Raw genomic sequence first — 115343 nt, forward strand, 5'->3', positions numbered from 1 at the left:
TTAGCAGGTTTTTCAGTCTTAAATAATTCCTAATAGATAATACTAAGTAAGTTAAATCGTTATTTTTGCATCAAACACATTAAAATTGAAGTCAATAAAAATCAAATATCTCCTACTCTTTTTACTTGCTTTTACGGCTCATTTTGCATCTGCACAACGTAAAACTATCGAGATTAAATATGCTGGTTTTGGAGAAAAAGACGAAGAAAAATTTCCTGGTGCACAAATCTTAACTAGAAATGATGCGCAACAAATTCATATTTTTCATGATGGTATAGACATGTACTGTGACAAGGCTATTTTCTACGGAAAAGAAGATTTTGTTGAAGCCTACGGAAATGTAAAAATGGTGCAAGGCGACACGGTAAATCTTAATTCTAAATACGCAGAATATTCAGGAAAAACGCAATTAGCATTTGCTTCTGGAGACGTTATCTTAACCGAGCCACAATCAACATTAACAACAGATACACTTTATTTTAATCGTGCTAAACAAGAAGCATACTATAAAACTGGCGGTAAAGTTGTTAGAGATTCTTCAGGAACAATTACTAGTAAAATTGGACGCTATTTTATGCCAAGAAAAAAGTACAGATTTCAAGATAGTGTTAAGCTAGTTAACCCAGAATACACTTTAAAAACAAAAATTTTAGATTACTACACAGATACTGGTCATGCTTACATGTACGGACCTTCAACTATTGAAGATGTTGCAAGTAAAATTTATTGCGAACGCGGTTTTTATGACACCGAATCTGACACTGGTTATTTTGTGAAAAAATCAAGAATAGACTACGACAACCGTATTTTTGAAGGCGACAGTATGTATTTTGATCGTAATAAAAACTTCGCATCTGCAACAAACAATATTAAAGTTACAGACACATTAAACAATAGCATTGTAAAAGGTCACTACGCCGAAGTCTACCGTGCAAAAGACTCTGTGTTTATTACAAAACGTGCTTTAGCCATTACACTTCAAGAAAAGGATAGTATATTTATGCATGCCGATACGTTAATGGTAACAGGTAAACCAGAACACCGTATTACCAGAGCTTATTATAATGCAAAAATTTATAAATCGGACATTAGCGGTAAAGCAGACTCGGTACATGTAGATCAAAAAACAGGATTAACACAGCTAATCAATTTAGCAAGGATGAATAAAGGCGATGCTTTTTCTGCAGCTAGAAAACCTATTCTTTGGAATGTAAAAAACCAAATGACAGGCGACACTATTCATCTTAAATCAAATCCAAAAACAGAAAAATTAGACTCTTTAATTGTATTTTATAATGCATTTGTCATCAGTAAAGACACGCTAAGTGATGATGGTTACAACCAAATTTCCGGAAAACAATTAATCGGTTTATTTGATGATGAAAACAATCTGAAGCAAGTTGATATTCTTAAAAATGCAGAATCTATCAATTATAGTAGAAATGAAAACAATGAATTAATTGGTATTGACAAAGCTAAATCAGCAGATGTTTCCTTATTTTTTGAGAACAAAGAACTTGTAGAATTTAGAAGATTAAGACAAGCTGATGCAAAAATGTATACTGAAGAAGAGCTACCTGTTAACGCAAGAAAGCTAAGAGGTTTTGATTGGCGTGAAGACGAGCGACCTGCATCTGTAGAAGACCTTTTTGTAGATGATCCACCTTTAAATCTACCAGTAATAAAAGGCTTAGAGCCATACAATGATGAAGAAGAGTTTTTTAACGACGATTTGATTGGTCGTGTCAAAAAAGCAGACCAAGAAGCCGAAGATAAAAATCTGATTAAAAAAGACGAAAAACCTAAAGCGTCAAGAAACGTTCCTAAGCAATTTTTAAATAAAAAAGCGGCGCCAAATAAAGAAGAACGTAAGCAACAACTTCAACAAAAACCAGTCATCAAAAAAGAGTAATCCATTGAAAGATTTATTCTTTAAATATCAAGCACAAACGTCGCCATTTCCTTTGGCTATGGAAGTTTCTCATGCTAAAGGAAGTTATATTTTCGACACTAACAACAATGCACACCTAGACTTTGTAGCAGGTGTATCTGCATGTACTTTGGGACATTGTCATCCAAAAGTTATTGAAGCGATAAAACAGCAAGCAGACCAATATTTACACGTCATGGTTTATGGTGAATATGCGCAAGGTCCTGCAGTAGATTTATGTCAATTTATAGCAGACCATTTACCCGCTCCGTTAGAACAAACTTACTTAGTAAATTCTGGTACCGAAGCTATTGAAGGCGCAATAAAATTAGCACGTCGCGTTACTGGAAGAAGTCAAATTATCGCCATGAAAAGCGCCTATCATGGTAACACAATGGGCTCTTTAAGTTTAATGGATTACGAAGTAAGAAAAGCGCCTTTTAGACCATTAATTCCAGATATTCATCATATTAATTTTAATAGTGAAACAGACTTAGATTTTATTACCAATAAAACTGCAGCTGTCATTGCAGAAACGATACAAGGTGGCGCAGGTTTTATAGAGCCAACTAATGATTATTTAGCTAAGTTAAAAGCAAAATGCGAAAGCGTTGGCGCTTTATTAATTCTTGATGAAATTCAACCAGGTATTGGTAGAACAGGAAAACTTTTTGGTTTTGAAAACTATAATGTTATTCCAGATATTGTCGTTACCGGAAAAGGTCTTGGTGGCGGATTACCAATTGGTGCTTTTACAGCTTCAAAAGCACACATGTCTTTATTACAAGACAATCCAAAAATGGGACATATTACTACATTTGGTGGTAATCCTTTAATTGCAGCGTCCGCTTTAGCAACATTAAAAGAAGTGGTTAACAGCGACTTAATGCAAGAAGCTTTAGAAAAAGAAAAACTGGTAAAAGACCTACTTTTACAACATCCTTTAATTAAAGAAGTGCGTGGTCGTGGTTTAATGTTAGCTGCAATCACAGCATCTGCTGACGTCACCAATCACGTGGTCTTAGAAGCTCAAAAACGAGGATTAATTCTATTTTGGTTACTATTTGAACCAAAAGCCATACGCATAACTCCGCCTTTAACAATTAGCAAAGACGAACTTAAAAAAGGCTGTGGCATTATTATTGACATACTTAATACATTACTGTAATTAAGTAATCTTCTAACCGACTAAAGCTCAATTAAAAAACAGTGTAAATTGTAATTGTTCATTACTTTGTTAAAAACAAATCAGCTAAAAGCTTCAAAAAAGTCTAATAGAGCATTACATTTATTACAAGGAAATTAAAAATGCCTATGGAATTTAGCCAAGATAAACCTAACAATAATGTGTCTTTAAACAGATTTGAGTCGATGCTAAAAACAAATAATGTGTTGTTTTTTGACTCAGAAGAATTCGAAAACATTATACATCATTACCTAAATCAAGGTAAAGTAGCATTAGCTAAAAAAGCGATAAAATTAGGTTTAGAACAACATCCATCTTCAACTAATTTAAAGTTATTTAAAATTGAAGTGTATGTTTTTGAAAACAAACTAAAAGAGGCTAACCAAATGTTAGATGCGCTTTATGTTTTAGAGCCTTCTAACGAAGAAATCTATATTCAAAAAGCCAACATTCTTTCAAAAGAAGACAAGCACGAAGATGCTATTAAGGTTTTAAAAATTGCTTTAAATATTTCTGAAGAAACCTCAGAAATCCATGCATTAATTGGTATGGAATACCTGTTTTTAGACAATTTTGAAGAAGCTAAACAAAGTTTTATGCGTTGTTTAGAAGAAGAACCAGAAGATTATTCTTCATTATACAACATCATTTATTGTTTTGATTTTTTAAATGAAAACGAAGAAGCAATTACGTTTTTAAACAAATATCTTAATTCAAATCCTTATTGCGAAGTTGCTTGGCACCAACTAGGTAAACAATATTTTTCTATTAAAGACTACAAAAAAGCTTTAGGTGCATTTGATTTTGCAATAATATCTGACGATACTTTTGTTGGTGCATATTTAGAAAAAGGTAAAGTTTTAGAAAAATTAAAACGCTATAAAGAAGCGATAGAAAACTACCTACTAACCTTAGAACTTGATGACCCAACAAGCTTTGCGTTATTAAGAATGGGTTGTTGTTATGAAAAATTAGGTCAGTTAGATTTAGCAAAACAATACTATTATAAAACAGTAAAAGAAGACCCTTTATTAGATAAAGGTTGGACTGCTATTACGAAGTTTTATTTAAAGCAACATAATTACCAAAAAGCATTATACTACATCAATAAAGCAATAAATATTGATGCAGAAAATGTAATCTATTGGAAACTTTATGCGCAAATTAATCAAAGACTTAATTTTTTAGAAGAAGCTGAAAGAGGCTACAAAAGAGCAATAGAATTAGGCAACTACGAGTTAAGCACTTGGTTATCTAGAACAGATATTCTTATACAGTTAGGCGAGCCTGAAGCAGCTAGTTTAAATTTAATTCAAGCGGCAGAATTTTATCCAGAAAATGCTGAAATAGAGTTTAGATTATCAGGAATCTACTACAAACTTTTAGAAACCGAAAAAGGCAGCTATCACCTTAAAAATGCAATGCGTTTTAATAGCGAATTTTTATTTATTGTAGAAGAACTGTTTCCTAAAGTATACCATTCTGTAACTTTTCAAAAGGCGTTAAAAAAGATACAATAACTTAATCTTCATTCTATTTTTACATACCTTTGATGTCTTAACAAATTAAACATGCAAAGACGTTTAAAAGACTATCTTTTTATTAGCTTAAAAGGTGTTGCAATGGGCGCAGCAGATGCTGTACCTGGTGTTTCTGGTGGAACAATCGCTTTTATTTCTGGTATCTATGAAGAATTAGTAACTACAATAAGTAATGTTGATTTTTCTTTATTTAAAACATTAAAAAAAGAAGGGTTTTTCGCGTTTTGGAAACAATTAAACGGTAACTTTTTATTAGCGCTTTTAACTGGTATTATTATCAGTTTTATTTCTTTTATGCGCTTAGCAAAATTTCTTTTAGAAGAACATCCGGTATTGATTTGGTCGTTCTTTTTCGGGCTAATTATTGCAAGTATTTACTTTGTTGGTAAACAAATAAAAAAATGGTCACTTTCTACTGTAATTGCACTTATTGCAGGTGCAGCAATTGCTTTTTACATTTCTAATTTACCATCTTTGGCTAGTAATACTAACTCTTACTTTTTATTTATAGCAGGTGCTATTGCTATTTGTGCCATGATTCTACCTGGTATTTCTGGTAGTTTTATTTTAGTAATTCTTGGTGCATATAAAACATTAAGTGATGCTTTTCATGATTTTGATATCAAAAAAATAGCCCTTTTTGCTTCTGGTGCAATTGTCGGTCTTTTATCCTTTAGTCGTGTTTTAAAATGGCTTTTTAAAAACTATCACAACCTAACATTAGCGCTACTAACTGGTTTTATTTTAGGCTCTTTAAACAAAGTTTGGCCATATAAAGAAACCTTAAAAGTTATGGAAGACGCTTCAGGAAATATTATTGATTTTGAAACCATTTCTAACTTTGGAACACTAGGTATCTACCAAAAATCTATTCAAGATTTTGATAGTTACAAAATGGTGATAGAACAAAGCATTTCACCTTCACATTATGCCGAAATTAATCAAGTTAGCGCACAACTTCCTTTAGCTATAGGTTTAATGATTGCAGGATTTTTAACTATTTTTATACTAGAAAAAGTAGGAAACAAACCAGAATAATGCAAAGTACCAGAACATTAAAAGACCGTATTTTTTTAGTTCTTAAAGGTTTAGGAATGGGCGCAGCAAATAAAGTGCCTGGCGTGTCTGGTGGTGTTGTTGCTTTTGTTGCAGGTTTTTATGAAGAGTTTATTTATTCGCTTCAAAAAGTTAATGTTAAGGCTTTTAAACTACTTTTTAATGGTCGGTTTAAGTCCTTTTACAACTATATAAACGGTCGTTTTTTGGGTCTTTTATTCTTAGGAATGGTTATTAGCTATTTTAGTGTTTCAAAAATTTTAGACTACTTAATTACCCATTATCAACTTTATGTTTGGAGTGTATTTTTTGGGATGATTATTGGCTCTATTTACTACATAAGTAAAGATTTTAAAGACTGGAAACCTACAACATACTTAGCTTTAACTATTGGCGTTGCTATTGGATTAAGCATTAGCTTTTTAGATCCCGCAACTCAAAATGACAATTTATTATTTGTCTTTTTCTGCGGAATTATAAGTGTATCTGGTATGACTTTACCTGGTTTTTCAGGATCCTTTATTTTGATACTTTTAGGTAATTACGTGTTGCTTTTAGTAGATTCAGTAAACGCTCTTTACGATACATTTACCGAGATTATTGTAGGCGATTTCAGCTTCACTTCAAATCTTGAACGTATAAGAATGCTTAAAGTTTTAGCAGTCTTTACGCTTGGTTCTGTTGTTGGATTAGTCACGTTTTCTCACGCATTAAACTATATTTTAAAACATTATAAAAGTGTAACTATCGCATCAATAATTGGCTTTATTGTTGGCTCTTTAGGAGTCGTTTGGCCTTTCAAAGAAACCATTTACAAAACCAGTAATAATACTTTTGTACTAGACTCTAGAGGAGAAAAAATCATCGAAAATTACAAACGTTATTTACCAGAACTCACTCCTGAAACCTACTACGCTATTGCTTTTACCATTATCGGTATTGCAATAGTTTTAGCTTTAGAGCTTTATGGACAAAAAACAAGACAAGCCAATGCGTAAATTTGGACTAATAGGTCGAAATATCTCCTACTCTTTTTCTCAAAATTATTTTTCAATAAAATTTAAAGACGAAGACATTACCGATGCTACATATGAAAATTTTGATATAGAAAATATTAACTTATTTAAAATCGAAATACTAAATCAAAATAACATCAAAGGTTTAAATGTAACTATACCTTACAAAGAAGATATCATTCCATTTTTAGATAGTTTAGATAAAAAAGCTAAAAAAATAGGTGCTGTAAATACTATAAAAATTACAAAAAAAGGAAAAACAAAAGGTTATAATACCGATTGTTATGGTTTTAAAAAATCACTAAAACCTCATCTAAAAAAAAGACATAAAAAAGCGCTTATTTTAGGAACTGGCGGCGCAAGTAAAGCTATTGCTTTTGTTCTTAAAAAATTAGGAATTAAATATAGTTTTGTATCAAGAACATCTTCTAAACAAGCAGATTTCACCTATTCAGAATTAACAGAAGACATCATAAACGACCACAAAATAATCATCAATTGTACGCCTGTTGGCACGTATCCAAACACCGATCATGCTCCAGATATTCCGTATAATTTCATTTCAAAAAAACATATTTTGTACGATTTAATTTACAATCCTTCAGAAACAACATTCCTTAAAAATGGAAAGCAAAAAGGTGCAAAAATCATTAATGGTTACGATATGTTGGTGTTTCAAGCAGAAAAAGCTTGGAAAATATGGAATAAATAGAGCTTAGCACACAATTTTGTTTGTAGTTTTTCAACTAGTTACTATCTTTAAATTCTAAATTTTAAAACATTTTAAAGATGTCAGAGCTAGATAACCTGCAAAACGCAGACGGAACGGAAGAAAAAAAAGAAACTGTACAACCAACAACAGAAGACACTACAAACAATGAAGACGATAAAGTCTTAAATGAAATTGACGACTCTAACGCAGAAGATGCCGAAGATGAAGGCAATAAAGACAGACATAATATTGAAGAAAAAGATTATGAGTCTTTAAACATGGAGCAATTGGTTATAGAACTTGAGCGTTTAGTTAAAAACGAAAAAGTTCAAGCCATCAGCAAACACGTTAATGCTTTAAAACACGAGTTTGATAAGCAATTTCATGACTTACTTGAAGAAAAGAAAGAAGAGTTTTTAAGTAATGGCGGTGTAGAGATGGACTTTAGATACAACTCGCCGTTACAACGTAGCTTTAGAGACACTTATAAAGATTATAAGCAACGCTTAACTGCACACTACAAAAATTTAGAAAAAAACTTAAAGCAAAATCTTAACAATAGATTAGAAATTATTGAGCAAATAAAGGCACTTACCGAAGATGCTGAAGACTCAATGAGCACTAAATACAAGTCTTTTAAAGATTTACAAGACCAATGGAGAAATGCTGGTCCAATACCAAGAGACAAGTATAACAACGCATGGAATAGCTACCATTTTAATGTAGAGCGTTTTTATGATTTATTACACTTAGATCGTGATTTACGCGACAAAGATTTTGAGCACAATTTAGAGCTAAAAACAAAAATCATAGAGCAAGCAGAAGATTTAGCTAAAGACAATAATATAAACAGAGCCTTTAGAGAACTTCAAAATCTACATAAAATTTGGAAAGAAGAACTTGGTCCTGTTGCAAGAGAACACAGAGAACCAATCTGGGAACGTTTTAAAGAAGCCACAAAAAAAATTAATGACAGAAGACAAGATTACTTTAAAGGATTAGATGAGCTTTACGAGCAAAACCTTGTAAACAAACAAGCCATTATCGAAAAAATTGCTCAAATTTCTTCAGAAAACATTAATTCTCATAAAGGTTGGCAAAATAAAATTAAAGAAGTTGAAGCGTTAAGAGAAGAGTTTTTTAAAGCTGGAAAAGTACCTATTAAAGTGAATGAAGCTACTTGGGCTAAATTTAAAGATGTGGTACGTTCTTTCAATCGTAAGAAAAATCAATTTTATAAAGATTTAAAAAAGGAACAATACGTTAATCTTGAAAAAAAGCAAGAATTAGTAAAAATTGCCGAAGAAAATAAAGACAATGACGATTTTGAAGCTACAACACCTTTAATGAAAAGAATCCAATTAGATTGGAAACAAATTGGACACGTTCCAAGAAAAGATAGTGACAAAATCTGGAAGCAATTCAAAAAAGCTTGCAACCATTATTTTGACAGATTAAAAGATCAACGCAATGCAGCTACAGCTGAAGAAGAACAAGCTTTTAAAGAAAAAGAAACTTTATTAGCTCAGGTTAAAGAATTGAAACTTTCTGGAGAGCAAAAAGAAGATTTAGCGACTATAAAAGAACAAATTAATAAGTGGAAAAACATTGGTCGTGTACCAAGAAATAAAAGACATATTGAAGGTGACTTTAATAATACTTTAGATGGTTTATTTAAAAACTTAGACTTAAATAAATCTGAAGCTGAAATGATAAAATTTGAAAACAAACTTCAAGATTTATCATCTACAGATAATCAAAGAGATTTAGATAATGAGCGTTTTTACATTCAGAAAAAAGTAGATGAAATTAAAGGCGAAATTAATCAGTTAGAAAATAACCTTCAGTTTTTTACTAATGTTAAATCTGATAATCCTTTAGTAAAAGAAGTACATAAAAACATTAAAAAACACAAAGAAGAGTTAGCACTTTGGAAAACCAAACTTAAAAAAATTAAGTCTCTGTATTAATGAAAGATAACGATTGGTGGGATAATCTTATTAACTATATAAAGTTTAAAAACTTTTTTGCTTTAATAGTTTTAGGTATTCTACTTATAGCATTAATCATTAAAATCATTATTGAAAACATATCCTAATAAAAAACCAAACCCTATTTCTGGTAAGAAATAGGGTTTTGGCTCCTAACTAAACTAACCAATTATTTCTCTTCGCTTACAAGAAATAATTCTATTTTCTATGACACCTAATATGATGTATGCTATTAATCAACTTTATTCTATAAAAGGAAAGATTAAATGTCATATGCCTTATATACGTTAGTTAAATAGCTTTGGACGTTTTAAAACTGAAAAAAAATAAATTTTCACATTTTTTAACAAAAAACCATTGTAAAAGCAATGTATACAATGGTTTTTAAATTATAATAATTGAAAAAATCAGTAGATTTTTCCAATTACAGTTTTTTGGCTTCTTCCCAAAAAACATCCATTTCAGCAAGTGTCATATCTTTTAAGTCTTTATTTAAAGATTTTGCTTTTTCTTCTAAATACATAAAACGTTTTGAGAATTTTTTATTAGTACGTTCTAATGCGTTTTCTGGATTAATTTTCAAGAACCTTGCATAATTTACCATAGAAAAAAGTACATCTCCAAATTCGCTTTCCATAGCGTCTTTGTTTCCTTTTTGTACTTCTTCTTTAAATTCAGATAACTCCTCTTCCACTTTCTCCCAAACTTGTTCTGGTTGTTCCCAATCAAAACCAACACCAGCTACTTTATCTTGTATTCTATTTGCTTTTACAAGTGCTGGTAAGCTATTTGGCACGCCTTCTAAAACACTTTTTTTACCTTCTTTTAGTTTAAGGTTTTCCCAATTTCTTTTTACATCGTCTTCATTTTCAACTTTTACATCTCCGTAAATATGCGGATGTCTGTGTATTAGTTTTTCGCAAACTGTATTTAATACATCTGCTATATCAAAATCGTTTGTTTCGCTACCAATTTTTGCATAAAAAACCAAGTGAAGCATTAGGTCTCCTAGTTCCTTTTTTACTTCTTCTAAATCGTTATCCAAAATAGCATCACCAAGCTCGTAAGTTTCTTCTATAGTTAGATGACGTAGGGTTTGCATGGTTTGTTTTTTATCCCATGGACATTGCTCGCGTAACTCATTCATAATGGTTAATAAACGGTCAAATGCTTTTAATTGGTCTGCTCTGCTATTCATAAAAAAAGATGTTTTGGTAAAAGTACAATGATTTATTTATGCTTAAAACATTGGCACAAAAAAATCCAGCGTTTAGGCTGGATTTGATATATTGTTTAAAGAAAAATGTTATTCTTCTTCATCGTTAGATGATGATTCTTCATCTAAATTTAAAAGGTCATTTTTAACTAGCAAGTTGTACCACTGAATGACTTTTTTTATATCACTAACGTATACTCTATCTTCATCATAATCTGGTAAAACTTCAAAAAAGTACTCTTCTAACTTATCTTTAGAGTCTTTGTGACTTACAGCTGTTTCTTTACCATTTTCTTTCTCACTAATTTTTCTAAAAACATCTGCTAAAGGCACTTCTTCTGTTAAAGTGTAAATTGCTATCTCGCTTAATACACTAACATTTTGTTGAATACCAATAGCTAATCTTTTTTGATCTATTAAAGATTCTGCTATAAAGCCTGTTCTTGTTTGAGTTACTAATTTGTATAATCCAGGTTTTCCTGAAATTGCTAAAACTTTTTCTAAAGCCATAAATTTATTTTTAAAGGTCGCAAATATCTAATCTTACATTGGGTTTTCCAAACGTTTAACGTTTCTTTTTCATTAAAGGAAACTTCATACGATAGTCTACATTTATTTTTCCTTTAGAGATATTTGCTAGTTTTCCTTTTATTAAACGTTTTTTAAGTGGTGATAGTTTATCGGTAAATAAAACACCTTCTATATGGTCATATTCATGCTGAAAAACACGTGCTGCAAGACCTGATAATTCTTCTGTATGTGTATTAAAATCTTGATCTTGATACTGTATTTTTATATTTGGCTGTCTAAACACATCTTCTCTTACGTCTGGTATACTTAAACAACCTTCGTTAAATGCCCATTCGTCTCCAGATTCCTCTAAAATAACTGGGTTTATAAATACACGTTTAAAATTTTTTAAAGTTTCTTGCTCGTCTGTTTCTAAAAATTCATCTTCAGCAAATGGTGATGCATCTACTATAAAAAGCCTAATAGACAACCCTATTTGAGGTGCTGCAAGACCAACACCGTATGCACCGTACATGGTTTCAAACATGTTATCTATTAACGTGTCAAGATTTGGATAATCTTTAGTTATTTCTTTGGCTTGCTTTTTTAAAACGGGATCACCGTAAGCAACTATAGGTAGTATCATAAATTCTTATTTATTATAAAGGTAACTTTGAAGGATAATAGTTGCACTAACCTCATCCAACAACGCTTTGTTTTGTCTTTGTTTTTTCTTTAATCCACTATCAATTAAGGTTTGAGCTGCCATTTTAGAGGTAAAACGCTCGTCTACTCTTTCAATAGGAATATTTGGAAATGTAGATCTTAGTTTAGAAATAAATGGTTTTATTAAAACTTCACTTTCGCTTGCTGTATTATCCATTTGCTTTGGCTCTCCTACTAAAAAAAGCTCTACATTTTCTTTTTCTGTATATGTTTTTAAATAGCCTAAAAGCTCGTTTGTAGCTACAGTGGCTAATCCAGAAGCGATTATTTGCATATCGTCTGTTACTGCTAATCCAGTTCTTACTTTACCGTAATCTATTGCTAATATTTGAGCCATTTTAAAATTTTATGCAAATTTATGGTTTTATAGATTAACACCTTAAATATTATGCCATATTTTAATTTATAGGAATTATATTTGCGTGAAGGATTGCAACGACATCCTTTTTTTGCTGCCACATATGGCAAAAAAAGATATAGTGGAATGCCTGACCTTTAGGGCACGCCAAAAAAATGAAATTACAAAAAATGAAAGATTTACAACAAACTATTGAAACTGCTTGGGATAACCGAGATCTTTTAACAGAAACAACAACTATTGAAGCAATTAGAAAAGTGATAGCGCTTTTAGATGAAGGTTCACTTCGTGTTGCTGAACCAACAAAAGATGGTTGGCAGGTTAATGAATGGGTAAAAAAAGCGGTTGTACTTTACTTCCCGATACAAAAAATGGAAACTTTAGAAGTTGGTATTTTTGAATACCACGATAAAATCCCATTAAAAACTGGTTACAAAGAAAAAGGAATTAGGGTTGTACCTCATGCTGTGGCACGTCACGGAGCATACATTTCTGCAGGTACTATTTTAATGCCTAGTTATGTAAATATTGGTGCTTATGTAGACGAAGGTACTATGGTTGATACTTGGGCTACTGTTGGTAGTTGTGCGCAGATTGGTAAAAACGTACACCTTTCTGGTGGTGTTGGTATTGGTGGTGTCTTAGAGCCATTACAAGCCGCTCCTGTAATTATTGAAGATGGTGCTTTTATAGGCAGTAGATGTATTGTTGTTGAAGGTGTTAGAGTTGGTAAAGAAGCTGTATTAGGTGCAAATGTTGTTTTAACAATGAGTACAAAAATTATTGATGTTACTGGAGATGAACCTGTTGAAATGAAAGGTTATGTACCAGAACGTTCTGTTGTGATTCCTGGTAGTTATACTAAAGAATTTGCTGCAGGAAGTTACAACGTACCTTGTGCATTAATAATTGGTAAACGTAAAGAAAGTACCAACAAAAAAACATCGCTTAACGATGCGTTACGCGAATATGATGTGGCTGTTTAAACAAAAGTTACATAGCAAAATGAATAAAAAAATCCTAAACTTTAAAGTTTAGGATTTTTTATTATGATTTAAATTGCATTTTTCGTCCAGATCTACGCAATTTTTTTCGGTTAATTTTATGCTGAAAAGCCATACTTTGTTTTAACATTAAATCGTGAGTCTCTTGATAAGATGTATTGTATAATTCAGAATATTTTTTAGCAATTACTTTTATCATAGTTTTAGATAGCCATAAGCGTCTAAAATTATGCATACGCTTCTCAAAAGTCATCGATTCAAAACGCATTCGGTTTAAATCTATAAGATAAAATTTATAGCCTTGTTTTGTTTTAACAACTAACGTGTTCCCTGGCGAGTGATCTAAAAAGTTAATATTGTTTTCATGTAATTTAAAAGTAAATTCTGCAAATTGCTTTAAAATTTCTTCTCTTTCAGGGAATTTTGGATTGTGTATTAATGCTCTAAATTCAAAATCATAATCAATATGTTCACTTACATAGTAGCTTTTTTTAAGTCCTAAAGTTGAAGTTTCTTCTTTATAAGCTATAGGAAAAGGTGTTGAAATACCACAATCAATTAACCTACTTGCATACTCAAAAGATCGTTTTGCTTTACTTCGTCTTATCCATTTGTAAATAAAACTATTAAAGGCATTTGGTTTTTTAAACGACTTAATATTTAACGTTAAACGGTCTACTTCAAAAGATTTGATAACATTACGTTGACCAATAGTTACGGCTACTCCTTTGCTTTCAAAACCTTTAATTATACTTTCAATCTTAGATTTTAAATGTTGATATTTTGGATGACAGTGTATGATTTTAATTAATTTTAAGTTGCATCAAAGATATGTTAAACTAAATTTTAATAAAAGCCGATAAAATTATATTTTGCGCTAAGGCAAAAGCCAATTTAGATGAAGAAGATTTTAATCATTCAAAATAAAAGAATTGGAGATGTGCTATTAGCCTCTTTAATTGCTACAAATTTAAAAAAAGTATTTCCAGATTCTGTAATAGATTACATGGTTTACGATTACACAACTGGTGTTATCGAACAAAACCCTTCTATTGATAATATTATTGAAATTAAGGAAAAAGAACTTAAAAAAATACCGGTACTTCTTAAAACAGCTTTTAATGTACGACGCAAAAAGTATGATATTGTTGTAGATCCTTATGCAAAATTTCAGAGTCGTGTTATCACTTTATTATCAGGCGCAAAGACTAGAATTGGTTTTAAAAAACGGGAAAAAAATCCGCCGTTACCGTTTTACACACACAATATTTCGTTTTTAAAAGAAAAGACAAAACCATGCGGAAAGTCTATTGAAGACAGAGTGCATCTAGTTACTTCGGTTTATGATATTGAAAACCCTGTTTATGAGCCTAAAATATATTTAACTAAAGCTGAAGAGCAATACGATAAACTTGACAAATACGACAAGCCAGTTATTATGTTTGGCATTTTAGGTAGCACGCCACAAAAATCTATGCCTTATGACTATATTGTAAAGTTGATAGATTTTGTGACCGAAAATTATGATGTCTATGCGTTATTTAATTATGCACCACATCAAAAAGAAGATGCTCAAACCATATACAATCAATGCAAAAATAAAGAACAAATAATATTTGATATTTATGAAGAAAGTATTCGCGGTTTTGTATTACTTATGAATAAATGCAAGCTGTTAATTGCTAATGAAGGCGGTACAGTACACATTGCAAAAGCGTTAAACAAACCAACATTTACTATTTTCTCACCATATGTTTTAAAAGAACATTGGGCTAGTTTTGAAGATGGTAAAAAACACACCTCTACTCATCTTTTAGATGAAAAACCAGATTTATTTTCAACTGATAGAGAACAACGTAAAAAAATTGAAGAAGACCCTAGTTTTCTATATAAACAATTAACACCGGAATTAATCATACCAAAATTAAATGCGTTTTTAAAGCAACATTTTTAACCACTTTTAAGCTAAAAATCAATAATGAGTAAACTAAGCCTAATAGATCGATTTCATCATTGGAGAAGAAAAAACAGATGGAACAGACAATACAAAAAAGGAAAATGGGACTATCTAAATAATGAGCGTGAAGACTTAAGATATCAAAAAATTGTTGAATTCATTTCAAAATATGCTTCTAAAAATCCTACAATTTTAGACCTTGGAGCTGGTGAAGCTGTTTTAAACGGAAAATTTGAGCCTGCAAGTTATTCTCATTTTTATAACGTTGACTTTTCAAAAGCTTCAATAACTAAAGCAAAACAAAAAAATCACCCAAAATCTACTAGTTTAGTTGCAGATATTCATACTTATAATCCTAATCAAACTTATGATGTAATTGTTTTTAATGAAGCTTATTATTACGTTCATCATAACTTAAAAATAGACGTATTAAACAGATTTACTGAAAAATTAAATCCTAACGGAATTTTATTAGTTTCTATTTACAAAGAAGGTTTAGACTGCTGGGAAATTATTGATGCAAAAAAAGATTTAGAAAAACTTGATTTTAGCAAAGTTGAAACAGACAGAGAACAAACCTATTGGAAAGTTGGAGCTTACCGCATTAAATAGTTTATTATGAATGTCTAACTAACAGCTACTGCAACAAATTAGGTTGATTATAAGTACTTATAATTACAGAGATTGTTGGCATACTATTTTTTGACAATACCGTAATCTGTCCAAGTACGTTTTTCATCTTTTACAGCTTTTCTAATTTTTAAATTTCGCTCTAAAGATTCTTTAGTTTTGTAACCTCTTGGATGATCTAAATGTAGTACAATTGCTTTATGGCGTATTTGTTTAGATTTAATTCCATAATTAAACAATCGTTCTCCTAATTCTCTATCTGGTCCTCCGTATTGCATTCGCTCGTCATAACCATTTATTGCAATTAAATCTTCTTTCCAAGCACTAGAGTTACAGTTATTAAAAGTTGCTCCTGTTGGTGTTGTTGCGTCTAAAAAATCTGCCCAAAGTCCGCTAGCATTCAGTTTTAAGGCTTGTTTAAAACTTACGTTACCATTCTTTTTTAACCATTTGGTATCAAAGCAATTTTCATTTTCAATATCTTTTAACTCAATGGTTTCACTAGTAGGCATATCTAATTTTAAATATCCACCAGAAAGAAAATAACCTTTTTCTGCATATTTTGCATGTGTTGACACAAAATCTTTACGAGCAATACAGTCGCCATCTGTCATTAAGATATAATCATATTCTGTTTGCATAATACATTTATTAAGCAACTCTTGACGTCTGTATCCTTTATCTTCATGCCAAATATGACGTAAGTTTACAGGGTAATCTGCTTTAAAACGATCTATCAATTGTTTAGTAGTGTCGCGCGAGCCATCATCTGCTATAATGACTTCAAAATTGTCATAATCTTGATATTTATAGCTTTCTAAAACTTTTTCAAGCCAAGCTTCAGCGTTATACGTGCTAATTATTACAGAAATTGGTAAACCACTCATTAATTTAAGTTTCAAAATTGAAATGCAAAGATAGTCATATTTAAAATATTGCTAGTTTTGATTTTTTTAAGAAGGATATAAAAGCGTAAATTTGTGTTTTATTGTTTTAAATGAAGAAATTATCTGTCATCATCCCGACCTTTAACGAGGAAAATTATATTGAAAAAGCGATACGGTCTGTACGCTTTGCCGATGAAATTATCGTCGTAGATTCATTTAGCTCTGATAAAACAGTTGATATTGCCAAAAAAAACAATTGCACTGTTGTACAACGACAATTTGATAATTTTTCTAATCAAAAAAACTTTGCTTTACAATACGCTACTGCCGAATGGGTTTTGTTTATTGATGCTGACGAGCGTATCCCTTTTGCATTAAAACAAGAAATTTTAGATGTCATTAAAAACCCAAAACATGCTGGATATAAATTAAACTTTCCGCATTTTTATATGAATCGGTTTTTGTACCATCACTATGATTCGGTATTACGTTTGGTTAAACGTGCTAATTGTAGATTTGAAGGTTTAGTGCACGAAAAATTGATTATTGATGGTAGTATTGGTCAACTTAAAAACCCTGTACTACATTTTACTTACAAAGGTTTAGAACATTATATCAGTAAAAAAGACAGTTATGCTTGGTTTCAGGCAGAACAAATGCTAAAAAAAGGAAAAAAAGCAACTTATTTTCACCTAGCTTTTAAACCTTTTTACCGCTTTTTTAGTAGTTATATTTTAAGACGCGGTTTTATGGATGGTGTTCCTGGACTAGCAGTTGCCAGTATTAATGCCTATGGCGTATTTTCTAGATATGCTAAGTTGATGTTATTGAAAAAAGGGATTAGGTAAGCTTGAAGCACGAAGTTTGAAGACAAAAGACGGAAGACGGAAATTATATTTTCAACTCAACTTTAAATACTTTAGACACTTTCAACTTTAAGTATTTTTAAAATAACTTACCTACTTTCAACTTCCAAATAAACTGAAGCATTGTATCTTCGTTTTTGATATCTAATCGCTGAATTTCATAATTATTTTTAAACGGAAATGCATTCACTCGATTACCAACCCTTAATCCATATTTTAAATTATTCTCTTTTAACAAATTAAAAAACTTGTCCTTTTTTTCTCCTTTTTTAGGGTATTTACCGTAAGGATAAGCAATGGTTTGATGTATTGATAAATTATTCTCTAGAAGAAAACTATTACTTCTTTTCAAATCTAATTCAATAGCATTTAACGAAGATGTTTTGTAATTTATATGTGAATATCCATGTGAACCTAATTCAATTATGTTTTCATCTAATTGTTTCAATTGATATAAATCCATAAGGTCTTTATCACCTTCATCCCATTCATTTTTACCACCTACAAATTTAAAAGGAATGTAAAAACAAGCTTTTAAATTATGTTCTTTAAATAACGGATAGGCTAATTCTAACTGATTAACATACACATCGTCAAACGTGATAATTACAGATTTTTTTGGTAAATCTTTAGCTATTTTAAAAGGTTCTAAATCTTTAAAATGAAGCGTAGTATACCCATTTTTTTTTAAGTACAGCAATTGTTGCTCTAAAGTATCTTTGTGTATAGTCAAGCCTTTAGCCTCTTCTTTATTAGAAGTTACAGAATGATACATTAAAACCGGTAATTTTGCCATATTTTAAAAATGAATTTCTCTACTCACAAATATATAAAGCCTATTGGTTATATTTGCGTAAAATCTTATTTTCTATTACATGATAAGCGCTTTAGCTATTACTTATAACGAAGAAAAAAACGTAGAACGTTACATAAAAAGCTTATCGTTTGCAGGCGAAATTATTATTGTTGACTCATTTAGCACTGACAACACTGTTGAAATTGCTAAACAACTAGGTGCTAAGGTTGTTCAACGAGAATTTGATAATTTTTCGGCACAAAAAAACTATGCTTTGTCTTTAGCAAATCACGATTGGGTTACTTTTTTTGATTTAGATGAAATAGTAACTCCTGAATTAGCTGAAGAAATCACAAACACACTAAAAACAAACCCTAAAAATGAAGCCTATAAAGTAAAAAGAAACTTTTATTTTATGGGTAAAAGATTAAAATATAGTGGATTTCAAACGGACACTGTAGTTCGTTTATTTAATAAGAATCAATGCAAATATAACGGCAAACTTGTACACGAAATTTTAGAAACTTCTAAAACAATTGGTAAATTTAAGCATCATGTAGAGCATCAAACCTATAAGAGCTTTGATAATTACAATGAAAAACTAACCCTGTATAGTAAACTACAAGCAGAAGCTTTATTTAAGAAAAATATACGTCCGAATTTCTATCATTTTTTATTTAGACCTTGGTATAGATTTATGCATCAATACTTTTTAAGATTAGGATTTTTAGATGGCAAAGAAGGGTTTATTATAAGCTATGTACATGCCTTTTCGGTTTTTAAACGCTATATTCAGCTTTGGACTATGTATAGAAATATTGAGTAAAAGAAGCAAGTTTTTTTATTTAAAAAAAACATCTAACTTATTTTTTACATTAGTGAATTCAAGATGATTTTTAAAAAAGTTTAATGCCTCTTTTTGAAATTTTTCATAATATGAATAATCATTAAGAAGATTATTTATATGTCTTATCATTTCTTCTGCATCATTTGCTACTAAGCAACCATTTTCTGTTTTATTAATTAAACCATCAACTCCTCTTGGAGTACATACCACAGGTAAACCAAAAGATAAAGCTTCTACAACTTTAATTTTTAATCCTGTACCAGATAACATTGGACAGATAACAACTTTAGCTTTCAGATAATAAGGATCAAGATTTTCTACATAATCTATTTTTTTTACATTATCATAATTATCAATATAATTACAAATTTTACCAACAATAGTTATTTTAATCTTTTTGTCAAGTTCAGGATAAATTTCTTTAAAAAACCAATCTATAGATTTAATATTATGAGTATTTCCACTTGCAACATATAATAAATCTATTTGCTTCTCAAGTGGTTTATAGTTTTTATTTGAGACACAATGAGGTACTAATATTATTGGTTTATTTATAAACTGAGTAAACAAATATTGCTCCTCTATTGAAATTGCCCAAATAAAATCAAATTTTCTTAAAACCTTAATTTCATCTTCAAAAAACTGACCAAGATTAAAATCTTTTGTTTCTTTATGTTGAGATGTTAAAAAGTCATGAGTGTCTATAATTGTTTTTGCACCGTTTAAATTGATTTTATCTATAAGTTTAACATAATAAGCATATGATATTATTATATAATCATATTTGGTTGAATTAACTATTTTCTCAAATTCAACTTCTTCACTATGTAAAACTCTAGAAAAAACATCATTTGACTTTGTTTTTCGATTAAAAAATGTTTTTTTTAGTATGCTTTTTTTCTTATTTAGAGGTTTTAAAAAATAAGTTTTATTTACTAAGTTTTGGTCTTTTAAATCTTTTAAATCTGACTCTGAAATCAAACTAATGTTTTCTTCTTTGGATACAAAATCAACACTATATTTTTTTTCTTTAAAATATTTTAAAAGATTATGCGCTCTAACATTATTCCCTTGAGTTTTTGATAAAGGATTCTCTGGATAAAAAAAAAGTATTTTCATAAGTTAAGCTAAATCTATTGTAAATATGTATCTATTAATTTATTTTTTTTCAGTTTTAAATCTTTAACTATTTCATTAAATCTAGTGTCTGAAGAAAGATTAAAAGGTATTCTTTCATGTTTTTTTAAAGTTGCTAATATTCGGTTCTGATTTTTTTTATTATAATATCCACTATTAACTATCTTATGCTTTAGTTTTTTAGGCTTTTTAATACAATTAATATAGTTATTTTCAAAAACATCAATCGAATATAACCAATCATTCCATTTAAATTCAGATACCATTTCTCCTTCAAAAATATGAGAATAATACCTGCTTCTTTTCCAAGGAATCCTTAGAATATCAGCAATAATAGCACCATGCATAGCTTCAGATATTATCATTTCACTTGCTGCAACTTGAGCAATGAATTTTTCTACGTTGTTTCCTGTTGGTAATATAAGATTCCATCCAAGTTCATCACAGATTACTTTCCAATCTACTTTATCAACTGAAGCATAATAAGGTATGTAACTTATATTGTACTTTTTTGGTTGATTTATAAATTTTTTATATTCTTGAGTTAATGCCAAAAAATAGGCACTATCGGTTATATAATTTTCCGAAACATATGTTGTTTTTAAAGAGCTAAACGGACCTCTTGTAAAAAAAAACTCCCAAGAATCATCAAAATGAAATTTTTCATTTATAGACCTTACACCTGAACCAAAAATTATTTTTTTTTTAAATTTTGAGGCTTCTTTTAAATAATCTGAATTTTCAAGTAGTATAGAGCCTATCCCCAAAAAAGCAACCTCTTCATTTTTGTTAAAAAAGTCATCTCCAAAGATTTTTTTCCATAACCAGACATTTAAATCATCTCCTATATTTCCTTGTTGGGATTTGTAGTAAATTAATTTCATTTTAAAGACTAATTCTGATTTATAAGTTTTATTGCTTTATTAAACTTGTTAATAATGTTTTTCCATTGATAATTTTCTTTGACATATTTTATTCCGCGCTTTGCTATATGTCTTTTTTCTGATTCTGTAAGATTATAAAGTTTATTTAGAGAGTTTTTAAAGCTATTATAATCCTTATATATAAAACCTGCGTTACTTAATTCTATATGATCTTTTAGCACTTCACAATCTCCATTTGCTATCACTGGTTTCCCATATTGCATAGCTTCTAAGGTTACTAGTGATAAACTTTCATAAAATGAAGGTATAATTAAAGCTTCACAATTTTTCAGGTAAATATCTTTGTCTTCATCAGACACAAAACCTGTAAAAATTATATTATTATAATCTTTTTTAATATCCATAAAATTTTTCCCAATCATAATCAGTCTAATATCATTGGCTGACTCATGTTTATATTTTTCAAAAAAATCAATCAACACATCGCAACCTTTGCTTACATCAATACGTCCTATGTATAATAAATACTTAGTATTAGATTGTTTCACTTCATTTTTTTTGGTACAATTTAAAATTGGATCAAAACCTACACCTGCAATATCATTGTTTATCAATTTAGTTTTTGGATAAGTCAACTCTACAAGTCTCTTCTCTGAAAGACTATTATACATGATAAAGCTAGCTTTATTGAATACGTTTTCATAGCCACTAAAATAAAAACTAGGTTCGTCATGAGCTGTAGGAATTAGAATACTATTTTTTACTGATTGAATTCCAAAATAAGTAGGATAATACAGATATGTAAAAAATATAAAAACCTTATATTTTCTTTCATTTTCTATTATATAACTTATTAAACCTGGAGAATTTGGTCCTTGATGTGTTATCCAATTATTTCTATCTGATTTAGAGATGTAATGTAATCCTAATTTCTTGTAAATAGATAATAATTTTATTTTTTTTAAAAACTTATGATGTCTTCTTTTCCCTGATAATTTTCTGTAATATTTATTTGCATAATGTGTGTTTTTTGATATAGATCTAAATCGTCTCACTAAAACTCCATCTTCAAAAGTTTCTCCTTCGGGTAAAATATTATCCCATATTTGATAATCTATAGATCTAGTTGTTAACACATCTATACTATAATACCTTTTAAGCTGATCGCATAACAGTTTAGCATGTAACTCAGCTCCTCCATTAATTTCTTTACCAAAACGTTGTACAACAACAGCTATTTTCTCTTTTTGCTCCAATTTTATTTAGCGTTTAACAATTGATCATACAATTCTGCGTATTGTTTAGCGGCATTTTCCCATGTAAAAAACTCAAGCTTGTTTTTCATAATACTTATTTTATCCTGAGGATCAGCTTTAAAGTCTTTCAATGCTTTTTCAACATCAATTTTCATTGTTTCAGCATCAAATTTTGTGAAGTAATAACCTGCATCTCCTAAAATTTCAGGTAAGCATGTTTTTGTTGATGTTATAATAGGTTTTTCAAATTTCATTGCTTCTAAAAGAGGCAAGCCAAATCCTTCACTAATTGATGGAAATAAAAAAGCTTCACAATATTCTAAATAACACTGTTTCTGATATTCTGAAATTTTATCCAATAAAATTACATTCTTTACATCATTACTTTCAACAAACGATATAACTTCTTCTCCATAAGGTGTATCTAAATTACCTCCAATAAACAAATCCATATCTTCCCAATTTATCATCATTTTAACAATAGATAAAAAGTTTTTCCGTTCTAAAAAATTACCTATCGAGAAAAAAAATGGTCGGTTTTGATTACCTGGATTTACTAAGTTTTTCAATTTATTTTTTATGGTACAACCATTGTATATTATTTTTTCAGGAACATTTTTTATATCAAAATATTTATGGGTTTGATTTTTTGAGTATTCTGAAATGTAAACAATAATATCTGCCATAGAAAGTTGTTCTTCAAAAAATTTATTCCTCTTTAAATTATTTTCTTCATCACTTTTTTCTTCCATAAAATTCACATCATGGATTGTCAAAATATATGGTAAATTTCTTTTAGGTAAAATTTTGGTATTTTGGTTTAGACTATGCCAAACATCGTATTCTTTAGAGATTCTAAATCGTTCATATCTATACATTCCCCAATAATATTTATAACCGAAAAAGTTTTTAAATTCTTTCTTGAATTTAGATATGGTGTCTGTATGAACTATTATCTTTGAATTATTATATTTAATGTTAAAAAGTCCTTTTAGCAAATGATAATTGAATTGTCCGAATCCAGTAGACATATTGCTGTTATGGGCTTCAAAAAGGATTTTTTTCATTGTAGTTTTTTTTATTAAAAACAAATGTAATGAATTAAATCAATTATAAAAGTCAATGCTAACCGAGATTACAAAAACCATAAACCACCTAAAAAAAGGCAACACCATTCTCTACCCAACAGATACCGTTTGGGGTATTGGTTGCGATGCTACAAATTTTGAAGCTGTAAAAAAAGTATATCAAATCAAACAACGTGAAGCATCAAAAGCATTAATCTGTTTAGTAAGCGATTTAAAGATGCTAGAAAAATACATAGAAAAAGTACCAGAAGCTGCCTATCAAATTATTGAATATAACGACAAGCCAACTACTATCATTTATGATAACCCAATTGGTTTAGCTTCTAATTTAGTTGCAGAAGACAATACTTTAGCTATTAGAATTCCTAAAGACGAATTCTGTCAAAAACTCATCCAACAATTTAGAAAACCAATCGTTTCTACCTCTGCAAATATTGCTGGTCAGCCAACACCAAATTCCTTTAAAGAAATAACTCAAGCGGTTTTAAAAGGTGTGGATTATGTTGTAAATTTGCAAAACGAAAAAATTAACACCAAACCATCTACAATTATAAAATTGTCTAATAATGGTGAAGTTAAGATTATTCGTTAGTAAATTTACCCGATGAATTACAAACAAGCATTACAAAACCCTATATTTAAAATAATCTCTCAAGCCTCTAAAAACCTTAACTTAGACAGTTATGTAATAGGTGGTTTTGTACGCGATTTTATTTTAAAACGTGGTAATGCCAAAGACATAGATGTAGTTGCAATTGGTAGTGGTATTGCACTTGCCAAAGAAGTTTCAAATCTGTTACCTAATAAACCAAAAGTACAAGTATTTAAAACTTACGGAACCGCAATGCTACGCTATGATGATATCGAAATTGAATTTGTTGGCGCACGTAAAGAATCCTACAACGAAGATAGCCGTAATCCTGTTGTAGAAAACGGTTCATTAGAAGACGACCAAAACCGTCGTGATTTTACAATCAATGCTTTAGCTTTAAATCTTTCTGAAGACAATTTTGGCGACTTACTAGATCCTTTTAATGGCATTAAAGATTTAGAAAATAAAATAATTCGTACGCCATTAAACCCAGATATTACTTACAGTGACGATCCTTTGCGCATGATGCGCGCTATACGTTTTGCTACGCAATTAGACTTTAAAATTGAAAACCAATCTTTAAAAGCTATTACCAGAAACAACAAACGTATTAAGATTATTACAAATGAAAGAATAGTTGTCGAGCTTAATAAAATTTTAGAAAGTCCAACACCTTCAATAGGCTTTTTATTACTTGAAGAAACTGGACTTTTACAATATATTTTACCAGAATTGACCGCTTTAAAAGGCATTGACGAAATTGAAGGCCAACGTCATAAAGATAATTTTTATCACACTTTGGAAGTGGTTGATAACATTGCGAAACATACAGATAATGTTTGGTTACGTTGGGCTGCATTACTACACGACATTGGTAAGGCTCCAACAAAAAAGTTTAGCAATAAAGTTGGTTGGACGTTTCATGGTCACGAATTTGAAGGTTCAAAAATGGTATTTCATTTATTTAAACGCTTAAAAATGCCTTTAAATGAAAAGATGAAATACGTCCAAAAATTAGTCTTTATGAGCTCTAGACCAATCGTTTTAGCTCAAGATATTGTAACAGATTCTGCAGTAAGACGTTTGCTATTTGATGCAGGTGATTACGTAGAAGATTTAATGACGCTTTGCGAAGCAGACATTACTACAAAAAACCCTAAAAAGTTTAAAAAATATCACAACAATTTTAAAATTGTAAGAGATAAGTTAGTTGAAGTAGAAGAAAAAGACTCTGTAAGAAACTTTCAACCGCCTGTTTCTGGAGAAGAAATTATGGAGACTTTCAATATAAAACCTTCAAGAGAAGTTGGTTTAATTAAAGAAGCAATAAAGGAAGCTATTTTAGAAGGCGACATCCCAAACGAGCATCAAGCTGCTTTCAGTTTAATGCTTGAAAAAGGGGCAGCTTTAGGGCTAAAAAAAGTGTAAGTATGCTAACGTTAGTAAGATCAAAATCTGAACATCCCGATTTTATAGCACTGGTTAAACAGCTTGATGCCTATTTAAAAATAATGGATGGTGATGAGCACGATTTTTACAACCAATTTAATCATATTGATATATTAAAACATACCGTTATTGCTTACCTAAACGATAAACCTGTAGGTTGTGGTGCCTTTAAAAAATTTGATAATAATAGTGCCGAAATAAAACGCATGTTTACACATCCTGAAACAAGAAATAAAGGTGTTGCCTCAGCCATTTTAAAAGAACTTGAAGATTGGGCAAAGCAAAATAATTTTAAATCAACTATTTTAGAAACAGGTTTACGACAAGTTGAAGCTGTTAATTTTTACAAGAAAAATAATTATAAAATAATTCCAAATTTTGGTCAGTACGCTGGCATAGAAAATAGTGTTTGTTTTTTAAAAGAATTACGATGAAAAAGGACAACAAAAAAGTTATTTATTGGCTATTAACAGGCTGTGTATTAATTTTTGTAATGGTTATAGTTGGCGGTATCACTCGTCTAACCCATTCGGGATTATCAATTTCAAATTATAAATTAATTTCTGGTACAATTCCACCAATGAATGACGCCGAATGGACAGAAGCCTTCAACCTTTACAAGCAATATCCAGAATTTCAAAAGCTTAATAACCATTTCACTTTAGAAGATTTTAAAGATATCTATTTTTGGGAATGGATTCATCGTGTTATTGGTCGTGTAATTGGGTTAGTGTTTTTCTTTCCTTTTGTATACTTTTTAATTACAAAACAACTCACCAGACCAACTATAAAAAAAGCAATTGGACTAATGTTTTTAGGAGCATTTCAAGGTTTTTTAGGTTGGTATATGGTAAAAAGTGGTTTGGTAGACAGACCAGATGTAAGCCATTTTAGGTTGGCTGCACATTTAACAACTGCATTTATCACCTTTGCTTTAACATTTTGGGTTGCATTAGACTTAATGTTTCCTTTTAATAAAGTAACAGATTCTGCATTTAAAAACTTGCTACGCATTACCACATTTGTGCTATTAATTCAGATTATTTATGGTGCTTTTGTTGCTGGTTTAGATGCTGGTTGGGTACACAACCATTGGCCAATGATGAGCGAAGGTAAATTTATTCATGAAACTGTTTATACTGAACAAAACTCGCTTTTACTAAACCTAACCGAAGGTAAAAGCGGCGTGCAGTTTGTACATCGTACTTTAGCTTATTTAGTAGTTGCATTAATTGTTATCGTATTTTTTAAAGGCAAAAAATTTGTAGAAACCAAGTATCAAAAACTAGCTTTAAATAGTTTAATGGGATTGGTGTTTTTACAATTTATTTTAGGTGTTTTAACCCTATTATTACAAGTTCCCGTTTGGTTAGGTGTTGCACATCAAGTAGGTGCGTTTTTCTTATTAACAGCAATGACATTTACCCTGCATAGATTTAGCAAATAAGGATTAAAACCTTATCTTTGTAGCCTTATTTTCATTAGTTATGATATACCGTTTTAGAGCTATTTTAGACAACGACACAGAAGAAGATATCTTTAGAGATTTTGAAATTCGCGAAAGCGATACCATGGAAGATCTACACAACGTCATTACCCAATCTTTTGGTTTTGACGGTACAGAAATGGCTTCTTTTTATGTTAGTGACGACGATTGGGATCAAGGTGAAGAAATTAGCCTTTTTGACATGAGTGATGGCTTAAACGAAGTTAAATTAATGAATGAAACTAGCATTTCTGACATTGTACACGAAGCACAAACCAAACTTATTTATGTTTATGACTTTTTAAGTATGTGGACGTTTTTTGTCGAATTAGCAGAAATTGTAGAAGAAGCGCAAGGTACAGATTACCCTAACCTTATGTATGTGCAAGGTCAAGTACCTACAGAAGCACCAGAAAAAGTTTTTGAAGCAGAAAATGACGACGATTTTAATGAATTTGATGACGATTATGACATCGATGATTACGATAGTTTAGACTTTGACGAAAACTGGAACTAATAACCTTTAGTATACACATCTTCATAATTTCTTTTTACAAAATCTAAGGCGTTTTTAAGTATTTCGCCCATGTTTTTGCTGCGCTTAAATTCAATATCCATTGTATAATCATAGATTTTTGATTTAAGCATTTCGATATGTTTTTCAATAGAAATAGTATCGTTAGTCATACATTCTAACAACTCTCTTATTCTATCTTGATAACTAATCATACGTTTTGCAATGGTTGAGCGTTCTTCAATTTTATATTGATCAATAGAATCTTTTGTGAGTTTTTCAGATACTAAAGTCACCATCTTATTATTTTCTTTAAAAAATTGAGGTCTGTAAACATTAAATTTACCTTCATAAGATTGCTGATCAAAATCTATAGCTCTTATTTTAAAAACCACATGATCAAAATCGTGCGTTGGCACAATTACATAGTTATAAGCGCGCATGTCTCCTAACAGTCTAATCATACAACGCTCGTTAAACTTCACAAACTCTTTGGCAATTTGAGATTTTTCTGAAGGCGAGCAATCCTCCAACATATTTTCTATAAATTCATCACCTGGTATTCCTGCAATATGCTCTTCAATTAAGGTTTTTTTATAAACCAAAAAATTTAGGTTGTAAGGCGATAGCATATGCTCTAATTCTAAACCATAAATTCTTGACGCATCTGCTTTTTTTACATAAAAATAGGTGTAATTGTCATTTAAAATATTTCTAACTTTTACTCTAAACGGTTTACTATTACCAAAGGTGCAGTAATCTACAGCATCTACATTTAAAAAAGGAATGGTTTTTTCATTTCCATCAGAATGTAACTGTGTGTATACTTTTTTTAGGTTCAAATCGATTTCTGCTCGGTCAAATTCACTGTAATACACACGTATCCAAAGTGTGTCTTTATCATCTTTATCATAAACGGTAACAGAACCTTGAAAACGCAACAAATCTTCATATAAAATCGAAATTTTTAAGTTTCGGTTATATTCATTTAGATATTCGTGTAATTTTTGATTTACAGGATATGATGGTTTCTTTTTAGAAATTTTTAAATCTTGCATAATGAGGTAATTACTCAAATTTAGTAACAAAATTTATAAATTGTAACAAAATCGTATCATATTCGTCTTATTTATATCAATCAAAAACCAAAACTATTTTGAGCACAATTTTAACCATCTCTAACCTTACAAAAAAGTACGGGTATTTAACTGCTGTTAACAACCTTTCTTTCACTATAAAAAAAGGAAATGTTTACGGAATTTTAGGTCCAAACGGAAGTGGTAAATCTACTACTTTAGGTATTACACTTAATGTTGTAAATAAAACTTCAGGAAATTTTCAATGGTTTAACGGAGATTTATCTACACACGAAGCATTAAAAAAAGTTGGAGCTATTATAGAACGACCTAACTTTTACCCATACATGTCTGCATACAAAAATCTTAAATTGGTGTGTAAAATTAAAGACATTAACGAAGATAAAATTGACGAAAAACTAGAACTTGTTGGGCTTATAGAAAGAAAACACAGTAAGTTTAAAACGTTTTCTTTAGGGATGAAACAACGTCTTGCCATAGCAAGTGCATTACTTAATGATCCAGAAATTTTAATTTTGGATGAACCTACAAATGGTTTAGATCCACAAGGTATACATCAAATTAGATCTTTAATTAAAGAAATTGCAAGCAAAGGAACAACTATATTATTAGCGTCTCATTTATTAGACGAAGTTGAAAAAGTTTGTACACACGTAGTCGTTTTAAGAAAAGGTGAAAAATTATATGAAGGTCCTGTTGACCAAATGATTACTAGTAATGGCTTTTTTGAATTAAAAGCAGAAAACACAGATGCATTAATTAACTTTTTGAAAGCTAACACTAATATTAAAGATGTTAAGATTAATGGCGAATTGGTAACTGCCTTTTTAGATCAACCAATGTCTGCAACAGCATTTAATAAAGAATGTCATGATAAAGGCATTACGCTTTCTCATTTAGTCTTACGTAAAGAAAGTTTAGAAGAACAATTTTTACAACTTACAGACCAATTATCTTAAACCAACCCAACCAAAAAACCGACAAAAATGTTACGACTTTTAAATATAGAATTAATCAAACTTTGGAATAACCGATCAAGTAAAGTACTTATTTTAGCATACTTTATTTTGTTAACATCAATAGCACTAATAGCTTCAATAAAATTTGATATTGGACCTGTAAAGTTTCATCTAGCAGAACAAGGTATTTTTGATTTTCCTTACATTTGGCACTTTAACACTTATGTAGCTGCATCCTTAAAATTTTTCTTGGCTATTGTTATTGTGTCTATGATGGCAAACAAGTATAGCAATAAAACCATAAAACAAAACTTAATAGATGGCTTAAGTAAAAAAGAATTTATCGCTTCTAAGTTTATAACCGTTTCTGTTTTTGCTTTATTCTCAACGCTTTTTGTTTTTATAATTACGTTAATTTTAGGATTTGCTTTTTCTGATATAACCGAGATTTATCATGTGTTTTCAGACACAGAATATCTTTTAGCATTCTTTGTTAAGCTAGTTGGTTTCTTTTCGTTCTGTTTATTCTTAGGTATTTTAATAAGACGATCTGCATTTGCTTTAGGATTTTTATTTGTTTGGTTTATTATTGAAAAAATAGCCTATGGTTTATTAAGATGGGAAATTGATTTAACCGAAAATTCTTGGAGAACAATTACACAATTCTTTCCTTTAGAAAGCATGTCTAACTTAATAGTAGAACCAGGCTCAAGACTTAGTGCAGCAAAAGAATTAGCTAAACAAGTTGGTGAAGATTTTAACTTTGATTACTCAGTACATTGGTATCAAATTGCCATAGTCTTAGGTTGGACAGCATTATTTATTTATGGTTCATACAAATTATTACAAAAGCGAGATTTATAGTATTTAACATACAATCGCTTTCCTTTTTTTAATTTTGTAATATCTTTACAAATCTAGTTAAACTAGGCTATGAAAAAGATATTATTACTAACATTTTTATTGTTAGCTTCATTTACATATTCTCAAAATGAAGCAGCAAACTGGTATTTCGGAGACAATGCTGGAATTAATTTTGACGTCAACACTAATAATGTAACAGCTTTATTAGATGGTCAACTTGCAACGGATGAAGGTTGTACAAGTATTTCTGACGGAAACGGAGATTTATTGTTTTACACAAATGGTATTACAGTGTACAATAAAAATCATGTTGTTATGCAAAATGGTTTTAACCTTAAAGGGAATCCTTCTAGTACTCAATCTGGGATTATAGTTCCAAAACCTCAAGATCCTGATATTTTTTACATCTTTACTGTAGATACAGAATATAACAGTACTCCAGATGAAGGATTTCATTATTCAGAAGTAGATATGACTGCTAATGGAGGTTTAGGCGCTGTCACTTCAAATAAAAATATAAATCTATTAAACAATACTTCAGAAAAATTAAGTGCTGTTTTAAAAGATTGTCAAACCGAAAATATCTGGGTTATTACTTTTGCTTCTAATACCGGAGGAGAAAACAATAACTCCATATACGCTTACGAAGTAACTGCTACTGGTGTTAACACAACTCCTGTTATTTCTACTTTTGGTATTTCTGCTCAAGAAAGACGTGGGTATTTAAAGGTGTCTCCAGATGGCTCTAAAATTGCTTGTGCAAATGTAGGAGCAGGTTTATTTCTTTTTGATTTTGACACTAATACAGGTCAAGCTTCCAATCCTCAAATTATAAATACAAACTTTAACCCTGCAGGTAAACCACAAGGGTCTTATGGCGTTGAATTTTCACCAAATAGTCAAGTTCTGTATGTAACTACTTATTTTGAAACACCTAACTCTGATTTTGATAACCCAAGTGCTCAATATGGTGCTTTATTGCAATATGATTTAAATGCAACAAATATAAGTGCTTCCGAAGTAGTTTTAGACCAAAGAGTAATGTACCGAAGCGCCTTACAACTAGGTCCTGATGGAAAAATTTACCGATCTTTAAGTGCTACATACAATCAAGGCACTCCTTTTTTAAGCACTATTAATTCTCCTAACAGCCTAGGTCAAGCAGCAAACTATCAACATCAATCAGTAAGTTTAAATAATAGATTATCAAGACAAGGCTTACCTCCTTTTATAGCGTCATTTTTTGCTGAAAAAATTGATATCATACCAACTGACAATACCAACACCGTAGACTTACCTTTATGCGTTGGTGAAGATTATACGCTTGTTGCTGAAGATATTCCTGGCGCTACGTACACTTGGATTCAAGACGGAAATGTAATTGCAACTCCTTCTACCCCTAACGAATTATTAGTTAATCAAAACGGAAACTACGAAGTACTAATAGATTTAAATAATGGAGATTGCGACACCAAAGAAGGACAAGCAATTGTAACTTATTACGACATACCTACCGCAACCACACCAGATAATCTTATTATTTGTGATGACGATGGCGATAATATATGGGACTTTAATTTTTCTGATCTAGACACTGTTATTCTCGATGGTCAAGATTCTACTATTTTCAATGTTAAATATTTTGAAAACCAGATAGACGCTGATAATAATCAAAATGAAATTATAGGTAATTACCAAAACTCTTCACCTCAAGAAACAATTATTGCTCGTGTAGAAAATATTGGTAATCCTAATTGTTACGTTACAACATCTTTTGACTTATCTGTATACCTAACACCAGTAATAGCCAATCTAAGCGATTATGAGGTTTGTGATGATTTAACAGATGGGGATGATATAAACGGACAAACAACTGTTGATTTATCAAATTTTAATAATCAAGTTTATAATGGACAAAGCCCTTCTTTATTTGACATAAGCTATCATAATAATTTAAATGATGCAGAAAACAATCAGAACTCACTTGATTTAAATTATTATAACAATACACCTTTACAAGAAGAAATTTTTGTCAGGTTAGAAAACATTAATAATACAGACTGTTTTGCGGTTAGTAGTTTCAATTTAATTATAAATCCAGTTCCAGAAACATTTGACTATACTATCCTACAATGTGATGAAGACGGTATACCAGACGGTTACACCATTTTTAATTTAGAAGAAGCTATAGAAGATATTACAAATAGTAATACAGACTTAAGTGTTATTTTTTATGATACTCTTAATGATGCCATAAATGAAGTAACACCAATACCAAACCCAGCATCTTACAACAATTTAACTAACCCTCAAATAGTTTATGTAGCTTCTTCAGATAGTTTTGGGTGTGCAAATATTTCTGAATTAACACTTCAAGTAAGTACAACTCAAATAAATAATTATCAAATTGAAGTCTGTGATGAATTAGACTCAGAAGACGGTATTAACACTTTTAATTTAAACGAAATAAGCACAGATATGTCTCTTGCTTTACCAACAAGCGTAACGATAAACTTTTATGCAACATATAACGACGCTCTAACAGAAAGCAACATTTTACCTACATCCTTCACAAATTCAACTCCTTATTTTCAAACCATCTATGCTCGTGCAGAAAACAATAACAATTGTTATGGAATTAGCGAAGTAGACTTAATTATAAATGAAAGACCTATTTTAGATGAAGATGAAACTGTGTTTTATTGTCTTAATTTCTTCCCTGAAACAATTACATTAAGTGCTACTAATCCAATCAATAACAACTATTATTTTAATTGGTCAACAGGTGAAAACACCAATAGTATTGAAGTTAACCAACCTGGTAATTATACAGTAACTGTTACCACTGTTGAAGGTTGCGAAAAAACAAGAACTTTTACGATAGAAGCTTCAAATATTGCCACGTTAGATAATATAAACGTGATTGATGGAGATATTTCTAACAATCAAGTTAATATTTTAACCTCTGGAGAAGGTATTTATGAATATGAATTAATTAATAGTCAAGGTGAAAGTACAGGTTTTCAAAATGAATCTATTTTTACCGAAGTTGCTCCTGGAATTTACACCGTCAATATTATGGATGTAAAAAATGATTGCGGAATTATCTCGGATACTTTTTCAGTCATAGGTTTCCCACAATTTTTTACTCCAAATAACGATACGATTAATGATTATTGGCAAGTTTATGGTGTTTCAAGTCAGTTTCAACCAAATTCCAAAATATTTATTTTTGATAGATACGGTAAATTATTAAGTCAAATTGATCCTAAAGCTAAAGGTTGGGATGGCACTTATAACGGACAACCAATGCCTACTAACGACTATTGGTTTTCGGTAACTTTACAAGATGGTCGTGTTTTTAAAAGCCATTTTACTTTAAAAAGGTAGTTTTTTGTACTTTTAGAAAGTATTGTCCTTGTTATGAAAAACTTTACTTTCTTACTTTTAACACTTTCGCTTTGCTTTTTTTTTAATTTAGCACAAGCGCAGGACATTAGTCTATTTCAGCAATTTAATGGTAGATATGATTATACAGCTATTGGTAACACCTTAAATCCTGCAGAAAACAATCTTGACGGTAGTTTTTGTACTTTACCAACTTCAGCTTCAGCTAATTTAAATTTACCAAACAATGTAACTATTATCGCTGCATATTTATTTTGGTCTGGATCTGGTAACGGAGATACTGAAGTAACATTAAATAGCCTAGATATAATTGCAGAAGACACTTATAATGTAGATTATAACGCTGGTATTAATGGTCAACTCACCTATTTTGCTTGCTACGCAAATGTTACTAACCAGATAATTAATGAAGGAAACACAAACTACAACCTATCAAATTTAGATGTTAATTCTGAATTATTAAATACACCTGGTTTTTGCAATAATCGTACTAATTATGCTGGCTGGAGTTTATATGTTATTTACGAAGATAGCAACCTACCTCTTAATCAAATTAACCTATTTCAAGGATTAGAAATTATAAACTCTGAAGTTCAAGAAAAAACTATTATCCTAAATAACATTGATGTTTTAGATAATAACAATGCTAAAATTGGTTTTTTAGCTTGGGAAGGTGACAATGCATTAAACTACGGAGAAAGTCTTTCTATAAACGGAAATATCTTATCAAATCCACCTTTAAATTTACCTGATAATGCTTTTAATGGCACAAACACATTTACAGGTTCTACCAACTTTTACAATGCAGATTTAGATGTTTACAGTATCGAAAACAACATTTCAATCGGAGATACACAGGTTACTATAAATATGACTACCGGAGGATTAGATCAATTTGGTGTTTTTAGAGCAGACCTTATTATTCTAAACAATATAATTACAGTTTTAAACAGTCAGCTACCTGATGCAACAATTGTTATGGATGATTATTTTGTATTTTGCGCTAATCGAGAAGTAGATATAAACTACACCATTTACAACACTAATAGCACAGACGTTTTACCCGCAAATACACCTATTTCGTTTTACATAGACGATGTTTTAATTGGTCAAAGTTCAACTTTGAATGATATACCTATTAATGCTTCTGAAAGCAATCAAACAACATTATCCATTCCTTCAAACTTTCCTGACGTTTTTATTCTAGAAATCGTAGTTGATGACGATGGTTCTGGTAACGGAATTATAACTGAAACCAACGAAAATAATAACGACACATTTGAAACCATTCAATTAATTCCGCTACCTGAAACCATAATATTGAATCCTATTTTAGCTTGTGATGAAGGTAATAATCAAGCCTCTTTTGATTTAACTCAAGTACTATCTCAAATAAACCAAACAGATTATAATAGCTTTAGTTTTTTTGAATCATTAGAAGATATTGAAGCTAATTTTTCAATCATCACACCAGAAAATTATTACTCAAACTCAACACCACAAACACTTTTTGTGACTGCAGAAACCGATGAATGTTTTGACATCTTTCAATTTGAATTAAATACTGAAAATTGTCCGCCTTACGTACCTGAAGGATTTTCCCCAAACGGAGACACAAAAAACGATTTCTTCAATATCCAAGGATTGTATGATATTTTTGAAAATCATGAACTACTAATTTATAACCGTTACGGTAAGCTAATTTTTAAAGGAAATAATAACCTAAAATGGAGTGGACAAACAAACGAAGGCAATTTAGCTTTTGGAGATATTGTCCCTACTGGGACCTACTTTTACGTTCTAAAATTAAATGACCCTAATTACAAAGATTTGGTAGGTTGGGTATATCTTAACAAATAACAAATAAACATTTTACCGAAAATATTTGCATTTTATCGATTAATTAGATACGTTTGCGGGTGATTTTGCCCTAAATCCTGTTATACTAAAAACGCTAATTAATAATGAACGCGAAAAAAGCCTACAATAAAAGCCTAATTTTCTGGCTTACAATAACTCACCTACTTTTAGGATATCTAACTTTTGCTCAACAAATAAATGTAAATGATAGTTTTACAGCACAACAACTTATTGAAAATAATTTGGTGCAAGGTTGTGTTGAAGTTAGTAATATAAATTCTACAATTAACGGACAAGTTGATGGCTTTCAGAGTTTTGGGTATTTTGAAAAAGCTAGCTCAAACTTTCCTTTTGAAAACGGTATTATCTTATCTACTGGTCAAGCAACTTCAGCAGGAAACACAGTTAACACTAGCGCTTTAAATGAAGGAAGTGATAGTTGGGCAACAGATCCAGATTTAGAAACTGCTTTAGGGATAAACAATACGCTTAACGCTACTTCTATAGAATTTGATTTTATTTCTACATCAAGCACCATTTCATTCAATTATATATTAGCTTCAGAAGAGTATTTTGCAGATTATCCTTGTCAATATTCTGATGGATTTGCATTCTTAATCAGAGAAACAGGAAGTAGTAACCCTTATCAAAATATTGCTTTAGTACCAAGTACTTCAACACCTGTAAACACAAATACTATTCATGACGAAATTGTTGGTTTTTGTCCTGAAGAAAACGGTAACTATTTTGAAGGTTACAATATGGGAGACACCAATTTTAATGGTCGTACAACAGTTATGGCTGCTTCTGCAAACATTACTCCTAACGTACAATATAGCATCAAACTTATTGTTGCAGATCAAACAGATAGAAATTTTGATACTGCTGTTTTTATTGAAGGAAATAGCTTTACCGACTCTGTAGATTTAGGCGAAGATATTACGACTTGTGATGCGTCTGTAACTTTAGATGCCAACACTAACAATCCGCAAGCTACTTACCAATGGTTTTTAGATGGAAATATCCTTTCAAGTGAAACTAATAGCACATTAAATGTAACAGCAGATGGTAATTACACCGTGGAAATTACCGTACCATTAAATGCAGATTTTTGTTCATTTCAAGATAGTATTAATGTCACTTTAAACACAATTCAAAACGGACCAACAATTTCAGATATTGTGGTTTGTGATGATACATCAAATGATGGCATTGAAGTATTTGATTTAACACCAAAAGTCTCTGAAGTAGAAGCTGCGCTTCCTTCTTCAACTTACAGCATCACTTTTCATACTTCTCAAAGTGACGCTATAAACGACCTAAACGCAACAACGTCTGTAACCAGTACGACAGCAATTCAGCCTATATTTTACAATGCACAAGACACAACATCTGGTTGTATTTATATAGGTAGTTTTAATTTAGTAATAAACCCATTTCCTACAATTACAGACCCAACACCTTTATCGGTTTGTTCTAATGGTGGCGGAAGTGTTGATATATCTGTAAAAGATGATGAAATCACCTTATCAAATACAAGCTACGCAGTTACCTATCATTTTTCTGCTACAGATGCACAAACTGGTGATAATCCAATACCTCAACCTTATACACCAGCTAACCCAACCGAAACCGTTTTTGTGCGTGTTGTAGATGTAACAACAGGTTGTTTTACAACAACAACTTTAGATATTGAAGTAAATACAAATCCTGCAATTAATCCTGAAGTTGTACAACTAGATGCTTGTGAACAAGATGGTGACGGTTTTGACACCTTTGATCTTACGCAAGAAATTGATGATATTTTACAAGGATTAACAAACGTCACTGTAACATATCACGAGTCTCAAGATGATGCTAATAACGGTGTTAACCCAATAGCAAACCCAACAGGTTACGATAATATTGACCAAGATGTACAGACTGTTTTTGTGCGTGTTGAAGATAATGCAACTGGTTGTGCTTCTGTTGTTCCAATGGAGCTTCATACATTTCTTTTAGAAACAGGTACAAATATCACCGATTTTTATGAGTGTGATGATGCTTCTAACGACGGAATTGTTGATTTTGATTTATATCACATCGGTTTAGAAATTATTAATGATTTAGAAGATGTCACCATAGATTTTTACGAAACTGATACAGATCAAAATAATGCTACAAATGCTATTGATCAATCTGTTCCGTATACAATTAATACATCGCCTACTTTATTATACATTACTTTAAATAGTAGCACTTGTAGTCACTTTTCAAATATACAACTATATATAAATGAAGGTTTTGAAGTTGTTTTAACAGACACACAAAACTATTGCGATACGGATGACGATGGTTTTACAAGTATAGAATTAGCAACTTTTGATGCTTATGCTGGTAATGGTATTCCAAATCCTTCAGTAGATTACTATTTAACGCAAGCAGATGCAGATAATAATGCTAATATTTTACCACCATTTTACACCAATACAACCAATCCATTAACATTATACGTTCGTGTTCAAAATACTATGACAGGTTGCTATGCAACTTCTTCTTTAGATATTGAAGTCTTGCCTGCTCCAAACATTACACAACCATCTGACATAGTGATTTGTGATGATGACCAAGACGGATTTTTCATAGTAGATTTAGATGCAAAAATCATAGAAATTGTTAGCGACACAACCAACCGTACAATAACATTTCATACCTCACAAGCTGACGCAGAATCTAACAGCAACGCTATAACAGACACGCAAAACTATAATGCTAATACACAAACCATTTATTGTCGTGTAGAAAACACCACAACTGGTTGTTATACTTTACAACCTTTTGAAATAACTGTAAATACATTACCTATTTTCACTACTATTGAAACGTATACAAACTGTGAAACTGACGGTAATCAAATAGCAGATTTTATCTTTGAAGATAAAGATGCAGAGATTTTAAACGGACAAACAGGTAAAGAAGTATTGTATTTTGAAAGTCAATTTGATGCAGATAATAACATCTCACCTATTGATAAAACTACCGCCTATCAAAATACATCGACACCACAAACCATTTACGTTAGAGTACAAAATGTAACAGACAACAGTTGTTACGGCACTTCATCTTTTGATATTGTTGTTGGCTCTTACCCTATTTACAATGCACCAACAGATGTTTTTGTTTGTGACGACAACTCTAATGACGGTTTTGAAACTTTTGATTTAGATGATATAACTTCAGAAATCACTCAAGGTTCTCCAGAAACTTTATCAGTAACCTATCATTTAACTTTAGCTGAAGCTGAAACACAATCTAATCCATTACCAACTTCATTTACAAACACTGTAAATCCGCAAGAAATTTTTGCAGTTGTAGATAATGGTACATATTGTAAAGGTATTGCTAGTTTTGAATTTAACGTTGTACAAGTTCCTTTAACTAATACGCCAAATAGCTTAGAGACTTGTGATGATGATACGGATGGTTTTTCAACATTCGATTTAACGGTTACAGAAATTGAAGTCTTACCTATTAGACAAAACAACACTGTTATTGAATATTACACAAATCCAACAGATTTAGAGCAAGGTGTAAACCAAATTTCAAATCCTGAAAACTTTACAAATACTGTCAATCCGCAAACAGTTTATATTAAAGTTTTAAATACGGTTTCTAATTGTTATGCTGAAATTCCGTTAGATTTAATAGTTGAAACACCGCCAGTTATTAATCCAAACGTTACAATTCAAATTTGTGAAGAAAACACATTTACATACAATTTAAATAATGCTTTACCAGAATTAATAGATACAACACAAACTATTGAAACTGAATTTTACGGCTCGCAAAACGATGCTCAACTTCAACAAAACCCTTTAAATTCAGATTACAACTACGCTGTAGGTAATCAAACAATTTTTGTTCGTGCTAATTTTGTTGGAAGCAATTGTTTTAATATTGAATCTTTTACGCTTCGTGCAAACCCATTGCCAACAGCAAATAACATTCAAGATTTAGAAACCTGTGACGATGATTATGATTTGTTTGCTAATTTTAATTTAGGTATACAAACTTCAGTAGTTTTAGGCACTCAAAACCCTTCAAACTTTACGGTTAGCTACCATAATTCGCAATCTGATGCAGACAATAATGAAAACGCTTTAACAAATTTAAACGTATTTAGCGAAGATGGCACAACGTATTTTATTCGTATAGAAAACAATACTACAGGTTGTTATAACACAAAAAATTTCAATACAATTGTACACAGAAAACCAGAATTAGACATTGAAGATCAAGTGCTTTGTTTAGATAACTTACCATTAATAGTTTCTGCTGAAACCAACGTGCCAACAGACAGTTATTTATGGTCTAACGGAAGTACAAGTTCTTACATAGAAGTCACTCAGATTGGGACTTATTCGGTAACAGTAACGACTCAATTTGGTTGCTCAACTTCAACAACATTCTCAATTTCAGAATCTGAAGCTGCTACTATAGAATTTACAGAAACCGTAGATTTTTCAGACCCAAATAATGTGACTGTAGAAGTTTCAGGTATTGGAGATTATTTATATCAATTTGACGATGAAGAACCGCAAGAATCCAACTTCTTTTATAACGTACCAATTGGTCCGCACACCATAACTGTTATTGATTTAAATGGGTGTAATTCAACTTCAAAAAATATTGTAATTATTGACGTTCCAAAATTTGTAACACCTAATAATGATGGGTATTTTGATACTTGGCACATTACTGGTGTAGAACAATTAGAAGGTACAATAGTTTATATTTTTGATCGCTACGGTAAACTTTTAAAAACTCTATCTCATACTTCTCAAGGTTGGGACGGCACTTACAATGGTAATTTATTACCTGCTACCGATTATTGGTACCTAGCTAATGTAAAAAATGGTGCTATTGAGTTTGAAATTAAAGGTCATTTCACCTTAAAGCTTTAACATTTTTATAGTCTTTAAAATTAGAATTGTTCCGTACCTTTGCATGCCAGTTTAAAGAGTATGAGACAAGCTTTTATTTTCTTTTTTTTACTAAGCATAAATCTAGTTGTGTCGCAAAACGTAACTACAGATTGGACATCTTATACACCTCAACAATTAATTGAAGATGTTTTAATTGGTAATACGTGTATCTCTAATGTGCAAGTCACCAATGTTGTTGGTGGTAATTTTACGACTAACGATTTAAGCTATGGTTATTTTAATGCAAATGGATCATCGTTTCCTTTTCAGGAAGGTGTTGTTTTAAGTACAGGAAAATTAGCTAATGTAGATGGACCTAATACCTCTTTAAGTGATGATGATGCTACCAATTGGCAAGGAGATACAGATCTTGAAAACATTTTAAATGAAAGCAACACGCACAACGCTACCATCATTGAGTTTGAGTTTACTGCGCCTGCAAATCAAATTAGTTTTAGATACCTTTTTGCTTCTGAAGAATATCAAGAAGGAAACGCCAATACCTGCCAATATTCTGATTTATTTGGTTTTTTAATCAGACAAAGCGGTACACAACAATACGAAAATATTGCTTTAGTACCAGGCACCAATACACCGGTAAAAGTTACCACGGTGCATCCAGGAATTCCTGGTGCTTGCCAAGAAGAAAACCAAACTTATTTTGGAAGTTGGAATGGTAGTTCTGCTCCAATAAACTTCAACGGACAAACAGCTGTATTAACCGCTATTGCCAACACAACACCAAACGTAACTTACGAGGTAAAATTAGTCATAGCAGACGAGCAAAACTACCGCTACGATTCGGCTGTATTTTTAGAAGCAAGTAGTTTTGAGTTATATACAGATTTAGGTCCTAACCTACTTCAAGACACAAATAACGCATTATGTGAAGATGACACAACTACTTTAGACGCTTCACAACCAAACGCAACAGCTTATGCATGGTTTAAAGATGGTGTTTTACAACCAGAGACAACTTCTAATTATGTAGTAGATTCACCTGGAATTTATAGTGTAGAAGTGACTTTAAATAATGGATGTATTTCTTATGGTGAAGTTATTATTGAAGAATTTCCGCAACCAACAGCTATCAACACGTCTTTAGCAAATTGTGATATTAACCAAGACGGATTTACAACTTTTAACCTAACAGATTCAGAGCAAAACGTAATAAACAACAACGGGGATTTTTATGTAGCAAACTACTATTTATCTCAAAGTGATGCTGAATTACAAATTAATGAAATTCAAAATCCTCAAGCTTTTGACAATACACAAATTAACCAAACAGTATATGCTGTAGTTTATAGTTATTTAAGCAACTGTACTGCTATTGCGCAAATAGATTTAAGCATTTCAAACAACACACTTCCGGTTTATTCTTTAGAAGCTTGTGATGAAGGCGAATTAGATGGTATTACTACATTCGATTTAACAGAAGTTCAAACCCAAATAGCTAATACTGTTCCAGCAAATTCAACGATAACATTTTATGATAGTTTAGATAACGCTTTCGCGGAAAACAATCCAATACCTTTAAATTTTGAAAATTACGAAGCTAACTTTCAAACCATTTATGTAAAAGTAAAAAGTGACACTAATGACTGTTACGCAATAACTGAAGTCGAATTATCTGTATTATACACACCACAAGTTGAAGCAGATGAAACTTTGGATTATTGTCTAAATAACTACCCTGAAACTATCACACTTTATGGTGGTGTTTTAAATGATTCCCCAAGCAATTATTACTACCAATGGTTATTAAATGGTGTTGATACTGGTGTAAACACAAGTTTTATAGATGTAAATGAAATTGGTAATTATACTGTAATTATTACAGATCCTAATGGTTGCTTTAACTCTAGAAACATTACTGTTAATCCAATTGAAGCTCCAATAATTGAAAGTGTTGATTATACTGATTTTTCCAACAGCAACACAGTAACTATTAATTTACAAAACACAGGTGAATTTAGTTATGCAATAGACAACTTACCTTATCAAGACAGTAATGTGTTTACAAATGTAACTGCTGGATTACATACCGTTTATGTAACAGAAATTAATGGTTGCCAAACTGTAGAGCAAACTATAGCTATTGTTGGTTTTCCTAAATATTTCACTCCAAATAATGATACCATTCATGATTATTGGAAACCGTACGGTATGACAGATGGATATAACACCAATCTTGATATTAAAATTTTTGATCGCTACGGTAAATTGTTACATATTATTAACCCAAACACAAAAGGTTGGGACGGCACATACCGAGGACAACTAATGCCTACAAACGATTATTGGTTTCTACTTACAGATCCAAACGGAAGAACTTACAGAAGTCACTTCACTTTAAAACGTTAAAGGTTTTGTCATTCATGCGCAGACAACAATCTAAAAAACAAACTTTTTTCTTAACCTTCCTTTAAATAAATATCTGATTATTATTCAGTAATTTTACAAGATGAAATGAGCCCAGACATTTTTAGTTATTTCTAACTAAAAATCTTTAGGTGAATTCCATCTGACTTAAAAATCAAATAGAAATCAACAGATGAAATTCAAAATAAAATCAGAGTTTAAACCAACTGGTGATCAACCACAAGCCATCCAACAATTAGTAGATGGTTTAGATAGTAGCGAGAAATATCAAACTTTACTTGGTGTTACTGGTTCTGGTAAAACCTTTACGGTAGCTAATGTGATACAAGAAGTGCAAAAACCTACTCTAGTTTTAGCACACAACAAAACTTTAGCGGCTCAGTTATATTCTGAATTTAAGCAGTTTTTTCCTGATAATGCTGTTGAATATTTTGTCTCTTACTATGATTATTATCAACCAGAAGCATACATACCAACATCTGGTGTTTACATAGAAAAAGACTTATCGATTAATGAAGAAATCGAAAAAATGCGACTAAGCACAACTTCATCTTTACTGTCTGGTAGACGTGATGTTTTAGTTGTTGCATCTGTATCGTGTTTGTATGGTATTGGTAACCCAATCGAATTTCAAAAAAACGTCATCACCTTAGAGGTTGACCAAGAAATTTCACGCACAAAATTACTTCATATGTTAGTGCAAAGCTTGTACTCTCGTACTGAAGCTGATTTTAGACATGGTAATTTCAGAATTAAAGGAGATACCGTAGACATTTTTCCAAGTTATGCAGATGATGCTTTTAGAATTCACTTTTTTGGTGACGAAATTGAAGATATCGAACAGTTTGACATTCAAACTAATGAAGTCATAGAGCATTACGATCGATTAAACATTTATCCTGCCAATATGTTTGTGACATCTCCAGATGTACTGCAAGGCGCAATAAGACAAATTCAGGATGATTTAGTTAAGCAACACGATTATTTTAAAGATATTGGTAAACACCTTGAAGCAAAAAGACTAAAAGAACGTACCGAATTTGATCTTGAAATGATTAGAGAATTAGGGTATTGTTCGGGTATAGAAAATTACTCTAGATACTTAGATGGTCGCGAGCCTGGTACGCGTCCATTCTGTTTATTAGATTATTTTCCTGATGATTATTTAATGGTAGTAGACGAGAGTCATGTGACCATTTCTCAAGTCCACGCTATGTATGGCGGCGATAGAAGTCGTAAGGAAAATTTAGTAGAATATGGTTTTAGATTACCTGCTGCAATGGATAACAGACCGTTAAAATTTGAAGAGTTTGAAGCATTACAAAATCAAGTGATTTATGTATCTGCAACGCCAGCAGATTACGAACTTGAAAAAACAGATGGTGTTTACGTAGAACAAGTAATTAGACCAACAGGTTTATTAGATCCGATTATCGAGGTAAGACCAAGCTTAAATCAAATTGATGATTTAATCGAAGAAATCCAGCAACGTGTAGAAAAAGACGAGCGTACTTTAGTCACCACATTAACCAAACGAATGGCTGAAGAATTAACCAAATACCTTAGCCGAATTCAAATACGTGTGCGCTACATACATAGTGATGTAGATACTTTAGAACGTGTTGAAATAATGCAAGACTTACGTAAAGGTTTGTTTGATGTATTAGTTGGTGTAAACTTGCTTCGTGAAGGTTTAGACTTACCAGAAGTATCTTTAGTTGCTATTTTAGATGCCGATAAAGAAGGGTTTTTAAGATCGAATAGATCGTTAACTCAAACTGTTGGTCGTGCTGCGCGTAACCTTAACGGAAAAGCAATAATGTATGCAGATAAAATCACCAATAGCATGCAGCAAACTATTGATGAAACTGAGTACAGACGCCAAAAACAAATTTCTTACAATACTGAAAATAATATCACACCTAAAGCATTAAATAAAAGTTTAGACAGTGTTTTAGCTAAAAACTCCGTAAGTACTTATAGTTATGAATTAGAAGCTGCTAAAGCTGCAGAACCAGAAAGCGAGTATTTAAGCAAACCAGAATTAGAAAAGAAAATAAGAGAAAAACGTAAAACTATGGAACAAGCTGCAAAAGCTTTAGACTTTATTGTTGCTGCCCAATTACGTGATGAGATAAAAGTATATCAAGAAAAACTAGAAGCAATAAAAGGTTAGTTATATTGTGTTCTAAAAATATCTATTAAAACTGCTGCAGGTACCATACGGTCAGGAAAACCATCCATTAGATAAAGCACGCGCATTATAGAATCATGATTTAATCCCATTTTAAGTCCGTAGTTAAATAGTTTAGCTTCTTCTGCTGGACTTTTATTACTATCTAAGTGCGCAAGCAAAACTAATCTGTGGAACTGAACAATACGTTCGCTATGAGATTTTAAAGAAATACCATTAATTGGATGAGAAATTAAATAATCAAAATCTTCTCTTGAAATATCCAATTGTTTAGAAACACCAAGCAGAAAATTATACTCTATTGGTTTTAGAGCGTTGTCTTCTCTTGCAAAAGCAATCATTTCTGACAAAAGACTTAATTTTTCAACTCGGTTTGACATAGCTAATTTTTATTTTATAAAATTACTTAAAATGAATTTTTTATAGTCGTTAAAAATGTGCCACTTGTCGAAAAATGAGTAGTTTTACAACGTATTTAAACGTATTTTGTCTTTTCTATAAGAAAGAAAAACCATTTTAGCGTTTGATTTTCAATGATTTAAACATGACAAACAACGATATTTTTAAAAAATTAAGAGTTGCGCATAAGCTTCGTGACACAGATATTATTAAAATTTTGGCTTTAGTAGATTTTAGAGTTACAAAATCTGAATTAAGTGCATTTTTTAGACGCGAAGATCATCCTAATTATGTAGAATGTGGCGATCAAATTTTACGTAATTTTTTAAACGGTCTTATTATTCACTTACGTGGTCCAATGCCAAAAAAAGGAGAACAACCAAAAGGCAAACCTTCCGCGAAAGCTAAGCCTAAAAAGTTTGATAACAAGAAGAACTTTATCAAGCCTAAACCAAAAAAAGACTAAAAATCAAGTCATTATTTTATATTAAAATGACCATTTGATAGATAATTTATTAATTAAAGTAGAACTTTAATTATAATTATTCAAAAAGGTTTCGACTAATTTCATATCCAAAAATTCATCACTATCTTGCAGGTTAGTAAAGATTGATTATGTTCGAAACAACTCCTAAAACTATTGTAAAGCCAAATATTTCAGAAGAAGAAATAAAAGCGCTAAACAAAAAATACAAAACTCTATCGGTTACCCAAAGAATAGCAGAACTTTATAAAGACTTTAAGCAAGAAGATGTTATGTTAACTAGCTCTTTTGCTGCGACTTCTGCATTTTTATTAAAATTAGTTTCTGATGTCAATAAAACTCAAAAAGTTTACTTTATTGATACAGGTTATCATTTTGAAGATACATTAAAATATAAAGAAGCCTTAACCGAAAAATATGGTTTAAATGTAGCTTCTATTAGTGCTTTAAAAGAAGAACACGAGTTTACTACAAAGGACGAAACTTGGCGAAAAAACCCTGATTTTTGTTGTTCTATTAACAAGGTTAAGCCTTTAGATATTATTAAAAATCAATATAAAGTTTGGGTTTCTGGTTTAATGAAATGGCAAAGTGACCACAGAGCTACTTTGGATATTTTTGAACTAAGAGGTAATATTTTAAAGTTTTATCCGCTTTTAGATGTTACTAAAGAAGAACGTGATGCTTATATTGAAGAGCATCAACTTCCTTTTCATCCTCTAGTTGCTAAGGGTTATCACTCCATAGGATGCAAACATTGTACTGTTCCTGGAGAAGATAGATCAGGACGATGGAACAACAACCCAAAAACAGAATGTGGTTTACATTTATAAAATAAAAAAAGAGCAACTAAATAAGTTGCTCTTTTTAATTTATATCTATTTAAAGTATTAAGCTAATACTTCTTGTACTTTATCTGCTGCTTCTTGAAACTCTGTAGCACTTAAAACGTCTAATCCTGAGTTGTCAATTAATTCTTTTGCGATATCTGCATTAGTACCTTGTAATCTTACAATAATTGGTACTTGTATTGCATCTCCCATATTCTTGTAAGCATCTACAACACCTTGTGCTACACGGTCACAACGTACAATACCTCCAAAAATATTAATTAAAATAGCTTTTACGTTTGGATCTTTTAAAATAATTCTAAAAGCAGCTTCTACACGAGCAGCATCTGCAGTACCACCAACATCTAAGAAGTTAGCTGGCTCACCACCTGCTTGCTTAATTAAATCCATTGTCGCCATTGCTAAACCAGCACCATTAACCATACATCCTACGTTTCCGTCAAGATCTACATAGTTTAATCCTAATTCTCCAGCTTCAACTTCAATTGGGCTTTCTTCACGTAAGTCACGTAATTCTGCTAAATCTTTATGTCTATATAATGCGTTAGCGTCTAAAGTTACTTTAGCATCTACTGCCATAATTTTATCATCACTTGTTTTTAATACTGGATTAATTTCAAATAATGAAGCATCAGACTTATCATAAGCTGTATATAATGCTGTAACAAATTTTGTCATTTCTTTAAAAGCAGTACCGCTTAAACCTAAGTTAAAAGCTACACGACGTGCTTGGAATGGTAAAATTCCTGTTGAAGGATCTATTTCTTCAGTAAAGATTAAATGAGGAGTTTTTTCTGCTACTTCTTCAATATCCATTCCTCCTTCTGTAGAGTACATAATCATGTTACGACCATTACCTCTATTTAAAAGTACAGACATATAAAACTCGTTTGGTTCAGAATCTCCTGGATAGTAAACATCTTCTGCTACTAATACTTGGTGAACACGCTTACCTTCGGCAGAAGTTTGAGGCGTTACAAGGTCCATTCCGATAATTTGACCTGCTATTTCTTTAACTTCGTCTAGGTTTTTAGCAAGTTTAACTCCGCCACCTTTACCACGTCCACCAGCGTGAACCTGAGCTTTAATAACGTGCCAACCTGTACCAGTCTCTTCTGTTAATTGTTTAGCTTTTGCAACTGCTTCGTCTGCTGTTTGGGCTACTAATCCACGTTGGATGCGTACACCAAAACTGCTTAATAATTCTTTTCCTTGATATTCGTGTAAATTCATCTTGTTTAGAGTAAAATTTTAGTTCAACAAAAATAATTAATCACATTTACTTACCCTAATATTTAATAATGAAAAAAGTAATTTCTTTTAATCTAAAATTCAACACTTGTTAAATAATTAACAAATTGTATCAAATTTGTAATAAAATAAAGTATTCCTTTTTATATTCTTCTAAAAAAATACCTTTGAAAAAAAATTGATGTATGGAAAATAGTCAACTTCTTCAAATTGCAAAGGACTTTGGTAGTCCTGTTTACGTTTATGATGCTGAAAAAATTAGCAGTCAATATAACAGATTAACTTCGGCATTTAGTAAAGTAAAAAACTTAAAAATTAACTATGCTGTTAAGGCTTTATCTAATATTTCAGTTTTAAAATTAATGCATAAGTTAGGCTCTGGTATTGACACTGTTTCTATACAAGAAGTGCAGCTTGGGCTAAAAGCTGGTTTTAAACCAGAACAAATTATTTTCACACCGAATGGTGTGTCTTTAGAAGAAATTGAAACTGCAGCAAAACTTGGTGTGCAAATTAACATTGACAACCTTTCTATATTAGAACAGTTTGGCACAAAACATCCAAAAACACCAGTTTGCATAAGAATAAATCCACATGTTATGGCTGGTGGAAACACCAATATTTCTGTTGGTCATATTGACAGTAAGTTTGGAATTTCTATACATCAAATTCCACACATACTCCGTATAGTAGAAAACACTAAAATGAACATTGATGGTATACACATGCATACCGGTAGTGATATTTTAGATATTGATGTGTTTTTATATGCTAGTGAAATTTTATTTGATACCGCTAAACACTTTAAAAATCTTGAATTTATCGATTTTGGTTCTGGCTTTAAAGTTCCATACAAAGAAGGAGATATTGAGACCAATATTGAAGAATTAGGCGAAAAACTATCTAAAAGATTTAATGAGTTTTGTAAAAACTATGGTAAACAACTTACTTTAGCTTTTGAACCTGGTAAATTTTTAGTAAGTCAAGCTGGTCAATTTTTAGTAAAAGTTAACGCTGTAAAACAAACAACATCAACCGTTTTTGCACAGGTAGATAGTGGTTTTAACCATTTAATAAGACCCATGTTATATGGTGCACAACATGAAATTAGAAATATTTCTAACCTTGGTGGACGCGAACGTTTTTATAGCGTTGTTGGCTATATATGCGAGACTGACACCTTTGCAAACAACCGAAGAATTACAGAAATTAATGAAGATGATATTTTAGCTTTTAGTAATGCTGGTGCATATTGCTACAGTATGTCAAGTAATTACAACTCCAGATACAGACCTGCAGAAGTTTTAGTTTACAACGGAGAAGCACACCTTATTAGAAAACGTGAAACTTTTGATGACATCTTAAATAATCAAGTGGAAATTAAAATTGAATAGGTAATCATTTTTATTTTAAAATTTCAAAATAAATAACTATTTTAGTAGAACCCTTAAAAATTAACCTACTGAACAATAGCTATTTAAATTGAAAAACCGTTTAATTCATCCAGAATCCAACAATTTACACAAAGATATATTCTCATTTATCCAACAGGCAGCAACCATTGGTACATGGGAATATAATCTAGAAGAAAACATCCTTATTTGGAGTGAAGTTACCAAACAAATACATGAAGTGGATGATGACTTTATTCCTAAATTAGAAAATGCAATAGAGTTTTATACAGAAGAAGACAGCAGGAAGAGAATTACTAATGCTGTTAATGACGCTATTATTGACAATGAAAATTATGACCTTGAGTTAGAAATAACCACTAAAAAAGGTAACAAAAAATGGGTAAGAGCTATAGGTTATCCTTTATTTATAGAAGACAAATGTGTAAAAGTCTATGGGTTATTTCAAGATATAACACCATCTAAAAGTCTGGAAGTAAATATAAAGTCTCTTTTAAAAATTACTACAAACCAAAATAAGCGATTATTAAATTTTGCTCATATAGTATCTCACAACTTAAGATCTCACTCAGGTAATTTTAGTCTGCTTTTAAGTTTAATGCAAGACGAGCATCCTGAAGTAGCCAAAAATGACTATTTCCCGATGTTACTAAAAGCATCAGATAAGTTAAACGAAACCATTCATAATTTAAATGAAGTCGCGCAAACCGATATTCATTTAAAAGAAAACTTTGTCGAGATTAATGTTTTTGAAGAAGTAAATAATGCGATAAGTAGTCTTTCAGGAAAAATAAAAGCTTCAAATACAAAAATCACGAATAAAATTGATAAAAGTGTCAATATAAAAGTAATTCCTGCTTATTTTGAAAGTATCTTTTTTAACCTAATTTCAAATTCAATTAAATATAAAAAAGAGCATAAAGATCCTGAAATATCAATTACATCTGCGGTTAAAGATGATTTTCTAGTTATAAAATTTAAAGATAAAGGTAGAGGTATCGATCTTAAATTAAATAAAAACAAGATTTTTGGAATGTATAAAACATTTCATAACCACAAAGACTCTAGAGGCTTAGGATTGTTTTTAACAAAAAATCAAATTGAAGCTATGCAAGGTAAAATTCATGTAAAAAGTAAAGTAGACCTTGGGACCACTTTTTCTATATATTTTAAGCTATGAAAAAAATAAAACTAACTTACCTGATAGATGATGATGAAATCTATATTTTCACCACAAAAAAACTAATCAATAAAATTGATTTTTGCGAAGAAGTTGCTGTTTTTCAAAACGGAAAAGAAGCTATAGAGGCTATAAAATTTACATTAAGAAATAAGAATGAATTACCAGACGTTATTCTTTTAGATTTAAACATGCCAATTATGGATGGTTGGCAATTTTTAGACGAATTTATTAGAATTAAAAGCGAAAAACAAATCAAGATTTACATAGTTAGCTCTTCTGTTGACCCAAGTGATATAGAGCGTGCCAACACCTATAATATGGTTAGCAATTATATTATCAAACCTATCTCTAGAGAAAAATTACACGAAATAACCGAAGAAGTTTTTGCTTAATTATCCATTATTTTGATAAAATACTAAACCATTTTTATCAACATCATAAAAAGCAAACTCTTTTGTTCCCCAATCTGTGTTTCTAACTTTAGTGTCTTTATTAAAAACGTTTTTAAAGTTATATTCTTGAAATAGAATTTCTACATTTTCGGTAACAATTCTTAACATTGGTCGGTCTACATCAATATCCCATTCTTTTGCATCGTGCCATTGTAAATGAATTTCGATATCATCACATCTAATTCCTGCGTAAGTTGGTTGTTTACTATCATTAGCAAATGCAATAGTAAAACCCAATTTATTAACATAAAACTTTAATGATTCTAAAACATTTTTAACCGGTAAAACAGGATGAATTTGATGAAGTTTGGCTTGCATTATTTTATTTTTTTATTTTTTGACCTGTACCTATTAGAAAATATAATACAGACCCAAAAACATTTAAAAATAAGACAACTAAAACCCATATTAATTTATCATTTGACCCTTTAAAATTACTTCTAAGAACATCAATTAAAGCAATTATTGGTAGAAGTAAACCAAATAATATTATTAATATTTGCCAAGGTCCTATCATTCCTAATGTTATCATTCTTCTATATTTTAATCTTTAAACTCTTTAACTTCTGGTATGTTGTCTATTCCATATTTATCAAACAGGTAAATAAGACTAGTCATGGTTGCTGCACCTAACTCTAACTCACGTTTATTAACTGCATCAAACGTATCGTTGGCTGCGTGGTGATGATCAAAATAACGCTGAGAATCTGGTCTTAATCCTGCTAAAACATTACTCGTAGTTTTTAATGGTCCTACGTCTGCTCCACTTCCTCCTTTTTCAAAATAGTGAATTAAATAAGGCTTAAATAATGGTTTCCAGCTTAATACTTTTTCAAAATTTGCATCACTGCAATCAAAACTAAATCCACGAGGTGTAAATCCGCCAGCATCACTTTCTAAAGCAAAAACATGTGTTTCGTTATTTGCTTTTGCTTCTTCTGCGTATTTTTTTCCGCCACGTAATCCGTTTTCTTCATTCATAAACAACACAACTCTAATACTGTGTTTTGGTTTAATACCGCTTTCTTTTAATAATCTTAAAACATCCATAGATTGTACTACTCCTGCGCCGTCATCATGTGATCCGTCTCCTAAATCCCAAGAATCTAAATGTCCACCAACAATCATATATTGACTAGGAAATTCTGTTCCTGTAATTTCTCCAATAACATTGTAAGATAAAACATCTTCAAATTGCTGACAGTTTTGCTTAAAATAAAACTTTAGATTACTGTCTTTTTTTAAGGCTTCCGAAAGTTTATCGGCATCATTTGTACTAATTGCTGCAGATGGAATGTGTTGATTATTTGGTAAATCTCCGTAAGACATACTTCCGGTATGTGGTAAATCGTCTTGACGTAAATTCATAGATCGTACAATTACTCCGACTGCTCCGTATTTTATAGCTTCCATTGCACCAGCATAACGTTGGTTTACACAACCTCCATAAGCCATAAAGGTTTGTATTAAATCGGCTTGCATCGGTCTGTTGTAAAAAACTATTTTTCCTTTTATTTTTTCTTCTCCAAGTGCTGCTAACTCTTCAAAATTATGGACTTCAATAACATTAGCTGTTAATCCATTTTTTGGCGTTGCTATAGATCCTCCAAGTGCACAAATATTAACATTAGTAGTTGTTGAATTAGTAATAAAATGCGCCACTTCTTTTTCTCCTCTAACCCATTTTGGTACCATTACTGGTTGTAGCCAAACTTTATCTAAACCTAGTTTTTCTAATTCAGATTTTGTGTATTGTACTGCTTTTTCTGCATTTTCTGAACCTGATAACCTACCGCCTATTTTATTTGATAAGTGGTCTAACCATTGATAACTTTTACCATTGGTTAAAGATTGTGTATAAATGGTTTTTAATACATCTTGATCTGTTTGCGCATTGACTTTTGTAAATAGTAGTAGTGCTAAGATTATTGTAAGCTGTTTCATGATTGTTGCGTTAGCGATTGAACGGTTTGTTTGAGCGCCTCGTAGAGCGCGAGTAGTGAAAGCGCGACCCTTGTGGTAACGCCCAAAAAAGACTACTCGTTATTTAATTGTTCTCTGTAAAGATGCAGATTAGCTTTGGTTTTTTCGTCTAATTCTGGCTCTTCTATGTCTGTGTATTCTTTTAATGTGTCGTACAAAATAGAGGCTACGATTAATCGCGCAGTTGGCTTATCATCTGCCGGAATGTTGTACCAAGGTGCTTTATTTGTGCTGGTGCGGTTTATGGCATCTTCGTAACAAGTCATATAATTATCCCAAAGTTTGCGCTCTTTTAAGTCGCCAGCAGAAAATTTCCAGTTTTTACGCTTTAGGTCTAGACGTCTTATTAATCTATTTTTTTGCTCTTCTTTTGATAGATTTAAAAAGAATTTAAAAATGATGGTTCCGTTTTCGGCTAAGTGATTTTCGAAATTTTTAATTTGCTCAAAGCGTTGATGCCAAAAGGCGTCATCTACATCTTCTACACTATTTACAAACGGTAACTTTTCATTTAAAATATATTCTGGATGTACGCGTGTTACTAAGACATTTTCATAATGTGTACGATTGTGAACACCAAATTTACCACGAGCTGGCAAATGCAAATAATGACGCCAAAGGTAGTCGTGTTTTAACTCTAAATCGGTTGGTACTTTAAAGCTCATGACCTCTACACCACGCGCATTAAAATCTTTAAAAACTTCACGTATTAAACTATCTTTACCTGCTGTATCCATACCTTGTAAGCAAACTAAAACCGAGTACTTTCTGTGTGCGTACATGGTATCTTGAAGTTCGCCTAATTGGCGTCTTACTTTTTTTAATGCTTTTTCGGTTTCCTTTTTATCTGCGTCTAAATCTACTTTGCTTGGTAAATCGGTTATTTGAACTTTTTGTGTGATTTTATGATTGGCTATATCTATAGATTTCATCTTAAATTTAAGTTTGGATAATAAATATACAGAAGATTTTGTAGTTTGCAATTAAAAACCGTCAATGATACAACGCTTTTTTTGTTTTGTAGTTTTAGCCTTAATTACTCAACTAGGTGTAAGTCAAACTAAGGACAGCATATTTTTTAGTAAAGAAAATATTAATAAGCCTAACCTACTCTCTACACATAGTTTTGGTGTGTTTTTTATGAGATTGCAAGGTCATTTTGAAATGAATGCTCCCAAAAAAACATCTTTTAATATTAGTGTTGAAAGTGGAAATGTTTGGAGTCCGCCTTTAAAAATATACATTCCAAAAAACGAAGCAGATCGTGAAATAATTAGAGAATACGATTGGGATTTTGCTCATACTGCTTTTGATGAAAACACCATAGAAAAAGACTCTTTTAACATCTCTAATGACGGTGTAATTAAAGGTTTTAAAGCTAACTTAAACTTTAGATTAGCTAGAAAACATGAGTTACAAATTGGATTTAGAACTTATCTTCTAACAAAAGGAAAAACACCTTTTTCAATACTTACGGGTGATAAGTTTATTGAGAACTTTCATAAAGATATTGCTGGTGGTGATGACCCATTTGACAGAAAAGTATTTGGATTAAACCAAGCCAATATCAATTATACTGACAGAAACGGTAATAATATGAATATTAATGCTGGAGATTTTTTTGCAACTGGCATAGAAACTAGTTACTATTACTATCCTGATAGCTTTAAATCTAAAAACAAAACGCTTGCTTTTAATGTTGGCGCACATTTGGGCACAAACCTTTCTAAATACAATCAATCTATTGATTTTGGACTATCTACAAACGGAGTAAAAACCTTTAAGATTAACGATAAAAGCTTAATAAATATAGGGTTAAACTTAGGTTTCTTAAGAAAAGGACTGATAGATTTTAATAGCTCTAACCTTGAATTTGGCACCAATAATTTTATAGCTAATCTAGAAAACGCAGTTGAATACAGTTTTAAAACTAGCAAAAACTTTGTGCATTCTTTTGGTGCAAACTTTTACCTTCAAACTAGTCTTAATAAAAAAGATGAATTTGAATACATTATACCCATACGCCATCCAGACGCTTTTAAATCTTGGGGACAAGGTGCATTAAACCTCTATAAAAACAATAATTACTGGAGTTTTATTTATTCATTCTCAAGAAAAACAACAACATACATTTACTTGCAACAAGATTTAACTTTAAATAATAATCCTGACCTACAAACTGGTGTTGGATATAAGTTTAATATCTGATTCATTTTGTTAATTTGGAAAGTAAAAACTTACAATTTTTTACGTTTTATCGATAAGTCACTCATTTTTAACGATTAAAAGTGATTTTTTTATATTTTGGTGTACCTACTTATTAAAACCCAAACCTATGAAAAAACTTTACTTTACTTTTTTATTTACGTTATGTATTGCCTTTGGCTTTTCTAAAAACAACACCGACGACATTATTACCGAACTAGGAAAAGTGAGACATCATGTAGATGCAGGTGAAGCTTCCTTTAATCTAGAAGATTTAAAATATCATTCTAAAAAAGCTTTACTAGCTATCAAAACCGTAAAAGTAACTTTAGACATTGAAAAATGTAAAAAAACCTTTGAGGTCTCTGTAAAAATTTCTGATTTATTAGATTCTGCCTTAATTTCTGAAGAGTTAGTTGAAGGTCAGCGTTATTTAAATACTTCAAAGTCTTTAATCACTAAAGCTTTTTATGAGTTTGAAATTTGTTCTAGTATAGATCATGCAGATCTAGCTTTAAATAATTTAGAGCAACAACAAACCCAACTAAAACAACAACAGTTAGAGTTAGAACGTCAAGCTGCACAAATTAAAAAACAGCTTGAAGAACAAAAACAAAAAGAGATTAACCTAAAAAAAGAAGCTTATATAAACAGTAATGAAAAGGCATTACAAAAAACTATCAATGCTTATAATGAAACTTTAAAAGCTTGTGGTTGTAATCAATCTATTACTAGTATAAACACAAATAATTTAGCTTCTAACAATAATTCTATTGAACAAATCAAAGCCTTTTATATTGAAAAAATGCTAAGTATTAGTCAGGTTTATCAATCTAAATTAAGCGCTTGTAAAAATTAGTCTCAAAAAAAATCCTCAATAATTATTGAGGATTTTTTATTATTTACTAGCAAATAACTTTACATCTTTTTCGCTAACTTCTTTTTCTCCTAAAATAAGTAAGCGCTCTACGACATTTCGTAATTCGCGTATGTTTCCTGTCCAATCGTATTCTTGAAGTAATTTTATAGCCTTATCAGAAAATGTTTTTTGAGCTGTACCTTGTTCCTCAGAAATTTTTTCTGAAAAGTGATTAATAAGCAGAGGAATATCTTCTCTTCTATCATTTAAAGCAGGAACTTTAACTAAAATTACTGCTAATCTGTGGTATAAATCCTCACGAAATTTACCGTCTTCAATTTCTTGTTTTAAATTTTTATTGGTCGCAGCAATAACACGCACATCTACTTTTATATCCTTATCACTACCAACACGCTGAATACGACTTTCTTGCAAAGCACGTAAAACTTTGGCTTGCGCAGAAAGAGACATATCACCAATTTCATCTAAAAAAATAGTTCCGCCATTAGCCGCTTCAAATTTTCCTGCGCGGTCTTTTGCAGCACTTGTAAAAGCACCTTTTACATGTCCAAATAATTCACTTTCTATTAATTCTGAAGGAATTGCAGCACAATTAACCTCAATCATTGGACCTTTACTACGTTCGCTTTTTTCGTGCAACCAGTGTGCAACAAGCTCTTTACCCGTTCCGTTTGGACCTGTAATTAAAACTCGCGCATCTGTTGGCGCCACTTTATCTATCATATCTTTGATTTGAGAAATAGCATCGCTTTCTCCAATCATTTCGTACTTTTTGCTGACTTTCTTTTTAAGAATTTTATTCTCTACAACTAGTTCTTTTCGGTCTAACGCATTACGAACAGTATTTAATAATCGATTTAAATCTGGTGGTTTAGAAATATAATCAAACGCTCCTAAACGCATTGTATTTACTGCTGTATCTAAATCGCCATGACCAGAAATCATTACCATTGGTATTTCTGGTTTTATCTTTTTTACAGCTTCTAACACTTCAACACCATCCATTTTTGGCATTTTGATGTCACAAAGAATTAAATCGTAATCGTCTTTTTTTATTTTTTCTATACCGGCTAATCCGTCTTCGGCTTCTTCAACTTGATACTTGCTGTTTTCTTCAGAAAGAATTTTAACTAAAACTCTTCTAATTGCAGCTTCATCTTCTATTACTAATATTTTTGACATTATATTTTAAATTTTAATCCGGTTCTTAAATAAAATGTATTGGTTTTATCTAGCGTATAAACATCGTTACGGTCTTTGTCTCTTAAAACGTTATTCATCATAAAAGTGCAACCTGCGTAAGTGTATAAAACTAAATGATCTGTAAAATTATAATCGTATCCTAGACCAAGTACAGCTACTGATAATGAGATGTTATCTACTTGTTTACCTAAAACACTAGTTGGTCTTTGTAAGTGTGCAAAATAACCATCTAAACCTACAAAAGCTTCTAAGGAATGCTTATCGTTAAAATAATAAGTAGCATTAGATTTTGGCACACCTAAACTTAAAGACCAATTTTCGTTTACTTGTCTAAAATAATTTACAAATGGTAATGGAAAAGGCATACCTGCTGTAGTGTTATAGGTTAACCCTAAAATTAAACGATATGGTCTTTTAATATCTGCATCACGCCTATCTTTTATAGCGTAAACACCTCCGTTTAAAAACAAATCTTCTGAAGTTATTTTTTGGGTTAGTGTAGAAGCTATTCTTGGTGTTATTTTTGCTCCTACGCGCCAGTGTTCATTCCACATAAACGTATAACCTATATTAAAATCTATGACGTTTAATGTGCTTAAAGGTTCGGTATCAAACGGATAATTATCTTCAAGATTTAAGATAATTCTGTTATACTCGCCACCAAAAATTAAATATGAATCTTCTTTAGTTTTAACAGGAAAGTTTAGTAACGCTCTAAGACGCGTGTATTGATCTTCAGATTTTCCTTTAGGAATAAAAGAATACTCTAACCGTGCTAAATCTGTTAATTGTGCTGATGCCGAAAAACAAAAGCTAAATAGCAATAAGGTTAATAATATTTTAGTTTGGGTTTTCTTCATGTGAATCTTTTATAATATGAACATCTCTTTGAGGGAAAGGAATACTTATATTGTTATCTTTAAATAATTTATTGATTTTAAATCTAATTTCGCTTTGCGGAATTGCCGCCATAAAACTATCATTTAACGTGAAAATAAGTTTAAAATTAAGAGAACTGTCTGCAAAATCTGTAAATAAAACTAATGGCGCAGGATGTTTTAAAACTTTTGGATGTTCTTTTGCTGCTTGAAATAACAGCTTTTTTACCAACTCTACATCGCTACCATAAGACACACCAACAGAGACACTTTCTCTAGTTGATGTTCCGTTTTGGGTCCAGTTATATAAACTGTTGGTTAGATATAAATGGTTAGGTATAATTAATACTTTATTATCTATAGTTACAGCTCTTGTGGTACGTAATTTGATTTCTTCTACTCGTCCAACTTTACCATCAATTTCAATAATATCACCAACGTGAGCTGATTGATCTATCAAAATAAAAACACCAGAAATTATATCCTGAAAAAAGGTTTGTAAAGCTAAACCAATACCTATTAAAAGTGCTGCCGAAGCTGCAAAAACAGCAGTAACATTTACGCCTATTGCATTTAAAGTAATTAATAAAATTATGACATAAATAAGCCATCTAAAATAACCGTAAACTACAGAAAATTTACCTTTATCATTTTCTGGTAAACGACGTGTTAACACTCTAAAAAGAATTCTTAACACAATTGTCGTAATAAAAATGACAAAACTGATAACCAGTAAATCTTTTATAGATACCGAGATTTCTTCAGTAAAATCTACATGTAGACTTAAAAATTCATTAAGTTTTTCCCATATAGAACTTTCTACAATAGCATCTTCTAGCTTTTCTATTTTTTCTTCTACTTTACCTTGCATTAGTATTTAATCCATTTAATAAGTTCTTTATAACTAGGTTTTTTACCGTACATTAAAATTCCTACTCTATATATTTTTGCTGCAAACCAAACGGTTAACAAAAAGGTGCCAATTAACAATACTAAAGATACAATTTGTTGCCATAATGGAACACCAAAAGGAATACGCATTAGCATTACTACTGGTGACGTAAATGGTATAAATGAAAATACGGTACTTACTGTTCCATGCGGATCTTCAATTACCGTAAACATTCCAACATAAACCGCTAAAATTAATGGCATTAAAATAGGCAACATAAATTGCTGTGTATCTGTCTCGTTATCTACTGCTGCACCAATTGCTGCGTATAAAGAACTGTATAGTAAATAGCCACTAATAAAAAACAGTAAAAAGGCAATAATCAAGTTAGCTAAAGGTAAGTTGAAAAATGCCGAAAAAATAATTTGTGCTTTTTCTGCCGCATCTGGATCTGTCATTGCTTGCTGCATCATTTGTTGCTGTGGCGACTGAATTTGCGATACATCTATCCCGAATATAGCGGTAACAACAACCAATAAAACACCACCTAAAATTAACCAGATTACAAACTGTGTAATTCCTGCTAAAGATGTACCAATAATCTTACCTAACATTAACTGTATTGGTTTTACAGATGAAATGATAACCTCTATAATTCGGCTAGTTTTTTCTTCAATAACACTGCGCATAATCATGTTACCATAAATAATAATAAACATGAAAAGCAAATATCCTGCTGCACCACCAAAAGCTAATTTTACAACACTATCAAATTTTGAAGTTTTCTCTCCCGAGAAATTTTCTTGTGCAATATCAATATTGATTTTTGAATCATCAATGAGTTTAGTGTCTATATTTTTTTCTGCTAAATTTTTGTGCGTTAACTCGGTTTCAATAAGCTTTTCTAAATCTGAAATTAATGAAATTGAAGGCGTTTCTTCAGAGTAAAACTCGACACTATTTTTAGCTTCAGATAAACTATTCATCTTTTTAATATGAAGTAAACCGTAATTATCTGCTTCTTTTACTATTTGCTTTGCATTTTCAAGAGTTTTACCAGTTATAACATTGTATTTTACGCTTTCTGAATCTGTGAAAACTCCGCTTAAATAACCTGATTCATCTAATACAGAAATATGTCTTTGTGAGTCATTATTTAACTGCGATAAATACGCTACGACAGCAATAAGTGCTATAAAAATTAGCGGACTTAAAATGGTCATAATTAAAAACGCTTTGTTTTTAACTTTGGTTAAATATTCTCTTTTTATAATAAGTGGAAGATGATTCATAATTAATTATTCTTAACCGTTTGAATAAAAATATCGTTTGCACTTGGGATTATTTCTACAAAATGAGATACTTGTCCCTTGGTGGTTAAATAGTTTAGTAAATCGTTAGCCGTTTCGTTTTCTGAAAGTTTAATATTTAATTTTAAATCATTTCCTAATGTTTTAAAACTTGCTGGCGTTATACTAAATTTTTGTGCTAATTCTTGTTCTAAATTGTCTTGTTTTGGATTGATACCAATTTCAAAAGTATTGGTTTTGTATTGACGTTTTACATCCATTAAATTACCATCTAAAATCTTATTAGATTTGTTTAACAATGCTATGTGATCACATAATTCTTCAACAGACTCCATACGATGTGTCGAAAAAATTACTGTAGCACCTTCGTCTCTTAATCTTAAAATTTCGTCTTTAATTAGGTTAGCATTTATAGGGTCAAATCCTGAAAATGGTTCATCAAAAATCAATAGTTTAGGCTCGTGCAATACAGTAACCACAAATTGGATTTTTTGCGCCATACCTTTAGATAACTCTTGTATTTTTTTGTTCCACCAGTCACCTATTTCTAATCTTTCAAACCACATTTTAAGACGCTTTTTGGCTTCAGATTTATCCATGCCTTTTAACTGCGCAAGATATAATGCTTGCTCGCCAACTTTCATAGATTTATACAAACCGCGTTCTTCTGGTAAGTAACCAATATCTTTAATATGATGATTTTTTAAAGTTTCGTCATCCAAAAAAACTTGACCTGTATCTGGCATGGTTATTTGGTTAACAATTCTGATTAATGTGGTCTTTCCTGCTCCGTTTGGACCAAGTAATCCAAAAATACTTCCTTTAGGAACAGCTATAGAAACATTGTTTAATGCGGTAAAATCTCCGAATTTTTTAGAAACCGATTGGACTTCTAATAAGTTACTCATATTGTTGTTTAAATTGATTAGTTAGTGTTTAACACTATAACCGTAAAGATAGAAAATGTTAAAAAAGTAGCACTGCTGATTAATGTATTTTTAACTTAATAACGCTAGATATACAGTAGCAAATGCTTTAAAAAACAAAACCCACCCTTTAAAAAGATAAAGGATGGGAAAAAATTGCTATGAAAAAGAAAAATTACCGTTGGTTTAAACCAACGATAAATCAAATATACTATTTTTTATTAAAACAGTTATATTTTGATATAAATAGTTAAACAAAAAGTCTGCTTTTAGCAGACTTTTATGTTTTGTTTATGTGATATTTAAGAAAACATATCTTTTACTTTCTCGAAAAAAGACTTATCACCTGTATCCGGTTTTGGAGTAAAATGTTCATCTTCTCTCATGCTTTCAAAAAATTCTTTTTGAGATTTACTTAAAGTTTTTGGTGTCCAAACATTTACGTGTACTAATAAGTCTCCTTTTCCGTATCCGTTTATACTTGGAATACCTTTTCCGCGTAAGCGTAAAATTTTACCAGATTGTACACCTGCTTCAATTTTAATTCTCACTTTTCCGGTTACGGTATCAATTTCTTTTGAAGTTCCTAAAATAGCATCTGGTAGGCTTACGTATAAATCATAATGAAGATTATCGCCTTCTCGCTGTAATTTTTCGTGTGGCAATTCTTCTATTGCAACTAACAAATCTCCTGAAATACCATTACCTGGTACTTCATTACCTTTTCCTGACACTTTTAGTTGCATACCATCTACAACACCTGCAGGAATGTTTACTGGTATCGTTTCCTCTTTTACGATTAACCCTTGTGCATCTGCATCTTTAGGTTTTTTATCTATAGTTTGTCCTGCGCCGCCACAAGTATTACAAGGGGCAGACGTTTGCATACGTCCTAAAATGGTATTGGTAACACGTGTAACTTGACCTGAACCGTTACATGTAGAACATGTTTTATACGTTGTGCCTGGTGCTTGTACTTTACGCTTTACTTTTATCTTTTTCTCTACACCATTAGCGATTTCTTCTAAGGTAAGTTTCAATCTAACACGAAGGTTGCTTCCTTTAACACGACGTTGTCCGCCACCAAAACCTCCGCCAAAGCCAGAGAATCCGCCACCGCCAAAAGCGCCGCCAAAAATATCTCCAAATTGGCTAAAGATGTCGTCCATATTCATGCCGCCACCGCCAAAACCACCAGCGCCTTCAAAAGCTTGATGACCAAATTGGTCGTAACGTGCTTTTTTATTCTCGTCGCTTAATACTTCATAAGCTTCTGCTGCTTCTTTAAATTTAGCTTCAGCTTCTTCGTTATCTGGGTTTTTATCTGGATGGTATTTTATTGCCTGCTTACGGTAAGCCTTTTTAATCTCGGCTTGTGATGCAGATTTATCAATACCTAATATTTCGTAATAATCTCTTTTTGCCATATTTAATTTTGCTTTTAGCTATTTGCTGTTAGCGCTTTGTAATTTTTATTGACCAATAACAACTTTAGGAAAACGTATTACTGTTTCTCCTAGCTTGTAACCTTTTTCAATGATATCAACAATTTTTCCTTTTAAATCATCAGAAGGTGCTGGTATTTGTGTTACCGCTTCATGATGGTCTGGATCAAATTTATCACCTTTTTCAACTTCAATTTTTGCTAAACCTTTTTGTTGAAGCGTTTGCTGTAATTTATTATAAATTAACAAGACACCTTTGCGTAATTCTTCTGCCTCTTTGTCTTCTTCAATATGTAATAATGCACGTTCAAAATCATCTAAAACAGGCAACATTGCAACCATTACGTCTTTACTTGCTGTTTGAAATAATTCGATACGCTCTCTTGAGGTACGTTTTTTATAGTTTTCAAACTCAGCAAATAGACGTAAATATTTGTCTTTTTCTTGTTGTACTTGCTCTTTTAATTGATCTTCTACAGAAACTTCTTCCGTTTTTTCTTCTGTTGCTGTAGCTGTTTCTGCTTGTTCTGAAGCATTTTTTGCTTCGTCTTCTATATGCTTTTCTTCTTTATTCTTTTTGCTCATTACTGTACTTACTTTAAAATACTTTTATAAGATGGCAAAAGTACTGCCATTAATAATAAAATGTCAAAATGTCACAAAAAATTTTTAACAATTATTTAATTATCTTCCATGGAAAGTTTTTTATATTTGCCTATCGAATTAAAAAACAAAACAAGATAAACCATGAAAAAATTAGTATTTAATTTATTTACAGTAGCTGCTTTAGGTTTAGCAGTTGTAAGTTGTAAAAATGAAAAGAAAGCTGAAACTACTGAAGCTCAAGAGGTAAAAGAAGTTGTTGCTTCAGCAAGATACAAAGCTGTTCCAGAAAGCTCTTTAATTCTATGGAGAGCTAATAAAATTGTTGGTGGACACGAGGGAACTATTAATGTTTCTGAAGGTTATGCTAATTTAGAAGGAGACCAACTAGTTGGTGGTACTTTTACTTTTGATATCAATACAATTAACCCAACAGATATTCCTGCAGATGATGAAAATCATGCAAAATTAACAGGTCACTTAAAAAATGCTGACTTTTTTGATGTTGAAAAACATGATACTGCAACATTTGAAATTACTAAAGTAGAAGGAAATAACATTAGCGGTAACTTAACAATGAAAGGTATTAAAAAGAATGTAACTTTCCCAGCTAACATTTCTGTTAATGGTGATGAGTTAAACATTACTAGTGATAAATTTACAATTGATAGAACTGAATGGGGAATTGAGTACAATTCTGGAAAAGTAATGGATGCTGCTAAATTAGGTGACTACTTAATTAAAGACGACGTAGAATTACAAGTTAAGGTGAAAGCCAATAAAGCATAGTTTTTAGTTGAAACTATTTTATAAGTGAAATTGCCACAACGAAAGTTGTGGCTTTTTTTATTTCAACTCTGCTTCAAGAGCATTTTTAAGATTATAATATTTAAAATCGAAACCTGTATCTTCTACTTTTTTAGAACTTACACGTTGACTTTCAAATAATAAAATATGCATTTCGCCAAGTACTAATTTTAAAACAAATCTTGGTACGTTAGGAAGAAAAAATGGCATATTTAATGTTTTTGCTATCTGCTTACTTAATGTTTGGTTGGTTTCTGGGTTTGGTGCTACAGCGTTATAAACACCTGTAAGTTCCTCTTCTAAAACATGTAAAAACAATCTTGCTAAATCAGTTATATGTATCCAAGATTGCCATTGTTTACCAGAACCTAAAGCTGCACCTAAACCAAACTTAAAAGGTTTAGCCATTTGTGGTAAAGCGCCACCTTTTTTTGATAACACCAGCCCTATTCTTACTTTAGTAACCTCAACACCTATCTCTTTAAAAGCATCTACTGCATGTTCCCATTTTTCTACAACTTGCCCTAAAAATGAATGACTAATAGTAGTTTCATCTTCAGTATAATAATTAGTTAAAGAATCTGGATATACACCAATAGCACTTGCTGATATAATTTGTTTGATATGATGTGGATTATTCTGTAACGTATTAAATAGTAATTGTGTAGATTGGGTACGACTTAAAATAATTTCCTTTTTATATGTGTCTGTCCAACGTTTAGAAATTGTTGCTCCAACTAGATTTATAATGACATCTACGTCTTTAATACAATCTGTATCGATTTCATTTTTTGAAGGATTCCACAAAAAACCTTTATAATTTTCGTCTTTGGTTAGTTTTGATGAGCTAGTGGTTAGGTAATTTACTGCAATGTTTTTATCGTGACAAAGTTTAACAATTTCAGTTCCAATTAATCCAGTAGCTCCTGTTATTAGTACACGCATCTTCATTTCAATTTTATGTAAAAATAACCAATAATTAGCAGCTAAAAAGAGGCTTTAAGTTGGATTTAACAGTAAATAAAATATTATTTTACTGCTCTAAGCATGTGTCTTTTACTTGGCGGACCAGGACAACGCTGTACGGTAAAACCTACACTTTGCATGGCTCGTCTTGCTGCTCCTTGCGCGCAATAAGTAACTAAAACACCTTGATTTTTTAAAGATTTATAAAGAATTTCAAAAATTGGAGCCGTCCATAATTCTGGTTGCGCACCAGGACCAAAAGCATCATAAAAAATAAGGTCATAGTCATTTTCATCTTTTAAATTGAAAATATCTTGTTGACGCTTTTCTAAAGTGAAATTTTCTGAAATTTTTACTGGCTTTTCCCATTCTACATCATGCATTTTGTTAAAAGTAGATTGCAAATCTTTTCTTTTAAATGCTGTTGGAAAATTTAATTGCGAAACAGTTTCTAAAGAAATTGGGTACTGTTCTACTCCAACATAATCTATATTTAATGATAATTCTTCTGAAGAAATTAATGCATTAAACGCATTTAATCCGCTACCAAAACCTACTTCTAAAATACGACATCTATTATCTTGTAAGTTAGGTTGCTGAAACTTTAATCCTGAATCAATAAAGACATGATTAGACTCTTGAATAGCTCCAAAAACCGAGTGATAATGTGCATTAAATTTAGGATGAACTAATGTATTTGATCCGTCTTCTGTAACTTCAATTTTCGGATTTAAAGCCATGATAATTATTTAATTATCAGCTTTTTTATACGTGGTATTGGACCTGTACATTCGGTAGTGTGACACGATATACAAACACCAACTGCGGTATTAAATCGTGTTTCTATTGGCACTTCAGAGTTTGGGTTAAAAACTTCCTTTTCTGCCATTATATATAAATTAGAGAAGCTTTTAAACGTTTCATTTCGGCTTTTAAAATCTGATAATTGCGCGGTATGAATGTTTAAAAACTTCTCAGGAAATTCTGTTGGTATTTTACCATCTATAATGTCTTGTTTAAGCTGCTGGTTATAAGCGTACATTTCGTTCATTAAATTTGCCATTTCAGAAGGCGTGTACATATCGTAAACTTTTTCAGCTTTTTCGGCTGTTTCGGTTTGCTCTTTTTTATCGTTACAAGCAAAAAAAACTAAGACTATTAAAAGGTAAAATAACTGTTTCATCTTTTATTTTTCTACTAATAAAACACCATCTGCAACTAACGCATAAGTGCGCTTTGGTTCTGTGATAGCTTCTATTTCTTCTTTTGTCTTACCTGCGTCTTCTGCATAATGACGTAACTCTTCAACTGGCATTTCTTTAACAAACGCTTGACCGTTTACAATTACCTCTTCTCCAGAAATATTTTTTGGCATAAAAAACCCATAATCTTTAAAAGTTACACGTACTTCGTTACCATCGCCTAAATCTGCTGTCATCCAACATCCTTTAGCTTGGCAAACTTCGTTTACTTTTAATTTTACTTTTGTGTTAATGCTGTCTCCAGCTTTTAAATCTTTGTAATGAGTTAACATTGAATTAGCAGCAATAGCATCGTCTGCCATAATTTCTTTACCAAAAGATTTGTAGTTTACTTCAACAGTTTCTGTTTTTGCTTCAGTAGTTTGTTCTTCAGTTTTCGCTTCATTTTTACAAGCTAAAAACGAAACAGCTACTGCCATCATTAAAACGTATTTTTTCATGTTTGTTGTTTTTGTTATTTAATTCTCAAAGATAGTATTTTAGGTCGAAATTACGGTTTTTAAAGCTTAATTCTGTATTTTTGCAGCCTAAAACCAAGCCGATTTATGAACACGATAAGTAAAAACGATATAAAAGTATTTAGAACCGAAAATTCTAAATTAGACCAAACCGATTTTGAAAACTTAGCTTTTGGACAGGTGTTTTCTGACCATATGCTAACTTGTGACTTTAAAGATGGTATCTGGCAAAAGCCAATTATTGAGCCTTACGGACCAATATCTTTAATGCCTTCTGCAAAGATTTTTCATTACGGACAGTCAATTTTTGAAGGTATGAAAGCCTACAAAGATAAAGACGGTAAGGTGTTTTTATTTAGACCTATGGAAAACGTAAAACGTTTAAATAAATCTGCAAAACGTCTTGCAATTCCTGAGTTGCCAGAAGACTTTTTTATGGAAGGTTTAAAGGCGCTTTTAGAAGTTGAAAAAGATTGGATACCAGAAAAAGAAGGTAGTTCTTTATATATTAGACCTTTTGTTTTTGCAACTGGTGAAGGTTTTCATGCTTCACCTGCCAACCAATATAAATTTATTATTGCCTTAGCACCTTCAGGAGCTTATTTTGCAGGAAAAGTAAAGGTTTTAATTGAAGAAAAATACTCGCGTTCTGCAAATGGTGGTGTTGGCTATGCTAAAGCTGGTGGTAATTACGCAGGACAATTTTACCCAACTCAATTAGCAAAAGATAAAGGTTACCAACAAGTAATCTGGACAGACGACACATCTCATGAATATATTGAAGAAGCTGGTGCAATGAATGTTTTTGTGAGAATAAAAGACACTTTGTTAACGTCTCCAACTAGTGACCGTATTTTGGATGGTGTGACTAGAAAAAGTGTTTTAAAAATTGCTGAAGATGAAGGTATTAAAACAGAAGTTAGAAAAGTAAAAGTTAGCGAAATTGTAGAAGCTGCTAAAAATGGAGACCTAAAAGAAATGTTTGGAGCTGGAACAGCAGCTGTAATTTCTCCTATTTCTGGATTTGGATTTAGAGATGAAGATTTTGATTTACCAGAATTAGAAAACTCTTATGCTATGCGTATTAAAAAACGTATTGTAGATATACAAACTAACAAAGCTGAAGATCCTTTTGGATGGAGAGTTCAGGTTTAAGTGCTAAGTAAGTAACATATATTATAAAAAAAGCAACCAAAATGGTTGCTTTTTTTATGTCTTCTGTCTTCTGTCTTCTGTCTTCTGTCTTCTGTCTTCAAACTTCAGGCTTAACGCTTCAAACTTTTTAACTTTTCTCTAAAATCTCTTTAATATTAGGTTTAAAGTAGTTTGGTCCTTTTAATACTTTGCCATCTTCGCGGTAAATTGGTTCGCCATCTTCACCTAATTTAGACATATTACTGCGTTGTATTTCTTCAAAGACTTCTTCTATTTTGTGTTGTAAACCGTGTTCTATAATGGTGCCACATAAAATGTAAAGCATATCGCCTAAAGCGTCTGCTACTTCTACTAAATCATTATTATTAGCTGCTTCAAGGTATTCTTCGTTTTCTTCACGCATTAACTTGTAACGCAATAGATTTTTGTCGGTTCCTAAGTCTGCTTTTGGTGATTCTCTGTGTCCTATTTTAAAAGCAGTATGAAAGGCTTTTACAGCTTCAATTTTATCTTGCATAATCCTAAAGTATTCTTTTGTTGAAGGGTTTGGTTTTACTAATTTTGCTTAAAAATAAATTATGTTTAGTAAAGGGCAAATCATTTTTGGTGTTTTATTCGCTATCGCTTTTATAATTGTTATGGTTTTTATGTATCGTAAAGATTTAAAACTTCATAAAATACATTATCGTGGTGTACTTTGGATTTTATTAGCTTTTATTGCTTTTATTGGGCTTATTGCTTCAATTAAATTTATTTTTATGTAGACTTATGAATTAATACATTTTTATAAAAAAAGACCTCATAAATTTTAGAAATCTGTGAGGTCTTTTTTATTTTGTTGCAATTACGTTTTAATTACGCTCTGGTAAATAATTGTATTTAGCACTGTAATCTAACATTTGACCTTCAAAAGTATCTGGTTGTGTTACTTTAATAGCTGTGATTTCTCCTGCGTCATTTGTTTCTGGTACTAAAACAGGATTTACAAATCCGCTGTAAGGTGCTGAGTTAAATTGCTTGTTACGCTCTAAAACTTCGGCATGAATATCTTGATCCACTTTTACACCGTAGCCTTCTACTAAAGCTTCTACTGCTGCGTAATCTCCTTCTGATTTGATACGTTGTGTCTCGCGTAATAACTGTCCGAAAAGCTCATGAAGTTTATCATAATCATTGATATTGAAATATGTTTTACCATCACGAGTTACTTTTTCTATCACGTTATCTGCTTTTCCTTTTTCGTAAGCCCAAGCGCTAACCCATTGTCTGTTACGCATATGTGCTTCTTCTACATCATCGCCTAAATTTAAACGAATTAGCTGCGTCATTAATCCATTACGGATGTAACCGTCGTAAGCTGCTTTTCCAACAGATTTCCAATCGTCTACCAATCCTAATTCTTGTAATTTTGGGTTGTATAGATAGTAAAGTCCTACTAAATCTGCACGACCTTCTTCTAAGGTAGATGCATAATTTTTAAGCGTTTCTTTAGTCTCTCCAACTCCAGGATTTAATTGTCCTGAGGCGTGACCAATTACTTCATGTAATGCTGTGTGTAGCTTATCTGCTAATTGTCCATATTTTTCTTCTAGTTGAAGTTCTTCTTCATCATGAACAAATTCTTTTAATCGTCCTGTGCTTCCTGCATTGTTGTAGGCATCAATAATATTTCCTAAAGACACAGACTTACTTCCTACTGCTGCTCTAATCCAGTTTGCATTTGGTAAGTTTACACCAATTGGTGTACTTGGTGAAGCATCACCAGCTTCTCCTGCTACGTTTACGACTTTGTAAGTAACACCAACTACATTTTTCTTTTTATGCTCGTCCATTAATGGTGAGTTATCTTCAAACCACTGCGCATTTTCTGATAACACAGCCATTTTTGCAGACATATCAAAATCTTTGATTTGCACGATCGTTTCGTAACTTCCTCTGTACCCTAATGGATCGTTATATACTTCAATAAAACTATTAATGTAGTCTATATCTCCATCGGTAGCAGCTGTCCAAGCGACGTTGTAGTCGTCCCAAGTTTGTAAATCTCCTGTTTTGTAATAGTCGATTAACAATCCTAAGGCGTTACCTTGCGCTTCATTTTCGGCAACACTTTTTGCTTTTTCTAGCCATTTAATAATTTCGTCAATTGCGTTTCCATATAATCCACCAGATTGATACACACGTTCTTTTAATTGACCATCTTCTTTTACTAATTGCGAGTTTAAACCAAATGATAATGGCTTTTCTGGATTAGGAGATTTTTTTTGTTGGTAGAACGAAATTACATCTTCATTAGTCACATTTGGACCATAAAAATTAACCGCAGAAAGCGCTACATTATCTACACCTTTTGCTTGATTTACTTTTTTACTGTCTTGGTCATTAAAGATAACATCAAACGCTTCACCTTCTAAAGTTGTTTCTGTGTCTGCTAATAATTGCTTTAAATAATCTGAAGAAAACTCAGGCTTAAGTTTGTCATTAGAATAGTGATGATGTATACCATTACTAAACCAAACACGCTTTAAATACGTAGTAAATGCTTGCCAATCTGCTGTAGTTTTATCACCTTCATAAGTTTTATAAACGTTTTCTAAAGCGGCTCTAATTTTTAGGTTATGTCTGTAGTTTTGATCCCACATTATATCTCTTCCTGCTAAACCAGCTTGCGTTAAATAATACGCTAATTTTTGCTGTTTTAAACTAAGATTATCCCAACTCGGGATTTTGTAACGTAAGATTTTAATATCAGCAAAAGTATCTACGTTATAATCAAAAGTAGATTCTTTTTTTACTGAAGTCTCTTCGGTTGTTTGTGCTTTTTTGTCTTCACCACAAGAAAATAAAAGTGAAGTCATTAATGCAGCACTAAATATTGTTTTTAGTTTCATTATAAAAAATTTTAAAAGTGTCTAAATATAACATTATTTAAGCTATTAAAATTGATTATATTTGAAATACTAACCACAATTTTTGTAAAAAATGAAATTCTTAAAATACATTTTTTTCTTGTTATTGATAGCTGTGATAGCAGTTGCTATCTATATTGCTGTACAACCAAATAGTTTTGAAGTCACTAGAACAAGAACTATCGATGCGCCTGCTGGTGTTATATATAATAATGTAGCTGATTTTAAACACTGGGAAGCTTGGTCACCATGGGTAGAGCAAGATCCAACCATGAACATTATGTACAATGAACAAACCAAAGGTGTTGGTGCAAGCTATAGCTGGACAGGAAAAGATGGTAATGGAAATATGAAAATTGTTAATACAAATTCACCTAAATCTATAGAACATCAATTACAATTTGAAGACTATGATCCATCTAAAATCAATTGGACATTTACACCAACTAACGACGGAAAAACAGAAGTGAAATGGCAAATGAATAGCGACAATGTGCCATTTATGTTTAAAGCATTTGGTTTAATGTCTGGCGGATTTGATAAAATGATTGGTCCTGATTTTGAGCGCGGATTAGAAAAATTAGATAGCGTTACAACAACTCAAATTAGACAATATAATATTGAAGTTAATGGTGTTACAGAACATAGTGGCGGTTATTATTTATACAATACAACGTCTTGTAAGATTAGTGATTTTCAAAAAAAAATGGCAGAAATGCTACCTAAAGTTGGACAGTTTGTCGCAGAAAATAATATTACAGTTTCTGGATCTGCATTTGTAATTTATCACAAATGGGATGAAGAAAATAATACTGTTATGTTCTCTTGTGCTATGCCAACGCCAAATAAAGTAGTTACTACAACAAGCGACATTTTAACTGGTCAATTAGAACCTTTTAAAGCAGTAAAAACGACCCTAAAAGGCGATTACAGCAACCTAAAAGAAGCTTGGGATAAAGGCATGAAATATATAGAACAGTACAATCTTGTTTTTGATGAAGATGGTGTTGCTATTGAAAGCTACGTTACCGATCCATCAAATGAGCCAAACCCTGCAAAATGGATTACAGAAATCTATATGCCTGTAGAATAACATGAAGCAACTAGTATTAGTTTTTATTGGTGGTGGCTTTGGTAGCGTATTACGTTTTATTATTGGTAAATGGCTAAACAGCAATCAATCAGGAATACCTTATGGTACATTTTTAGCTAATATTTTAGGTTCGCTTTTAATAGGTTTTATTTTAGGATATGCCTTAAAAAATAATAGCTTAAACGAAAACCAATCCTTATTATTAGCAACTGGCTTTTGTGGCGGATTTACCACCTTTTCTACCTTTGCTTACGAAAATCATTTGTTTTTAAAAAGTGGCGACTTTACTAGCTTTGCTGTTTATACCATTGCTAGTTTTATAATTGGTTTTCTAGCGGTGTTTTTAGGGATGTGGCTTGCAGGCAGATAATTAATCATGAAACTTTTTTACACCAGCCTCAATATTGGTATCTAAATAGTTTTCTCGGGGTACAATTGGGCAAGAATACCTTTCATTATAAGCACAATATGGGTTGTAGGCTTTATTAAAATCTATTTCTATAGTGTCTCCTTCTGGTATTCTTAAATCTATATAGCGTCCACCGCCATAAGTTGTATCACCATTTGTATTATCTATAAAAGGCAAAAACAAATAATCTTTATAGTCTTCATCTTTCATCAATTCTTTTCCTTGGTAAACATTTAAACTAAACGATTTTCCTTTTAATTGAAAAGTTAAAATTCCAAAAATACGCTCTTCAGATTCTCTACTTGTGGTTGTTTTCATTTTAAACCACTCGGTGTTTGGCGTACGTTTTAAAGTTGCTGTAACTACATAAGTACTATCAAATTTGAAAAAATCTAAGCTTTTAAAATCACTTCTGTCTTTTTCTTTTAATGGTGATGTAGATGCATCTTTATATTCGGCATTCATTTCTTTTTGCCATTCTGTTTCGCCTAAAATTGGTTGTTTATCTTGTGCGCAACTAAGCATTGTAATTGCAAAACAGAAAAGAAAAAAATAGGTTTTCATCTTAAAAAATTAAATTATTTAGTTTCAAAAATACAACTTATTAAAAATTTTACTTAGCTTTGATTCAAACTTTTAAGAAAATAATGAAAAGAGTCAACACATATTGTCAGCAACAAACCACTTCTATTAAGGATTGCGATAGAAGAAGGACGCTTTATATGTTTTGATCATTTAGATATCAATTTTAAGAATATAAAAAGTCCTACTTCATTGTTGGACTTTTTTATTTTTAAGCCGCAATGAAGTCGATCTTTTTTAAAACCAACCAAAAAAATGAAAAGATTACTTACACTTTATTTAAACACCTTTGATGGGCTATCAAGAGAAGTTTGGTGGCTAGCATTAATCACATTAATCAATCGTGCTGGTACGATGGTTATTCCTTTTTTATCATTGTATCTTACTGAAGATTTAGGGTTTTCTCCATCTACAGTTGGATCTATAATGGCTGCTTTTGGATTAGGATCTGTTGTAGGATCTTGGTTAGGCGGAAAGTTAACCGATAAGATTGGCTACTATAGAATTATGGTATTTAGCCTTTTTGTATCTGGTTTGTTATTTATTTACCTGCAATATTTAAAAACAGTACTTAGTTTATCTATTGGTATTTTTGTTTTAATGCTAGTTGCAGATATGTTTAGACCTGCCATGTTTGTGGCATTAAGCGCATATAGTAAACCCGAAAACAAAACACGAAGTGTGACATTAATTAGATTAGCTATTAATTTAGGTTTTTCAGCTGGTCCTGCAGTTGGCGGATTAATTATTGCTGGTTTAGGTTATAATGGATTATTTTGGGTAGATGGTATAACTTGTATTTTGGCTACTTTACTGTTAATTCAACTATTAAATCCTAAAAAATCTAAGGTTTTAGACGAAGTTAAAGTAGAAGAGCCTTACTCAGCATACAAAGACAAAGCTTTTATTATCTTCCTATTTGCCTTATTTTTATTTGGAGTCATGTTCTTGCAATATTTCTCTACCATGCCAATATATTACAGAGACAGTCACTTTTTATCAGAGCCAGAAATAGGTTTACTATTAGGTGCTAATGGTTTTTTTATCTTTTTATTAGAAATGCCTCTTATAAAATGGCTAGAAAACACAAGATTTAATAAAGTAACTCTTATTTGGTTTGGTGCGTTATTAACAAGTTTAAGCCTTTTAATTTTAAACTTTACAACGTGGTCTGGCATACTAATTATTGGTATGTTTTTAATGACAGTTGGAGAGATGATTGCGTTTCCGTTTGCCAATGCATTTGCTTTACAACAAGCTAAAAAAGGAAATCAAGGAGAATATATGGCATTATACTCTATTGCTTTTTCTTTTGCTCATATATTTGGTCATAAAGCAGGTTTAGAAAGTGTTAGCGCATACGGTTTTGATAACACATGGTACATATTTACAGTAGTTGGTGCATTGTGTATGTTTTTACTTTTTGTTTTAAAACAGTTTTTAAAAGCAAAAAAGACAAAACGCATTCGCATTTAAAACTTATGTTAACCCATTGTGCATTTATGATTTCAAAATCATAATTAAGCGTCAGTTCGAGTGATTTTGAGGAACGAGAAATTGTATCGAGAACTTATTTAAATTAAAAAATTCTTATTCTCGATACAGATTTTACTCATTTTCAATCGTAAAACCCACTCGAATTGACGAATTTTATCATTATGCATAAGAATGTTTTGTTAATGTAGTACAACTAATAAAACAAAGTTTATCTAAAGCATTAACTTTGCAAGGTCTATGGAAACAACAAATTTAGATATCATCATTATAGGCGCAGGTCCAATTGGTATTGCCTGCGCTTTAGAATGCCAAAAACGTAATTGGAATTATTTAGTGATAGAAAAAGGTGCGTTAACCAACTCTTTATTTAATTATCCTTTAAATATGACGTTCTTTTCTACTTCACAAAAATTAGAAATAGATAACATCCCGTTTATAAGTAATAATCCAAAACCTACACGCAATGAAGCATTAGAATATTACCGACGTGTAACAACTTCTAATCATTTAAATATTAATTTATATGAAGAAGTAAAAAACATAAGTAAAAACAATGCGCGTTTTGAAGTTGCCACTAACAAAAACAGCTACAGCGCTAAACAAGTAATTATCGCTACTGGTTTTTATGACATCCCAAATTTGTTGAATATTCCTGGCGAAGATTTACCAAAAGTGTTTCATTATTACAAAGAAGCACATCCGTTTACCTTACAAAATGTAGCGGTTGTTGGCGCAAGTAATTCTTCTGTAGATGCTGCTTTAGAAATTTATCGTAAAGGCGGAAACGTAACTATGATTGTTAGAGGTGAAACTATTGGCGAACGCGTTAAATATTGGGTAAGACCAGATATTTTAAACCGAATTGAAGAAGGTAGCATTAAAGCATATTTTAATTCTGAAATCACGTCTATTGACACAGATTTTATAGAAATTAAAACACCAGAAGGCAACAAGAAACTACCAAATGATTATGTTATTGCTTTAACAGGTTACCAGCCCAATTTTAAGTTTTTAGATCAAGCTGGCATTGAGTTTTCTGAAGACAAAAAACACATCCCAAATTACAATCCAGACACTATGGAGTCTAACGTTGAAGGACTTTATCTTGCTGGTGTTATTTGTGGCGGTATGGAAACACACAAATGGTTTATCGAGAATTCTCGCATTCATGCAAAGCTAATTGCAGAAGATATTGCGTCTAAAAGCTAAAGTTTTTTTATCGCATTGTTTTTTACCACATGAGATAAGATAATCTGCGTTTTACATTCGCCATAAACAATTAATTGGTCAATAAAACTCTCTAAATGCTTTTGGTTTTTTAGGATCACTTCCATAACGATGTTTTCATTACCCGTAATTCGGTAGCAATTAACAACTTCATCGTAAGATTTTACCTTTTCTAAAAATGGTTTTAATTTCCCCATAAAAGCTTGCAAAGTGATCAACGCTTTTAACTGATAACCAACTTCAAAAGGCGAAATTAATGTGATATGATTTTGAATAATTCCTAAATCTTCCATCTTTTTTATGCGCTCTGAAACTGCTGGAGACGTAATACCAACTTGCCTACCAATTTCGGCATTAGATTGCCTTGCATTTTGCTGTAAACACCTTAAAATCTTCCAGTTAAGAGTATCAATATTCATTTTTAAAGAATTATTTTAAAATATTTTAATTTTTAAAGCAAATATAATATTTTACTTTAAAAACTAAAGACGAAAACGTTATCTTGTTACTAATTTTGATAAAAAGAAAAATTAAAACATGTCGGCTCAAATCCCATCTCATCTATCAGATTTACCTATTTACAAACAGGCAGTCCAGATTTTTACGCTGTCTAGAAGTATTTCTTCTTACTTAAATCAAGATTTAGCGTATTTATATGAAGATGGAAAAGAAGATCATAACATCTACTTTTCTGGTGATATTGTGCAACAATCTGAATCTTTAGCTCCAGAAATTATTAATGCCGAATTACAACGTCATTCTGATAAAAAGCATAAACACGCTGCTTCTGTAAGACGTTTAACCAACAGACTTTATAGAAATTGTAAGCGTCTTGAAACTTGCAATAGCAACGGTAAAGATTATTTACCGCTTTTAAGACGAGAGTTAAAAAAGTTTAGACAATTGCAAAACACTTGGATGTTAACACTTTAAGCATCACTTTACTTTTACTAGTCTAGCATTAAACATAAAGCTATCTTGGTAAGCGGCTATTTTTGAATTAAAATTTTCAGAGAAGATTACAAATTGCGCTTTTGGCGTACTTTCGGTCAATCTTAAAATGTAATTATGATTGTTATCTCTTGCTATAAAATCTGCATCATGAACGATAAACAATTTTAATTCGCCAGTATGCACACTGTTTAAGTGATATAATTTACTTAACTGTTTTGGTGTTGCTATCAAAATATCTACACCGTAATAAATATCCTCACGCTGAGTTTCTAATTTTTTGGCAGCATACGCACAGTATAGCCTTAAATCTGTATTAGCTGTAAAGGCTTCAAATTTTTCTTTTAATTGTAACGCTTCTTGTTTGTCCTTAACCAAAACTAATGCTCTTGGCGAGTCTTCAAAAGCTTCTGCTTTTAATTTTTGAATCACAGAAATAATTAAAGCTGTCGTTTTCCCACAGCCTTTTGGACCAATACCATACACACTTGCACCACTTTTTATGATGGGTAATAGTTTTTTCTGAAAAGCATTGGGCGTTTCAATGCCTAATATTTCCAAAGATTCTTTTAATAAAGGATGGTATTTTTTGAAAGACATTTATTTAGTTTACAGCGAAATTACTCATTATTACGTTGATAAAAAAAGCGTTTTTCAAAAACTTAAAATCTTAAGCTTTCTATGTTTGATAACTCTACTAGTTTCAAACATGCCTTTTTGAAACTGCCATTATACGGAACTTCTCTAACTACAAAATGATGCTTTTCTTCATTATATGAAGATTTAGGTTGATAACCTTCAAGTAAAAAAGCATAACCATCTAAATACTGACCAGTTGGATAATCTATCATTTCCAAATTCCAAAAATACGAACCATTTATATGTTTTTTGAATTCATTGTATTGTTCATTTGAAATAGGAATAACTTTTTCTGATACAGAATTTTTTATTTCTTTTATATTGTAAGATTTTACAACTAATGAAAAATCTTCTTCATTAGATTTTTCAATTCTAAAAAGTCTATTTTTCCCAAATGAATCAAGAAAATCAAATCTATAACACTCATAACCTAAATCAGTTAATTTAGGTTCATTAAGAGAATCATGAAACTTAGTAACATATTGAATAAATTTAGTACTATCCCTTTGTAGTTTTGATAGAGTTTTTACTGGTTTAGATTTAATTAATTCAGTTTTTTCAGATTTAGAATTACAACCTGTTAATAAAACAAAAATTATTAAATAAAACACTTGTAACTTTCTCATATTTCAAAAAATAAATTTACCAAATAGATACTTCGACTTCGCTCAGCATAAGCGATTCGCACGCTTTTTGAAACATCAAAAAGCGACTCTCTGCTTACATGTTTCGTCTATACTGTCCACCTACTTCAAATAACGCTGAAGTAATTTGACCTAAACTACATACTTTACAAACATCCATTAAGGCTTCAAAAATATTTTCGTTGTTAATTGCTTTTTGCTGAAGCTCTTTTAACAAACTTTCAGTATCATTTCCTTTGTGTAGATTTTCTAATGTTTTAATCTGATTTTGCTTCTCTTCTTCTGTTGCTCTAATCACTTCCGCAGGTATAACAGTTGGTGATCCTTTACTACTTAAGAAGGTATTTACACCAATTATAGGGAAATCTCCGTTGTGCTTCAACGTTTCGTAATACAAGCTTTCTTCCTGTATTTTGCTACGTTGGTACATGGTTTCCATTGCGCCTAAAACGCCACCACGTTCTGTAATACGATCAAATTCTGCTAAAACGGCTTCTTCTACTAAATCGGTTAATTCTTCTATAATGAAAGAACCTTGTAACGGATTTTCATTCTTTGCTAATCCTAATTCTTTGTTGATAATTAACTGAATTGCCATAGCACGACGTACAGATTCTTCTGTTGGTGTTGTAATCGCTTCGTCATACGCATTGGTATGTAACGAGTTACAGTTATCGTAAATCGCATAAAGCGCTTGTAACGTCGTACGAATGTCGTTAAAATCAATTTCTTGCGCGTGTAAACTACGACCAGATGTTTGGATGTGATATTTTAACATCTGCGCTCTAGCATTGGCTCCATATTTATTTTTTAGAGCTTTTGCCCAAATACGTCTTGCTACACGACCAATTACGGCGTATTCTGGATCGATTCCGTTTGAGAAAAAGAACGATAAGTTTGGCCCAAACTTATTAATATCCATACCGCGACTTAAATAATATTCCACGTAAGTGAAACCATTAGACAACGTCAACGCTAACTGTGTAATTGGGTTGGCGCCAGCTTCTGCAATATGGTATCCAGAAATAGATACCGAATAGAAGTTACGCACGTTATTGTCAATAAAATACTCTTGCACATCACCCATTAAACGTAAAGCAAACTCTGTTGAAAAAATACATGTATTTTGAGCTTGATCTTCTTTTAAAATATCGGCTTGTACTGTACCTCTTACTTGCGCAATGGTTTTGGTTTTAATATCGTTATAAACAGCTTCTGGTAGTACTTGATCACCTGTAACACCCAATAACATTAACCCTAAACCGTCGTTTCCTTTTGGTAATTCACCGTTGTATTTTGGTCGCTCTACACCTTTTTCTTTGTAGATGCTTTCTATTTTAGCTTCAACTTCTTTTTCAAGACCATTTTCTTTAATGTAAATCTCACATTGTTGGTCTATAGCTGCATTCATAAAAAAGCCTAACAACATTGGCGCAGGACCATTAATAGTCATACTTACCGATGTTTTTACATCTGCTAAATTAAATCCTGAATACAGTTTTTTAGCATCATCTAAACAGCAAATACTTACACCTGCATTACCTATTTTTCCGTAGATATCAGGACGTAAATCAGGATCACTTCCGTATAAAGTTACACTATCAAAAGCTGTAGATAAACGCTTTGCTGGCATACCATCACTTACATAATGAAAACGCTTGTTGGTACGTTCTGGTCCGCCTTCGCCAGCAAACATACGTGCAGGATCTTCACCCTTTCTTTTAAAAGGATATAAACCTGAAGTATATGGGAATTCTCCTGGCACATTTTCTTGCAACGTCCATTTTAAAATATCGCCCCAAGCTTGATACTTTGGCAACGCTACTTTTGGAATTTGTAAATGAGAAAGAGACTCAGTATGCGTTTCTATTTTTATTTCTTTATCACGAACTTTAAAGCTATAAATTGGTGCTTTGTATGTGTTTACTTTATACTCCCAACCTGTGATAACTTCCCAATTGTATGGATCTAAGTTTAGTTTTACACGGTCAAATTCTTTAAGTAGTAGATGTAAAAGTGAATTAGAAGATTCCTCGTCAGTCGTACCTCCTTCTGTCGGAATGACACGATTATTGTCATTCTGAGCAATGCGAAGAATCTCGTCAGCATTTAACCCGTTTTTATCTAAAAGAGATTTCTCACTTTCGTTCGAAATGACAGCTACAGAACATATAGTCTTATAAATCCCATATAATTTTTGAGCGACTTCAACTTGAACTTCCGCAGTACTATCATAAGCACGATTATTTTCGGCAATTTCTGATAAGTAACGTGTACGATTTGGTGGAATGACGAATACTTTTTCGCTCATTTCATCAGTAATTTCAAAAGTTGAATTTAAATCGGTTTCCGTTTTTTCAACTAATTTATCCATTACTGTTTTGTACAGCGTATTCATTCCTGGATCGTTAAACTGCGATGCGATAGTACCAAAAACAGGCAGTTTATCTTGCGGAATATCCCAAAGGTTATTGTTACGCATGTATTGTTTACGTACATCTCTAAGGGCATCTTTCGCGCCTCTTTTGTCAAACTTGTTAATGGCTACTAGGTCTGCAAAATCAAGCATATCAATCTTTTCAAGCTGAGTTGCAGCACCAAATTCTGGCGTCATCACGTAAAGTGAAACATCAGAATGTTCTATAATTTCGGTATCAGATTGCCCGATACCAGAGGTTTCTAAAATGATTAAATCGTATTCGGCAACTTTTAAAACCTCAACCGCTTCATTTACATATTTTGATAAAGCTAAGTTAGATTGACGTGTTGCCAAACTACGCATATACACACGTGGTGAGTTAATGGCATTCATACGAATACGATCACCTAACAATGCGCCACCAGTTTTTCGTTTTGATGGATCTACTGAAATTAAACCAATTGTTTTTTCTGGAAAATCGATTAAAAAACGTCTAACAAGCTCGTCTACCAAACTCGATTTACCTGCGCCACCAGTACCGGTAATTCCTAAAACTGGTGTTTTTGATGTTTTATTTTTATTATGAATTTGATCTAAAGTGTCTTTAGCAACTTCAGGGAAATTCTCGGCAGAAGAAATAACACGCGCTAAATCTTTTGGGTTTTTCTTAGCTAAATCTTCAACTTTCACCTCAAGCTTATCACCTATTGCAAAGTCAGATTGTTTTACAAGATCATTAATCATGCCTTGTAAACCAAGCTCGCGACCATCATCTGGCGAGTAGATACGTGTGATGCCGTAATCCATCAATTCTTTAATTTCAGCAGGAAGAATTACTCCGCCGCCACCGCCAAAAATTTTGATATGACCTGCGCCTTTTTCATTTAAAAGGTCGTACATGTATTTAAAATACTCGTTATGTCCACCTTGATACGACGTTAATGCAATAGCATTTACATCTTCTTGTATAGCCGTGTTTACAACTTCTTCTACACTACGGTCATGACCTAAATGAATAACCTCTACGCCTGTAGCTTGTATAATTCGGCGCATGATATTTATGGATGCATCGTGCCCATCAAAAAGTGATGCTGCGGTTACGATACGTACTTTATGTTTTGGTTTGTATGGTGCGATTTGTTCCATTCGTAAAAATCTATCTTTTTAAGAGCTGCAATTTACGGATAATTCAAAAAAATTGCGATTAAAATTAAAATATTCTAAAAGAATAAATAAAGATTTTTTTTCGTCTCTTTTATAGTAATTTAGATAACCAACTATGCTATTGATTTATGACTAAAATAACGCTTTTAATAAATTGTGACGACCAATCTGGGATTATTGCTGCTGTCACCAATTTTATAGCAAATAACAAAGGAAACATTGTTTACATAGACCAACATGTAGATAGAGAACAAAACATATTTTTTATGCGTCTTGAAAGTGAATTTAACCAATTTGATATGACTACATTTAAAGTTAATTTTAAATCTGTTTTAGCTGATAAATTTAAGATGAAATGGCGCATTTACGATACTGAAGATTTGCCCAACATGGCTGTTTTTGTATCTAAATACGATCATTGTCTTTATGATATTTTAGGTCGTTATAACAGTGGTGAATTACATGTAAATATTCCTTTTATAATTAGCAATCACAACACATTAAAACCTATTGCAGATAGCTTTAATATACCGTTTTATCATATTCCGGTAACAAAGGACACAAAAGAAGAAGCCGAAGCAAAACAGCTAGAATTATTAGAAAAACATAATGTTGATGTGATTGTTTTAGCTAGATATATGCAAATAGTCTCTAGTAAACTCATTGATAAATATCCAAACAAAATAATTAACATACATCACTCGTTTTTGCCAGCTTTTGTTGGCGCAAAACCTTATCATAGTGCTTATAAACGTGGCGTAAAAATTATTGGTGCGACTAGTCATTATGTAACTGAAGAATTAGATGCTGGTCCAATTATAGAACAAGATGTAGAACGCGTATCACATACACATGCTATTGAAGATTTAATTGCAAAAGGAAGAGATTTGGAAAAGATAGTTTTAGCAAATGCCATAAAATTACACTTAAAGCGAAAGGTGATGGTGTTTAACAATAAGACTGTTATTTTTTCATAATCTTGAATTTGCAAAAACGTTTGAGGCTTTGTTGAAGCTCTTTTTGTGTTGTTGCACCTATGCAACACAAAAAAGCGACTGCCGAAAGCGTGGTATTTTGTTAAACTTGTGTAGTGAACGAAGCAAGTTTAACAAAATATTTGCCCTAATAATTAGTACCTTTAACCTCTAAATAATTTACAATGAAACGAATTTTTGCTTTTATACTATTAATTTCTTTTACCTCATGTGCAGAATTACAAGGTGTTGTCAACCAATTACCGCAAGGTGGAACAGTATCTGAATTAGATATTGCTAACGGTTTACGACAAGCTTTAGATTTAGGAATTGACAAACAAGTCTCTAAACTAACTCAAACCGATGGATTTTATAAAAACGAATTGGTTAAAATTTTACTTCCAGAAGAGTTACAAAAAGTAGACAAAGCGCTACGTGATATTGGTTTAAGCAGTCTTGCAGACGAAGGTATTAAAGCACTTAATAGAGCTGCTGAAGATGCGGTTAGCGAAGCTACTCCTATTTTTGTTAATGCGGTTAAAGGCATTACGTTTACTGATGCTAAAAATATTTTACTAGGTAATGATACTGCGGCTACAGATTATCTAAAAAGCAGAACACAAACTGCGCTATACAGCAAGTTTAATCCGGTGATTAAAAATAGTTTTGATAAGGTTGGTGCTGACCAAATTTGGGCAAATTTAATTACTAAATACAACGCAATACCTTTTACTAACGACGTAAATCCAGATTTAACAGATTACGTTACTAACGAAGCTTTAAAAGGTGTTTACACGATGATTGCTGTTGAAGAAGGCGAAATACGTAATAAAGTTAGTGCCAGAGCTACAGATTTACTAAAAAAAGTATTTGCTTTACAAGATTAACTTTTAAAATAATAATTGCATAATGTTTAGATAACATTTAAGCTAGCAATTTGTTACATCTTTGCACTGCAAGGATGAAGAAGTTATCTCATTTTCTTTTACTTGAGTTAGTTTAGTTAGTTATTAAAAGAGTCTGTTTTTAGGGAAATAATGAATAGACTCTTTTTTTTATGCCAAAAAATTAAAGATTTATTTTTTTTCTTCAAATAAATAAACTAATTTAAATAACTGAAAATCAACTAACAAAAACCATGAGTCGCCGAGACAAATTAAAGCAACAACAGTTAAAACTTAACAAGCGTTACAAACAGCTTGTTGAAGAAGCTTATAATTTGCGCCAAACTAATCATGAAGAAAGTGATCAATCTGAGTATAGAGCCTTAAAACTTTTAGACAAACTTAATAAGCTTAAGTTTTTAGTTAGAGAAACTCCGCAATCGCTTTCTTAATTTAATGAAGTAGTCAAACGCTTTTATAAGTCTAGAGCCGTACCACGAAAAATACTCGCCGTCTACAAAAACGGTTTTTGCGTGATGTGTTTTACGACCAATCTCAAAAGCGTGTTCGTCTTTAAAAGGATATGGCTCGCTAGACAAAAAGACAACTTCTGGATCACCTTCTAATCTTATTTTTTTAAGTTCGACTTCTGGATAACGCTCTAAGTTTGCGTAAATGTTGTTGTATTTATTTAATTGAAGTAAATGATTGATAAACGTATTATTTGCTGCCACCATCCAAGGTTCTCTCCAAATAAAATAAGCTACTTTTAAAACTTCTTGGTCTTTAATAAATGTTTTAAAATTATTTAGATGAAATTCAATTTTATCTGAAATACGTTGTGCATTAGTGCGTTTTTTAAACATGACACCATAATCATTTATCAAATCTAAGCAGTCTTGAATAGTTACAATATCTGATACATGAACTTGACAAATATCTTGACAAGCTTCTACAATTTCTGGCGTATTTTCTTCTTTATTACATAAAATAATATCAGGATTAAGCTGCTTTATTTTATCTATTTTAATGTTTTTAGTACCGCCAACTATCTGTTTTGTGCTTTTAAAATGAAATGGATGCACGCAAAATTTTGTAATACCAACAATACTTTCTTCTAAACCTAAATCATAAAGTAATTCGGTTTGAGAAGGCACTAAACTAACAATACGCTTTGGTGTAACGCTTAAATCAATACGATTACCTAAATGGTCAATCATTACGCTTCTAAAATTGCTTGCATTTCTTTTTGTAGCTCTTCTGCTTTTTGTGCAGCTGCTTGTGCAAAATCTTTTTCATTTGAAGCATAGATAATCCCTCTAGACGAGTTGATTAATAACCCTACATCTTTAGTCATACCATATTTACACACGTCTTGAAGATTACCGCCTTGTGCGCCAACACCTGGAACTAATAAGAAACTATCTGGTATTATTTGCCTTATTTCTGATAGATATTCAGCTTTTGTTGCACCAACTACGTACATTAAGTTTTCTGAATTCGTATAAGTTTTAGAAGTCTCTAACACTTGTTTGTAAAGTTCTTTACCATCAACTAATTTAGTTTGAAAATCAAACGCACCTTGATTAGATGTTAACGCTAAAAGTATGGTATGCTTGTCTTTAAATGCTAAAAAAGGCTCTACTGAATCTTTACCCATATATGGCGCAATAGTCACACTATCAAACGCCAAATCTTCAAAAAAGGCTTTTGCATACATGGTGCTTGTATTACCTATATCACCACGTTTTGCATCTGCTATTGTGAAAATTTCTGGATGATTTTCGTTTAAATAATTAATTGTTCTTTCTAAAGCTTTCCAACCTTTTAAACCATAAGCTTCAAAAAAAGCAATATTTGGTTTGTAAGCCACACAAAGATGATGTGTTGCATCTATAATTGCTTTATTAAACTCGAAAATAGGATCTTCGGTTTGTAATAAATGTTGTGGTATTTTATTTAAATCTACATCTAGCCCAACACAAAGGAAGGATTTCTTTTTTTTGATTTGGTCTATTAGTTGTTGTGTTGTCATGTTTATTATTCAGACTAAAAGAAGTTTATCTTTGTTATATTTCTTTTAAATAGATTCCTGCTTTCGCAGGAATGACAATAAAAAAGCCTCAAAAAAGAGGCTTGATTTTAAATAGTTTCGTCACTAGCTTTTAACTTTTCTGTGTTTTCTGCTAGTTGTAACTCGTCTATAATTTTTTGGATATCTCCATTAACTATGTTTGATAAATCATATAATGTTAACCCGATACGATGGTCTGTAACACGTCCTTGAGGATAGTTGTAAGTTCTAATTTTAGCACTTCTATCTCCGCTTGTTACCATTGTTCCTCTTAAAGCAGCTTCTTCTTCCATCTTCTTTGCTAATTCTAAATCGTATAATCTAGAACGTAATACTTTAAACGCTTTTTCTTTGTTTTTATGTTGCGACTTTTGGTCTTGACATTGCGCCACCAAACCTGTTGGAATATGTGTTAACCTAACCGCAGAATAAGTTGTGTTTACCGATTGTCCTCCTGGTCCTGAAGAACAGAAATAATCTATACGCACTTCTTTAGGATCAATCTCTACATCAAATTCTTCTGCTTCAGGAAAAACCATACACGTAGCCGCACTGGTGTGTACACGACCTTGCGTTTCGGTTTGTGGTACACGTTGTACACGGTGTACACCTGCTTCAAATTTTAAAGTTCCGTAAACGTCTTCTCCAGAAACTTCAAATTGAATTTCTTTAAAACCACCATTTGTTCCTTCGCTATAATCTACTACATCTACTTTCCATCCTTTACTTTCGCAGTATTTACTGTACATTCTAAATAAATCTCCTGCAAAGATACTTGCTTCGTCTCCACCAGTTCCTGCACGTAATTCGACTACCGCATTTTTAGAATCTTGTGGATCTTTTGGTATTAGAAGCATACGTATTTCTTCTTCTAATTTAGGGATACCTGTTTTAGCATCGTCGTATTGCATTTTAGCCATTTCGACCATTTCGGCATCGCTTCCGTCAGAAATAATTTCTTCTGCTTCTTTTAAGTTATTGGTAAGTTCTATATACTCTTCGCGCTTATCCATTAATACACGAAGGTCTTTATATTCTTTATTTAACTCTACATAACGCTTTTGATCTGATATAATATCTGGTTGGATTATTAAATCGCTAACCTCATCAAAACGTTGTTTTACAATTTGTAACTTCTCTAACATCTATCTTTTTGTTGAGCAACAAAAATACGATAATTTATGAATTTGCAATATTTAATTAGTGCTTACGAAAATTATTTAATACTTATAAATTAAAGGTAAGCTTCCGATAAAGGAACTTCTCTAGCAACCATATATCTTATGGCATAAAAAATAGAGAAAACATATAAAAACCTATGAAGAACAGAGAAAGAAACCATATCAAAATAATAGGCTAACACAGCACTTAAATCTGAAAATGCTATACCAAAAACAAACATTGAAAGGTAGATATTTGTTTTTGAAGGATATGAAAAATTTAAATTCCCAACCAGATAACACAGCAACACTAAGGTTATTGCGTGTACATAAATTAGGTATTTTAAAACATGATGAGTTTCTATATTACCTATAAAATGCAACACCTCGTTTAATGCATGAAGATTTAAAATCGCTAAAATGGCAAAAAAGATTAAAATAAATTTATTAGACTTTTTAAAGTCAAATTTTGGAATAGCTATTTTAAATAAAAGCATATACGCTATTATCTTAATTACTGAAGTTAATTTATTAAACAGTAAATCTTCATAATTAAAAGCCATTAAATCTGCTATAATCAAAAAGAAAAAAGAATACTTTATAATATTACCTCTTTTTACTTGACTTTTTAACATCAGTAAAAAAAACACAATCAAGGTAACTATTCTTATAATTCGGGTTGTTATTGCAGGTAAAAAAACTACCGAAAGGATATTTACAGTAGCTAAAAAGGCGGTTAGGGTTAGTAGCGATTTTTTGCTCATATAAGCATTATATTGGTCTAAAATTAACAATTAATATTTATATTTAAACCATAGAAACCTCAATAAAACAGCCTTTTACGTAAAATTTAATATGAATAATCAATTAATAAGTATTTTTCACTTTTACAAGCCTTTTCTTACGTGGTCTTTAATTATAAACTTACTTTTTGTTCTATTGAAAACCCCTGATGTTATTTTAGTTTTAATTGTTAAGTTTTTACTTCTTCTTTTTACCTACTACATAATCATTGAAACTAAAGGAAAACAAAAACTGACCTTTTATAAAATATTAGGCATTTCAGATGTTAAGTTATTTTCAATTGTATATATAATTGACGCCATAATTACATTTATTTTCTTAAAATTAATCATCTATTTATTTGCCTAAATATTGACTTTTGAAATTGATAATATCGAATTACACTTTAAAGATAAACGCATCTTAAATGGCATTTATCTAAAAGCTGAAACTGGCAAAATTACTAGTATTTTAGGCAGAAATGGGTCTGGAAAAAGTTGCCTAATCGACATAGCTTTTGGAATATTAAAAGCTAAATATTGTAATATTAGAATTGATAACAAGCCACAAAAGAAAAAATTATATCAAACTAAAAAAGCTACTTTTTTACCGCAATACCATTACACTCCTAATCGCGCTAAAATAGCTTCTGTTTTTAAATTATTTAAAGTGAAATGGAAGGATTTTATTGAAGAATTTCCTGAATTTTCAAATTATAAAAACTCAAAATTTAATCAACTTTCTGGTGGACAAAGAAGAATTATTGAAATTTATTTAATCCTAAAAAAAGCTTCTGAAATTATTCTTTTAGATGAGCCTTTTTCTAATATTTCACCTTTATATATTGAAAAAATAAAGCAACTTATTGCAATAGAAAAAAAACAGAAGGTTATCATATTAACAGATCATAATTATCAAGACGTGATAGATATTTCAGATGATATTTATTTACTTAAAAATGGTTGCACAAAACTGATTAAAAATATTACAGAATTAGAAGACTACAATTATTTAAATCCTGGCTCTTTAAACTAAAAAAGGAAGTTTTTTGACTTCCTTTTTATTTCACTTAAAAATTGATTAACCACATTTTGAAGAACCGCAATCCTTACAGGTTAAACAGCCTTCTTGGTAGATTAGGTTTTCAGATTTACAGTTATCGCAAGTATGTCCTTTGGCTTCTGTACCATCTGCAACATAACGTTTTAAAGCTCTTACCACTCCGTTTTTCCATGTGTTAATTGATGCGCTGTCCAATTGTAAACTATTAATTAAATCTACAATTTTATCTATTGGCATACCGTGACGTAACGTACTAGAAATTAGCTTAGCATAATTCCAAAATTCTGGATTAAACTTGTACGACAATCCTTCGATAGTTGTTTTGTAACCTCTTTTATTTTTATACTGAAAATCGTAACGTGATGTACCATCTTCATTTTTACTCTTAATAATCAAACCTTGATTTACCCAACGCGGAATTAAAATTCCGTCTTCATCATCTGCTAGACCTGTAAAAATTTCGTAAGGCTTATCTTCAATTAAACCAATAAAAGCAATCCATTTTTCTTTATTATTTTGAAATCTAACCACATCTGCCACCAACACATCTGGTCTTTTTATAGGAAACGCTGTTAGGGTTTCTTGTTGCTCTGGTTCTTTCTTTTCGTCATTAGAAATTAAAACTCCAGATCTTGATCCATCTCTGTAAACGGTTACACCTTTACAACCAACTTCCCAAGCTTTTAAATATAATTCGCCTACTAATTCTTCAGACACATCATTTGGTAAGTTTATAGTCACACTAATAGAATGGTCTACCCATTTTTGAATAGCACCTTGCATACTTACTTTACTTAACCAATCTACATCATTAGACGTTGCTTTGTAATATGGCGATTGTTTTACTAAATCATCTAACTCTTCTTGGGTAAAGTTTTGTGTAGCGTCTATACCGTTTACTTCCATCCATTGTTTAAATCTGTGATGAAAAACTACATATTCTTCCCAAGAGTCTCCTACTTCATCTACAAAATCTACTCTTACATTTTTATCGTTAGGGTTAACCTTACGTCTACGTTTATAAACTGGCAAAAATACAGGCTCTATACCAGAACTTGTCTGCGTCATTAAACTTGTTGTACCAGTTGGTGCAATGGTTAATAAGGCAATATTACGACGACCATATTCTAACATGTCAAAATATAGTTTTTCGTCCTCTTTTTTGATACGCTGAATTAATGGATTATTTTTTTCTCTTTCTGCATCAAAAATAGCGAAAGCTCCACGTTCTTTTGCTGTATTTACAGATGCACGATATACCGCTAAACACAGTGTTTTATGTACTTCTAAAGAAAACGCGTTTCCTTCTTCGCTTCCGTATTGTATACCTAAAGCAGCAAGCATATCTCCTTCTGCTGTGATACCAATTCCTGTTCTACGACCTTCTTCTGCCTTTTTCTTTATATTTAACCAAAGGTTTCTCTCTACTGCTTTTACCTCATCAGTTTCTGGATCTTGTTCTATTTTCTCTAAAACATCATCAATTTTTTCAAGTTCTAAATCGATAATATCATCCATCATTCGCTGCGCTACAGCTGCATGCTTTTTAAATAAATCGAAATTAAATTTTGCTTCTTTAGTAAACGGGTTTTCTACATAAGATAACAAGTTAATAGCCAACAAACGACATGAATCATAAGGACATAACGGAATCTCTCCACAAGGGTTTGTAGAGACTGTTTTGTAACCTAAATCTGCATAGCAATCTGGTAAAGACTCATTAATTACTGTATCCCAAAATAAGATTCCTGGTTCTGCAGATTTCCAAGCGTTGTGTACAATCTTTTTCCAGATATCTGTTGCTTTTATTGTTTGAGAATATTTTGGAGTTTTACTAAATATCGGGTATTTCTGAGTGTATTCAGAATCTGTTTTTACAGCTTCCATAAACGCATCATCAATTCTAACAGAAACATTGGCACCTGTAACTTTACCTTGCTCTAATTTGGCATCTATAAAATCTTCTGAATCTGGATGGTTTATTGAAACAGAAAGCATCAATGCTCCACGACGACCATCTTGAGCTACCTCTCTAGTTGAATTTGAATAACGCTCCATAAAAGGAACAATTCCTGTTGAAGTCAATGCCGAATTTTTTACTGGCGAACCCTTTGGCCTAATGTGGGATAAATCATGACCAACACCACCACGACGTTTCATTAATTGTACTTGCTCTTGATCTATTTTCATAATACCACCGTAAGAATCAGAGTCGCCAGAATTACCAATAACAAAACAGTTTGATAAAGATGCTGTTTGATATGGGTTACCTATACCTGCCATAGGACTACCTTGTGGTACTATGTATTTAAAATCTTTGATGTAATCAAAAACCTCTTGCTCTGTTAAACCGTTTGGGTATTTTGCTTCAATACGAGCAATTTCACTAGCAATACGCTTATGCATATCGTTAGGTGTCTTTTCATACAAATTACCTTCTGAATCTTTTAAGGCATATTTATTAATCCAAACTCGTGCAGCAAGTTCGTCTCCTTTAAAATACGCATTTGAAGCTTCAAAAGCTTCTTCTTGAGTATAAGTTTTTTGTTTGGTTTGTGGTGTTGTTTGTACAGGCATAAATTTTAGGGTTTTAGTTCAACTTCTTCATTACAAAGAACGTAAAAATTATTCAAAACATACAACTACAAAAATCATAAAGTTTACAATTTTTATTTATAATAGATTGATTTTCAGTTATATAATAATTTATCAACATCAAAAAGTTGACAAATTTTTAAAACTTATGAAAGTTTTTATTTTTGATTATTCAATAAAAAAGAAGTCTGTTTTTAAAGAATTTCATAATGTAAATAAGAGCTAATTTGATAATTATTCAAAGAGTTCATTTTCTTGGTCATCTAACTCATTTGTGTAAAATATATAAAAAGTCATATACACAAAACCTAAGAAATAATAAATACGCTCTAGGTAATTAAAGAAATATATATCAAAATAGTTTGCAACGTAACCGGATATATCTGCAAAAATAATTAGATACACAAAAGCAGTAAAATAAAAGGCTCTTTTTGAGGTGTATCTAAAGTAGTAGTTTGCTACCATAACACCTACTAAAACCATCACAAAACCATAAGCAAAAAGTAAAGCTAACTCAAAATTAGACTCAACGTCTTTTGATATTTTGTATAAAGACCTAACACCGATAAGTATATTTAAAACAGCTATTAATGATACTATAAGTGCATCTCTAACACTTACTTTTAAGAAATTTATCTTTTTAAAAATTCTTTGTAACACTAACAAGTATGCAGAAATTTTCACTACTGCATAATATTGCGGAACTACTGGTTTACTGTAATAAATATCTAGCGCATCTGCACAAAAAAGTAAAAAAACAAAAGAAAGCACTAAATAATCTTTAAACTTATAGGTGAAAAAATAAAGCAAAATAACAGCTACAGAAACTACTCTAACTATTCTAAAATTAAACACACTAAATAAATAAACTGATAATAAATTAATTACCAACAGTAGCGCTATAAGAATTTTTATGGCTAGTTTAGATTGCATTTTAAAGGTGTACACCTAATAAATATAAAAAGTATTTTTAAAATAAAGAAGTCTATTTATTTAAAGCTTAACAAATATCTACCTAAAAAATAAAAACTTAACAGATACAATACTCTTTCTAAAAAATAAAACACATAAATATATTCATATCCTGCAACAAATGCGCTTAAATCTGAAAACACAAACGCAAAAACAAATGGAATTAAAAAAGAACTTCTACTCTCTAAATTAAAATAATATATAGCCGCAAAAGAAGCTGTAAACACACTCACTATCCAAAAAAGCAAAATAATAATTCCGACAATAAAATTATCTTCCATAACCAAACCATATACCGTTTGGTAACCAATTAATATATTAATTAACACTACAACAAAAAACAACACACGTATCTTAGCAGACACCTGTTTAAAAGAAATTTTATTTAATAATAATAATAAAGCAATAGACGAATACGCTAATATTTTTACAACCGTAAAAACACTAGTCATTACAGGTATTAAGTAGTAAAAGTCTAAAACATCAGTGATTATAGTTAAAATAAAATACACTAAAATGTACTTATTTTTGTTTACCAATTTATACAATAAGGAAAAAAATACAATACTAGATATTAATCGTATAATTTGTGTAATGTAAAAATCAGGCAAAAACAAAGATACCACATTAACGATTAATGTAGATATAGTAAATAAGGTTAAATTCTTTTTACTTATCACATAAATTTATTTTAAAACGTCTAAAAGTCAACTACAACTCCTATACCTAAAAGCTGTTTCCATTGCACAGATGCACCACGTTCTACAGCTTCGGCTTCTTCGGTTTCAGGTTCTTCAATTATTTTAATATCATTATCATATTTGATATGAGAACCTAAGGTTGCTTTTACAAAGTTATTCACTTTAAAATCAAAAACCACTTCCCAATCCACATCAATATTTCCAAAACTGTTTAAATAATCTGTATATAAGCTTAATTGATTACGCAAATAAATATTCTCCATAACTTGAGCCTCATAGGCATTGGTTATTAAAATACCCATTTCGGTTCGCATTATATCACCATCTTGTATTTTATTACCTTCATCATCAAAAACTGCTGGCGTCACACCAAATGCACCATTATCTGCTAATCTCTGATCTAAAACAAAAGTTCCTTTAAAAGTTAAAGGCGATAAATAAAACGAAAGTTTTTCTATGTTTTTTCCATATTCTGCTCCGCCACCTAAAAACACATATCCAGGCGCCATAAAACGTGAGATTGGATTATCTCTATTTGGATAGTTGTATCCATTAGAATACTGCGTTTTAAAGTTGAACCTTCCAGAAAAATACCAATTAGAAATAGTGTCTTTTCTATAACCAATTGTTGAAATTAACTCAAGTTCGTCCTCGGTTTTTCTTACCAATTGGTCTTCTTGTTTGTTAATTCCGTAACGCGTTCTTATAGCATTAAACCAAATTAAATTCTTTTTTTTATATCTTAAACTAGAATTTAGAGTTAAAAGTGCCGATATCGAATTAGCACCACCAGCACTCCAGTTTACAAACGTAACCTCGTTAATATCAAGACCAACGCGATTAACTTGCTTCCATGTTAAAGTATCTAATGTTTTGACAATTGAATCTGTTTGTTGCGCTAATGTTATTTGGGACAAACAAATAGAACAGATTATAAGAAAAAATCTCATAAGTATTAGTTTAGTGTTAGTAGGTAAACGTTCCGTATTCGCTTTCTATTGTAATTTTTTTAGTTGAAGATGCTTCTACACGTCCAACAATTTGAGCTTCAACATTAAATGATTTTGAAATTTTTATAATGTCCTCCGCCACTTCTGGATTAACATATAACTCCATTCTGTGCCCACAATTAAAGACTTGATACATTTCTTTCCAATCTGTTTTTGATTGTTCTTGTATTAATTTGAATAATGGCGGAATTGAAAACATATTGTCTTTAACCACATGTAAGTTATCTATAAAGTGAAGAATTTTTGTTTGTGCTCCGCCACTACAATGAATCATCCCGTGAATGTCTTCACTTGTATATTTTGAAAGAATTTGCTTGATAATTGGTGCATAAGTACGTGTTGGTGATAAGACTAATTTACCAGCATCTATTGGCGAATTTTCAACATTATCTGTTAATTTAACCTGTCCAGAATACACCAAATTTTCTGGTACTGAAGCATCAAAACTTTCTGGATATTTTTCAGCTAAATATTTATTAAAAACATCATGTCTTGCAGAAGTTAAACCGTTACTTCCCATTCCGCCATTATATTCTTTTTCATATGTAGCTTGTCCAAAACTTTCTAATCCAACTATAACATCTCCTGCTTTTATGTTTGCATTATCAATAACATCTGCTCTATTCATTCTTGCTGTCACGGTAGAATCTACAATAATAGTTCTAACTAAATCGCCAACATCTGCTGTCTCTCCTCCAGTTGAATGTATGGTTACACCAAAGTTTTTAAGTTCTTCTATTAACTGTTCTGTACCATTAATTATTGCTGAAATAACTTCACCTGGAATTAAATTTTTATTTCTTCCTATTGTTGAAGACAACATAATATTATCTGTTGCTCCTACACAAAGCAAGTCGTCAATATTCATAATTAACGCATCTTGCGCTATACCTTTCCAAACTGATAAATCTCCAGTTTCTTTCCAGTACATATATGCTAAAGACGATTTTGTTCCTGCACCATCTGCGTGCATGATTAAACAATAATCAGAATCGTTAGTTAGATAATCTGGTACAATTTTACAAAAGGCTTTAGGAAACAAGCCTTTATCTATGTTTTTTATGGCGTTGTGTACATCTTCTTTTGAAGCAGAAACACCTCTTTGACTGTAGCGTTTTGAAATTTCGGAACTCATTGCGTTGTGTTAAGCTACAAAGATATTTATAAATAAAAAGCACACAAATATTTATGTGTGCTTTTAAGGTTATTTTGATGTGGTTGGTAAACGTTTTATCTCCAGTCTGGCATTTTTCCGTCTTCTATAAATAAAGATCTATTGGTTACATCTATTATTTCTAGTTTCATAATATTATTTTGTGAAACACCATCGTTAGAGGTATTCATAAAAATAACTTCTGCTTCATTAGGAGAAAATTGCACATCAAGATCATTTGTTCCTGCTGGCTTATCTGTAGATAAATTAGTTGCTGAACTTGAAACAAAATCATAAATAAAAATATCTGTATCAAATTGTCTATAGTCAACATTTTCACTTCCTGACACATCATACGTATATAATAGTTTTGTTCCGTCATAAGAAAAATCTAATCCACCAGCAGCTCCATTTATACCTTGTAAAACAATATCTTGTACTACTCCAGAGGTGCTAATCGTAAAAATTTCAACTTCATACCCTACACTGTTATTTGTTTTTAAGGCGATACGAGCGTTAGCTTGATTCCAATCTACTTCTGTAATAAAATTACCGTTCACAGTTTGATAGATTTGTGTTAGACCTGATCCAGTAGCATTTATTCTGTATAATTTGTCAAAATTTGGATACAAAAATTGTGTATCGTTACTTTTCCATTCAAAATCTAACTCTTCTAAATCAAAGCCATTTACTGGAACCGAACTTGTTATTTGCTGTATATTAGATCCATCTAAATCCATTGTAAAAATGTGTGTTTGACCACCATTGTTACTTAAAAAGGCTAACTTATCTATTGAATTTGCTTTACGTGGTCGCCACGCATTACTTGTTGAAGATGTTAATTGCAATACATTACCTGCATCATCTGAAGAAAATATAACATTATTACCATTTATTTTTCTTGTAAAAAAAACTCTGTGTTCAGGAAATTCTAAAGTTTTAAAATTGAAAACCGAACTTGAAACTGGGTTATTTATACCATCATTAGCAGTTACTTGCCAGAAGTATTTTGTATTATACATTAAACCAGAAACTATTAAAGTTGTACCTGTCAAATCAGAAAACGTTATAACATCATTGTTTTGATCGTTTAAAATTTCTACTGTAAAAGTTAAATCATCTTCTTCTGGATCTGTTGCTGTCCACTCTAAAGTAACTTCTAAATCTGTGTCTATTGCATCATTTTCTGGCAACATTAAAATTGGTGCATCTGGTGCATCGTTATTAGCTGTTTCTACATCTAACTCAAAAACTATATTTGTTGTTGCATTATCATTAATTGTTGCAGATTCAAACTTTGTTAGATAACCTTCCTTTTGAACTTGTACAGAATATGTACCAACCTCAACATCATTAATTTCGTAATTACCGTTAGAATCTGTAAAAACAATACTTGTATTTGGACTTGTTGAAACTCTTACGTTTTCAAGAGGCGTATTATCTCCTTGCGAAACAACTTTACCTACTAAAGTTCCTCTTCCTGTTAATTCTATTTTATCTTCGCTACAACTAGCAACAAAGATTAAAACAAGTACTAACGCTAAATATTTAAAAGAATTTTTCATTGTCTTAATTGTTACTGTTATTGATTTTACTATTTCTGTTTTGCTCTTGCATCTTCCTTCTATTTTCCTTTTTCAAGGCTTTTAGCTCTTTCTTTTTAAGCCTTTCCAACTCTTTTCTTTCATTAAATTTAGTCGAAGGTTGAGAAAAATAGTAATTAACACCAATGCCAAATCTGTAAAACATATCATCTATCGTTCCCGCTTCAATACCATCTATATTATCACTAAAAACCAAATTGTGTTCTCCGTAAGCATAGATACCTATATTGTCTTTTAGAAGGTACTCTAAACCAATTCCTCCTTGAATTTTAGGATCAATCGCATCAAAATAATTTGATGCATTTGTACCAATACCTGCAAATAAATACGGCGTTAATTTATCATAGGGTAAAATGTTATAATTCAAATTTAAATCGAAAGACATAAAGCCTTCATTAAACGTATACTTATTTTCTAAATTGAATTTATTAAACGTAAAATCAAGGTTTAGATAAGGATTTAATTGTCTTTTAAAACCAATTTTAGCATTTAATTCTGGTTGCGGATCTGGTAAGTCTCCATTCATATGACTAAATCCTACTGCTGCTGTAATAGCATTTTGACCTCTTCTTTGAGTAAGAAAACGCTCGTAAAGCTGTGTTGATTCTGCTTCGTCTTTTTCGTTTTCATAATCTTGAATTAGTTTTTCTGTAGTTTCTTCACTTGCTCTTGGCAACCACAAATTTTCTTTAATTCCTTCTATAATTAAAGCTTCTACAGCTTTTTCTATAGCTTCTTTTAAAGCTAACTGTACGGGTTCATTTTTTGTATAACCAGTTTCTGCCTCTAACAACCTCTGAAATTTCACATACTTAAATAAGTTTGCTGAAACCGCTTGAGATAAAATGGTTTTTGAAATATAAACTGTTTTAAGAATTTTTCCGTTTGATGTGTTTACAGCTCTTAAATACACCGAAATTCTATCTTCTCTATATTGAGTAGATGCACCAACACCAAAGTATCTTGCGCCTGCACCACCTGTAATTATATTTGTGTCATAAGAAATTATCCCTCCTTCCAAAAGTACTCCTGCATAAAGTAATGGCGGCAAGTTAGGCTCGTTAGGATTTTGATTTTTCCTATACTCTGCTCTGGTATTTCTTATAATATTTCTTTCATTTAAAAGATTACTAAGGTTTTCTCTTTCAATTAGTGTAAACCATTTAGAATCTTCTAAAGCTTTGATGAGCATAGTTGTACCACCTTGTGAAATTGCTGTACTAAACGTACTACCATTTTCTACAGACTTATATTGACCTGTTTGATCTTTAAAATTATAAACACCAGCCACAACTGGTTCTTGTGGTAATGGAAAATTGACAAGTTTTTCTGTTACAGGAGACACTTCTCCTACCCTTGCTCTTTGTTGCTGATAAGGTTGATTAAAAAAAGTACCACAACCTGTTAAAGCTAGCAAAAAAAATACTGCTAAAGCAGACTTAAGTTTTAACATGTTTTTGGTATTAGTTTGGGACTATTATTTGAGTTTCGTCACCGGTTGTGACATCTAAAATATTTACAACTAAACCTTCTGCAGAGTCGTAAATTTCTAAAGTTAGATTACCAAAGGTAAAAGTACCTTCTTCTAAACCATCTCCTAGCTGAGAGCTAAAAAGTGTTCTTGATAAAGAACTTAATACTTGACGATTTAAACTTTCTGCAAATTGGTCTAATTCTGAACCTTGGTTATTTCCATCATTTGCATCTGGATCTTCAAAAGAGTTTTGTGCATTAGCAGAACTTAACAACCATTGATAATTAAATGTGTCGCCTCCAAAAGCTGGATTTATTGGTTCGTAAGTTAACTGTTGTCCCACACTAACATATCCTGCTAGCATAAAAACTGCGATTAATAGCTTTTTCATTTTATTTATATTAGTAACGCTGATCTATATCTGCGCTTTTTTCTAGTCTTTTAAAGTACTGATAAACTTTAACGATAGCCATATCGTTGACTCTGGTTAAGTAGTCTTGGCTTGGTCGTACAAAAAACTCAAATACTTTATCTTCTCCAACAAAGACTTCAATTTTTGTGTTTCGACCTAAGGCTAAAACCTCTCGGATTTTAACAATTTTGTTTCCGTTTATGTTATTTCTAGTATACAAGTTATAAAAAAGTTTGTAAAAATCTCTACCAGGCTTGGTTTTTGTTTCTTCCAACACCATTCCTTTTAATTCAATTCCATCATTAGAATCATAACTTATGTCCTGTGATTTTTCTTCTTTTTTAGGATTTTGCTTTAAATCTATTTCAGATAAAATTCTTTTTTTAAACTCTGCATCACTATCATCATCATTAATTACAACTCTATCTTTTCCCACTAGTTTTTTATCTAAATCGTAAACTAATAACAATAGTGTTATTTTACTTTCTTCTGGAATATTTACAGTTGTTGAAGAAAGGTCTTTTTTTTCATTAGGCTGTATAACAAATCGTCCTGATTGGTCATTTTTTGAAGAGTTACCTAATGTATCTTTTTTTATTACAGAGAATTTATAAGATAAACTTTCTGTTATTTCTGTTTTGTTAAATGCTGTTGAAGTTGCTGTTACAAAACCATCTTTTTTTTCTAATCTTATTTTTGCTTCAATATCTGTATTTAATATTTGTCCTATACCTAAGAATGGTAATATAAGAACAAAAACTAAAACAAAATTTGTTTTGAAGTTAGAGAAAATCATCATTACTAATATTAGAAGTTTCTAATAATAACTGTTTGCTGCTCTCCTTGCATTGATACTTTTATTTTTTCTGAAAGAGAATTTGAGCCAAAAATATTAAGGTTATTATTATCTCCATTTTGAATTAATGTAGCAGCTCTTGATTGTGTCTTTAATACACTATAATCAATAAGCATGTTGTTATCTCCATTTTGCATTACAGTTTGGCTTATTTTCTCACTGTTAATATTTAATAAGTTAACATTGTCATTTCCGTTTTGAGTTACAGAAAGCTTACTATCACTAGAAGTTACAGTTACATTAGACACATTATTATCTCCTACTTGAGTTATAAACACATTGTTTTCTAATGATGTTGCTTGAATAGTATTTTGAGACAACAGATAATGCTGCTCTGTTGCCAAGCTTTCAAATTCTGGATTAGCAGTATTGTTTTGCTCTGTAAATGTTTGAGAAAAACAAAACTGAGAAACCAAAAGAAGTACTATAATATTTAGATTTAAGTATTTCATCATCAATAATTTTTATTAAGATACAAAATTAGAACCGTTTATAAAAAGTATAAGAGCAAATTAATGCTCTTATACCTATATAATTTATCTAAAAAATATCTTATTAGATATTAGTCCATCTGAGTTACAGTAGACGTGTTGTTGTTACCAATTTGGTCAACATCACTCATATGAGTAGTACCAGTTTGAGAAACAATACTATTGTTACCATTACCATCTTGGAATACGTCACTTGTATGAGAGAAACCATCTTGAGCTACGTCACTAATGTTCATCATACCATCTTGTGTTACAGTAGATAAGTGTAAATCTCCTGTTTGAGCAACAGTACTTGTGTTACCGTCTCCTGTTTGCATTACTGTAGACATGTTGTCATTACCAGCTTGAGCTACAGAAGAACCATTTGCATTACCCATTTGATCAACATCTGACATGTTACCGTTACCATTTTGAGCAACACTACTAATGTTTAAATTTCCTGTTTGATCTACAAAAGAGTCATTCATATCTCCAACTTGAGCAACGAAAGATCCATTGTTGTTACCTGTTTGAGCAACATAAGATTCGTTATCGTCACCTGTTTGAATCTGAACTGAAGAATTTGCATTACCATCTTGATCTGTAGTAGAGATGTTAGAATCTCCTGTTTGCCATACAGTACTTCCGTTAAAGAAACCATCTTGGTCAACATCAGAATCATTCATGTCACCTGTTTGATCAACATCAGAGTTATTGTTACCACCATCTTGGCTTACATAAGACATGTTATCATTACCTATTTGATCTACAGTACTAGTATTAAAGTCTCCTGGGTATCCTTGGTACACATCAGATTCGTTATTATTACCATCCTGCATTACAGAACTGTCATTAAAATCACCCCATTGATCAACATAAGAATCATTATCGTTACCATCTTGATCAACATCAGAAATGTTATCATTTCCATCTTGCCATACAAAAGAACCATTATTATCTCCTGTTTGATTGACATCACTAATATTACGATCTCCATCTTGCCATACAGTAGATGCATTTGTAATACCGTCCTGACGTGTTTCTGAATCGTTTGTATCACCATACTGTAATACTGTTGAATCATTACCGTCACCATCTTGTCTTACATAAGAATCATTATCATCTCCTTGTTGATCTACAAGACTAGTATGATTATCTCCGTTATAACCTTGATAAACGTCAGATTCGTTGTTATCACCGTTCTGGATTACTTCATTATCGTTAAAGTCTCCCCATTGGTCTACGTAAGAATCGTTGTTTGTTCCATCTTGATCAATTGTAGAAATGTTATCATCTCCATCTTGCCATACAAAAGAGTTGTTGTCTGTCCCGTTTTGCTCAACTAAACTGTTGTTACGGTTTCTAAGAGGCCCATAACCACTTTCTTGTCTTACTTCAGATGAGTTAGAAGTACCGATTTGGTCAACAACAGAGATATTATCGTCTCCTGTTTGATCAACATCTGAATCGTTTAAAGTTCCTGCTTGAGTTACAGTTGAAGTGTTTCCGTTACCAACAGATTCTACTTCACTGTTGTTAGATTGTGCGAACATCATAGTTCCACACATAAGTGCAGCTGCACTGAAAAATAATTTTTTCATTGTGAATATTTTATTGATTAATAGCTGTTACAAATATAGAAATATTTTAATACTGATTTTATGAAATTCTCAAAAAGAACACCTTTTTAGCTAATTATTCGTTTATAATCTAATTAACCTCGTTGAAATGCAATTTTAAGAAAGAAAAATCTTACACCTTGTTTTTAAACTAAATCTTCTTAAAGTCAATGAATACGTAGACCTACGTAGAAAAAACAATTAATCATATCTTCAATAAACCACAAAATTCAAAAACTGATTTAGCATATAGTTACAACTAAAAAAAGCCTCGATTTTCATCGAGGCTTTTTTATTATATAACAATTAAACATTAATCGTTTTGAGACACTATAGAACTATTATTATTTCCTGTTTGAATAACATCACTTGTATGCGTTGTTCCATTTTGGTCAACATAACTTCCATTTAAATCACCTGTTTGAGTAACATCAGACAAATGACTTAATCCATCTTGATAAACTTCACTTAGATTACTATCTCCTGTTTGAGTTACATTAGAAAGATGGAGTGTACCTGTTTGGATAGTTAAAGCTTGATTGAAATCTCCTGCTTGGTCAATATTACTCTCGTTATCATCTCCATATTGTCCAGCTCCACCATAGTTACCATTACCATTTTGGTTGATATCAGAATCATTAATATCACCTATTTGCTCATTTTGAGCCCAGTTTCCGTCACCAATCTGATCAACAGTACTGTAGTTATCATCTCCTGTTTGCCATACTTGAGACAAATTATTATCTCCTATTTGATAAACAAAAGCATCATTAGATAAACCTGCTTGTTGAATAGAAGATGTATTAAAATCTCCAACTTGATCATTATAAGCATAGTTAAAATCTCCTGATTGATCAATTGATGATGTGTTATCATCAGAACCGTCTGCATCACCATACTGGTCAATGTGTCCGTAATTTGAATTTCCGTTTTGCGTTACAGAGGCTGAGTTACCATCATTTAAACCTGCTCCTGTACCAAAACCTTGATGAATCTCTGAAGTGTTAAAATCTCCTGTTTGAGATGCTGTAGCATCATTATCATCTCCTAGAGAATCAACATCAGAATAATTTGAAGTACCATCTTGCATTACATCTGCAGAGTTTAAGTCTCCCCATTGCTCTACTGTTGAATAATTTGTCATTCCTGTTTGAGAAACTGCTGAAGAATTGCCGCTTCCAACTTGGTTTACATCGCTGTCATTAGATTGCGCAAACATAAGAGTTCCGCACATTAGTGCTGCCGCACTGAAAAATAATTTTTTCATTGTGAATATAATTTATTGATTAATAGCATTTCAAATATAAAACATATAATTCATTGAAAAACAAACAGCTATGTTTATTTAATAAAAATTGAAATATATTCGTTATTAGATTTAAATGTCTCGACGAAATACATTTTTAAGAAAGAAAAAAGTCACAAAAAAAGCTCTGTTTTCATACAGAGCTTTAAAAATTTCATATTAATTCTATTTAGTAAACAACAACTCACGGTATTTGGTGAGTGGCCAAATCTCATCATCTACTAACAATTCTAATTTATCACAATGATATCTTATTTCATTAAATAAAGGTTTTACATCTTCGCAATAGGCTACTGCTTTTTTATAAACATCTTCTATGTTATTAGCTTTCTTTCTGGCATCAATCATTTTTGTAACTCCAGAATTTATAGCTTCCATGTGATTTGAAATAGATTCAATTAAAGATAATTGTTCTTTAGCCAGTTTTTTAAAGTCCTTATCATAAATCGCTTTTAACCCTTGCACATTCTTAATAAGCATATTTTGATACTTAACCGCTGTTGGCATGATATGATTTCTAGCAATATCTCCCAAAACCCTTCCTTCAATTTGAATTCGCATAGCGTATTCTTCCATTTCAATTTCATAACGCGCTTCTGCTTCTACTTTATTCATCACACCTAACTCTTCAAAAAGCGTTAGTGCTTTTTTAGATACTTTGGCTTTTAATGCTTCTGGTGTTGTCTTATTATTACTTAAGCCTCGTTTTTTTGCTTCTTTTTCCCAAGCTTCACCATAACCATTTCCTTCAAAAAGAATATTTTTAGACTTTTTAATATACTCTCTTAATATATTAAAGATAGCATCGTCTTTTTTCATTTTCTTTTTGTCGATTAATTTATCTACCTCAGCTTTAAATTCTATTAGTTGTTTTGCTACGATAGTATTTAAAACCGTCATTGGGCTGGCACAGTTTGCTGTTGAACCTACTGCTCTAAACTCGAATTTATTACCAGTGAATGCAAAAGGAGATGTCCTATTTCTATCTGTGTTATCTAAAAGTACATCAGGAATTTTACCAACTACATTTAATTTTAAATCTGTTTTTTCTTCAGGTGAAAGTTTTCCATCGGTAACATTTTCAAGCTCTTTTAAAGTTTTTGTAAGTTGCTCTCCTATAAACACCGAAATTATTGCTGGTGGCGCTTCATTTGCTCCTAACCTATGATCATTACTTGCAGAAGCGATTGAAGCACGAAGCAACTCTTCATTATCACCAACTGCCTTAATCGTATTAATAAAAAAGGTTAAAAACTGAAGGTTGCTCATTGGTGTTTTACCTGGACTTAACAAGTTTACTCCAGTATCTGTCCCTAAACTCCAATTATTATGTTTTCCAGATCCATTTACACCTGCAAAGGGTTTTTCATGAAACAATACTTTAAAATGATGTCTACCTGCAATTTTTTCCATCACATCCATTAATAATGAGTTATGGTCCACCGCAAGATTGGCTTCTTCAAAAATTGGTGCTAATTCAAATTGATTTGGCGCTACTTCATTATGTCTTGTTTTTACCGGAATACCAAGCAACATACATTCGGTTTCTAAATCGCGCATAAAAGACATAGCACGATTAGGTATTGTGCCAAAATAATGATCATCTAACTGCTGACCTTTTGCGGCTGCATGACCTAACAATGTTCTACCTGTTAAAACAATATCTGGTCTAGACATGGCTAGACTTCTATCAATTAAAAAGTATTCTTGCTCCCAACCTAAAGACGCATTTACCTTTTTTACATTTTTATCAAAATACTTACAAACTGCTACAGCCGCACTATCTACAGCTTGCAACGCTCTTAATAATGGTGTTTTATAATCTAAAGCTTCACCTGTATATGATACAAATACAGTAGGAATACATAAAGTTGTACCATAAATAAAAGCTGGAGATGTAGGATCCCAAGCGGTATAACCTCTTGCTTCAAAGGTGTTTCTAATACCTCCATTAGGAAAACTAGAGGCATCTGGTTCTTGTTGCACTAATTGACTACCTTCAAATTTTTCTATTGACATACCTCCGCCAACAGTTTCAAAAAAAGCATCGTGTTTTTCTGCTGTTGCTCCTGTTAAAGGTTGAAACCAATGCGTATAATGTGTAGCACCTTTTGAGATTGCCCATTCTTTCATTCCTGTTGAGATATGATCTGCAACTACTCTATCTATTTTTTTTCCTAATTGAATAGCATCTATAACACTATTAAAAGCATCTTTTGTTAAATATTGACGCATTGTTGCTTCATTAAAAACATGAGAAGCAAATAATTCTGAACGTCGTTGTTTTTCTTCTATAAATACAGGCTTATGTTGTAGCGACTGTTTAACTGCATGAAATCTTAATGTAGACATAAAATTGTAATTGTTTTTTGCGAAATTACAATTTTTTGCATCATAAATTTATTATACCCTAAAAAAAATAGGGTTATCGACACTCTTTTAATAAATTTAAAATTATCACCCTTATTTTTTTATAGGTAAAATCATAATTTATATATATTTGCATCAACATAACTAATAAAAATTTTTATACCATGAGTAAATCTAAATTAGAGTACATCTGGTTGGATGGTTACTATCCAACACAAAACATGAGGAGCAAAACTAAAGTTGAAGACAACTTTAGCGGTAAATTAGAAGACTGTCCTATTTGGTCTTTTGATGGTAGCTCTACAAAACAAGCAACAGGAGACTCTTCTGACTGCTTACTTAAACCAGTTGCTATTTACCCTGACCCTGCAAGAAAAGATGGCTATTTAGTAATGACTGAAGTTTTAAATCCAGATGGTACACCACACGTTTCTAATGGAAGAGCTACAATTGATGATGATGACAACGACTTCTGGTTTGGATTTGAGCAAGAATACTTTATCATGGATAAAAAGACACAACTACCTTTAGGTTTCCCTGTTGGTGGTTATCCTGCTCCTCAAGGATTATATTACTGTTCTGTTGGAGGAAGAAACACTCATGGTAGAGCTTTAGTAGAAGAACATGCAGATTTATGTATTGAAGCTGGATTAAACTTTGAAGGTATCAATCAAGAGGTTGCTGCTGGACAATGGGAATTTCAATTATTTGCTAAAGGCGCTAAAAAAGCTGGTGATGAAATTTGGGTTGCTAGATACCTATTAGATAGATTAACAGAAAAATATGGTTACTATATTGAATACCACCCAAAACCATTAGGAAAGGATATGGATTGGAATGGTTCTGGTATGCACGCCAACTTCTCTAACACGGTATTAAGAACTTGTGGTAGTAAAGAAATTTATGAAAAAATTTGTGAAGCATTTAGACCTGTGGTAAAAGAACATATTGCTGTTTATGGTGAGTTTAACGACCAACGTTTAACAGGAGAACACGAAACAGCTAGTATTGACGACTTTAGTTATGGCGTATCTGACAGAGGCGCATCCATAAGAATACCAATTATCACTGTGGAAAAAGGTTGGAAAGGTTGGTTAGAAGACCGTCGTCCAGCATCTAACGGCGATCCTTACAAAATTGCAGGAAGAATTGTAAAAACAGTAAAATCTGCTAATATTAGTTAATAACATTTTTTGTTAAAATCCATTAAAAAACGCTTTCAACAATTTGAAAGCGTTTTTTTTATTTCTGTTTTAACCTTTAAAAACTAAAAAGATAAATGTGGCGTAAACTACTACTAATGCAAACCCTTTAAATTTATCTATAGTATTCTTTTTAGGAATTAACCCTAACGGAAGTATAACCGCTGCAAATAAAAGCATCCAAAAAATATCTCGACTCAAAATTAAAGGTTCTTCAATAGGGATAGTTTTTATTATTGATGTTAAACCTAATACAGATCCTATATTAAAAATATTTGAACCTATTAAATTACCTAAAGAAATTGCTTTTTCTTGTTTAGCTGCAGCAATTACAGAAGCGGCTAATTCTGGTACACTTGTACCAATTGCAATCATGGTTACTCCTATAACAGCTTCACTTACACCTAATTTCTGAGCTATTTCTGTTGCTCCTTTTACTAGCCATTCACTTCCAAAATAAAGCGCTAAAGCACCAATAAGCAACCACAAAATAATTTTAAAACTAGATACCGCAGAAAGCGCTTCGTCTACTTCTTCTGCCTCATCAGATGACTTTTGATTTTTAATAAGATAAATTACAAATAAAATTAGCGCTACAAATAACACTGCACCTTCTATTGGTATTAATTGGCTATCATTCCATAAAAAATAATATAGCGCTAAAGAAAACACCATCATTACTGGCCAAGTTAACCTGTAAAAAGATTTATCTATACCAATAGCTCCAACAATTGCTGTAACACCTAAAACCAAACCGATATTAGCAATATTTGATCCTACCACATTATTAATTGCAATTGCTGGCGAACCACTTAAAGCTGCCTGTAGGCTTACCAACAATTCTGGTGCAGACGTTGCAAAAGAAACAACCGTCATACCAATAACTATTTTTGAAATATTAAGTTTAAAGGATAATGCTACCGAAGATCTTACTAAATACTCTCCTCCTACAACCAAAAGCACAAATCCTAAGATTAAAAAAACAATACTCATAAATTATATTTTATGCGAAGATACATTTTGAATTTTAAAATCTAACACACTCTTTTTTATTTATACTACCAACTTAAAAACTAAAAAAAATAGTTAAAAAACTATATTTTTAGTTGTATAACTATTTTTATAGTTATATTAGCAAAAAAAAATTTTTCATGGAAAAACTAACAAATAAAGAAGAAGAAATAATGCACATTTTATGGAAGCTAGAAAAAGCTTTTATAAAGGATATTTTAGCTGAATATAATGACAACAAACCACATTACAACACTTTGTCTACCATGGTAAGAAACCTAGAAGACAAAGGTTATGTTAGTCATGAAGCATTTGGAAAAACACACAGATACTTCCCTATTGTAAAGAAAGAAAATTATCGAAAAAACTTTATAAACACAGCTATTGACAATTATTTTAATAGCTCTTATAAAAATGTAGTTTCATTTTTTGCTAAAGAAGAAAAAATCTCTGTAGAGGAGTTAAAAGACATTATTCGTTTAATAGAAGAACAAAAATAATTATGGAATATCTAATAAAATCTTCTGCTATTACAATCATTTTTTACGTTTGCTACAAACTGTTTTTACAAAAGGAAACCTTTTTCCAATCTAACAGATGGTTTTTACTTTCAGGAATTGTTACAGCATTTTCTTTACCTTTTTTAGTCATTCCTATTTATGTAGAATACACTCCGGAATCATTTCAATTTGTAACCACAAACCAATTAACTAGTAATAATACGCAAGAATCAACTAGTCAACTAAACATTGAAAACATTTTACTCACAGCTTACCTATTGGTCTCTTTTATTTTATTAGCAAGACTTATACTTCAACACCTTTCATTAAATAAGATATTAAAAAGCGGTATTTCAAAAAAGAAAAACAAGTACAAGTTAATAGAAACAACCCGCAATATCGCTCCATTTTCATTCTTTAACAACATTGTAGTCAACCCAAATATTTTTAATGAAAAAGAGTTAGAACAAGTTATTGCGCATGAAAAAACTCACGCCAAACAACTTCACTCTATAGACGTGCTAATCTGTAATTTATTGACCGTTATTTTATGGTTTAATCCGTTTTCTTGGCTATATAAAAAAGAAATTCTTCAAAATTTAGAATTTATCGCAGACCAACAAGCAAATGCAAAAAGCAAGTCGGTAAAAAGCTACCAAAAACTACTTTTAAAAACTAGTTTATCACAAAATCAATTATCAATATCAAATAACTTTTATCAATCATTAATCAAAAAACGAATTATTATGCTACAAAAATCAAAATCAAAAAAGAGCAATTTATTAAAGCTAACATTGGTTATACCTCTTATAGCTTTATTCTTAATGAGTTTTAACACAAAAGAAATTTATATCGCAAAAAACGAGACTAATCTTAATAACATTGAGCAAACTGATCTTTCTGTCATCACATCAAAATCTACAGACAAAGATTTAAAATCAATAAAAAAAGACTTAGAAAAACAAGGTAACGGAATAGAAATTAAATTTTCTGAAATTAAAAGAGACCACAATAAAGAAATTAAAAGCATAACTATTAATGCGAAATTTAAAAAAAGTGATGATTTTAAGCGAGTAATAAGTATTAACTCTAAAAACAAACCTATTGATGACATAGCTTTAAAAGTAGAAAACAACGAACTTGTTTTTGCTTCTAAGCAAGATAAATTCTATCAAAAATACACCAATTCTGGTTGGATATTTGAAAAAACAAATACTGCTAAAACTAAAGAAATAGATGAAGATTTATTAATTATTATCGATAAAAAAGAATCTAACAAAGAACAGTTAGAAAAAATAAGTCCAGAAGACATCAACTCTGTAAACGTTTTAAAAAAAGAAAAAGCAATTACCAAATACGGAGAAAAAGGTAAAAACGGAGTCATTGAAGTTTACACAAAAAAAGAGACTGCTTTACAAACTAAAAACATTGAAGTTGTAGAAATAAAGTACGAAGGAGATATAAACGAAGATGAAATGTTTTTAAAAAACCCAAACTCTAAAATACTAATTATAAAAGACGGAAAAATTATTACAAAAGAAGAGCTTGATAACACTCCAAAAGAAAACATTAAAAGTATAAATGTCTTAAAAGGAGAAAAAGCAACATCTAAATATGGTAAAGAAGCAAAAAATGGTGCTGTAGAAATTTTTATGAGAGATGAAAAACAACCTAAAATTATTCATCATAAAATTGAAAACAATCCTAGCAATAAAGAACCAATTAAAAATAATGTACCTGTAGAAAAAATTAAAAGTGTAAATGTTTTAAAAGGAGAACACGCCACAAAAAAGTATGGAGAACAAGCTAAAGATGGTGCTATTGAAATTTACACAGAAAAAGAAAGTCCTTGGAAAATAAACACCGAAATTGAAGCGGTAACCATTGTTAAAACTGATAATGATTTATCCCAAGATGATGTGATATTTTTAAATAAACAATTAAACGATCCTGATTCTAAACCTTTAATCATAAAAGACAATAAAGAATTGACTAATAAAGAGATTCAAGATATTATGCCTAGTTCAATTAAAAGTATTTCTGTTTTAAAAGATAAAAAAGCTATTTCTAAATACGGAGAAAAAGGTAAAAACGGAGTAATTATTATTACAACTAAGTAATTAAAAGCCTTTAAAACTAAAAAGCCCAAAATTTCATGCATGAAATTTTGGGCTTTTTTTTAAAAAAAATCAACTATTAATTGACTAGTATCTTTTTAACTAGACTTTGATTATTATCTGTTTCAATTTTAACTAAATATAAGCCACTAGCAACTTTTAAATCTATGTAGTTGTTATTAGCGACTTGTTGTTTTAGCACCAATCGTCCTTCAGAAGAAAATACTGACACATTGTAATTATTTTCTTTCCCAGAAACATACAATTTATCTGTTGTTGGATTTGGATAAAGCTTAACAGCAGAAGTTTCAAAAGTATCTGTACTTAAGTTTTGATTCCACGTGTCACCAACATTTGTTCCCCAAATGTATTCTACTAAATCTGGCTGATCTATAAATGGGTTACGGTTAAACTGCCAGTTATAAACTATGTTGTTTCTGTTCATTTCAAAATCGTCTGGCGGATCATTTCTATGCCAATCTAGAATAGTTGCTAAATCTCCCATTTGCCCAGTAGTTGAAGGGTAACCGTTAACTATACTTAATCCGTTATATCGTATTTGCATATACAAAACACTACGCGCAACATCTCCTTTAAAACTTCCTAAATTGCCGCTTGGTCCTGCATATTGTCCGTAATGCTGATTTCCTCTTGAGCTATTTTCTTGTCCATCTACAGCTCTTAACGCATGCGCATCACTATTACCATGACGTAAAGAATCTGCTTCTGTTGTCCAAAAAATATCAATTCCGTCACCGGTATCATCAGCTTCAATACTGTTATAACCCGCTAAAGATCTGGGAAATGTATGCTCTCTATTCCATTTACCAATATTACTTGCATTAGTTTGAAAGTCTAATTTAGCACGACCTTGCTCTGTATAAACCATCCAAATTTGATTAGAGTTTTCAGGGTTTTGATCGGCTTCTTTTAAAATATCAATAACATCTGTATAAGTTTGCGCTCTTACAATGGTTGGATCTGCAATAATATCTTGTAAAGCTTGTTTTAAAGCAGCTCCAGACAAACCGTCTAAACTATCATAATATCCTGCTGGCTGTGTGCTTGAAACTAATCCAAAAGTTGGATTTATTGGCGTCCCAAAAGGTGCGACAACAAAATCGTTATCTACAACTCTTATCGTAATATTATTATTAAAAGGAATTAAAGGTGTTGGCAAATTATCATATCTAATTAAAGGCTCTTCATCTCCTTCATCTAAAGCATCGTCAATTAGGGTAATTGTAGTGCTTACTTGATTTTGTCCACTTAATATGGTTAAAGATGTATCTCCTGTATAATCTGAAGTATCAAAACCTTGATTATTCATTATAAAACTAAATGAGTAATCAGAATCCACATTACTTTGTGCTGTAAATGTAATATCGAAAGATGAACCTTCATCAACTTGAGTTTGACTTACGGCAATTTCTAAAGCATTTAAAATTACTCCAGAACCATCATTTAATTGTCTTGGTGTTGGTGTTGTAGATGTATAAGAACCGTCGTTATTACGTTGTATTGAGTTAGTGTTATTTCCTGGACCTTCATTAATTTGTTCTGTAACACCTAATAAAGACATTAAAACCGTATCATCGGCGTCACTTGTGTCATAAACTAAAGCATCTACTAAATTTGTCTGTGTTGCTAAAGTCCCTATTGGGAAATCAAAATCATTACCTTGATAAATTACTACAGCATCGGCACCATTCTGAATTAAATTTTCACCAATAAAAACTTGCGGATAAGGTGTAACCGTATCACTTCCTATTAAAAGTAATCCATTAATATCTGTAACCGCTCCATCTAAATCTAACGCAAAATAACTACTATCTCCGCCAGAAGTAGAGCCATTAAAAAACACTAAAACATATCCATCTAAAGGAAAGTTTGGTGTTGCAGACTTTAGCTCGATAAATTCGCCATAATCAATTCCTGGCGTATCACAATCTAATTCGTTAATAACAACTGCTTGACCATAACTTATAGATGCAAAAAGCAGTGTTAAAATAGTAGTTATCTTTTTCATTTCTGGGAGAATTATTTTGTACAAATATACTATTATAAATACGTTATAATTTTATAAGAACGTTAATTAACTTTTTTGAAGCAGAAATAATGAAAACCCGAAAAAACAGTGTTTTTTAGATGAAATTTCCCTTGTAAAAAATTTCAACCCTTAAAAAAGCCCTACAATTATTACATTTTAAAACATAAATCATATTTGAATATTTCAAATTAAAACTTTAATAAAGACAAAATTTTAAAAACTGAAATGTTTTTGATTTTTTTACTTCACATTTAATAGTCAAATTCATAGATTTTACTGCTTTTGTTTGGAGGCTAATATTGAAAAAATATATCTTAAAAAAATAATCATGAAAATGGTTGAATTTATTAACCCTTAAACCTTAAAAACTATGCTAACAATTGCCAAACTAATAATTGATATTATCACATCAATTATTTACTAAAAACCAAAAAAGTAAAGCTTAGTCTAGAATAAGTTTTACATTTTTTTTAAAACACACAATTTGGCAAGCGTAATTTAAACCAGTAGTTTTGTAAAAAGGTTTATAATGAAAAAGAAATTTTTTAAACTTTTAGCCAAGCTAAATAATTTAATCTTACCTAGTTATACAAAACAAGGCTTAGACCTTAGTAAAGCAAGTAAACTACAATTAGCCATCTTTGGATGGAAGCTTTACGTGACCAAAAATGCTTTAGATTAAATTTTTATAACATTAATTTTGATGTTTATATAAAAAAGGAATATATTTGCACCCACAAAAAAATGGCCTCGTGGCGCAACTGAATAGCGCATCTGATTACGGCTCAGAAGGTTACAGGTTTGAATCCTGTCGAGGTCACAACAATTAAAAACCACGTCAGTTAGACGTGGTTTTTTGTTTTAAATCTAATTTCTTCTTTACCTAAAACTATTCAACAAAAAACAACTTGCTTATTATTAAGCTTATACCTATATTTAATATTAACTAATCAATACTAATAAGGTTATGAAAAAAAATATGGGAGCTTTAGATAAAAGCTTACGTGTACTTATTGCTATAGTTATTGCTTTATTGTTTTACCTAGATGCAATAGAAGGTACTTTAGCTTACGTATTAATGGCTTTTGCTATTATCTTTTTAATTACAAGTTTTATTAGTTTTTGCCCACTGTATACTATTTTAGGCATTAATACTTGTAGACGTAAATCTTAAACAAAAAAAGAGCCTTTAACAAAGGCTCTTTTTTTATACTATTTCTGCGCTTAATCCTGCGTCAAGAAGCATGGAACAACGTGGTTTTAAATCGTCATAATCACCAGTTTTTACTGTGCATTTACCTTTATAATGTACTAAAATTGAACATTGCTCTGCTTGCTCTGGTGTGTGATCACATGCATACATTAATGTATTTATAACGTGATCAAAGGTGTTAACATCATCATTATATAAAACAATTTCGTTATTGTTTTTTTCTAACGTGTCTACTTCAAATTGTTCTTGAATTTTTTCTTTTGTACTCATATATACAATGATTTTGAGTGTATTACACTTCTAAAATATTAATTTTTAAAATGTAATGCAACCCAATTATTACGTTTTAACGTTTTTGTATGCTGTAAATTATGAGTGTTGCACTCTTTTTCGATTAACGGAATGTCATCTTCATAGAAACCACTTAAAAACAAACTTCCGTTAGCATTTAAACATTTTGCATACGTAGCTATGTCTTGTAATAAGATATTGCGATTAATATTGGCTATTATTATATCGTAATGTTTATCTTTTAATAATGAAGCGTCACCTTCGTAAACTGAAATGTGATTACAGTTATTACGCTCTACATTTTCTAAGCTGTTTAAATAACACCAATTATCAATATCTATGGCATCAATAGGTTGTGCGCCTTTCACCTCTGCCAGAATAGCTAAAACAGCTGTACCGCACCCCATATCTAAGACTGATTTATCTTTAAAGTTGTTTTGTAAAATATGCTGAATCATCATGTGTGTTGTTTCATGATGTCCTGTTCCAAAACTCATTTTTGGCTCGATAATAATATCGTATTCTGTATCAAATTTTTCATGAAATGGTGCACGAACAGCACAAACATTGTCTACCACAATTGAATTAAAGTTTTTTTCCCATTCTGCATTCCAGTTGGTTTGCTCTATATCTTCATGTGTGTAGCTAATTTCAAACTCATCTGAGTTTAATATCTGAATATCTTCTAGGATATTTTCATTCCACTCGTCTTTTTGGATATATGCTGTAACACCTTCTTCGGTTTCTACAAAGCTTTCAAATCCTGCGTAGCCAAGCTCTGCAATAAGAATTTCGGTTGCTGGTTGTAATGGTTCTACTTTAAAATAGTAACCTTTATATATGATATTAGACATTGTTTTTTCAATATTTTTGCGGTTTTACCCGCGTTAGCGATAGTAGTGACATCCTTTTTTGAGGTACGAGAAAAAGATATAACGAATAGCGCGACGCTTTGCCTGACTTAAATCAGGCAAAGTGTAACGCCAAAAGTAAAATTTTAAAATGCGTTTACTATTGCGAAAAAATCTTCTGCTTTTAATGCTGCTCCGCCAATTAAGCCGCCATCTACGTCTGGTTTAGAAAAAATTTCTTTAGCGTTGTTTGGTTTTACGCTACCACCATAAAGAATTGACACATCGTTTGCTACATCATTACCATATTTATCTGCTAATGTTTTACGGATAAATGCATGCATGTCTTGCGCTTGCTCTGGACTAGCTGTCTCACCAGTACCAATTGCCCAAACAGGCTCATAAGCTAAAATTATGTTTTTAAATGCTAATGCATCTAAATGAAATAGTGCATTGCTAATTTGACTACCAACTACCGCTTCTTCATTTCCTGCTTTACGGTCTTGTAACTCTTCCCCAAAACAGAAAATAACTTTCATATCATTAGCCAATGCAGCATCTACTTTTTTTGCTAAAGACTCGTCTGTTTCATTAAAATAAGCACGACGCTCGCTGTGCCCTAAAATTACCGTTTGTACACCTATGCTTTTTAGCATTGATGCGCTTACTTCACCTGTATAGGCTCCGTTTTCTGCAAAGTGCATATTTTGTGCAATAACCTCTA

Annotated in this window: 107 protein-coding genes and 1 tRNA gene (1 of these 108 cut by a window edge); 50 read left to right on the top strand and 58 right to left on the bottom strand. The window is 31.3% G+C overall.

Annotated features, from left to right (window positions below; genetic code table 11):
* Positions 1 to 85: 85 nt before the first annotated feature.
* The 8 genes from WA327_RS02375 (at position 86) to WA327_RS02410 (ending at position 9539) form a co-directional block, all read left to right on the top strand.
* On the top strand, positions 86 to 1912 hold the full coding sequence (locus WA327_RS02375) for an OstA-like protein (protein WP_336066024.1): 1827 nt from the start codon (positions 86 to 88) through the stop codon (positions 1910 to 1912).
* 4 nt (positions 1913 to 1916) lie between these two features.
* Positions 1917 to 3098, top strand: a complete 1182-nt coding sequence (locus tag WA327_RS02380; RefSeq protein ID WP_336066027.1) for an aspartate aminotransferase family protein — start codon at positions 1917 to 1919, stop codon at positions 3096 to 3098.
* A gap of 146 nt (positions 3099 to 3244) precedes the next feature.
* The gene (locus tag WA327_RS02385) at positions 3245 to 4636 is read left to right on the top strand and encodes a tetratricopeptide repeat protein (protein ID WP_336066030.1); all 1392 of its coding nucleotides are present in this window, start codon (positions 3245 to 3247) and stop codon (positions 4634 to 4636) included.
* Positions 4637 to 4687: 51 nt separating this feature from the next.
* Entirely contained in the window at positions 4688 to 5695 is a 1008-nt protein-coding gene (locus WA327_RS02390; RefSeq protein ID WP_336066033.1) for a DUF368 domain-containing protein, read from the top strand.
* Complete coding sequence (locus WA327_RS02395) at positions 5695 to 6711, top strand: DUF368 domain-containing protein (protein ID WP_336066036.1); 1017 nt, start codon at positions 5695 to 5697, stop codon at positions 6709 to 6711. The genes WA327_RS02390 and WA327_RS02395 overlap by 1 nt, the downstream gene beginning before the upstream one ends.
* Complete coding sequence (gene aroE, locus WA327_RS02400) at positions 6680 to 7441, top strand: shikimate dehydrogenase (RefSeq protein ID WP_336066039.1); 762 nt, start codon at positions 6680 to 6682, stop codon at positions 7439 to 7441. Before WA327_RS02395 ends, aroE begins: the two co-directional genes overlap by 32 nt.
* Before the next feature lie 77 nt (positions 7442 to 7518).
* Positions 7519 to 9411 (top strand): DUF349 domain-containing protein, encoded by a 1893-nt coding sequence (locus WA327_RS02405; protein WP_336066040.1) that lies wholly within the window; start codon positions 7519 to 7521, stop codon positions 9409 to 9411.
* Positions 9411 to 9539, top strand: a complete 129-nt coding sequence (locus tag WA327_RS02410) for a hypothetical protein (RefSeq protein WP_336066042.1) — start codon at positions 9411 to 9413, stop codon at positions 9537 to 9539. The genes WA327_RS02405 and WA327_RS02410 overlap by 1 nt, the downstream gene beginning before the upstream one ends.
* A 317-nt stretch (positions 9540 to 9856) precedes the next feature.
* Here WA327_RS02410 and mazG read toward each other — a convergent pair whose 3' ends face one another.
* From mazG to ruvX, 4 genes are all read right to left on the bottom strand, one after another.
* Entirely contained in the window at positions 9857 to 10630 is a 774-nt protein-coding gene (mazG, locus tag WA327_RS02415) for a nucleoside triphosphate pyrophosphohydrolase (protein ID WP_336066044.1), read from the bottom strand.
* A 108-nt stretch (positions 10631 to 10738) separates the two neighbouring features.
* Positions 10739 to 11158 carry a DUF5606 domain-containing protein gene (locus WA327_RS02420; protein WP_336066046.1) on the bottom strand — a complete coding sequence of 140 codons (420 nt, stop codon included), beginning with the start codon at positions 11156 to 11158 and terminating at the stop codon, positions 10739 to 10741.
* Between the two features lie 55 nt (positions 11159 to 11213).
* Positions 11214 to 11804 carry a peptide deformylase gene (gene def / locus WA327_RS02425; RefSeq protein WP_336066049.1) on the bottom strand — a complete coding sequence of 197 codons (591 nt, stop codon included), beginning with the start codon at positions 11802 to 11804 and terminating at the stop codon, positions 11214 to 11216.
* A 6-nt stretch (positions 11805 to 11810) separates the two neighbouring features.
* Positions 11811 to 12221 carry a Holliday junction resolvase RuvX gene (gene ruvX, locus WA327_RS02430; RefSeq protein WP_336066051.1) on the bottom strand — a complete coding sequence of 137 codons (411 nt, stop codon included), beginning with the start codon at positions 12219 to 12221 and terminating at the stop codon, positions 11811 to 11813.
* A 191-nt stretch (positions 12222 to 12412) separates the two neighbouring features.
* Between ruvX and WA327_RS02435 the strand changes: the two genes are divergently transcribed.
* Positions 12413 to 13228, top strand: coding sequence for a 2,3,4,5-tetrahydropyridine-2,6-dicarboxylate N-succinyltransferase (locus WA327_RS02435; RefSeq protein ID WP_336066314.1), 816 nt, complete (start codon positions 12413 to 12415; stop codon positions 13226 to 13228).
* A gap of 61 nt (positions 13229 to 13289) precedes the next feature.
* Here the strand turns inward: WA327_RS02435 and WA327_RS02440 are convergent, their stop codons facing one another.
* Positions 13290 to 14054, bottom strand: a complete 765-nt coding sequence (locus WA327_RS02440; protein WP_336066316.1) for a lipopolysaccharide kinase InaA family protein — start codon at positions 14052 to 14054, stop codon at positions 13290 to 13292.
* 90 nt (positions 14055 to 14144) lie between these two features.
* On the opposite strand from WA327_RS02440, the gene WA327_RS02445 reads away from it, so the two are divergent.
* Both WA327_RS02445 and WA327_RS02450 read left to right on the top strand, forming a co-directional pair.
* Positions 14145 to 15200 carry a glycosyltransferase family 9 protein gene (locus WA327_RS02445; RefSeq protein ID WP_336066054.1) on the top strand — a complete coding sequence of 352 codons (1056 nt, stop codon included), beginning with the start codon at positions 14145 to 14147 and terminating at the stop codon, positions 15198 to 15200.
* Between the two features lie 24 nt (positions 15201 to 15224).
* Positions 15225 to 15815 carry a methyltransferase domain-containing protein gene (locus WA327_RS02450; RefSeq protein WP_336066056.1) on the top strand — a complete coding sequence of 197 codons (591 nt, stop codon included), beginning with the start codon at positions 15225 to 15227 and terminating at the stop codon, positions 15813 to 15815.
* 83 nt (positions 15816 to 15898) lie between these two features.
* Here WA327_RS02450 and WA327_RS02455 read toward each other — a convergent pair whose 3' ends face one another.
* Positions 15899 to 16720 carry a glycosyltransferase family 2 protein gene (locus WA327_RS02455; protein WP_336066059.1) on the bottom strand — a complete coding sequence of 274 codons (822 nt, stop codon included), beginning with the start codon at positions 16718 to 16720 and terminating at the stop codon, positions 15899 to 15901.
* Between the two features lie 110 nt (positions 16721 to 16830).
* Here WA327_RS02455 and WA327_RS02460 point away from each other — a divergent pair, with 110 nt between their 5' ends.
* A complete protein-coding gene (locus tag WA327_RS02460) occupies positions 16831 to 17568 on the top strand; it encodes a glycosyltransferase family 2 protein (RefSeq protein ID WP_336066062.1) in 738 nt (245 codons plus the stop codon).
* A 97-nt stretch (positions 17569 to 17665) separates the two neighbouring features.
* Here the strand turns inward: WA327_RS02460 and WA327_RS02465 are convergent, their stop codons facing one another.
* Positions 17666 to 18382 (bottom strand): polysaccharide deacetylase family protein, encoded by a 717-nt coding sequence (locus WA327_RS02465; RefSeq protein ID WP_336066065.1) that lies wholly within the window; start codon positions 18380 to 18382, stop codon positions 17666 to 17668.
* 79 nt (positions 18383 to 18461) lie between these two features.
* Here WA327_RS02465 and WA327_RS02470 point away from each other — a divergent pair, with 79 nt between their 5' ends.
* Complete coding sequence (locus WA327_RS02470) at positions 18462 to 19208, top strand: glycosyltransferase family 2 protein (protein ID WP_336066068.1); 747 nt, start codon at positions 18462 to 18464, stop codon at positions 19206 to 19208.
* 15 nt (positions 19209 to 19223) lie between these two features.
* On the opposite strand, the gene WA327_RS02475 is transcribed toward WA327_RS02470, so the two are convergent.
* The 4 genes from WA327_RS02475 to WA327_RS02490 are packed head-to-tail and all read right to left on the bottom strand — an operon-like array spanning position 19224 to position 23573.
* Positions 19224 to 20348, bottom strand: a complete 1125-nt coding sequence (locus tag WA327_RS02475) for a glycosyltransferase (protein ID WP_336066070.1) — start codon at positions 20346 to 20348, stop codon at positions 19224 to 19226.
* Between the two features lie 14 nt (positions 20349 to 20362).
* Positions 20363 to 21250 carry a polysaccharide pyruvyl transferase family protein gene (locus WA327_RS02480; protein ID WP_336066072.1) on the bottom strand — a complete coding sequence of 296 codons (888 nt, stop codon included), beginning with the start codon at positions 21248 to 21250 and terminating at the stop codon, positions 20363 to 20365.
* 8 nt (positions 21251 to 21258) lie between these two features.
* Entirely contained in the window at positions 21259 to 22506 is a 1248-nt protein-coding gene (locus WA327_RS02485; RefSeq protein ID WP_336066074.1) for a glycosyltransferase family 4 protein, read from the bottom strand.
* A 2-nt stretch (positions 22507 to 22508) separates the two neighbouring features.
* Positions 22509 to 23573, bottom strand: coding sequence for a glycosyltransferase family 1 protein (locus tag WA327_RS02490; protein ID WP_336066075.1), 1065 nt, complete (start codon positions 23571 to 23573; stop codon positions 22509 to 22511).
* A gap of 55 nt (positions 23574 to 23628) precedes the next feature.
* Here WA327_RS02490 and WA327_RS02495 point away from each other — a divergent pair, with 55 nt between their 5' ends.
* From WA327_RS02495 to WA327_RS02515, 5 genes are read left to right on the top strand one after another with little or no spacing between them, the layout of a single operon-like run.
* Entirely contained in the window at positions 23629 to 24186 is a 558-nt protein-coding gene (locus WA327_RS02495) for an L-threonylcarbamoyladenylate synthase (protein ID WP_336066078.1), read from the top strand.
* Between the two features lie 12 nt (positions 24187 to 24198).
* Complete coding sequence (locus WA327_RS02500; protein WP_336066080.1) at positions 24199 to 25614, top strand: HD domain-containing protein; 1416 nt, start codon at positions 24199 to 24201, stop codon at positions 25612 to 25614.
* 2 nt (positions 25615 to 25616) lie between these two features.
* Positions 25617 to 26069 carry a GNAT family N-acetyltransferase gene (locus WA327_RS02505; RefSeq protein WP_336066082.1) on the top strand — a complete coding sequence of 151 codons (453 nt, stop codon included), beginning with the start codon at positions 25617 to 25619 and terminating at the stop codon, positions 26067 to 26069.
* Entirely contained in the window at positions 26066 to 27082 is a 1017-nt protein-coding gene (locus tag WA327_RS02510) for a COX15/CtaA family protein (protein WP_336066083.1), read from the top strand. Before WA327_RS02505 ends, WA327_RS02510 begins: the two co-directional genes overlap by 4 nt.
* 40 nt (positions 27083 to 27122) lie before the next feature.
* The gene (locus WA327_RS02515; protein WP_336066084.1) at positions 27123 to 27638 is read left to right on the top strand and encodes an IS1096 element passenger TnpR family protein; all 516 of its coding nucleotides are present in this window, start codon (positions 27123 to 27125) and stop codon (positions 27636 to 27638) included.
* On the opposite strand, the gene WA327_RS02520 is transcribed toward WA327_RS02515, so the two are convergent.
* Positions 27635 to 28693, bottom strand: a complete 1059-nt coding sequence (locus WA327_RS02520; protein WP_336066087.1) for a hypothetical protein — start codon at positions 28691 to 28693, stop codon at positions 27635 to 27637. The genes WA327_RS02515 and WA327_RS02520 overlap by 4 nt on opposite strands.
* Positions 28694 to 28791: 98 nt before the next feature.
* Here WA327_RS02520 and WA327_RS02525 point away from each other — a divergent pair, with 98 nt between their 5' ends.
* From WA327_RS02525 to uvrB, 7 genes are all read left to right on the top strand, one after another.
* The gene (locus tag WA327_RS02525; RefSeq protein WP_336066089.1) at positions 28792 to 29691 is read left to right on the top strand and encodes an ATP-binding cassette domain-containing protein; all 900 of its coding nucleotides are present in this window, start codon (positions 28792 to 28794) and stop codon (positions 29689 to 29691) included.
* A gap of 27 nt (positions 29692 to 29718) precedes the next feature.
* Positions 29719 to 30555, top strand: a complete 837-nt coding sequence (locus tag WA327_RS02530) for an ABC transporter permease subunit (RefSeq protein WP_336066091.1) — start codon at positions 29719 to 29721, stop codon at positions 30553 to 30555.
* Between the two features lie 69 nt (positions 30556 to 30624).
* Positions 30625 to 33945, top strand: a complete 3321-nt coding sequence (locus WA327_RS02535; protein WP_336066093.1) for a T9SS type B sorting domain-containing protein — start codon at positions 30625 to 30627, stop codon at positions 33943 to 33945.
* A 33-nt stretch (positions 33946 to 33978) separates the two neighbouring features.
* Positions 33979 to 35823, top strand: a complete 1845-nt coding sequence (locus tag WA327_RS02540; protein WP_336066095.1) for a gliding motility-associated C-terminal domain-containing protein — start codon at positions 33979 to 33981, stop codon at positions 35821 to 35823.
* A gap of 104 nt (positions 35824 to 35927) precedes the next feature.
* Positions 35928 to 40766 carry a choice-of-anchor L domain-containing protein gene (locus tag WA327_RS02545; protein ID WP_336066097.1) on the top strand — a complete coding sequence of 1613 codons (4839 nt, stop codon included), beginning with the start codon at positions 35928 to 35930 and terminating at the stop codon, positions 40764 to 40766.
* 60 nt (positions 40767 to 40826) lie between these two features.
* Positions 40827 to 43154: a choice-of-anchor L domain-containing protein gene (locus WA327_RS02550; RefSeq protein WP_336066100.1), complete on the top strand. Its 2328-nt coding sequence runs from the start codon at positions 40827 to 40829 to the stop codon at positions 43152 to 43154.
* A gap of 190 nt (positions 43155 to 43344) precedes the next feature.
* Complete coding sequence (gene uvrB, locus WA327_RS02555; protein WP_336066103.1) at positions 43345 to 45348, top strand: excinuclease ABC subunit UvrB; 2004 nt, start codon at positions 43345 to 43347, stop codon at positions 45346 to 45348.
* On the opposite strand, the gene WA327_RS02560 is transcribed toward uvrB, so the two are convergent.
* Positions 45345 to 45746 carry a TerB family tellurite resistance protein gene (locus WA327_RS02560; RefSeq protein ID WP_336066105.1) on the bottom strand — a complete coding sequence of 134 codons (402 nt, stop codon included), beginning with the start codon at positions 45744 to 45746 and terminating at the stop codon, positions 45345 to 45347. The two genes, uvrB and WA327_RS02560, sit on opposite strands and share 4 nt — an antisense overlap.
* Positions 45747 to 45910: 164 nt before the next feature.
* Here WA327_RS02560 and WA327_RS02565 point away from each other — a divergent pair, with 164 nt between their 5' ends.
* Both WA327_RS02565 and WA327_RS02570 read left to right on the top strand, forming a co-directional pair.
* Positions 45911 to 46231, top strand: a complete 321-nt coding sequence (locus WA327_RS02565; RefSeq protein WP_336066108.1) for a DUF1456 family protein — start codon at positions 45911 to 45913, stop codon at positions 46229 to 46231.
* Positions 46232 to 46380: 149 nt separating this feature from the next.
* On the top strand, positions 46381 to 47082 hold the full coding sequence (locus WA327_RS02570; protein ID WP_336066110.1) for a phosphoadenylyl-sulfate reductase: 702 nt from the start codon (positions 46381 to 46383) through the stop codon (positions 47080 to 47082).
* A 57-nt stretch (positions 47083 to 47139) separates the two neighbouring features.
* Here the strand turns inward: WA327_RS02570 and sucC are convergent, their stop codons facing one another.
* Positions 47140 to 48333 carry an ADP-forming succinate--CoA ligase subunit beta gene (gene sucC / locus WA327_RS02575; RefSeq protein WP_336066111.1) on the bottom strand — a complete coding sequence of 398 codons (1194 nt, stop codon included), beginning with the start codon at positions 48331 to 48333 and terminating at the stop codon, positions 47140 to 47142.
* Between the two features lie 203 nt (positions 48334 to 48536).
* Here sucC and lysA point away from each other — a divergent pair, with 203 nt between their 5' ends.
* From lysA to WA327_RS02590, 3 genes are all read left to right on the top strand, one after another.
* Positions 48537 to 49745 carry a diaminopimelate decarboxylase gene (gene lysA / locus WA327_RS02580; protein ID WP_336066113.1) on the top strand — a complete coding sequence of 403 codons (1209 nt, stop codon included), beginning with the start codon at positions 48537 to 48539 and terminating at the stop codon, positions 49743 to 49745.
* An 88-nt stretch (positions 49746 to 49833) separates the two neighbouring features.
* Positions 49834 to 50943, top strand: coding sequence for a PAS domain-containing sensor histidine kinase (locus WA327_RS02585; RefSeq protein WP_336066115.1), 1110 nt, complete (start codon positions 49834 to 49836; stop codon positions 50941 to 50943).
* The gene (locus WA327_RS02590; protein WP_336066117.1) at positions 50940 to 51338 is read left to right on the top strand and encodes a response regulator; all 399 of its coding nucleotides are present in this window, start codon (positions 50940 to 50942) and stop codon (positions 51336 to 51338) included. Before WA327_RS02585 ends, WA327_RS02590 begins: the two co-directional genes overlap by 4 nt.
* Here WA327_RS02590 and WA327_RS02595 read toward each other — a convergent pair whose 3' ends face one another.
* From WA327_RS02595 to WA327_RS02610, 4 genes are all read right to left on the bottom strand, one after another.
* Positions 51339 to 51716 (bottom strand): VOC family protein, encoded by a 378-nt coding sequence (locus WA327_RS02595; protein ID WP_336066118.1) that lies wholly within the window; start codon positions 51714 to 51716, stop codon positions 51339 to 51341.
* A 4-nt stretch (positions 51717 to 51720) separates the two neighbouring features.
* Positions 51721 to 51930: a PLD nuclease N-terminal domain-containing protein gene (locus WA327_RS02600; protein ID WP_336066120.1), complete on the bottom strand. Its 210-nt coding sequence runs from the start codon at positions 51928 to 51930 to the stop codon at positions 51721 to 51723.
* 11 nt (positions 51931 to 51941) lie between these two features.
* Positions 51942 to 53342 carry a M20/M25/M40 family metallo-hydrolase gene (locus WA327_RS02605; protein ID WP_336066122.1) on the bottom strand — a complete coding sequence of 467 codons (1401 nt, stop codon included), beginning with the start codon at positions 53340 to 53342 and terminating at the stop codon, positions 51942 to 51944.
* Positions 53343 to 53434: 92 nt separating this feature from the next.
* Positions 53435 to 54313, bottom strand: coding sequence for a PPK2 family polyphosphate kinase (locus tag WA327_RS02610; protein WP_336066124.1), 879 nt, complete (start codon positions 54311 to 54313; stop codon positions 53435 to 53437).
* A gap of 64 nt (positions 54314 to 54377) precedes the next feature.
* Between WA327_RS02610 and WA327_RS02615 the strand changes: the two genes are divergently transcribed.
* Complete coding sequence (locus WA327_RS02615; RefSeq protein ID WP_336066127.1) at positions 54378 to 55589, top strand: hypothetical protein; 1212 nt, start codon at positions 54378 to 54380, stop codon at positions 55587 to 55589.
* Between the two features lie 127 nt (positions 55590 to 55716).
* Positions 55717 to 56445: a hypothetical protein gene (locus WA327_RS02620; protein ID WP_336066129.1), complete on the top strand. Its 729-nt coding sequence runs from the start codon at positions 55717 to 55719 to the stop codon at positions 56443 to 56445.
* A 39-nt stretch (positions 56446 to 56484) separates the two neighbouring features.
* Here the strand turns inward: WA327_RS02620 and WA327_RS02625 are convergent, their stop codons facing one another.
* From WA327_RS02625 to WA327_RS02655, 7 genes are all read right to left on the bottom strand, one after another.
* Positions 56485 to 57648, bottom strand: coding sequence for a sigma-54 dependent transcriptional regulator (locus tag WA327_RS02625; RefSeq protein ID WP_336066131.1), 1164 nt, complete (start codon positions 57646 to 57648; stop codon positions 56485 to 56487).
* Positions 57648 to 58529: a DUF6268 family outer membrane beta-barrel protein gene (locus WA327_RS02630; protein ID WP_336066133.1), complete on the bottom strand. Its 882-nt coding sequence runs from the start codon at positions 58527 to 58529 to the stop codon at positions 57648 to 57650. The genes WA327_RS02625 and WA327_RS02630 overlap by 1 nt, the downstream gene beginning before the upstream one ends.
* Complete coding sequence (locus WA327_RS02635; RefSeq protein WP_336066136.1) at positions 58510 to 59418, bottom strand: mechanosensitive ion channel domain-containing protein; 909 nt, start codon at positions 59416 to 59418, stop codon at positions 58510 to 58512. The genes WA327_RS02630 and WA327_RS02635 overlap by 20 nt, the downstream gene beginning before the upstream one ends.
* On the bottom strand, positions 59418 to 60731 hold the full coding sequence (locus tag WA327_RS02640; RefSeq protein ID WP_336066139.1) for an ABC transporter permease: 1314 nt from the start codon (positions 60729 to 60731) through the stop codon (positions 59418 to 59420). The genes WA327_RS02635 and WA327_RS02640 overlap by 1 nt, the downstream gene beginning before the upstream one ends.
* Before the next feature lie 2 nt (positions 60732 to 60733).
* A complete protein-coding gene (locus tag WA327_RS02645; RefSeq protein WP_336066142.1) occupies positions 60734 to 61657 on the bottom strand; it encodes an ATP-binding cassette domain-containing protein in 924 nt (307 codons plus the stop codon).
* Between the two features lie 320 nt (positions 61658 to 61977).
* Complete coding sequence (dnaJ, locus tag WA327_RS02650; RefSeq protein WP_336066145.1) at positions 61978 to 63102, bottom strand: molecular chaperone DnaJ; 1125 nt, start codon at positions 63100 to 63102, stop codon at positions 61978 to 61980.
* Between the two features lie 45 nt (positions 63103 to 63147).
* Positions 63148 to 63705, bottom strand: coding sequence for a nucleotide exchange factor GrpE (locus WA327_RS02655; RefSeq protein ID WP_336066147.1), 558 nt, complete (start codon positions 63703 to 63705; stop codon positions 63148 to 63150).
* Positions 63706 to 63867: 162 nt separating this feature from the next.
* On the opposite strand from WA327_RS02655, the gene WA327_RS02660 reads away from it, so the two are divergent.
* Positions 63868 to 64512 (top strand): YceI family protein, encoded by a 645-nt coding sequence (locus WA327_RS02660; RefSeq protein WP_336066149.1) that lies wholly within the window; start codon positions 63868 to 63870, stop codon positions 64510 to 64512.
* Between the two features lie 57 nt (positions 64513 to 64569).
* On the opposite strand, the gene WA327_RS02665 is transcribed toward WA327_RS02660, so the two are convergent.
* From WA327_RS02665 to WA327_RS02680, 4 genes are all read right to left on the bottom strand, one after another.
* On the bottom strand, positions 64570 to 65475 hold the full coding sequence (locus tag WA327_RS02665; protein ID WP_336066151.1) for a TIGR01777 family oxidoreductase: 906 nt from the start codon (positions 65473 to 65475) through the stop codon (positions 64570 to 64572).
* Positions 65476 to 65558: 83 nt separating this feature from the next.
* The gene (gene mnmD / locus WA327_RS02670) at positions 65559 to 66236 is read right to left on the bottom strand and encodes a tRNA (5-methylaminomethyl-2-thiouridine)(34)-methyltransferase MnmD (protein WP_336066152.1); all 678 of its coding nucleotides are present in this window, start codon (positions 66234 to 66236) and stop codon (positions 65559 to 65561) included.
* Positions 66237 to 66241: 5 nt separating this feature from the next.
* Positions 66242 to 66679 carry a hypothetical protein gene (locus tag WA327_RS02675; protein WP_336066153.1) on the bottom strand — a complete coding sequence of 146 codons (438 nt, stop codon included), beginning with the start codon at positions 66677 to 66679 and terminating at the stop codon, positions 66242 to 66244.
* A 3-nt stretch (positions 66680 to 66682) separates the two neighbouring features.
* Positions 66683 to 67198 carry a DUF4920 domain-containing protein gene (locus tag WA327_RS02680; protein WP_336066155.1) on the bottom strand — a complete coding sequence of 172 codons (516 nt, stop codon included), beginning with the start codon at positions 67196 to 67198 and terminating at the stop codon, positions 66683 to 66685.
* Positions 67199 to 67303: 105 nt separating this feature from the next.
* On the opposite strand from WA327_RS02680, the gene WA327_RS02685 reads away from it, so the two are divergent.
* Entirely contained in the window at positions 67304 to 68371 is a 1068-nt protein-coding gene (locus WA327_RS02685) for a branched-chain amino acid aminotransferase (protein WP_336066157.1), read from the top strand.
* 127 nt (positions 68372 to 68498) lie between these two features.
* Here WA327_RS02685 and WA327_RS02690 read toward each other — a convergent pair whose 3' ends face one another.
* On the bottom strand, positions 68499 to 68888 hold the full coding sequence (locus tag WA327_RS02690) for a nucleoside triphosphate pyrophosphohydrolase family protein (RefSeq protein ID WP_336066160.1): 390 nt from the start codon (positions 68886 to 68888) through the stop codon (positions 68499 to 68501).
* 61 nt (positions 68889 to 68949) lie between these two features.
* Between WA327_RS02690 and WA327_RS02695 the strand changes: the two genes are divergently transcribed.
* Entirely contained in the window at positions 68950 to 69135 is a 186-nt protein-coding gene (locus WA327_RS02695) for a hypothetical protein (RefSeq protein ID WP_027880757.1), read from the top strand.
* 87 nt (positions 69136 to 69222) lie between these two features.
* Here the strand turns inward: WA327_RS02695 and WA327_RS02700 are convergent, their stop codons facing one another.
* Complete coding sequence (locus WA327_RS02700) at positions 69223 to 71262, bottom strand: dipeptidyl-peptidase 3 family protein (RefSeq protein WP_336066163.1); 2040 nt, start codon at positions 71260 to 71262, stop codon at positions 69223 to 69225.
* Positions 71263 to 71353: 91 nt separating this feature from the next.
* Here WA327_RS02700 and WA327_RS02705 point away from each other — a divergent pair, with 91 nt between their 5' ends.
* Positions 71354 to 72373 carry an SRPBCC family protein gene (locus WA327_RS02705; protein ID WP_336066165.1) on the top strand — a complete coding sequence of 340 codons (1020 nt, stop codon included), beginning with the start codon at positions 71354 to 71356 and terminating at the stop codon, positions 72371 to 72373.
* Position 72374: 1 nt separating this feature from the next.
* Complete coding sequence (gene crcB / locus WA327_RS02710) at positions 72375 to 72743, top strand: fluoride efflux transporter CrcB (RefSeq protein ID WP_336066167.1); 369 nt, start codon at positions 72375 to 72377, stop codon at positions 72741 to 72743.
* Here crcB and WA327_RS02715 read toward each other — a convergent pair whose 3' ends face one another.
* Entirely contained in the window at positions 72744 to 73346 is a 603-nt protein-coding gene (locus tag WA327_RS02715) for a DUF1684 domain-containing protein (protein WP_336066170.1), read from the bottom strand.
* Between the two features lie 273 nt (positions 73347 to 73619).
* On the opposite strand from WA327_RS02715, the gene WA327_RS02720 reads away from it, so the two are divergent.
* Positions 73620 to 74840: an MFS transporter gene (locus tag WA327_RS02720; protein WP_336066173.1), complete on the top strand. Its 1221-nt coding sequence runs from the start codon at positions 73620 to 73622 to the stop codon at positions 74838 to 74840.
* A gap of 258 nt (positions 74841 to 75098) precedes the next feature.
* On the top strand, positions 75099 to 76070 hold the full coding sequence (locus WA327_RS02725) for a YpdA family putative bacillithiol disulfide reductase (protein ID WP_336066175.1): 972 nt from the start codon (positions 75099 to 75101) through the stop codon (positions 76068 to 76070).
* Here WA327_RS02725 and WA327_RS02730 read toward each other — a convergent pair.
* Positions 76067 to 76507: an Lrp/AsnC family transcriptional regulator gene (locus WA327_RS02730; RefSeq protein ID WP_336066179.1), complete on the bottom strand. Its 441-nt coding sequence runs from the start codon at positions 76505 to 76507 to the stop codon at positions 76067 to 76069. The two genes, WA327_RS02725 and WA327_RS02730, sit on opposite strands and share 4 nt — an antisense overlap.
* 118 nt (positions 76508 to 76625) lie before the next feature.
* Here WA327_RS02730 and WA327_RS02735 point away from each other — a divergent pair, with 118 nt between their 5' ends.
* Entirely contained in the window at positions 76626 to 77021 is a 396-nt protein-coding gene (locus tag WA327_RS02735; RefSeq protein ID WP_336066182.1) for a hypothetical protein, read from the top strand.
* A gap of 3 nt (positions 77022 to 77024) precedes the next feature.
* Here WA327_RS02735 and WA327_RS02740 read toward each other — a convergent pair whose 3' ends face one another.
* The 3 genes from WA327_RS02740 to WA327_RS02750 form a co-directional block, all read right to left on the bottom strand.
* Positions 77025 to 77639: a DEAD/DEAH box helicase gene (locus WA327_RS02740; protein WP_336066184.1), complete on the bottom strand. Its 615-nt coding sequence runs from the start codon at positions 77637 to 77639 to the stop codon at positions 77025 to 77027.
* A gap of 62 nt (positions 77640 to 77701) precedes the next feature.
* Positions 77702 to 78304, bottom strand: a complete 603-nt coding sequence (locus tag WA327_RS02745) for a hypothetical protein (RefSeq protein ID WP_336066186.1) — start codon at positions 78302 to 78304, stop codon at positions 77702 to 77704.
* 94 nt (positions 78305 to 78398) lie between these two features.
* Positions 78399 to 81887, bottom strand: coding sequence for a methylmalonyl-CoA mutase family protein (locus WA327_RS02750; protein WP_336066188.1), 3489 nt, complete (start codon positions 81885 to 81887; stop codon positions 78399 to 78401).
* A 146-nt stretch (positions 81888 to 82033) separates the two neighbouring features.
* Here WA327_RS02750 and purU point away from each other — a divergent pair, with 146 nt between their 5' ends.
* From purU to WA327_RS02765, 3 genes are all read left to right on the top strand, one after another.
* Entirely contained in the window at positions 82034 to 82882 is an 849-nt protein-coding gene (gene purU / locus WA327_RS02755) for a formyltetrahydrofolate deformylase (protein ID WP_336066191.1), read from the top strand.
* A 182-nt stretch (positions 82883 to 83064) separates the two neighbouring features.
* The gene (locus WA327_RS02760) at positions 83065 to 83766 is read left to right on the top strand and encodes a DUF4197 domain-containing protein (RefSeq protein WP_336066193.1); all 702 of its coding nucleotides are present in this window, start codon (positions 83065 to 83067) and stop codon (positions 83764 to 83766) included.
* A 251-nt stretch (positions 83767 to 84017) separates the two neighbouring features.
* Positions 84018 to 84215 carry a Lacal_2735 family protein gene (locus tag WA327_RS02765; RefSeq protein ID WP_336066195.1) on the top strand — a complete coding sequence of 66 codons (198 nt, stop codon included), beginning with the start codon at positions 84018 to 84020 and terminating at the stop codon, positions 84213 to 84215.
* Here the strand turns inward: WA327_RS02765 and WA327_RS02770 are convergent.
* From WA327_RS02770 to WA327_RS02785, 4 genes are all read right to left on the bottom strand, one after another.
* Complete coding sequence (locus WA327_RS02770) at positions 84183 to 84983, bottom strand: helical backbone metal receptor (RefSeq protein WP_336066198.1); 801 nt, start codon at positions 84981 to 84983, stop codon at positions 84183 to 84185. The genes WA327_RS02765 and WA327_RS02770 overlap by 33 nt on opposite strands.
* Positions 84983 to 85798, bottom strand: coding sequence for an orotidine-5'-phosphate decarboxylase (gene pyrF, locus WA327_RS02775; RefSeq protein WP_336066201.1), 816 nt, complete (start codon positions 85796 to 85798; stop codon positions 84983 to 84985). Before pyrF ends, WA327_RS02770 begins: the two co-directional genes overlap by 1 nt.
* Before the next feature lie 107 nt (positions 85799 to 85905).
* A complete protein-coding gene (gene prfA / locus WA327_RS02780) occupies positions 85906 to 86982 on the bottom strand; it encodes a peptide chain release factor 1 (RefSeq protein ID WP_336066203.1) in 1077 nt (358 codons plus the stop codon).
* 89 nt (positions 86983 to 87071) lie between these two features.
* Positions 87072 to 87761, bottom strand: coding sequence for a hypothetical protein (locus WA327_RS02785; protein ID WP_336066204.1), 690 nt, complete (start codon positions 87759 to 87761; stop codon positions 87072 to 87074).
* 391 nt (positions 87762 to 88152) lie between these two features.
* Here WA327_RS02785 and WA327_RS02790 point away from each other — a divergent pair, with 391 nt between their 5' ends.
* Complete coding sequence (locus tag WA327_RS02790) at positions 88153 to 88815, top strand: ATP-binding cassette domain-containing protein (RefSeq protein WP_336066208.1); 663 nt, start codon at positions 88153 to 88155, stop codon at positions 88813 to 88815.
* A gap of 45 nt (positions 88816 to 88860) precedes the next feature.
* On the opposite strand, the gene WA327_RS02795 is transcribed toward WA327_RS02790, so the two are convergent.
* The 13 genes from WA327_RS02795 to WA327_RS02855 form a co-directional block, all read right to left on the bottom strand.
* Positions 88861 to 91419 carry an adenosylcobalamin-dependent ribonucleoside-diphosphate reductase gene (locus WA327_RS02795; protein WP_336066210.1) on the bottom strand — a complete coding sequence of 853 codons (2559 nt, stop codon included), beginning with the start codon at positions 91417 to 91419 and terminating at the stop codon, positions 88861 to 88863.
* 252 nt (positions 91420 to 91671) lie between these two features.
* Entirely contained in the window at positions 91672 to 92370 is a 699-nt protein-coding gene (locus WA327_RS02800) for a hypothetical protein (RefSeq protein WP_336066212.1), read from the bottom strand.
* A gap of 56 nt (positions 92371 to 92426) precedes the next feature.
* On the bottom strand, positions 92427 to 92921 hold the full coding sequence (locus WA327_RS02805; protein ID WP_336066214.1) for a hypothetical protein: 495 nt from the start codon (positions 92919 to 92921) through the stop codon (positions 92427 to 92429).
* Between the two features lie 188 nt (positions 92922 to 93109).
* Positions 93110 to 94060 (bottom strand): DUF3078 domain-containing protein, encoded by a 951-nt coding sequence (locus WA327_RS02810; protein ID WP_336066216.1) that lies wholly within the window; start codon positions 94058 to 94060, stop codon positions 93110 to 93112.
* Positions 94061 to 94076: 16 nt separating this feature from the next.
* Complete coding sequence (locus WA327_RS02815) at positions 94077 to 95255, bottom strand: AIR synthase related protein (protein ID WP_336066218.1); 1179 nt, start codon at positions 95253 to 95255, stop codon at positions 94077 to 94079.
* 95 nt (positions 95256 to 95350) lie between these two features.
* Positions 95351 to 96838, bottom strand: a complete 1488-nt coding sequence (locus tag WA327_RS02820; protein ID WP_336066220.1) for a carboxypeptidase regulatory-like domain-containing protein — start codon at positions 96836 to 96838, stop codon at positions 95351 to 95353.
* Positions 96839 to 96842: 4 nt separating this feature from the next.
* A complete protein-coding gene (locus WA327_RS02825) occupies positions 96843 to 98330 on the bottom strand; it encodes a CsgG/HfaB family protein (RefSeq protein ID WP_336066222.1) in 1488 nt (495 codons plus the stop codon).
* Between the two features lie 10 nt (positions 98331 to 98340).
* On the bottom strand, positions 98341 to 98742 hold the full coding sequence (locus WA327_RS02830; protein WP_336066224.1) for a curli production assembly/transport component CsgF: 402 nt from the start codon (positions 98740 to 98742) through the stop codon (positions 98341 to 98343).
* A gap of 10 nt (positions 98743 to 98752) precedes the next feature.
* Positions 98753 to 99562 (bottom strand): CsgE family curli-type amyloid fiber assembly protein, encoded by an 810-nt coding sequence (locus WA327_RS02835; RefSeq protein WP_336066227.1) that lies wholly within the window; start codon positions 99560 to 99562, stop codon positions 98753 to 98755.
* 8 nt (positions 99563 to 99570) lie between these two features.
* Positions 99571 to 100071 (bottom strand): hypothetical protein, encoded by a 501-nt coding sequence (locus WA327_RS02840; protein ID WP_336066230.1) that lies wholly within the window; start codon positions 100069 to 100071, stop codon positions 99571 to 99573.
* A 110-nt stretch (positions 100072 to 100181) separates the two neighbouring features.
* A complete protein-coding gene (locus tag WA327_RS02845) occupies positions 100182 to 101690 on the bottom strand; it encodes a hypothetical protein (RefSeq protein ID WP_336066232.1) in 1509 nt (502 codons plus the stop codon).
* A 331-nt stretch (positions 101691 to 102021) separates the two neighbouring features.
* Positions 102022 to 102975: a hypothetical protein gene (locus WA327_RS02850; protein ID WP_336066234.1), complete on the bottom strand. Its 954-nt coding sequence runs from the start codon at positions 102973 to 102975 to the stop codon at positions 102022 to 102024.
* Between the two features lie 204 nt (positions 102976 to 103179).
* Entirely contained in the window at positions 103180 to 105366 is a 2187-nt protein-coding gene (locus WA327_RS02855; protein ID WP_336066235.1) for a glutamine synthetase III, read from the bottom strand.
* Between the two features lie 182 nt (positions 105367 to 105548).
* Here WA327_RS02855 and WA327_RS02860 point away from each other — a divergent pair, with 182 nt between their 5' ends.
* On the top strand, positions 105549 to 106568 hold the full coding sequence (locus WA327_RS02860; RefSeq protein ID WP_336066238.1) for a glutamine synthetase beta-grasp domain-containing protein: 1020 nt from the start codon (positions 105549 to 105551) through the stop codon (positions 106566 to 106568).
* A gap of 69 nt (positions 106569 to 106637) precedes the next feature.
* Here the strand turns inward: WA327_RS02860 and WA327_RS02865 are convergent, their stop codons facing one another.
* A complete protein-coding gene (locus WA327_RS02865; protein WP_336066241.1) occupies positions 106638 to 107579 on the bottom strand; it encodes a calcium/sodium antiporter in 942 nt (313 codons plus the stop codon).
* A gap of 158 nt (positions 107580 to 107737) precedes the next feature.
* On the opposite strand from WA327_RS02865, the gene WA327_RS02870 reads away from it, so the two are divergent.
* On the top strand, positions 107738 to 108097 hold the full coding sequence (locus tag WA327_RS02870; protein ID WP_336066244.1) for a BlaI/MecI/CopY family transcriptional regulator: 360 nt from the start codon (positions 107738 to 107740) through the stop codon (positions 108095 to 108097).
* Between the two features lie 2 nt (positions 108098 to 108099).
* Complete coding sequence (locus WA327_RS02875) at positions 108100 to 110217, top strand: M56 family metallopeptidase (protein ID WP_336066247.1); 2118 nt, start codon at positions 108100 to 108102, stop codon at positions 110215 to 110217.
* Positions 110218 to 110293: 76 nt separating this feature from the next.
* On the opposite strand, the gene WA327_RS02880 is transcribed toward WA327_RS02875, so the two are convergent.
* Complete coding sequence (locus WA327_RS02880) at positions 110294 to 112243, bottom strand: endonuclease (protein ID WP_336066250.1); 1950 nt, start codon at positions 112241 to 112243, stop codon at positions 110294 to 110296.
* Between the two features lie 550 nt (positions 112244 to 112793).
* Here WA327_RS02880 and WA327_RS02885 point away from each other — a divergent pair.
* The 3 genes from WA327_RS02885 (at position 112794) to WA327_RS02895 (ending at position 113438) form a co-directional block, all read left to right on the top strand.
* Entirely contained in the window at positions 112794 to 112946 is a 153-nt protein-coding gene (locus WA327_RS02885; RefSeq protein WP_336066253.1) for an SsrA-binding protein, read from the top strand.
* Between the two features lie 64 nt (positions 112947 to 113010).
* Positions 113011 to 113084, top strand: a tRNA-Arg gene (locus WA327_RS02890).
* 147 nt (positions 113085 to 113231) lie between these two features.
* A complete protein-coding gene (locus tag WA327_RS02895; RefSeq protein WP_336066255.1) occupies positions 113232 to 113438 on the top strand; it encodes a DUF2892 domain-containing protein in 207 nt (68 codons plus the stop codon).
* Positions 113439 to 113471: 33 nt separating this feature from the next.
* On the opposite strand, the gene WA327_RS02900 is transcribed toward WA327_RS02895, so the two are convergent.
* The 3 genes from WA327_RS02900 to tpiA all read right to left on the bottom strand — a co-directional run.
* Complete coding sequence (locus WA327_RS02900; protein ID WP_336066258.1) at positions 113472 to 113747, bottom strand: ATP-dependent Clp protease adaptor ClpS; 276 nt, start codon at positions 113745 to 113747, stop codon at positions 113472 to 113474.
* Positions 113748 to 113785: 38 nt separating this feature from the next.
* A complete protein-coding gene (prmA, locus tag WA327_RS02905; RefSeq protein ID WP_336066261.1) occupies positions 113786 to 114622 on the bottom strand; it encodes a 50S ribosomal protein L11 methyltransferase in 837 nt (278 codons plus the stop codon).
* 143 nt (positions 114623 to 114765) lie between these two features.
* Positions 114766 to 115343, bottom strand: the 3' portion of a protein-coding gene (gene tpiA / locus WA327_RS02910) for a triose-phosphate isomerase (protein ID WP_336066264.1). 172 nt of this gene lie beyond the right edge of the window; the window shows 578 of its 750 coding nt (coding positions 173–750); the start codon falls outside the window, past its right edge; the stop codon is at positions 114766 to 114768.

This window comes from Mesoflavibacter sp. CH_XMU1404-2, assembly GCF_037029465.1.
In the GTDB taxonomy this organism is placed as follows: Bacteria; Bacteroidota; Bacteroidia; order Flavobacteriales; family Flavobacteriaceae; genus Mesoflavibacter.

Excerpts from the sequence above, each read along its gene's own strand:
- WA327_RS02630 (WP_336066133.1), bottom strand. The coding sequence starts at position 58,529 with ATGAAGAAAACCCAAACTAAAATATTATTAACCTTATTGCTATTTAGC.
- WA327_RS02385 (WP_336066030.1), top strand. The coding sequence starts at position 3,245 with ATGGAATTTAGCCAAGATAAACCTAACAATAATGTGTCTTTAAACAGA.
- WA327_RS02885 (WP_336066253.1), top strand. The coding sequence starts at position 112,794 with ATGAAAAAGAAATTTTTTAAACTTTTAGCCAAGCTAAATAATTTAATC.
- WA327_RS02530 (WP_336066091.1), top strand. The coding sequence starts at position 29,719 with ATGTTACGACTTTTAAATATAGAATTAATCAAACTTTGGAATAACCGA.
- WA327_RS02880 (WP_336066250.1), bottom strand. The coding sequence starts at position 112,243 with ATGAAAAAGATAACTACTATTTTAACACTGCTTTTTGCATCTATAAGT.
- WA327_RS02785 (WP_336066204.1), bottom strand. The coding sequence starts at position 87,761 with ATGAGCAAAAAATCGCTACTAACCCTAACCGCCTTTTTAGCTACTGTA.
- prfA (WP_336066203.1), bottom strand. The coding sequence starts at position 86,982 with ATGTTAGAGAAGTTACAAATTGTAAAACAACGTTTTGATGAGGTTAGC.
- WA327_RS02900 (WP_336066258.1), bottom strand. The coding sequence starts at position 113,747 with ATGAGTACAAAAGAAAAAATTCAAGAACAATTTGAAGTAGACACGTTA.
- WA327_RS02870 (WP_336066244.1), top strand. The coding sequence starts at position 107,738 with ATGGAAAAACTAACAAATAAAGAAGAAGAAATAATGCACATTTTATGG.
- ruvX (WP_336066051.1), bottom strand. The coding sequence starts at position 12,221 with ATGGCTCAAATATTAGCAATAGATTACGGTAAAGTAAGAACTGGATTA.
- WA327_RS02695 (WP_027880757.1), top strand. The coding sequence starts at position 68,950 with ATGTTTAGTAAAGGGCAAATCATTTTTGGTGTTTTATTCGCTATCGCT.
- WA327_RS02740 (WP_336066184.1), bottom strand. The coding sequence starts at position 77,639 with ATGTCTTTCAAAAAATACCATCCTTTATTAAAAGAATCTTTGGAAATA.
- WA327_RS02410 (WP_336066042.1), top strand. The coding sequence starts at position 9,411 with ATGAAAGATAACGATTGGTGGGATAATCTTATTAACTATATAAAGTTT.
- WA327_RS02895 (WP_336066255.1), top strand. The coding sequence starts at position 113,232 with ATGAAAAAAAATATGGGAGCTTTAGATAAAAGCTTACGTGTACTTATT.
- WA327_RS02680 (WP_336066155.1), bottom strand. The coding sequence starts at position 67,198 with ATGAAAAAATACGTTTTAATGATGGCAGTAGCTGTTTCGTTTTTAGCT.
- dnaJ (WP_336066145.1), bottom strand. The coding sequence starts at position 63,102 with ATGGCAAAAAGAGATTATTACGAAATATTAGGTATTGATAAATCTGCA.
- WA327_RS02490 (WP_336066075.1), bottom strand. The coding sequence starts at position 23,573 with ATGAAAAAAATCCTTTTTGAAGCCCATAACAGCAATATGTCTACTGGA.
- WA327_RS02615 (WP_336066127.1), top strand. The coding sequence starts at position 54,378 with ATGATACAACGCTTTTTTTGTTTTGTAGTTTTAGCCTTAATTACTCAA.
- WA327_RS02620 (WP_336066129.1), top strand. The coding sequence starts at position 55,717 with ATGAAAAAACTTTACTTTACTTTTTTATTTACGTTATGTATTGCCTTT.
- sucC (WP_336066111.1), bottom strand. The coding sequence starts at position 48,333 with ATGAATTTACACGAATATCAAGGAAAAGAATTATTAAGCAGTTTTGGT.
- WA327_RS02725 (WP_336066175.1), top strand. The coding sequence starts at position 75,099 with ATGGAAACAACAAATTTAGATATCATCATTATAGGCGCAGGTCCAATT.
- WA327_RS02685 (WP_336066157.1), top strand. The coding sequence starts at position 67,304 with ATGAACACGATAAGTAAAAACGATATAAAAGTATTTAGAACCGAAAAT.
- WA327_RS02395 (WP_336066036.1), top strand. The coding sequence starts at position 5,695 with ATGCAAAGTACCAGAACATTAAAAGACCGTATTTTTTTAGTTCTTAAA.
- pyrF (WP_336066201.1), bottom strand. The coding sequence starts at position 85,798 with ATGACAACACAACAACTAATAGACCAAATCAAAAAAAAGAAATCCTTC.
- WA327_RS02550 (WP_336066100.1), top strand. The coding sequence starts at position 40,827 with ATGAGACAAGCTTTTATTTTCTTTTTTTTACTAAGCATAAATCTAGTT.
- WA327_RS02855 (WP_336066235.1), bottom strand. The coding sequence starts at position 105,366 with ATGTCTACATTAAGATTTCATGCAGTTAAACAGTCGCTACAACATAAG.
- WA327_RS02540 (WP_336066095.1), top strand. The coding sequence starts at position 33,979 with ATGAAAAACTTTACTTTCTTACTTTTAACACTTTCGCTTTGCTTTTTT.
- WA327_RS02795 (WP_336066210.1), bottom strand. The coding sequence starts at position 91,419 with ATGCCTGTACAAACAACACCACAAACCAAACAAAAAACTTATACTCAA.
- WA327_RS02590 (WP_336066117.1), top strand. The coding sequence starts at position 50,940 with ATGAAAAAAATAAAACTAACTTACCTGATAGATGATGATGAAATCTAT.
- WA327_RS02865 (WP_336066241.1), bottom strand. The coding sequence starts at position 107,579 with ATGAGTATTGTTTTTTTAATCTTAGGATTTGTGCTTTTGGTTGTAGGA.
- WA327_RS02565 (WP_336066108.1), top strand. The coding sequence starts at position 45,911 with ATGACAAACAACGATATTTTTAAAAAATTAAGAGTTGCGCATAAGCTT.
- WA327_RS02735 (WP_336066182.1), top strand. The coding sequence starts at position 76,626 with ATGTCGGCTCAAATCCCATCTCATCTATCAGATTTACCTATTTACAAA.
- WA327_RS02875 (WP_336066247.1), top strand. The coding sequence starts at position 108,100 with ATGGAATATCTAATAAAATCTTCTGCTATTACAATCATTTTTTACGTT.
- WA327_RS02800 (WP_336066212.1), bottom strand. The coding sequence starts at position 92,370 with ATGCAATCTAAACTAGCCATAAAAATTCTTATAGCGCTACTGTTGGTA.
- WA327_RS02515 (WP_336066084.1), top strand. The coding sequence starts at position 27,123 with ATGATATACCGTTTTAGAGCTATTTTAGACAACGACACAGAAGAAGAT.
- WA327_RS02390 (WP_336066033.1), top strand. The coding sequence starts at position 4,688 with ATGCAAAGACGTTTAAAAGACTATCTTTTTATTAGCTTAAAAGGTGTT.
- WA327_RS02545 (WP_336066097.1), top strand. The coding sequence starts at position 35,928 with ATGAACGCGAAAAAAGCCTACAATAAAAGCCTAATTTTCTGGCTTACA.
- WA327_RS02560 (WP_336066105.1), bottom strand. The coding sequence starts at position 45,746 with ATGTCAAACCGAGTTGAAAAATTAAGTCTTTTGTCAGAAATGATTGCT.
- prmA (WP_336066261.1), bottom strand. The coding sequence starts at position 114,622 with ATGTCTAATATCATATATAAAGGTTACTATTTTAAAGTAGAACCATTA.
- WA327_RS02840 (WP_336066230.1), bottom strand. The coding sequence starts at position 100,071 with ATGAAATACTTAAATCTAAATATTATAGTACTTCTTTTGGTTTCTCAG.
- WA327_RS02465 (WP_336066065.1), bottom strand. The coding sequence starts at position 18,382 with ATGGCAAAATTACCGGTTTTAATGTATCATTCTGTAACTTCTAATAAA.
- WA327_RS02715 (WP_336066170.1), bottom strand. The coding sequence starts at position 73,346 with ATGAAAACCTATTTTTTTCTTTTCTGTTTTGCAATTACAATGCTTAGT.
- WA327_RS02820 (WP_336066220.1), bottom strand. The coding sequence starts at position 96,838 with ATGAAAAATTCTTTTAAATATTTAGCGTTAGTACTTGTTTTAATCTTT.
- WA327_RS02860 (WP_336066238.1), top strand. The coding sequence starts at position 105,549 with ATGAGTAAATCTAAATTAGAGTACATCTGGTTGGATGGTTACTATCCA.
- crcB (WP_336066167.1), top strand. The coding sequence starts at position 72,375 with ATGAAGCAACTAGTATTAGTTTTTATTGGTGGTGGCTTTGGTAGCGTA.
- aroE (WP_336066039.1), top strand. The coding sequence starts at position 6,680 with ATGGACAAAAAACAAGACAAGCCAATGCGTAAATTTGGACTAATAGGT.
- WA327_RS02445 (WP_336066054.1), top strand. The coding sequence starts at position 14,145 with ATGAAGAAGATTTTAATCATTCAAAATAAAAGAATTGGAGATGTGCTA.
- WA327_RS02470 (WP_336066068.1), top strand. The coding sequence starts at position 18,462 with ATGATAAGCGCTTTAGCTATTACTTATAACGAAGAAAAAAACGTAGAA.
- WA327_RS02825 (WP_336066222.1), bottom strand. The coding sequence starts at position 98,330 with ATGTTAAAACTTAAGTCTGCTTTAGCAGTATTTTTTTTGCTAGCTTTA.
- mnmD (WP_336066152.1), bottom strand. The coding sequence starts at position 66,236 with ATGGCTTTAAATCCGAAAATTGAAGTTACAGAAGACGGATCAAATACA.
- WA327_RS02495 (WP_336066078.1), top strand. The coding sequence starts at position 23,629 with ATGCTAACCGAGATTACAAAAACCATAAACCACCTAAAAAAAGGCAAC.
- WA327_RS02815 (WP_336066218.1), bottom strand. The coding sequence starts at position 95,255 with ATGAGTTCCGAAATTTCAAAACGCTACAGTCAAAGAGGTGTTTCTGCT.
- WA327_RS02835 (WP_336066227.1), bottom strand. The coding sequence starts at position 99,562 with ATGATGATTTTCTCTAACTTCAAAACAAATTTTGTTTTAGTTTTTGTT.
- WA327_RS02420 (WP_336066046.1), bottom strand. The coding sequence starts at position 11,158 with ATGGCTTTAGAAAAAGTTTTAGCAATTTCAGGAAAACCTGGATTATAC.
- WA327_RS02700 (WP_336066163.1), bottom strand. The coding sequence starts at position 71,262 with ATGAAACTAAAAACAATATTTAGTGCTGCATTAATGACTTCACTTTTA.
- WA327_RS02450 (WP_336066056.1), top strand. The coding sequence starts at position 15,225 with ATGAGTAAACTAAGCCTAATAGATCGATTTCATCATTGGAGAAGAAAA.
- WA327_RS02655 (WP_336066147.1), bottom strand. The coding sequence starts at position 63,705 with ATGAGCAAAAAGAATAAAGAAGAAAAGCATATAGAAGACGAAGCAAAA.
- WA327_RS02690 (WP_336066160.1), bottom strand. The coding sequence starts at position 68,888 with ATGCAAGATAAAATTGAAGCTGTAAAAGCCTTTCATACTGCTTTTAAA.
- WA327_RS02720 (WP_336066173.1), top strand. The coding sequence starts at position 73,620 with ATGAAAAGATTACTTACACTTTATTTAAACACCTTTGATGGGCTATCA.
- WA327_RS02605 (WP_336066122.1), bottom strand. The coding sequence starts at position 53,342 with ATGAAACAGCTTACAATAATCTTAGCACTACTACTATTTACAAAAGTC.
- WA327_RS02730 (WP_336066179.1), bottom strand. The coding sequence starts at position 76,507 with ATGAATATTGATACTCTTAACTGGAAGATTTTAAGGTGTTTACAGCAA.
- WA327_RS02850 (WP_336066234.1), bottom strand. The coding sequence starts at position 102,975 with ATGAAAAAATTATTTTTCAGTGCGGCAGCACTAATGTGCGGAACTCTT.
- WA327_RS02675 (WP_336066153.1), bottom strand. The coding sequence starts at position 66,679 with ATGAAACAGTTATTTTACCTTTTAATAGTCTTAGTTTTTTTTGCTTGT.
- WA327_RS02770 (WP_336066198.1), bottom strand. The coding sequence starts at position 84,983 with ATGATTGACCATTTAGGTAATCGTATTGATTTAAGCGTTACACCAAAG.
- WA327_RS02625 (WP_336066131.1), bottom strand. The coding sequence starts at position 57,648 with ATGTCAAAAATATTAGTAATAGAAGATGAAGCTGCAATTAGAAGAGTT.
- WA327_RS02750 (WP_336066188.1), bottom strand. The coding sequence starts at position 81,887 with ATGGAACAAATCGCACCATACAAACCAAAACATAAAGTACGTATCGTA.
- lysA (WP_336066113.1), top strand. The coding sequence starts at position 48,537 with ATGGAAAATAGTCAACTTCTTCAAATTGCAAAGGACTTTGGTAGTCCT.
- WA327_RS02640 (WP_336066139.1), bottom strand. The coding sequence starts at position 60,731 with ATGAATCATCTTCCACTTATTATAAAAAGAGAATATTTAACCAAAGTT.
- WA327_RS02500 (WP_336066080.1), top strand. The coding sequence starts at position 24,199 with ATGAATTACAAACAAGCATTACAAAACCCTATATTTAAAATAATCTCT.
- WA327_RS02455 (WP_336066059.1), bottom strand. The coding sequence starts at position 16,720 with ATGAGTGGTTTACCAATTTCTGTAATAATTAGCACGTATAACGCTGAA.
- WA327_RS02830 (WP_336066224.1), bottom strand. The coding sequence starts at position 98,742 with ATGAAAAAGCTATTAATCGCAGTTTTTATGCTAGCAGGATATGTTAGT.
- WA327_RS02505 (WP_336066082.1), top strand. The coding sequence starts at position 25,617 with ATGCTAACGTTAGTAAGATCAAAATCTGAACATCCCGATTTTATAGCA.
- mazG (WP_336066044.1), bottom strand. The coding sequence starts at position 10,630 with ATGAATAGCAGAGCAGACCAATTAAAAGCATTTGACCGTTTATTAACC.
- uvrB (WP_336066103.1), top strand. The coding sequence starts at position 43,345 with ATGAAATTCAAAATAAAATCAGAGTTTAAACCAACTGGTGATCAACCA.
- WA327_RS02600 (WP_336066120.1), bottom strand. The coding sequence starts at position 51,930 with ATGATAACATTAGGAATGATAGGACCTTGGCAAATATTAATAATATTA.
- WA327_RS02510 (WP_336066083.1), top strand. The coding sequence starts at position 26,066 with ATGAAAAAGGACAACAAAAAAGTTATTTATTGGCTATTAACAGGCTGT.
- purU (WP_336066191.1), top strand. The coding sequence starts at position 82,034 with ATGACTAAAATAACGCTTTTAATAAATTGTGACGACCAATCTGGGATT.
- WA327_RS02520 (WP_336066087.1), bottom strand. The coding sequence starts at position 28,693 with ATGCAAGATTTAAAAATTTCTAAAAAGAAACCATCATATCCTGTAAAT.
- WA327_RS02845 (WP_336066232.1), bottom strand. The coding sequence starts at position 101,690 with ATGAAAAAATTATTTTTCAGTGCAGCTGCACTTATGTGTGGAACTATG.
- WA327_RS02760 (WP_336066193.1), top strand. The coding sequence starts at position 83,065 with ATGAAACGAATTTTTGCTTTTATACTATTAATTTCTTTTACCTCATGT.
- WA327_RS02480 (WP_336066072.1), bottom strand. The coding sequence starts at position 21,250 with ATGAAATTAATTTACTACAAATCCCAACAAGGAAATATAGGAGATGAT.
- WA327_RS02705 (WP_336066165.1), top strand. The coding sequence starts at position 71,354 with ATGAAATTCTTAAAATACATTTTTTTCTTGTTATTGATAGCTGTGATA.
- WA327_RS02405 (WP_336066040.1), top strand. The coding sequence starts at position 7,519 with ATGTCAGAGCTAGATAACCTGCAAAACGCAGACGGAACGGAAGAAAAA.
- WA327_RS02570 (WP_336066110.1), top strand. The coding sequence starts at position 46,381 with ATGTTCGAAACAACTCCTAAAACTATTGTAAAGCCAAATATTTCAGAA.
- WA327_RS02745 (WP_336066186.1), bottom strand. The coding sequence starts at position 78,304 with ATGAGAAAGTTACAAGTGTTTTATTTAATAATTTTTGTTTTATTAACA.
- WA327_RS02475 (WP_336066070.1), bottom strand. The coding sequence starts at position 20,348 with ATGAAAATACTTTTTTTTTATCCAGAGAATCCTTTATCAAAAACTCAA.
- WA327_RS02435 (WP_336066314.1), top strand. The coding sequence starts at position 12,413 with ATGAAAGATTTACAACAAACTATTGAAACTGCTTGGGATAACCGAGAT.
- def (WP_336066049.1), bottom strand. The coding sequence starts at position 11,804 with ATGATACTACCTATAGTTGCTTACGGTGATCCCGTTTTAAAAAAGCAA.
- WA327_RS02610 (WP_336066124.1), bottom strand. The coding sequence starts at position 54,313 with ATGAAATCTATAGATATAGCCAATCATAAAATCACACAAAAAGTTCAA.
- WA327_RS02645 (WP_336066142.1), bottom strand. The coding sequence starts at position 61,657 with ATGAGTAACTTATTAGAAGTCCAATCGGTTTCTAAAAAATTCGGAGAT.
- WA327_RS02635 (WP_336066136.1), bottom strand. The coding sequence starts at position 59,418 with ATGCAAGGTAAAGTAGAAGAAAAAATAGAAAAGCTAGAAGATGCTATT.
- WA327_RS02665 (WP_336066151.1), bottom strand. The coding sequence starts at position 65,475 with ATGCGTGTACTAATAACAGGAGCTACTGGATTAATTGGAACTGAAATT.
- WA327_RS02765 (WP_336066195.1), top strand. The coding sequence starts at position 84,018 with ATGAGTCGCCGAGACAAATTAAAGCAACAACAGTTAAAACTTAACAAG.
- WA327_RS02660 (WP_336066149.1), top strand. The coding sequence starts at position 63,868 with ATGAAAAAATTAGTATTTAATTTATTTACAGTAGCTGCTTTAGGTTTA.
- WA327_RS02460 (WP_336066062.1), top strand. The coding sequence starts at position 16,831 with ATGAAGAAATTATCTGTCATCATCCCGACCTTTAACGAGGAAAATTAT.
- WA327_RS02595 (WP_336066118.1), bottom strand. The coding sequence starts at position 51,716 with ATGCAAGCCAAACTTCATCAAATTCATCCTGTTTTACCGGTTAAAAAT.
- WA327_RS02535 (WP_336066093.1), top strand. The coding sequence starts at position 30,625 with ATGAAAAAGATATTATTACTAACATTTTTATTGTTAGCTTCATTTACA.
- WA327_RS02810 (WP_336066216.1), bottom strand. The coding sequence starts at position 94,060 with ATGAGATTTTTTCTTATAATCTGTTCTATTTGTTTGTCCCAAATAACA.